The sequence below is a fragment of the Streptomyces doebereineriae genome, assembly GCF_031845645.1.
Taxonomy (GTDB): domain Bacteria; phylum Actinomycetota; class Actinomycetes; order Streptomycetales; family Streptomycetaceae; genus Streptomyces; species Streptomyces canus.
This window is the reverse complement of the sequence record NZ_JAVREZ010000011.1, coordinates 172,080-284,338: the sequence shown is the minus strand read 5'-3', so window position 1 is coordinate 284,338 and position 112,259 is coordinate 172,080. Positions and strand designations below refer to the sequence as shown.

The 112,259-nt window shown below is 69.9% G+C and carries 105 protein-coding genes and 1 pseudogene (2 of these 106 cut by a window edge); 57 read left to right on the top strand and 49 right to left on the bottom strand.

What is annotated here, in order from left to right:
* The 4 genes in view from hypF to hypE are tightly spaced (at most 31 nt apart) and all read left to right on the top strand, a layout consistent with a single transcriptional unit that may run on beyond the window.
* A protein-coding gene (gene hypF / locus RNB18_RS30055; RefSeq protein ID WP_311717255.1) for a carbamoyltransferase HypF crosses the window boundary here: on the top strand, positions 1-939 show its final stretch. Its footprint begins 1,449 nt before the window's first position; 939 of the gene's 2,388 nt are visible here — the last part of the coding sequence; its start codon lies beyond the left edge, outside the window; its stop codon occupies positions 937-939.
* Between the two features lie 31 nt (positions 940-970).
* Complete coding sequence (locus RNB18_RS30050) at positions 971-1,276, top strand: HypC/HybG/HupF family hydrogenase formation chaperone (protein WP_311717254.1); 306 nt, start codon at positions 971-973, stop codon at positions 1,274-1,276.
* On the top strand, positions 1,273-2,400 hold the full coding sequence (gene hypD, locus RNB18_RS30045) for a hydrogenase formation protein HypD (protein ID WP_311717253.1): 1,128 nt from the start codon (positions 1,273-1,275) through the stop codon (positions 2,398-2,400). The genes RNB18_RS30050 and hypD overlap by 4 nt, the downstream gene beginning before the upstream one ends.
* The gene (gene hypE, locus RNB18_RS30040; RefSeq protein WP_311717252.1) at positions 2,393-3,472 is read left to right on the top strand and encodes a hydrogenase expression/formation protein HypE; all 1,080 of its coding nucleotides are present in this window, start codon (positions 2,393-2,395) and stop codon (positions 3,470-3,472) included. Before hypD ends, hypE begins: the two co-directional genes overlap by 8 nt.
* 58 nt (positions 3,473-3,530) lie before the next feature.
* On the opposite strand, the gene RNB18_RS30035 is transcribed toward hypE, so the two are convergent.
* The gene (locus RNB18_RS30035; RefSeq protein WP_311717251.1) at positions 3,531-3,905 is read right to left on the bottom strand and encodes a hypothetical protein; all 375 of its coding nucleotides are present in this window, start codon (positions 3,903-3,905) and stop codon (positions 3,531-3,533) included.
* A 286-nt stretch (positions 3,906-4,191) separates the two neighbouring features.
* Here RNB18_RS30035 and RNB18_RS30030 point away from each other — a divergent pair, with 286 nt between their 5' ends.
* The gene (locus tag RNB18_RS30030; RefSeq protein ID WP_311717250.1) at positions 4,192-4,404 is read left to right on the top strand and encodes a hypothetical protein; all 213 of its coding nucleotides are present in this window, start codon (positions 4,192-4,194) and stop codon (positions 4,402-4,404) included.
* Between the two features lie 1,015 nt (positions 4,405-5,419).
* Here the strand turns inward: RNB18_RS30030 and RNB18_RS30025 are convergent.
* Entirely contained in the window at positions 5,420-6,052 is a 633-nt protein-coding gene (locus RNB18_RS30025) for a TetR/AcrR family transcriptional regulator (protein WP_266404931.1), read from the bottom strand.
* 113 nt (positions 6,053-6,165) lie between these two features.
* Between RNB18_RS30025 and RNB18_RS30020 the strand changes: the two genes are divergently transcribed.
* The 8 genes from RNB18_RS30020 to RNB18_RS29985 all read left to right on the top strand — a co-directional run bounded on the left by RNB18_RS30020 (position 6,166) and on the right by RNB18_RS29985 (position 14,207).
* On the top strand, positions 6,166-7,227 hold the full coding sequence (locus RNB18_RS30020; RefSeq protein WP_311717249.1) for a Gfo/Idh/MocA family protein: 1,062 nt from the start codon (positions 6,166-6,168) through the stop codon (positions 7,225-7,227).
* Positions 7,224-8,090: a hypothetical protein gene (locus tag RNB18_RS30015; RefSeq protein WP_311717248.1), complete on the top strand. Its 867-nt coding sequence runs from the start codon at positions 7,224-7,226 to the stop codon at positions 8,088-8,090. Before RNB18_RS30020 ends, RNB18_RS30015 begins: the two co-directional genes overlap by 4 nt.
* The gene (locus tag RNB18_RS30010) at positions 8,087-9,385 is read left to right on the top strand and encodes an ABC transporter substrate-binding protein (protein ID WP_311717247.1); all 1,299 of its coding nucleotides are present in this window, start codon (positions 8,087-8,089) and stop codon (positions 9,383-9,385) included. Before RNB18_RS30015 ends, RNB18_RS30010 begins: the two co-directional genes overlap by 4 nt.
* A 25-nt stretch (positions 9,386-9,410) precedes the next feature.
* On the top strand, positions 9,411-10,304 hold the full coding sequence (locus RNB18_RS30005) for a carbohydrate ABC transporter permease (RefSeq protein WP_311717246.1): 894 nt from the start codon (positions 9,411-9,413) through the stop codon (positions 10,302-10,304).
* Positions 10,301-11,176 (top strand): carbohydrate ABC transporter permease, encoded by an 876-nt coding sequence (locus RNB18_RS30000; protein ID WP_311717245.1) that lies wholly within the window; start codon positions 10,301-10,303, stop codon positions 11,174-11,176. The genes RNB18_RS30005 and RNB18_RS30000 overlap by 4 nt, the downstream gene beginning before the upstream one ends.
* Before the next feature lie 33 nt (positions 11,177-11,209).
* On the top strand, positions 11,210-12,370 hold the full coding sequence (locus RNB18_RS29995; protein WP_311717244.1) for a Gfo/Idh/MocA family protein: 1,161 nt from the start codon (positions 11,210-11,212) through the stop codon (positions 12,368-12,370).
* Positions 12,367-13,287 carry a sugar phosphate isomerase/epimerase family protein gene (locus tag RNB18_RS29990; protein ID WP_311717243.1) on the top strand — a complete coding sequence of 307 codons (921 nt, stop codon included), beginning with the start codon at positions 12,367-12,369 and terminating at the stop codon, positions 13,285-13,287. The genes RNB18_RS29995 and RNB18_RS29990 overlap by 4 nt, the downstream gene beginning before the upstream one ends.
* Before the next feature lie 119 nt (positions 13,288-13,406).
* Positions 13,407-14,207 (top strand): sugar phosphate isomerase/epimerase family protein, encoded by an 801-nt coding sequence (locus RNB18_RS29985; RefSeq protein ID WP_311717242.1) that lies wholly within the window; start codon positions 13,407-13,409, stop codon positions 14,205-14,207.
* A gap of 589 nt (positions 14,208-14,796) precedes the next feature.
* Here RNB18_RS29985 and RNB18_RS29980 read toward each other — a convergent pair.
* Both RNB18_RS29980 and RNB18_RS29975 read right to left on the bottom strand, forming a co-directional pair.
* Entirely contained in the window at positions 14,797-15,486 is a 690-nt protein-coding gene (locus tag RNB18_RS29980; RefSeq protein WP_311717241.1) for an NADPH-dependent F420 reductase, read from the bottom strand.
* Between the two features lie 148 nt (positions 15,487-15,634).
* Positions 15,635-15,994 carry an SRPBCC family protein gene (locus RNB18_RS29975; RefSeq protein WP_311717240.1) on the bottom strand — a complete coding sequence of 120 codons (360 nt, stop codon included), beginning with the start codon at positions 15,992-15,994 and terminating at the stop codon, positions 15,635-15,637.
* A 318-nt stretch (positions 15,995-16,312) separates the two neighbouring features.
* Between RNB18_RS29975 and RNB18_RS53800 the strand changes: the two genes are divergently transcribed.
* Positions 16,313-16,621 carry a transposase gene (locus RNB18_RS53800; protein ID WP_394817693.1) on the top strand — a complete coding sequence of 103 codons (309 nt, stop codon included), beginning with the start codon at positions 16,313-16,315 and terminating at the stop codon, positions 16,619-16,621.
* A 635-nt stretch (positions 16,622-17,256) separates the two neighbouring features.
* Positions 17,257-18,408 (top strand): IS110 family transposase, encoded by a 1,152-nt coding sequence (locus tag RNB18_RS29965; protein WP_449657642.1) that lies wholly within the window; start codon positions 17,257-17,259, stop codon positions 18,406-18,408.
* 291 nt (positions 18,409-18,699) lie between these two features.
* Here RNB18_RS29965 and RNB18_RS29960 read toward each other — a convergent pair whose 3' ends face one another.
* Both RNB18_RS29960 and RNB18_RS29955 read right to left on the bottom strand, forming a co-directional pair.
* Entirely contained in the window at positions 18,700-20,130 is a 1,431-nt protein-coding gene (locus RNB18_RS29960; RefSeq protein WP_311717238.1) for an RICIN domain-containing protein, read from the bottom strand.
* Positions 20,131-20,425: 295 nt separating this feature from the next.
* The gene (locus RNB18_RS29955; RefSeq protein WP_311717237.1) at positions 20,426-22,426 is read right to left on the bottom strand and encodes an RICIN domain-containing protein; all 2,001 of its coding nucleotides are present in this window, start codon (positions 22,424-22,426) and stop codon (positions 20,426-20,428) included.
* Between the two features lie 573 nt (positions 22,427-22,999).
* Between RNB18_RS29955 and RNB18_RS29950 the strand changes: the two genes are divergently transcribed.
* The 5 genes from RNB18_RS29950 (at position 23,000) to RNB18_RS29930 (ending at position 30,154) form a co-directional block, all read left to right on the top strand.
* Positions 23,000-23,998: a LacI family DNA-binding transcriptional regulator gene (locus tag RNB18_RS29950; protein ID WP_266404967.1), complete on the top strand. Its 999-nt coding sequence runs from the start codon at positions 23,000-23,002 to the stop codon at positions 23,996-23,998.
* 351 nt (positions 23,999-24,349) lie between these two features.
* A complete protein-coding gene (locus RNB18_RS29945; protein ID WP_311717236.1) occupies positions 24,350-25,651 on the top strand; it encodes an ABC transporter substrate-binding protein in 1,302 nt (433 codons plus the stop codon).
* 61 nt (positions 25,652-25,712) lie between these two features.
* A complete protein-coding gene (locus RNB18_RS29940; protein ID WP_266404972.1) occupies positions 25,713-26,597 on the top strand; it encodes a carbohydrate ABC transporter permease in 885 nt (294 codons plus the stop codon).
* Between the two features lie 6 nt (positions 26,598-26,603).
* On the top strand, positions 26,604-27,500 hold the full coding sequence (locus tag RNB18_RS29935; protein ID WP_266404974.1) for a carbohydrate ABC transporter permease: 897 nt from the start codon (positions 26,604-26,606) through the stop codon (positions 27,498-27,500).
* Positions 27,497-30,154 carry a family 78 glycoside hydrolase catalytic domain gene (locus RNB18_RS29930; protein WP_311717235.1) on the top strand — a complete coding sequence of 886 codons (2,658 nt, stop codon included), beginning with the start codon at positions 27,497-27,499 and terminating at the stop codon, positions 30,152-30,154. Before RNB18_RS29935 ends, RNB18_RS29930 begins: the two co-directional genes overlap by 4 nt.
* A gap of 310 nt (positions 30,155-30,464) precedes the next feature.
* On the opposite strand, the gene RNB18_RS29925 is transcribed toward RNB18_RS29930, so the two are convergent.
* On the bottom strand, positions 30,465-30,872 hold the full coding sequence (locus tag RNB18_RS29925; protein WP_311717234.1) for a (R)-mandelonitrile lyase: 408 nt from the start codon (positions 30,870-30,872) through the stop codon (positions 30,465-30,467).
* A gap of 63 nt (positions 30,873-30,935) precedes the next feature.
* Positions 30,936-31,259, bottom strand: a complete 324-nt coding sequence (locus RNB18_RS29920) for a carboxymuconolactone decarboxylase family protein (protein ID WP_266404980.1) — start codon at positions 31,257-31,259, stop codon at positions 30,936-30,938.
* Positions 31,260-31,468: 209 nt separating this feature from the next.
* Between RNB18_RS29920 and RNB18_RS29915 the strand changes: the two genes are divergently transcribed.
* The gene (locus tag RNB18_RS29915) at positions 31,469-32,362 is read left to right on the top strand and encodes a helix-turn-helix transcriptional regulator (protein WP_311717233.1); all 894 of its coding nucleotides are present in this window, start codon (positions 31,469-31,471) and stop codon (positions 32,360-32,362) included.
* A gap of 54 nt (positions 32,363-32,416) precedes the next feature.
* Positions 32,417-32,626, top strand: a complete 210-nt coding sequence (locus RNB18_RS29910; protein ID WP_394817692.1) for a recombinase family protein — start codon at positions 32,417-32,419, stop codon at positions 32,624-32,626.
* Positions 32,627-32,717: 91 nt separating this feature from the next.
* Here RNB18_RS29910 and RNB18_RS29905 read toward each other — a convergent pair whose 3' ends face one another.
* Positions 32,718-35,987 (bottom strand): S8 family serine peptidase, encoded by a 3,270-nt coding sequence (locus tag RNB18_RS29905; protein ID WP_311717232.1) that lies wholly within the window; start codon positions 35,985-35,987, stop codon positions 32,718-32,720.
* Positions 35,988-37,080: 1,093 nt separating this feature from the next.
* Entirely contained in the window at positions 37,081-37,377 is a 297-nt protein-coding gene (locus RNB18_RS53795) for an SDR family oxidoreductase (RefSeq protein ID WP_394817691.1), read from the bottom strand.
* Positions 37,378-37,421: 44 nt separating this feature from the next.
* Here RNB18_RS53795 and RNB18_RS29900 point away from each other — a divergent pair, with 44 nt between their 5' ends.
* A complete protein-coding gene (locus RNB18_RS29900) occupies positions 37,422-37,748 on the top strand; it encodes a hypothetical protein (RefSeq protein WP_311717231.1) in 327 nt (108 codons plus the stop codon).
* 93 nt (positions 37,749-37,841) lie between these two features.
* Here the strand turns inward: RNB18_RS29900 and RNB18_RS29895 are convergent, their stop codons facing one another.
* From RNB18_RS29895 to RNB18_RS29880, 4 genes are all read right to left on the bottom strand, one after another.
* Positions 37,842-38,237 (bottom strand): MerR family transcriptional regulator, encoded by a 396-nt coding sequence (locus tag RNB18_RS29895; protein WP_266404989.1) that lies wholly within the window; start codon positions 38,235-38,237, stop codon positions 37,842-37,844.
* A 99-nt stretch (positions 38,238-38,336) separates the two neighbouring features.
* Positions 38,337-39,341: a type 1 glutamine amidotransferase family protein gene (locus RNB18_RS29890; RefSeq protein WP_311717230.1), complete on the bottom strand. Its 1,005-nt coding sequence runs from the start codon at positions 39,339-39,341 to the stop codon at positions 38,337-38,339.
* Between the two features lie 87 nt (positions 39,342-39,428).
* Entirely contained in the window at positions 39,429-40,139 is a 711-nt protein-coding gene (locus RNB18_RS29885; protein WP_311717229.1) for an SDR family oxidoreductase, read from the bottom strand.
* 209 nt (positions 40,140-40,348) lie between these two features.
* The gene (locus RNB18_RS29880; protein ID WP_311717228.1) at positions 40,349-40,525 is read right to left on the bottom strand and encodes a hypothetical protein; all 177 of its coding nucleotides are present in this window, start codon (positions 40,523-40,525) and stop codon (positions 40,349-40,351) included.
* 217 nt (positions 40,526-40,742) lie between these two features.
* Between RNB18_RS29880 and RNB18_RS29875 the strand changes: the two genes are divergently transcribed.
* Together RNB18_RS29875 and RNB18_RS29870 are read left to right on the top strand one after the other, a co-directional pair.
* Positions 40,743-41,354 carry a TetR/AcrR family transcriptional regulator gene (locus RNB18_RS29875; protein WP_266405000.1) on the top strand — a complete coding sequence of 204 codons (612 nt, stop codon included), beginning with the start codon at positions 40,743-40,745 and terminating at the stop codon, positions 41,352-41,354.
* A gap of 47 nt (positions 41,355-41,401) precedes the next feature.
* Positions 41,402-42,073: an enoyl-CoA hydratase-related protein gene (locus RNB18_RS29870; RefSeq protein ID WP_311717227.1), complete on the top strand. Its 672-nt coding sequence runs from the start codon at positions 41,402-41,404 to the stop codon at positions 42,071-42,073.
* Between the two features lie 39 nt (positions 42,074-42,112).
* On the opposite strand, the gene RNB18_RS29865 is transcribed toward RNB18_RS29870, so the two are convergent.
* Positions 42,113-43,024 carry a LysR family transcriptional regulator gene (locus tag RNB18_RS29865; RefSeq protein ID WP_311717226.1) on the bottom strand — a complete coding sequence of 304 codons (912 nt, stop codon included), beginning with the start codon at positions 43,022-43,024 and terminating at the stop codon, positions 42,113-42,115.
* 142 nt (positions 43,025-43,166) lie between these two features.
* Here RNB18_RS29865 and RNB18_RS29860 point away from each other — a divergent pair, with 142 nt between their 5' ends.
* Positions 43,167-44,105 (top strand): NADP-dependent oxidoreductase, encoded by a 939-nt coding sequence (locus tag RNB18_RS29860; protein ID WP_311717225.1) that lies wholly within the window; start codon positions 43,167-43,169, stop codon positions 44,103-44,105.
* Entirely contained in the window at positions 44,102-44,554 is a 453-nt protein-coding gene (locus RNB18_RS29855; RefSeq protein WP_311717224.1) for an SRPBCC domain-containing protein, read from the top strand. Before RNB18_RS29860 ends, RNB18_RS29855 begins: the two co-directional genes overlap by 4 nt.
* A 303-nt stretch (positions 44,555-44,857) precedes the next feature.
* Here RNB18_RS29855 and RNB18_RS29850 read toward each other — a convergent pair whose 3' ends face one another.
* Positions 44,858-45,808: a helix-turn-helix domain-containing protein gene (locus RNB18_RS29850; RefSeq protein WP_311717223.1), complete on the bottom strand. Its 951-nt coding sequence runs from the start codon at positions 45,806-45,808 to the stop codon at positions 44,858-44,860.
* Positions 45,809-45,944: 136 nt separating this feature from the next.
* Between RNB18_RS29850 and RNB18_RS29845 the strand changes: the two genes are divergently transcribed.
* Together RNB18_RS29845 and RNB18_RS29840 are read left to right on the top strand one after the other, a co-directional pair.
* Entirely contained in the window at positions 45,945-47,198 is a 1,254-nt protein-coding gene (locus RNB18_RS29845) for an MFS transporter (protein ID WP_311717222.1), read from the top strand.
* Positions 47,199-47,338: 140 nt separating this feature from the next.
* Positions 47,339-48,361, top strand: a complete 1,023-nt coding sequence (locus RNB18_RS29840; protein WP_311717221.1) for a zinc-dependent alcohol dehydrogenase family protein — start codon at positions 47,339-47,341, stop codon at positions 48,359-48,361.
* 106 nt (positions 48,362-48,467) lie between these two features.
* On the opposite strand, the gene RNB18_RS29835 is transcribed toward RNB18_RS29840, so the two are convergent.
* A complete protein-coding gene (locus RNB18_RS29835) occupies positions 48,468-48,590 on the bottom strand; it encodes a hypothetical protein (protein WP_311717220.1) in 123 nt (40 codons plus the stop codon).
* 356 nt (positions 48,591-48,946) lie between these two features.
* Between RNB18_RS29835 and RNB18_RS29830 the strand changes: the two genes are divergently transcribed.
* Positions 48,947-49,597 (top strand): TetR/AcrR family transcriptional regulator, encoded by a 651-nt coding sequence (locus tag RNB18_RS29830; protein ID WP_311717299.1) that lies wholly within the window; start codon positions 48,947-48,949, stop codon positions 49,595-49,597.
* Between the two features lie 304 nt (positions 49,598-49,901).
* Here RNB18_RS29830 and RNB18_RS29825 read toward each other — a convergent pair whose 3' ends face one another.
* From RNB18_RS29825 to RNB18_RS29815, 3 genes are all read right to left on the bottom strand, one after another.
* On the bottom strand, positions 49,902-50,339 hold the full coding sequence (locus RNB18_RS29825) for a nuclear transport factor 2 family protein (RefSeq protein ID WP_311717219.1): 438 nt from the start codon (positions 50,337-50,339) through the stop codon (positions 49,902-49,904).
* Positions 50,336-51,223 carry a dioxygenase family protein gene (locus RNB18_RS29820; RefSeq protein WP_311717218.1) on the bottom strand — a complete coding sequence of 296 codons (888 nt, stop codon included), beginning with the start codon at positions 51,221-51,223 and terminating at the stop codon, positions 50,336-50,338. Before RNB18_RS29820 ends, RNB18_RS29825 begins: the two co-directional genes overlap by 4 nt.
* A 237-nt stretch (positions 51,224-51,460) precedes the next feature.
* Positions 51,461-52,138: an SDR family NAD(P)-dependent oxidoreductase gene (locus tag RNB18_RS29815; protein WP_311717217.1), complete on the bottom strand. Its 678-nt coding sequence runs from the start codon at positions 52,136-52,138 to the stop codon at positions 51,461-51,463.
* 461 nt (positions 52,139-52,599) lie between these two features.
* Here RNB18_RS29815 and RNB18_RS29810 point away from each other — a divergent pair, with 461 nt between their 5' ends.
* Positions 52,600-53,130 (top strand): hypothetical protein, encoded by a 531-nt coding sequence (locus RNB18_RS29810; protein WP_311717215.1) that lies wholly within the window; start codon positions 52,600-52,602, stop codon positions 53,128-53,130.
* Here RNB18_RS29810 and adh read toward each other — a convergent pair.
* The 6 genes from adh to xylB form a co-directional block, all read right to left on the bottom strand.
* The gene (gene adh, locus RNB18_RS29805; protein ID WP_311717214.1) at positions 53,127-54,650 is read right to left on the bottom strand and encodes an aldehyde dehydrogenase; all 1,524 of its coding nucleotides are present in this window, start codon (positions 54,648-54,650) and stop codon (positions 53,127-53,129) included. The genes RNB18_RS29810 and adh overlap by 4 nt on opposite strands.
* A gap of 55 nt (positions 54,651-54,705) precedes the next feature.
* Positions 54,706-55,986 carry a GAF domain-containing protein gene (locus tag RNB18_RS29800; RefSeq protein WP_311717213.1) on the bottom strand — a complete coding sequence of 427 codons (1,281 nt, stop codon included), beginning with the start codon at positions 55,984-55,986 and terminating at the stop codon, positions 54,706-54,708.
* A gap of 97 nt (positions 55,987-56,083) precedes the next feature.
* Positions 56,084-56,683: an N-acetylmuramoyl-L-alanine amidase gene (locus RNB18_RS29795; RefSeq protein ID WP_311717212.1), complete on the bottom strand. Its 600-nt coding sequence runs from the start codon at positions 56,681-56,683 to the stop codon at positions 56,084-56,086.
* Between the two features lie 29 nt (positions 56,684-56,712).
* The gene (locus RNB18_RS29790) at positions 56,713-57,726 is read right to left on the bottom strand and encodes an acetamidase/formamidase family protein (protein ID WP_311717211.1); all 1,014 of its coding nucleotides are present in this window, start codon (positions 57,724-57,726) and stop codon (positions 56,713-56,715) included.
* A 262-nt stretch (positions 57,727-57,988) separates the two neighbouring features.
* Positions 57,989-59,197: an ROK family transcriptional regulator gene (locus RNB18_RS29785; RefSeq protein ID WP_311717210.1), complete on the bottom strand. Its 1,209-nt coding sequence runs from the start codon at positions 59,195-59,197 to the stop codon at positions 57,989-57,991.
* A gap of 7 nt (positions 59,198-59,204) precedes the next feature.
* Positions 59,205-60,650: a xylulokinase gene (xylB, locus tag RNB18_RS29780; RefSeq protein WP_311717209.1), complete on the bottom strand. Its 1,446-nt coding sequence runs from the start codon at positions 60,648-60,650 to the stop codon at positions 59,205-59,207.
* A 162-nt stretch (positions 60,651-60,812) separates the two neighbouring features.
* Between xylB and xylA the strand changes: the two genes are divergently transcribed.
* Positions 60,813-61,979, top strand: a complete 1,167-nt coding sequence (gene xylA, locus RNB18_RS29775) for a xylose isomerase (protein WP_311717208.1) — start codon at positions 60,813-60,815, stop codon at positions 61,977-61,979.
* A 180-nt stretch (positions 61,980-62,159) separates the two neighbouring features.
* Positions 62,160-62,615 carry a hypothetical protein gene (locus RNB18_RS29770; RefSeq protein ID WP_311717207.1) on the top strand — a complete coding sequence of 152 codons (456 nt, stop codon included), beginning with the start codon at positions 62,160-62,162 and terminating at the stop codon, positions 62,613-62,615.
* Position 62,616: 1 nt separating this feature from the next.
* On the opposite strand, the gene RNB18_RS29765 is transcribed toward RNB18_RS29770, so the two are convergent.
* Positions 62,617-63,957 carry an esterase-like activity of phytase family protein gene (locus tag RNB18_RS29765; protein ID WP_311717206.1) on the bottom strand — a complete coding sequence of 447 codons (1,341 nt, stop codon included), beginning with the start codon at positions 63,955-63,957 and terminating at the stop codon, positions 62,617-62,619.
* Between the two features lie 136 nt (positions 63,958-64,093).
* On the bottom strand, positions 64,094-64,774 hold the full coding sequence (locus tag RNB18_RS29760; protein WP_311717205.1) for a TetR/AcrR family transcriptional regulator: 681 nt from the start codon (positions 64,772-64,774) through the stop codon (positions 64,094-64,096).
* Positions 64,775-64,874: 100 nt separating this feature from the next.
* Here RNB18_RS29760 and RNB18_RS29755 point away from each other — a divergent pair, with 100 nt between their 5' ends.
* A complete protein-coding gene (locus RNB18_RS29755) occupies positions 64,875-65,720 on the top strand; it encodes a patatin-like phospholipase family protein (protein WP_311717204.1) in 846 nt (281 codons plus the stop codon).
* Positions 65,721-65,772: 52 nt separating this feature from the next.
* Positions 65,773-66,948: a cytochrome P450 family protein gene (locus RNB18_RS29750; RefSeq protein ID WP_311717203.1), complete on the top strand. Its 1,176-nt coding sequence runs from the start codon at positions 65,773-65,775 to the stop codon at positions 66,946-66,948.
* Here the strand turns inward: RNB18_RS29750 and RNB18_RS29745 are convergent.
* Both RNB18_RS29745 and RNB18_RS29740 read right to left on the bottom strand, forming a co-directional pair.
* Positions 66,928-68,196 carry an SWF or SNF family helicase gene (locus RNB18_RS29745; RefSeq protein ID WP_311717202.1) on the bottom strand — a complete coding sequence of 423 codons (1,269 nt, stop codon included), beginning with the start codon at positions 68,194-68,196 and terminating at the stop codon, positions 66,928-66,930. The two genes, RNB18_RS29750 and RNB18_RS29745, sit on opposite strands and share 21 nt — an antisense overlap.
* On the bottom strand, positions 68,193-70,982 hold the full coding sequence (locus RNB18_RS29740) for a DEAD/DEAH box helicase (RefSeq protein WP_394817696.1): 2,790 nt from the start codon (positions 70,980-70,982) through the stop codon (positions 68,193-68,195). The genes RNB18_RS29745 and RNB18_RS29740 overlap by 4 nt, the downstream gene beginning before the upstream one ends.
* A gap of 280 nt (positions 70,983-71,262) precedes the next feature.
* Here RNB18_RS29740 and RNB18_RS29735 point away from each other — a divergent pair, with 280 nt between their 5' ends.
* A complete protein-coding gene (locus tag RNB18_RS29735) occupies positions 71,263-72,321 on the top strand; it encodes a fatty acid desaturase family protein (RefSeq protein ID WP_311717201.1) in 1,059 nt (352 codons plus the stop codon).
* A gap of 132 nt (positions 72,322-72,453) precedes the next feature.
* Positions 72,454-72,636 carry a hypothetical protein gene (locus tag RNB18_RS29730; RefSeq protein WP_311717200.1) on the top strand — a complete coding sequence of 61 codons (183 nt, stop codon included), beginning with the start codon at positions 72,454-72,456 and terminating at the stop codon, positions 72,634-72,636.
* Between the two features lie 53 nt (positions 72,637-72,689).
* Here RNB18_RS29730 and RNB18_RS29725 read toward each other — a convergent pair whose 3' ends face one another.
* Together RNB18_RS29725 and RNB18_RS29720 are read right to left on the bottom strand one after the other, a co-directional pair.
* On the bottom strand, positions 72,690-73,667 hold the full coding sequence (locus tag RNB18_RS29725) for a hypothetical protein (protein ID WP_311717199.1): 978 nt from the start codon (positions 73,665-73,667) through the stop codon (positions 72,690-72,692).
* Positions 73,668-73,802: 135 nt separating this feature from the next.
* Complete coding sequence (locus RNB18_RS29720) at positions 73,803-74,099, bottom strand: hypothetical protein (protein WP_311717198.1); 297 nt, start codon at positions 74,097-74,099, stop codon at positions 73,803-73,805.
* A 348-nt stretch (positions 74,100-74,447) separates the two neighbouring features.
* Between RNB18_RS29720 and RNB18_RS29715 the strand changes: the two genes are divergently transcribed.
* The gene (locus RNB18_RS29715; RefSeq protein WP_311717297.1) at positions 74,448-75,806 is read left to right on the top strand and encodes an FAD-dependent oxidoreductase; all 1,359 of its coding nucleotides are present in this window, start codon (positions 74,448-74,450) and stop codon (positions 75,804-75,806) included.
* 58 nt (positions 75,807-75,864) lie between these two features.
* Here RNB18_RS29715 and RNB18_RS29710 read toward each other — a convergent pair whose 3' ends face one another.
* Positions 75,865-76,398, bottom strand: a complete 534-nt coding sequence (locus RNB18_RS29710; protein WP_311717197.1) for a PadR family transcriptional regulator — start codon at positions 76,396-76,398, stop codon at positions 75,865-75,867.
* A 108-nt stretch (positions 76,399-76,506) separates the two neighbouring features.
* Between RNB18_RS29710 and RNB18_RS29705 the strand changes: the two genes are divergently transcribed.
* Positions 76,507-77,262, top strand: a complete 756-nt coding sequence (locus RNB18_RS29705; protein ID WP_311717196.1) for an alpha/beta fold hydrolase — start codon at positions 76,507-76,509, stop codon at positions 77,260-77,262.
* Positions 77,263-77,268: 6 nt separating this feature from the next.
* Here RNB18_RS29705 and RNB18_RS29700 read toward each other — a convergent pair whose 3' ends face one another.
* The gene (locus tag RNB18_RS29700) at positions 77,269-77,868 is read right to left on the bottom strand and encodes a class I SAM-dependent methyltransferase (protein WP_311717195.1); all 600 of its coding nucleotides are present in this window, start codon (positions 77,866-77,868) and stop codon (positions 77,269-77,271) included.
* Between the two features lie 153 nt (positions 77,869-78,021).
* Between RNB18_RS29700 and RNB18_RS29695 the strand changes: the two genes are divergently transcribed.
* The 5 genes from RNB18_RS29695 to RNB18_RS29675 all read left to right on the top strand — a co-directional run bounded on the left by RNB18_RS29695 (position 78,022) and on the right by RNB18_RS29675 (position 83,092).
* Positions 78,022-78,795 carry an MHYT domain-containing protein gene (locus tag RNB18_RS29695; RefSeq protein ID WP_311717194.1) on the top strand — a complete coding sequence of 258 codons (774 nt, stop codon included), beginning with the start codon at positions 78,022-78,024 and terminating at the stop codon, positions 78,793-78,795.
* A gap of 64 nt (positions 78,796-78,859) precedes the next feature.
* Complete coding sequence (locus tag RNB18_RS29690) at positions 78,860-81,385, top strand: sensor histidine kinase (protein WP_311717193.1); 2,526 nt, start codon at positions 78,860-78,862, stop codon at positions 81,383-81,385.
* Complete coding sequence (locus tag RNB18_RS29685; RefSeq protein WP_394817690.1) at positions 81,382-81,855, top strand: roadblock/LC7 domain-containing protein; 474 nt, start codon at positions 81,382-81,384, stop codon at positions 81,853-81,855. The genes RNB18_RS29690 and RNB18_RS29685 overlap by 4 nt, the downstream gene beginning before the upstream one ends.
* A 22-nt stretch (positions 81,856-81,877) precedes the next feature.
* The gene (locus RNB18_RS29680; RefSeq protein ID WP_062047279.1) at positions 81,878-82,291 is read left to right on the top strand and encodes a DUF742 domain-containing protein; all 414 of its coding nucleotides are present in this window, start codon (positions 81,878-81,880) and stop codon (positions 82,289-82,291) included.
* Between the two features lie 198 nt (positions 82,292-82,489).
* Positions 82,490-83,092, top strand: coding sequence for a GTP-binding protein (locus RNB18_RS29675; RefSeq protein ID WP_266524313.1), 603 nt, complete (start codon positions 82,490-82,492; stop codon positions 83,090-83,092).
* Positions 83,093-83,120: 28 nt separating this feature from the next.
* Here the strand turns inward: RNB18_RS29675 and RNB18_RS29670 are convergent, their stop codons facing one another.
* Positions 83,121-83,549, bottom strand: coding sequence for a PPOX class F420-dependent oxidoreductase (locus tag RNB18_RS29670; protein ID WP_311717192.1), 429 nt, complete (start codon positions 83,547-83,549; stop codon positions 83,121-83,123).
* Positions 83,550-83,643: 94 nt separating this feature from the next.
* Here RNB18_RS29670 and RNB18_RS29665 point away from each other — a divergent pair, with 94 nt between their 5' ends.
* Positions 83,644-84,057 (top strand): roadblock/LC7 domain-containing protein, encoded by a 414-nt coding sequence (locus tag RNB18_RS29665; protein WP_311717191.1) that lies wholly within the window; start codon positions 83,644-83,646, stop codon positions 84,055-84,057.
* Positions 84,058-84,182: 125 nt separating this feature from the next.
* Positions 84,183-85,067: a DUF6397 family protein gene (locus tag RNB18_RS29660; RefSeq protein WP_311717190.1), complete on the top strand. Its 885-nt coding sequence runs from the start codon at positions 84,183-84,185 to the stop codon at positions 85,065-85,067.
* 1 nt (position 85,068) lies between these two features.
* Here RNB18_RS29660 and RNB18_RS29655 read toward each other — a convergent pair whose 3' ends face one another.
* Both RNB18_RS29655 and RNB18_RS29650 read right to left on the bottom strand, forming a co-directional pair.
* Complete coding sequence (locus RNB18_RS29655) at positions 85,069-85,935, bottom strand: acyl-CoA thioesterase (RefSeq protein WP_311717189.1); 867 nt, start codon at positions 85,933-85,935, stop codon at positions 85,069-85,071.
* A gap of 19 nt (positions 85,936-85,954) precedes the next feature.
* Entirely contained in the window at positions 85,955-88,468 is a 2,514-nt protein-coding gene (locus RNB18_RS29650; protein WP_311717188.1) for a DEAD/DEAH box helicase, read from the bottom strand.
* Between the two features lie 145 nt (positions 88,469-88,613).
* Here RNB18_RS29650 and RNB18_RS29645 point away from each other — a divergent pair, with 145 nt between their 5' ends.
* Positions 88,614-89,408 carry a metal-dependent hydrolase gene (locus RNB18_RS29645; protein ID WP_311717187.1) on the top strand — a complete coding sequence of 265 codons (795 nt, stop codon included), beginning with the start codon at positions 88,614-88,616 and terminating at the stop codon, positions 89,406-89,408.
* Between the two features lie 23 nt (positions 89,409-89,431).
* Here the strand turns inward: RNB18_RS29645 and RNB18_RS29640 are convergent, their stop codons facing one another.
* The 4 genes from RNB18_RS29640 to RNB18_RS29625 all read right to left on the bottom strand — a co-directional run bounded on the left by RNB18_RS29640 (position 89,432) and on the right by RNB18_RS29625 (position 94,583).
* Positions 89,432-89,692 carry a type B 50S ribosomal protein L31 gene (locus RNB18_RS29640; protein ID WP_062051008.1) on the bottom strand — a complete coding sequence of 87 codons (261 nt, stop codon included), beginning with the start codon at positions 89,690-89,692 and terminating at the stop codon, positions 89,432-89,434.
* Between the two features lie 78 nt (positions 89,693-89,770).
* On the bottom strand, positions 89,771-90,241 hold the full coding sequence (locus RNB18_RS29635; protein WP_311717186.1) for a DUF5709 domain-containing protein: 471 nt from the start codon (positions 90,239-90,241) through the stop codon (positions 89,771-89,773).
* A 767-nt stretch (positions 90,242-91,008) separates the two neighbouring features.
* Positions 91,009-92,790, bottom strand: coding sequence for an ABC transporter ATP-binding protein (locus RNB18_RS29630; protein ID WP_311717185.1), 1,782 nt, complete (start codon positions 92,788-92,790; stop codon positions 91,009-91,011).
* Positions 92,787-94,583, bottom strand: coding sequence for an ABC transporter ATP-binding protein (locus RNB18_RS29625; RefSeq protein ID WP_311717184.1), 1,797 nt, complete (start codon positions 94,581-94,583; stop codon positions 92,787-92,789). The genes RNB18_RS29630 and RNB18_RS29625 overlap by 4 nt, the downstream gene beginning before the upstream one ends.
* A 180-nt stretch (positions 94,584-94,763) precedes the next feature.
* On the opposite strand from RNB18_RS29625, the gene RNB18_RS29620 reads away from it, so the two are divergent.
* The 3 genes from RNB18_RS29620 to RNB18_RS29610 all read left to right on the top strand — a co-directional run bounded on the left by RNB18_RS29620 (position 94,764) and on the right by RNB18_RS29610 (position 98,702).
* Entirely contained in the window at positions 94,764-95,489 is a 726-nt protein-coding gene (locus tag RNB18_RS29620) for a L,D-transpeptidase family protein (protein ID WP_311717183.1), read from the top strand.
* Between the two features lie 56 nt (positions 95,490-95,545).
* Positions 95,546-97,165: a peptide-N4-asparagine amidase gene (locus RNB18_RS29615; protein WP_311717182.1), complete on the top strand. Its 1,620-nt coding sequence runs from the start codon at positions 95,546-95,548 to the stop codon at positions 97,163-97,165.
* A 169-nt stretch (positions 97,166-97,334) separates the two neighbouring features.
* Positions 97,335-98,702 carry a cation:dicarboxylate symporter family transporter gene (locus RNB18_RS29610; RefSeq protein WP_311717181.1) on the top strand — a complete coding sequence of 456 codons (1,368 nt, stop codon included), beginning with the start codon at positions 97,335-97,337 and terminating at the stop codon, positions 98,700-98,702.
* Between the two features lie 63 nt (positions 98,703-98,765).
* On the opposite strand, the gene RNB18_RS29605 is transcribed toward RNB18_RS29610, so the two are convergent.
* The gene (locus RNB18_RS29605) at positions 98,766-99,203 is read right to left on the bottom strand and encodes a MarR family winged helix-turn-helix transcriptional regulator (RefSeq protein WP_311717180.1); all 438 of its coding nucleotides are present in this window, start codon (positions 99,201-99,203) and stop codon (positions 98,766-98,768) included.
* Between the two features lie 94 nt (positions 99,204-99,297).
* Here RNB18_RS29605 and RNB18_RS29600 point away from each other — a divergent pair, with 94 nt between their 5' ends.
* Complete coding sequence (locus tag RNB18_RS29600) at positions 99,298-101,133, top strand: ABC transporter ATP-binding protein (RefSeq protein ID WP_311717179.1); 1,836 nt, start codon at positions 99,298-99,300, stop codon at positions 101,131-101,133.
* Positions 101,134-101,195: 62 nt separating this feature from the next.
* A complete protein-coding gene (mltG, locus tag RNB18_RS29595) occupies positions 101,196-102,044 on the top strand; it encodes an endolytic transglycosylase MltG (RefSeq protein WP_311717178.1) in 849 nt (282 codons plus the stop codon).
* Positions 102,045-102,057: 13 nt separating this feature from the next.
* Here mltG and RNB18_RS29590 read toward each other — a convergent pair whose 3' ends face one another.
* From RNB18_RS29590 to RNB18_RS53790, 5 genes are all read right to left on the bottom strand, one after another.
* The gene (locus RNB18_RS29590) at positions 102,058-103,134 is read right to left on the bottom strand and encodes an NAD(P)-binding domain-containing protein (RefSeq protein WP_311717176.1); all 1,077 of its coding nucleotides are present in this window, start codon (positions 103,132-103,134) and stop codon (positions 102,058-102,060) included.
* 45 nt (positions 103,135-103,179) lie between these two features.
* On the bottom strand, positions 103,180-104,199 hold the full coding sequence (locus RNB18_RS29585) for an ABC transporter substrate-binding protein (protein WP_311717175.1): 1,020 nt from the start codon (positions 104,197-104,199) through the stop codon (positions 103,180-103,182).
* 41 nt (positions 104,200-104,240) lie between these two features.
* Complete coding sequence (locus tag RNB18_RS29580) at positions 104,241-105,080, bottom strand: ABC transporter ATP-binding protein (protein WP_311717174.1); 840 nt, start codon at positions 105,078-105,080, stop codon at positions 104,241-104,243.
* Positions 105,053-105,958 (bottom strand): ABC transporter permease, encoded by a 906-nt coding sequence (locus tag RNB18_RS29575; RefSeq protein ID WP_311717173.1) that lies wholly within the window; start codon positions 105,956-105,958, stop codon positions 105,053-105,055. Before RNB18_RS29575 ends, RNB18_RS29580 begins: the two co-directional genes overlap by 28 nt.
* Before the next feature lie 124 nt (positions 105,959-106,082).
* Complete coding sequence (locus tag RNB18_RS53790; RefSeq protein ID WP_350495123.1) at positions 106,083-106,166, bottom strand: putative leader peptide; 84 nt, start codon at positions 106,164-106,166, stop codon at positions 106,083-106,085.
* 122 nt (positions 106,167-106,288) lie between these two features.
* Between RNB18_RS53790 and RNB18_RS29570 the strand changes: the two genes are divergently transcribed.
* The 3 genes and pseudogenes from RNB18_RS29570 (at position 106,289) to RNB18_RS29560 (ending at position 107,557) form a co-directional block, all read left to right on the top strand.
* Positions 106,289-106,717, top strand: a complete 429-nt coding sequence (locus RNB18_RS29570) for a YjbQ family protein (RefSeq protein WP_311717172.1) — start codon at positions 106,289-106,291, stop codon at positions 106,715-106,717.
* A gap of 51 nt (positions 106,718-106,768) precedes the next feature.
* Positions 106,769-107,064 (top strand): annotated as a pseudogene (locus RNB18_RS29565) (transposase family protein); the annotation flags it as partial.
* 34 nt (positions 107,065-107,098) lie between these two features.
* Complete coding sequence (locus RNB18_RS29560; RefSeq protein WP_311717171.1) at positions 107,099-107,557, top strand: hypothetical protein; 459 nt, start codon at positions 107,099-107,101, stop codon at positions 107,555-107,557.
* A 426-nt stretch (positions 107,558-107,983) separates the two neighbouring features.
* On the opposite strand, the gene RNB18_RS29555 is transcribed toward RNB18_RS29560, so the two are convergent.
* A complete protein-coding gene (locus RNB18_RS29555; RefSeq protein ID WP_311717170.1) occupies positions 107,984-108,658 on the bottom strand; it encodes a polysaccharide lyase family 7 protein in 675 nt (224 codons plus the stop codon).
* Between the two features lie 169 nt (positions 108,659-108,827).
* Positions 108,828-110,315, bottom strand: a complete 1,488-nt coding sequence (locus RNB18_RS29550) for an extracellular catalytic domain type 1 short-chain-length polyhydroxyalkanoate depolymerase (protein WP_311717169.1) — start codon at positions 110,313-110,315, stop codon at positions 108,828-108,830.
* A 304-nt stretch (positions 110,316-110,619) separates the two neighbouring features.
* Between RNB18_RS29550 and RNB18_RS29545 the strand changes: the two genes are divergently transcribed.
* Together RNB18_RS29545 and RNB18_RS29540 are read left to right on the top strand one after the other, a co-directional pair.
* Positions 110,620-112,041, top strand: a complete 1,422-nt coding sequence (locus RNB18_RS29545) for a tannase/feruloyl esterase family alpha/beta hydrolase (protein WP_311717168.1) — start codon at positions 110,620-110,622, stop codon at positions 112,039-112,041.
* Between the two features lie 41 nt (positions 112,042-112,082).
* A protein-coding gene (locus RNB18_RS29540) for an acyl-CoA dehydrogenase family protein (RefSeq protein WP_311717167.1) crosses the window boundary here: on the top strand, positions 112,083-112,259 show its 5' end (the start). The gene runs 933 nt beyond the window's last position; only the first 177 of its 1,110 coding nucleotides appear in the window; it begins with the start codon at positions 112,083-112,085; the stop codon falls past the right edge of the window.

Below are 112,259 nucleotides of genomic sequence, written 5' to 3'. Positions count from 1 at the left end.
CGGCATCCTGGTTACCGCTCCGCCCACTGGGCCGACCGGAACGCGGCGCACCGGCCCGTCGTGCGTGTCCAGCACCATCACGCGCACATCGCCGCCGCCATGGCCGAGCACGGACTGGACGGCACCCGGCCGGTGATCGGCGTCGCCTTCGACGGCACAGGCCACGGCGACGACGGCGCCGTATGGGGCGGGGAGTTCCTGCTCGCGGACTACGACCGCTACACCCGGTTCGGACATCTGGCGTATGTTCCACTGCCCGGTGGTGACGCCGCGGTGCGCCGGCCGTACCGCATGGCGCTGGCCCATCTGAGGGCGGCCGGGATCGACTGGTCCGACGACCTCGCCTGTACGACCGCCTGCCCGCCCGACGAACTCCACGTCTTGGAAAGACAGTTGGAGCGCGGCCTGAACTGTGTCCCCACATCCAGCATGGGCCGGCTCTTCGACGCCGTGTCCTCGCTCGCCGGGGTGTGCCACCGAGCCGGGTACGAGGCACAGGCCGCCGTCGAACTGGAGGGGGCGGCTCTGCACGCGCCGGCCGACGACACCACCGCGTACGCCTTCGCCCTGCACGCGTCGGAGGAGAACCGGGACGGCGCAGTACGGGCCGATCCGGCACCCGTACTCGCGGCGATCGTCGGCGACCTGCGCGCGGGCGTCGAGCCGGCCCTGGTCGCCGCGCGTTTCCACCGGGGCGTGACCGGCCTGGTGCACCGGATGTGCGCCCGGGCCCGAGAGCGGCACAGGCTGGACACGGTCGCCCTGACGGGAGGCGTGTTCGCCAACACGCTGCTCTCCTCGGCCTGTGCCGCCACCCTGCGCGAGGACGGCTTCACGGTCCTGCGGCACCACCTGGTGCCGCCCAACGACGGTGGCCTGGCGCTGGGCCAACTGATGGTGGCCGCCCGCGCCACTCCCAGACTCACTCCCACCGACTGAGCAAACGCGTGACCACAGCGAGGAGAGGCTCATGTGCCTGGCGGTACCCGGCAGAGTGCTGGACATCGAGGAACGGGACGGCACCCGGATGGCCACCGTCGACTTCGGCGGCGTGGTCAAGGAGGTGTGCCTGGAGTATCTGCCCGACCTCCAGGTCGGCGAGTACGCCATCGTCCACGTGGGGTTCGCCCTGCAACGGCTGGACGAGGAGTCGGCGCGACAGACGCTCGAACTTTTCGCCGAACTCGGCCTTCTGCAGGAGGAGTTCGGCGACCCCTGGGAAACGGCGGCGGCGGAGGCGGCGGGCTCGGAACCGGTGGAAGAGGTGCGCAAGTGAAGTACATCGACGAGTTCCAGGACCCGGAACTGGCCCGCCGGCTGCTCGACGACATCCACGCCACGGTGACCAGGCCGTGGGCGCTGATGGAAGTCTGCGGAGGGCAGACGCACAGCATCATCCGGCACGGCATCGACCAACTCCTGCCGGAGAAGGTCGAGTTGATCCACGGACCCGGTTGTCCGGTGTGCGTGACTCCGCTGGAGGTCATCGACAAGGCTCTGGAGATCGCCTCACGACCGGAGGTGATCTTCTGTTCCTTCGGTGACATGCTGCGCGTGCCGGGTACCGGACGGGACCTGTTCCAGGTCCGCGGAGAGGGCGGTGACGTGCGCGTCGTCTACTCACCGCTCGACGCGCTGCGGATCGCCCAGCAGAACCCGGACCGCGAGGTGGTGTTCTTCGGCATCGGCTTCGAGACGACCGCACCCCCCAACGCCATGACGGTCCATCAGGCCCGGAAGCTGGGCATCCCGAACTTCAGCATGCTGGTCTCCCACGTCCGTGTACCGCCGGCCATCGAGGCCATCATGTCGTCGCCGAGCTGCCGGGTGCAGGGCTTCCTCGCGGCCGGCCATGTCTGCAGCGTGATGGGCATGGGGGAGTACCCGGAACTGGCGGAGCGCTTCCGGGTGCCGATCGTCGTGACGGGCTTCGAGCCACTGGACATCCTCGAAGGCGTGCGCCGTACCGTCCGGCAGCTCGAACGCGGTGAGCACACCGTCGACAACGCCTACGCCCGTGCCGTTCGCGCGGAGGGCAACCCGGCCGCCCGGGCCATGCTGGAGGACGTCTTCGAGGTCACCGACCGCGCCTGGCGCGGCATCGGCGTGATCCCGCAGAGCGGCTGGCGGCTGGCGCCGAAATACCGCGCCTACGACGCCGAGCACCGCTTCTCCGTCGAGGGCATCCGCACCCAGGAGCCGGCCGAGTGCCGCAGCGGAGAGGTCCTGCAGGGGCTGCTCAAGCCGCACGAGTGCGAGGCCTTCGGCACTCTGTGCACGCCTCGTACACCGCTGGGGGCCACCATGGTCTCCAGCGAGGGAGCCTGCGCCGCGTACTACCTCTACCGGCGGCTGGACATGCCCGCCACCAAGGCCCAGGAGGCGACCCCCGTTGTCTGACACCACCGATCTCTCCGTCCCCGCCCTGGACGTCGAGGCGTGGACGTGTCCGGCGCCGCTGCGGGACCGGCCGCGTGTCGTCATGGGCCACGGCGGCGGCGGCGTGCTCTCCGCCGAACTGGTCCAGCAGATCTTCGCTCCCGCTTTCGGGGGCGAGGTGCTCGCCCAGATGGGTGACGCCGCCGTCCTCTCCCTGGGCGGCGCCCGGCTGGCGTTCTCGACCGACTCCTACGTGGTGCGGCCGCTGTTCTTCCCCGGCGGCAGCATCGGCGACCTGGCGGTCAACGGCACCGTCAACGACCTCGCCATGAGCGGCGCCCGCGCGGCCTACCTCTCCTGCGGATTCATCCTGGAGGAGGGCGTCGAGCTGGATGTGGTCACGCGCGTGTCCGAAGCACTGGGGGCGGCCGCGCGCACCGCCGGCGTGGAGGTGGCCACCGGCGACACCAAGGTCGTGGAGGCCGGCCACGGCGACGGGATCTACATCAACACCGCGGGCATCGGTCTCGTCCCGGCGGGCGTCGATCTGCGCCCTGAGCGGGTCGTCCCCGGCGACGTCGTGATCGTCAGCGGCGCCATCGGCGTCCACGGGGTGGCGGTCATGAGCGTACGCGAGGGACTGGAATTCGGAGTGGAGATCAAGAGCGACTGCGCGGCGCTCGGCGGCCTGGTCGACACCATGCTCGCCGTCACCCCGGATCTGCACGTCCTGCGCGACCCCACCCGAGGCGGCCTGGCGGCCTCGCTCAACGAGATCGCGCAGGCCTCCGGCACCGGGGTGGTCATCCAGGAACGCGACGTCCCGGTCCCGCCGGCCGTGGCCAACGCCTGCGCCATTCTCGGACTGGACCCCATGTACATCGCCAACGAGGGCAAGCTGGTGGCCTTCGTCCCGCGCGAGCACGCCGACGCCGTCCTCGGGGCGATGCGCGCCCATCCGCTGGGCGCGGACTCCGTGATCATCGGTGAGGCCGTCGAGGGGCATCCCGGCATGGTCGTGGCTCGGACCGGCCTGGGCGGGACGCGGGTGGTCGATCTGCCGATCGGGGAGCAACTGCCGCGGATCTGCTGACAGGGGTGACGTTCGCCGAGGAGCCTGCCGTCCGGGCCCGATCGGAGGGTTGATCCGGTCAGCGCCCGGGCGGCGGATCCTGTGGGTCCACGCCGGTCTTGGCGGCAGCGTCCTTCGTGCCGCTGGGGCGCTGGGAGCGGCCCTTGCGTCCGGTGTCGCGCCTGCCCTTCTCGTCCGTGTCGCCGTACTCCTCGCCGCTTGCGTTCGGGCTCTGGACCGTGTCACCAGGGACGGACTTCTTCTCCTCGGCGGACTTCGTCCTGCCCGGACCGGGCGTGCCGGCATGCTCGGCACGGAAGGACCGTTCGGCGCTCGGGTTGTCCTGCTGGCGCGTCTCGTCCACATCGGGCGACCAGCCGTGCTGTCCGGTGCCCTGGTGCCGGCTGGGGCCCTTTCCGTGCGGTGGCTCGGACGAACGTGGTTTCTTCGACATGGTCGGATCCGCCTTTTCACGGTTGGTGGGGGGCGTCGGTGACGCGTCCCAAGTTAAGTGAATTATCCCACCTTGCGATATTTTGGGCACTCCATGATTGTCCTTGAAGCGCGTGAGGGCCTCCCGGGGGCCCTCATGTGAGCGGTCGAGGACGGCTGCCCAACCCCGTCAGACGGCCTTCACCGCTGCCGCTGCGTGTAGCGGGCACGTCGGAGCTACCGTCGACTTCTGCGTCCTCCCGTGTGAAGGGCTGTGTCCCCATCCGACCCGCAAGGAGCACCGGGCCGTGACCGTCGAGATCCCTTCGCACGTCCGTGAGACCGCTTCCCAGCTCGGAGACGGTGTGCCTTACGCGCTGAAGGTCCTGACCGGCCGGCTGGCGGACGACCCGGATATGGGCGAGCCCTCGGCTCTGCCCGGCATCCTCACCGTAATGATCGACGGCGACCTCAACCGACTTCAGACTCTAGAAGAACCCAAGCTTCTTCGGACTGTATGAAACAAGAAGGTTCTTCGTCTGCTGGTGGTACAGGCGGTACAGCCTTCTGACCAGCAAGGATGCCGGTCCGACGGGTTCAATGTGGGGAGTTGGCCCGCGTATGGTCCGGATCTTGGTGGCAGTGGGGCGTGTTGTACCGCGATGGTTTGGTTGGTAGCAGGGGACAGGCGGTGAGCGAGATGACGCGTGATACCTCGGCGCGCATGGCCGTCTTGGACGGGCCGCAGGGGTGTTGGGGGCCGCTGACCCGGCGAAGCCTGGGGATGATTACTGGGCGGGTGACTGCGAGGCGGTGGTCCTGGAAGAAGGCGATCGTCGCGATGGCCTGCTGGAGGGTTTTCTTGCCGGCGATGCTCAGGCGTCGGTGATTGGTTGTCAGGTGGGGGCGGGTGTCGGGATCTCTGGAGCGCTTTGCGGCCTCCCGCGGTCGGGGCGCGGTCTGGAAGGCCGGAGGCGGTGGCCCACTGCTGATCGTGGACCGGACCACTCTCGGCGACGGCGCGATCCGGTCCCACATGGCACATGTCGTAGAAACCGTCCATGGGCGTCCAGTTGATCCAGGGCGAGCGCGTAAGTCCAGGTCAGAGTCTTGTGACATGAGTGAGTCCGCGGGGTTGGTGACCCGCTTGTGATCGCTCGTGACAGGGGGGACCCCCGTCAGCTCGCTCCGACGGCGGTCCTGCGTAGACGTACACCTGAGGAGCTGGCGCAGGTCATCCTCGTGGCCGGAGGGCGCGGCCAGGCGCCGGTGTGGCAGAGGATCTGCTGCGCTTTAAGCGGGTACCGAACGCGCGGAGCACCGGGAGCATCCACTCCTCAAGGGCTGTGCCTCCAGAGCGTCACCCCAGTCCCGCAGAACGAGTATGTGGCGCAGACCCCTGACCGCATGCGGTCAGGAGGACCGCATCGGTTTCGACGTGAGCAGGGGCGGCTACTTCCTGAAGCGGTCAACCGCACTCCTCAACCGGACAACCTGACACGATGGCTTGCAGAACACCCACTCAGTCTCAGGGCCTCAGGGCATCGGTCGCGTGCCGGCCCTCCAACAGGCCAAAGCGTGGTCGAGGTACCGGTTGAAGGTACCCACCAGATCCATGTTCGGGTCGAGCAGCCACTGGAGTTCGAGGCCGTCCATGACGGCGAGCAGCGCACGGATGTCCGACTCGGCGTCGGCCTCTGTGAGTGGCGGGATCTCACCGGTCTGCACGGCCTGGAGGAGCTGGTCGGTCTTGGTGCGGACGACCTGGGCGTAGCGGCGTCGGACGAAGTCCCGGGCCGGGTGCTCAGGGTTGGCCGCCGCCTCCGCGGTCAACGTGATGAAGAGCTCCAGCAGTCCGCGGTGCTCGAGGTGGTAGGCCATCGACGTGCGCAGTTGGTCGATGGCGCGCAGACCTTGGAGGTCGGGGTTCTCGCGGTGGGCGGTCTCGTCTTCCCACCACTTGAGGACCGCGGCGAGCAGGTCCTCCTTGCGTTCGAAGTGACGTAGCAGGGCTGCAGGCGACAGACCGACGTCTGCGGCGATCTGTCGGAGCGAGGCGGCCCGGTATCCCTTTTCTCCGAAGGTTTTGGCCGCCGCGAGCACGATCTGCTCGCGCGTTTTGATGCCGGTGCGGTACGGCCCGCGCGGCCCCCTGGTCCCACTCGCCATGCCATGCCCTTCGGAAATCCTCGTACAACCCCTTGCCCCAAAAGCTATCACCTGATTACTGTTCACCGCGTTGAAACATGAACGACTGATTACTTTTGGCGTGAAGGAGTGGGATGGCTCCCCCCGAACGGCTTGGCGTCGGCCTCATTGGCGCCGGACTTGTGACACAGACCGTTCACTTGCCCGCCCTTGCGTCCCTGGCGGGCACCTTCGTTGTCCGCCACATCAGCGACCCTGACGAAGACCTGGCCGCTCATGTGGGTGCGGCGGTCCGTGCCCGGCATTCCGCTCACGCCGATGCCTTGATCGCCGATCCCGATGTAGAGGTGGTGGCCGTGTGCAGTCCGCACCGGTTCCACGCCGAGCAGGTCATCGCGGCCTGCGAGGCAGGCAAGCGCGCAGTCCTGTGCGAAAAGCCCCTCGCGGTTTCCATGGCCGAAGCCGAACGGATCGGCGAAGTTTCCCGGCGCACCGGGGTACCTGTAGTCGTCGGCGCCATGCACCTGTTCGATCCGGGCTGGCTGTGGGCCGACCGCCGGTCAGCCGAGTTGAGGCGCACAGCCCACACCATCCGCTCCTCCATCGTGCTGCCACCGAACTCGCGCTACGAGGAACTGGCCACCGAGGTATACGGACGCCACGCAGCCAGTCCCGCCCGGGACATGGCTGACTCAGCCGCTCAGGCCGAGGTCGTGGTAGGCGGCATCCTCGGTCTCGCCGTCCACGACCTCCCGCTGATCAGGAGTTTCCTTCCGCAGATCGACGACCTTGTAGTCCATGAGGCTCGACCGCTGCTGCCCTGGGGCTACCGCATCGTCTTCACCGCCGGTGGGCGGACCGTGGAACTGCACGCCGTCGTCGATGCCACATGGCAGCCGGACTGGACGCTGGAGGTGGTCTCGGACACCGAGGCCCTCCGTCTCGACTTCACCCCCAGCTACGTGCAGGCGGGGGCGGCCCGCGCAGCGCTGCGCAGCCACGACTCGACGACGGTGGCGGAGCCCGCCGACAGCAACGGCTACTTGGGCGAGTGGCAACACGTTGCCGCGCTTGCTCGCGGCGAGGTCGTCGACGGCGTCCGTCACGAACATGACCTGGCCGACCTGTGCTTGGTCATGCGCCTCGCCGACGCCGCCTCCGAACTGATCGCACCGGATTCAAGGGAAGCCGCATGACCGGCATCAACGGCACCGTCCGAACCGAAATCCAGCGGACCTTCGATGTCTACGCGGATGCCGACACCGCGGCCGTCCTTGCCACGCTTCCACTCTCTTTCCGTCCGGCCACTGCCGATCGCGTGCCGGTGCGTGCGCTGTCGGGTAGTCGAGGCTGGGTCGATGCGGCCGCGGCCGCCGTCCAGGACGGGGTAGCGGGTCTCGTCGTCCGCCACCCGGCTCCGGCCGACCCCGCCGACGTCGTGGCCCTGGCCGAGCTGGCCGGGAAGCATGGTACCGCCGTGGTCCTCGACAGCCCCTGGGCGGGCACCCCGATGGCGGCCCAGGCTGCTGAAGCTCTGCGAGACACCGTTGACGCAGATCCGGCAAGCGCGATCGAATGCCGTCTCACCCTCCCGACCGACCATGACCTCGGTCAGGCGCTGTTGGACCAGCTGGCACTGCTGCGCGTTCTCGGCAGCCCTGCGGATGAGGTCCGTACTCATCTGCGCACCGAGCGCGGCGTACTGGCGACCGCCACTGTCGGAGGGCGTACCGGGCTGCTGGGCACCGTGCTGACCGATGCTCTCGCGCCGACCGCGTCCCTGCGGCTGATAGGCGCAGGTCGGGCCGTCCACTTGCAGATTCCCAGTTGGCGCACGGCGCGCCCGGCAGTCCTGACCGTCACCTCACCCGACGGCTCTCACACCTGGCCGACTCACTACGAGTCGCCGCAACGAGCAGCCTGGCGCCGACTGCACCGACTGCTCAGTGTCTCCGAGGCGCAGGGGTTCGAAGCGGCAGCCACTGCCGACCTGCACGCGCTCGCTGCGGACCTGCTCACCATGGGGCGCGCCACTACACACCGCGAGGGATCGCCATGACCGCACGCACCACCCACGCCCCCGTCGGCAGTCGGCGGCGGACCTTCCTCGGCCTGCTCGGCGCCGCCGCCACCGCGCCACTCCTGAGCGGCTGCGGCAGTGCGACCGAATCTCGTGCCGTCCGGTTCTGGGACATGCCGTGGGGCCCGCCCGCCTACAGCGGCCTCGCCGAACGGGTCACACGGGGTTACCGCACCGCTGACGGAGCGCGCGGCGCGTCGTACCAGTCCGTGCCGTGGAACAACTACTACATGACCTTCGCCACGGGCATCGCCGCTGGCAAGGGTCCCGCGATCAGCACTGGAGCCAGTTTCCAGGCGTTCCTGTTCGAGCAGCAGGGGGCGATCCACCACGCCGACAATGTCGTCGAGCAACTGCACGCTGCGGGTGCGGACGACGTCTTCCTGCCCGGCGTATTGGACACCATGCGCACCGCCGATGGCTATGTCGGCATCCCCTGGCAACTTGATATGCGCGTGCTCTGGTACAACAAGCGCGTTCTCGACGAGACCGGCACCTCAGTGCCCACCGACTGGGACTCGCTGCTGGACGCCGGACGCCGGCTCAAGAAAGCCGGCCACTACGCGTACGGCACGGGCGCCGGCGCCGGAAACACCGCCGGGACGCAGATGCTGATCGGCCTCATGCTCGGCAACGGCGGCGGTCTCTTCGACCCCGACGGCAATCCCGACTGCGTCACCAGTCGCAACATCGAGGCCATGGACTTCGCCCAGGAGCTCGTCAAGGAGAAGATCATCGATCCGGCCTGCCTCGGCTACTCCGCAGACAACGTCCTGAGCCAGTGGAAATCCGGTGAGGTAGCCATGGGTATCCACGACTCCGGCCTGCCCAGCCGAGTCGGCACCACGGGCAACCTTCTGGACGTGGCCTCACCGCTGACCGGACCGCACGGCGACAAGGGCGCTCTCTACTACGTCAACAACCTGATGATGTACAAGAATCCGGACACTCGTCCCGCGGCAGCCGAGGGCTTTCTCCGCTACTACCTGCAGCACCTGCAGACCTACTGGGACGAGGGCCTCATCACCACACTGCCCGTGCTGAAGTCCATTGCCGGCAGCGAAGCGCTCGCCCGTGATCCCCGCCAGGTGAAGATCGTCCGGGAGTGGCAGCCGATCTCACGCACCTACGCCAAGCGCGGCACCGCCCGGCTGGCCGCCGTCGATGGCGGAAGCGCCCTGTACCGCTTCACTCAGACGATCCTCCGAGGGGACACCGGGCCCAGGCATGCCCTGACCACCCTTCAAAAGAGCATCGCCTCCATCGCCCTGTGATCACGACCGATCCGGAGAACGCGCCATGACCACCGCGCCCACCACGACGAGGATGCGACCCTCCCACAAGCGCACCATGCTCCTCCTGGCCGCACCATCGGTCGTTCTGCTGCTGTTGATCTGCACCTATCCCCTTGTCTACGCAGCGATCCAAGCCGTCCACAACGGCTCGCTGATCAACACGGGGCAGTACGTCGGACTCCAGAATTTCACTTTGACACTCCCCACCCCCGAGTTCCGCAACGCGGCTCTGTTCACCGTCGTGTTCCTGCTGGCCGGCGTGTTCGGCAGCTGGGCCATCGGGCTCGGCCTCGCCCTCCTGCTGCGCATGCCGGTGCCCGGAGCCAAGGTGTTCCGCGTCCTGCTGCTGCTCCCCTGGGTCATGCCGATCGTCGTGTCCGCCACTGCGTGGAACTGGCTGGTGGCCACACGGGACAGTCCGCTGCCGACGATCGCGCGCGCCTTGGGCTTCGGCGACGTCCTGTTCCTCGCGGACCCCACCCTCGCCGTGATCACCGTGTGCGTCGTGAAAGTGTGGCTCAGCTTTCCGTTCATGATGCTGATGAGCTCCTCGGCGCTGGCCTCCGTCGAAGACTCCGTCTATGAGGCAGCCCGCCTGGACGGCGCCGGGCCATGGCAGCGTTTCCGGTTCATCACCCTGCCGATGACCGCCAAGAGCACATACATCTCCTGGGTCCTCATGGCGATCTTCTGCGTCAACGACTTTCCCACTATCTACCTCCTCACCGGCGGTGGGCCCGTCGACGCCACGTCCTCCCTGATCGTCCTCGCCTACCGCAAGGTCTTCCAGGACTTCCAGACCGGCCCGGGCGTCGCCATCGCGTTCACCATGACCTTCGTCCTGGTCATCGTCTCCGCCCTGCTCTTCAGCCGGATCCGAAAGGCCGATGTCGCATGAGCCTCGCCCCTCAAGCCGCCGCACCCCCGGCACTGCAACCGCCCACGACCGAGACCAGTGCCCGGGCATCCCGTTCAAAGGGGTTGCGGTTCGCCGTCCTGCTCGTCATCACCCTGCTGGCGATGGCTCCGGTACTGACCACAGTTCTGCTGGCCTTCCGCCCCGCAGCGGACAGCTCCGAGTCGTCCCTGTTCACCCTGGAGAACTTCGCGAAAGTCCTCCGCGACACCGACGTGCTGCGCTGGCTCGCCAACAGCCTGCTGGTGGCATGCTCCACGGTTGTCGTCTCGGTGGTGGTCGCCGCACCGGCCGGCTATGTGCTCTCCAGAGGTCGGGGCAAGGTCGTCGGCGGCTTCTCCCTCCTGCTGTTCGTCCTCCAGTCCCTCCCTGTGATCACCTCAGTCATCCCGCTGTTCATCCTGTTCTCCCGGATGGGCCTGGTCGACAACCTTCTCGGGCTGACCATCGTCTACGTCGGCAGCACCATCTCCGTGACCACCTGGATGATGGCTGCCTACTTCGACTCCATCCCGGCCAGCCTGGAGGAGGCCGCCTGGGTCGACGGCCTCTCCGTGTTCGGTTCCTTCTCCCGGATCGTGCTGCGCAACTCCTACCCCGGCATCCTGTCCGCGGCAGTGTTCGCCTTTCTACTGGCGTGGAACGACTACCTGGTCGCCCTGGTGTTCCTGCACTCCGACGCAGTCCTCAACCTGCCCGTCGGCCTGCAGAACTTCTTCCAGCAGAACGCCACCGACTGGGGCGGCGTCATGGCCGTCGCGGTCATCATGCTGCTCCCCCCGTGCATCGTTTTCGCCGCGCTGCACCGGTACTTCAGCGTAGGCGGCATCGGTGGCGCCCTCGCCGGCCGCTAACCCCATCACACGAGTCGAAGGGAGGGCGACGTCATGGCCCCACCCACCACACCATCCGCAACAGAGGCCAGCCGCCCGCTCCGCGCCGCGGTCATCGGCGCGGGGATGATCGCCGAGGTCCACCGCCGAGCGATCCATGCCGCGGGCGGCGACGTCGTCGGCGTGCTCGCTTCCACACCCGCACGCAGCCTGGAGGTCGCCCGGCGGTGGGGCACCACCCCGTACGAGGATCTGCCGTCACTGCTCGCCGACGGCAGTGTCGACGTTGTGCACGTCTGCACTCCCAACCACACCCACGCCGACTACACCCTTCAGGCTCTGACGGCCGGCAAGCACGTCGTCTGTGAGAAACCGCTCGGCGTCTCCGTCGAGCAGGCGGAACGGCTGGCAGCGGTCGCGGAGCGGAGCGGACTGACGGCCACCGTGCCGTTCGTCTACCGCTACCACCCTCTCGTACGGGAGATCCGCCGTCGGCGTCTGGACGGCGAGTTCGGCCGGTGGCATCTGCTGCACGGCAGCTACCTGCAAGACTGGATGCTCTCGCCCGAGGCGTCCGGGTGGCGTGTGGACCCGGCACGCGGCGGCGCTTCCCGGGCCTTCGCCGACATCGGATCGCACTGGTGCGACCTGGTCCAATGGGTTTCCGGCGAGACCTTCACCGAGCTGACCGCCGCTTCTTCGGTGGCGGTGGGCAAGCGGCCCGCAGCGGACACCGCATCCTTCTCGGCCCATTCCACGGACGGCCCGCGCACCCGCGTCAAAACCGAGGACTGCGCCACCCTCCTGCTGCGGACCCAGCGCGGCCTGCTCGCCTCGCTGACCGTCTCGCAGGTCTCCGCCGGGCGCAAGAACCGCCTGTGGTTCGAACTCGACGGATCCCGCGGCAGCGCGGTCTTCGACCAGGAGAACCCGGAGACCATCTGGCTCGGCGCCGAACACGAAAGCCGCGTCGTGCACCGTGACCCGCACCACGGCAGCGCTGAGCAACGCCGGCTGTCCGTCCTGCCGGCCGGCCACCCCCAGGGATACGCCGACTGCTTCGCCGCGTTCGTCTCCGACACCTACGCGGCCATCGGGGACGCCGCCCCGGAAGGTCTGCCGACCTTCGCCGACGGGCTGCGCGCCGCGCGCCTCGTCGACGCCTTCCTCTCCTCCTCCCGCACCGGTGACTGGACCAAGGTGAAGTACGCATGAAACTGGGATTCCTGACAGCCTGCCTCCCGCAGTGGGACCTGCCCACGATCGCCTCCTGGGCGGCGGGCCACGACTATCAGGCTCTGGAGGTCGCGGTCTGGCCCGGCTCCGGCGGCCGCGACTTCGAGGCCGCTCACCTCCCCGTCACCACCTTCGGCGAGCGCGAGGCCGACGCGACCCGTGGCCTGTTCGAACAGCACGGTCTGGCGCTGTCCGCCCTCGCCTACTACGAGAACAACCTCCACCCCGACCCTGGCCGGCGCGAAGAGATCCGCACGCATCTCAAGCACGCCATCGACACCGCCCATCTCCTCGGCGTCCCGTACGTCGGCACGTTCGTCGGCCGCGACTGGACACGTCCCATCGCCGAGAACCTCGCCGAGGCAGAGCGCGTCTTCCCCGAACTCGTCGAGTACGCGGGCGAGCGCGACGTGCGGATCATCATCGAGAACTGCGTGATGGAGGGCTGGCATCCCGACGGATACCCGGGCAACCTCGCCTACTCGCCCGAGCTGTGGGAGTGGATGTTTGACCTCGGTCTCTACCTCAACTGGGACCCCTCGCACCTGACATGGATCGGCATCGACCCGGTCGAGACGATCGCCCCGTACATCGATCGCATCGTGCACGCCCAGGCGAAGGACGTCCAATTGCGTCCCGCCGACCGGCAGCGCTACGGCCACTTCGGACCCGCCGTCGACCGCTCCGCGAACCCCTGGGACATGGGCTGGTGGCGCTACCGCGTCCCCGGTCTCGGCCAGGTCGACTGGTCCGGCATCATCGACCGCCTCTACGAGCACGGCTACACCGGCACGCTCTCCGTCGAACACGAGGACCCCGTGTGGGGTGGGTCGCCCGAGAAGGTCACCCAGGGCCTGGAGATCGCCCACCGCACCCTGCGTCCCCTGATCTTCTGAAACGGGCCTCAGCTGACACACCACTCACTCCCGCAGCACCGGCACACGATCCAGCGCGGGTTCCGCGCCCCGGATATCCCTGCCCGCCGTCCAGTCCCTTTCGGTCCGTGGAGGACTCCATGAGCAGCAAGGCCCGCCTGTCCGTCCAGCTCTACAGCGTCCGCGAACCGCTCTTCTCCGACCTCGCCGGTACGCTCGCACGCATCGCAGATCTCGGGTACCGCCACGTCGAGCCGTTCGGCTTCGGACACTGGAAGGCCACCCCGGCTGAGCGCGTCGAGCGGGCCCGCGAGCTGCGCGCCGCCCTGGACGCGGCCGGGCTCACGGTCTCGTCGGTACATGCTGCTCTCTCTGACGGCGACCTCGCACCACTCGTCGAAGAGTGCCGCGTCCTCGGCACGGACACGGTGTTCGTCCCGGTTCCAGAGCTCGTCGAGGGCTTCGAACGGAACGTGTTCGGCGACGCCGACTATTTGCCCGCCTTCGCGGCGCGGCTGACCGCGGCCTCCGAAGAACTGGCCGGTCACGGTATCAACCTCGGCTATCACAACCATGAATTCGAGTGGACCAAGCTCCCCAACGGCCGTGCTGGTTACGACGTCTTCTGGGAACTGGCGGGCGAGCGGCTCCTCGCCGAGCTCGATGTCTACTGGGCCACCGCCGCCGGCCAGGACCCCGTAGCGGTACTGACGCAGCTCGGCCGACGCGCCGTCGCCGTGCACCTCAAGGACGGGCCAGTGGGCCACGAGGAGCAGCAGACCCCCATCGGCACCGGCGACGTCCAAATTCCTGCGCTACTTGCTGCCGGCGAGCATCTGGCCTGGCACATCGCCGAAATCGACACCACGGAACTCGACGTCTTCGACCTCCTGGGGGCCAACCGCACCGCCATTCTGGACCTGAGTCGCACGGTCGGCTGACCATCAGCAGGTCTCTTGCATGCAGGGATGCCACGACCTGGCCGCCGTCGCGGGCGACGTCGACGCCGACTTCCCCATCTCGACCGACGCCCACGTCAGCCACTCGCGCACGACGTCGGCCTCGGTGGTCGACGGGCACAGCGCCCACGGCGCCGACAGCCGACGGGCGGCGAACACGGACTCCAGCGCGACCCGGCGTCGCCGATACGGCCACCCGGTCGTGTCGTCCCGGACAGCCGCAGCAGATCGAACGCGACGCAGTGGACCGACCACTCCTCCGCCGCCCGAGCCGCCCCGGCACCACGCCGGACAAGCCGGTTCTGTAACCGCTCGAACGCGAGGCGGCCCGCGGCGTCCCATACGACCAGCTCGCCGTCCAGGCGGTCGCGTCCGGCAGCTGCACGGCCCCTCCCACAACCTCCGGAAACGACGGCCCATGTCGGTGCCGCGCCTCGAGCGCAGCACCACCTGGCCCGCGTCGACGGAGACGAGAGCCCGAAATCCGTCCCACTTCGGTTATGCGCTGTTGAGCTGTCGCCCGTCCGGGCTCGCCGCCCCGGAATTGAGGTGTTGGTCGGATCCGTCCTCCTCAGGAACTGCTGCCTGCCTGTTCCAGGGCCGTGCGGATCTCCTTGGCGGCGGCTGGCTTTCCCGGGTCCTGAGGCCAGGGCAGTCGGGGGTCGGACACGTAGGGGAGGACGTAGGCGGGGCTGCCCTCCTGGATGCGCCAGCTCTCCGACATGGTGCCGGCGTCGGCGGTGTCGTAGCCGAGGCGGTCGAGCAGAGCGGTGACGGACTGCTTGGCCACGTCGTCGTCGCCGGCGAGGGGGAGCGCGCTGCGGTCCGCGGAGCCGGCGGGACGGGCCAGGGAGACGAGGTGCTCGAAGTAGATGGTGTTGAACGTCTTGACCGTCCGCGCGCCCGGCACGTACCGCTGGAACAGAGCTCCCGCGGTGAGGCTGCCCGTCTCCAGTTCGGCGATGACGCCGTCCCGCAGGCGGTAATAGTTGTTCGCGTCGATGACGATCTTCCCCGCCAGGGCGTCCATGGGCAGGTGGGGCACGGCGCTGAAGGGAACGGCGACGAGTGTCCAGTCGCCTGCCGCGGCGGCCTCCGCCGGAGTGGCCGCACGCGCCCGGGGGCCGAGGCGGTCGGTGAGGCCTCGCAGGGTCTGGGGACCGCGCGAGTTGCCCACCACGTCGATCCCCGCGTTGACGGCCAGGCGCGCGACCGCGCCGCCTATGTTGCCGCTTCCGATGATGCCGAGCGTGTGGTTCATTGCTGTTCCTTCGGGGGCTGCGTTCTCGAGTACACCCGCGCCCGCAGACCGTGTGGTCTGCGGGCGCGGAAGTGTTCCGGTGCGCGGACGGACGTCCGGTGTGTGGGCTGCGAGGGGAGTGGTCAGTGGCCGGATTCGAGTCGCCCTTTCAGGGCCCTGCCGTAGCTCGCGGAGTTCTTCTCCATTTGGGCCCGGTTGGGCTCCACGGTTTCCACGGCGGCCGGGCCGGTGAAAGTCTCGGATTCCGTGTAGCGCGTTCCGCCGTCATGGGGTCGAGGAGGAAGGAATGGTCCCCCGTGACGACGCCGGGGATGCCGCCCTCCCAGGCGAGGCGTCGCGGTGCCTCGTAGTGCAGGACCGTGAAGTCGTACTCCCCGTCGATCTCGGATCCGGTCGACAGACGGGCCCGCAGCACGGTTCCGGGCCGGACTTCGGTGGGCACATCGACGAAGCTCAGGTCGGGGTGCCACTGTGCGTATCCGGCGAAGTCGGTCAGGACCTTCCACACCTCTTCGGGGGAACCTCACGCCCGCCGACAGCAGCGCCGCACGCGGCTTCCCCGGCCCGGAAGAGGCCGCGATGGCCTCGTGCGTGCGCCACCGCGTCCTCAGCGCGCTCCCGCTCTGGGACGGCTGCTTCCTCTGCAATCGGCCGCAGTACTAGCCCGACTCGATTCCACATAAGGCGGAATCTACCGGCGGACTTTCCGCCGTCTCGGCGGGCGCATGCCTTCGCCCGCCGCTGGCTGGTCAGCGGGCTGCTGACCGAACTGCACGACCGGCTGCGCGATGCGGTCCGGGTCAAGGAGGGCCGCAAGATCGATCCGATGGCGGCGATCGTGGACTCGCAGTCGCTGCGGGCGGCGGCAAGCGTGCCGTGCACCACGTCGGGCTGGGACGCTGGGAAGAAGGTGGGCGGCCGTAAGCGGCACCTGGCTGTGGACGCGCTGGGGTTGCTGCTGCTGGTGGTGCTGGTGACGGCGGCGAGCGTGCAGGACCGCGATGCGGATGTGCCGCTGCTGTCCCGGCTTCTTGAGTGCCTTGTGCAGCTCGCTCTCGCCCGCTGTCTCGGACACCTCGCCCCTGGTCACATGCCGGGCTGTGGTAGCGGCCGTTCTTCTCGACGATGGTCATGAACCCGGGGCAGCCGGTGCCGTATTCATGGGCCCCGAGGCAGTAGAGAAGGTCGGGCTTGTAGTTGCGGTGAATCTCCTGCAGGAGCCACGGGCGGTCGGGGTTACCCAGGTCTGGTGCACTCAGGTTGATAGTGATCCCGTGACCGCGTTGCAGCACGTTGTGGGGCATATTTTGAGAGTAAGTACTGTCTCTGACAACAGGGTTGGTTGCCGCAGTCGGGCTGGCCGGTGGCGGTGCCTCCGCCGAAGAGCAACTCCGCCCCCTGAACGCACAGTTTGTCTCCGTGCGCCTGTTGCGCTCGGCCGGGATCAGTTTCGGGGTGTTGCGTGAAGGGGATTGAGCATGTCCTGCGGTTCCTGAGCGGTGGTGAGATGGGGGCGGGAGGATGGGCGGGTGCTGTCCCGGGCCCATGGCCTGACTCATGGTATTTCTGACTGAAGTGTCCTGGTGTCACAGTGTCGGCCGGTGGTCGGGGATGGTGCGTTGTCGGTGCCGGGCCGGCGGGGTGTGTCCCGATAGGGGCCTGTCGATAGTTGTGGCGTCCTCACGATTCTGACCGTCTGACGCGGCCCGGTACCGGCAACGCGACGTGGTATCGGACGGGAGGAGAGGAACGGGCATGTCTGGTGCGACCGTGCCCAGCACGTCGCCTGCTCCCAAGACCGGCCGTCGTCGCCCGGCAGGGGAGGTGGTTCTGGGAGTGGATACGCACCGGGATGCCCACGTAGCCTCGGTGCTCTCAGTGACAGGGGCAGTCCTTGCCACTGGCGAGTTCCCGGCCACCGCGGCTGGATACCGTGATCTGCTGGAGTGGGCCAGGAAGTCGGGAGCCGTGGGGCGGGCCGGGGTGGAGGGGACCGGCTCCTATGGAGCGTCCCTGTCCCGCTATCTGCTGGCCCAGGGTGTGGACGTGTTCGACGTGAACTGGATGGACCGGGCGGATCGCCGGCGGCGTGGCAAGTCGGATCCGCTCGATGCCCAGAATGCGGCGCGAGCCGTGTTGAGCGGGCGGGCCTCCGCTCGGGCCAAAACGGGCGACGGGCCGGTACAGATCGCGCGAATGTACAAACTCACGAAGGCGTCGGCCGTCAAAGCCCGCACCCAGGCCATCAACCAGCTCAAGGCCGTACTCGTCACTGCGGACCCTGTCTTGCGGGAGGAACTGGCCGGACTGGGCAATGCCGAACTCTTCCGTACCTGCGCGCAGTTCACCGATGCGCGTAGTCGCGAGGAGGCTGGCGCGGAGTCAGTGGTGGAGGCCACCCGGATCACGCTGGGCCTTCTGGCCCACCGGATCGGCCAGCTCTCCGAGGAGGTCCGCGACGTGGAGGCTCGTCTGACCCGGCTTGTGGAACGGCATGCCCCGCAGCTGCTCGACGTGGTGGGGATCGGCCCGGACACAGCGGTCACGTTGCTAATCACGGTGGGGGACAACCCGGAACGGCTGGACAGCGAGGCGTCGTTCGCCGCGCTGTGCGGTGTCAGCCCTGTCGAGCGTTCCTCGGGACGCAGGCAATTCCGTCGCCTCAATCGCGGCGGCGACCGGCAGGCCAACGCCGCGCTTCACCGCATCGTGTTCACCCGCCTGCGGGTCGACCCGCGCACTCAGGACTACTACGAGCGGCGGATCAAGGAGGGCAAGACGCGGCGCGAAATCGTCCGCTGCCTCAAACGCTACGCGGCCCGGGAGGTCTTCCACCTGGTAAAACAGCTACAGTCAGCCCCCCCGCTCATAGGGGCTGTGATACGGCGAGGCCCCGCCTGGGGGCTTTGCGTGGAGCCGTGAGACGACGAGGCCGCACCGGAGAGCGCCGGCGCGGCTTCGTCATGAGAGCGGCTGCGCTGTCGGACACGATGCGGTCGGCGCGTCATGTTGCCCGTGTCCCTGTGACGCTTTCGGGGTGCGCCTACTTTGCGATTGCACTCGCACATGCGTCTGAAGAGCCGGTTCCAGCAGAGTGAACCGCTCCGGGACCGGTGGAGCCTTCACCAGACCCGGAGCGATTCACTGCCGGAGTCGGCCGGGGCCCCTCGAGGGGGCCCGGTCCGGGTGCCCGTCGAGGCCGGCTCGCCCGTCTCAGACGACCAGCCACTGTTGGTTCGTCCCGGAGTCGCAGCTCGACTGGTCCAGGGCCGCTCCGTTGGCGGTCGACGCCCCGGCGACTTCGAGGCATCGGCCGCTGCTGGCGTTCGTGAAGGTGACGTACCCACCGATGACCGGCCTCTTCGTCCAGAGCTGCTGTGCGCCGCCGTTACAGGTCGACTGGTCGACCACAGCGCCGTCGGCGGTGGAGGCGCCGCCGACTTCCAGACACTTCCCGCTGTTGACGTTGACCAGCCGGTAGGCGGACCCGACGGGGGTCGGCACCCATTGTTGGTTGGTTCCGGAGTTGCAGTTCCCGGAGTTCACGGCTGCCCCGTCAGCGGTGCTCGCGTACCAGACGTCGGCGCACTTGCCGCTGTTGCGGTTCAGGAGGTGGTTGTTCGCGGAGCCCAGCGGGGCGGCCAGGACGGGCCAGCCGGCCGCGAAGGTGACCTGGCGGATGTCGAGGGTCTCCTGCCCGTTGTTGTTCCCGTCGTAGTAGTGGTACGCGAGGTACTTCGACGTGCCGTCGTCGTAGGCGTCCGCGCCCCCGGCCGCCACCTTCGGGTAGGCGCCGGCGAGCACGGGGGTTCCTCCGCCGGCGGCCATGTCCACGCCGTTCTGGTCGAGGTAGGGCCCGGTGATGCTGGTGGACCGCCCGACCACGGTGTAGTAGGTGCTGTTGACCCCGCTGCAGCAGGTGCCCTTCGAGCCGAAGAGGTAGTAGTAGCCGCCGTTGAGGATGATCGTCGGGTTCTCGATGCCGACGGCGATGTGCCAGAGGTTGTTGTCGGTCGTGGACAGCTTGCCCGTGGACTGGTCCAGCACGTGCATGTAGGTGCCGGAGCCGGTCCAGGACCCCCAGGAGATGTAGAGGCGGCCGTCGGGCCCCCAGTCGACGTTGGGGTCGATCGGGTAGTTGACGTCGGTGACCATGCCCTGGTCGGTCCAGGGGCCTTCGATGTTCGTGGCGGTGGCGAGGCCCATGACCGCATACGAAGAACCCCAGAGCGAACCGGCGTAGTACAGGTGGTACGTGCCGTTGAAGTACTTGATGTCCGGGGCCCAGGTGTTCGGCGGCGTGGAACCGAGCTTGGCCGTGATCCAGGACGGGGTGGAGTCCCAGACGTTGCCGATCTTGGTCCAGCCGGTTGCCGCCGTGCTGTCGCACGTTCTGCGTTCGGTGATGGAGCCGCTCGGGTTGAGCGAGTCGTGCTCGAACCCGGTGGAGAACCCGTAGTAGCAGCTGCCCACCTTGATGACGGACGGGTCGTGCATCCGGGTGTCCCCGCTGAGAGCGTGCGCCTGGCCGGCTGCGACCAGGCCCAGAACGGCCAGTGCGGCGGCCAGCAGGGCGGCGAGGGTGGGATGGACGCGCCGTCGGCGGGCTGCGGGGCGTGGGCCTCCGCTGCGTTGGCTGGTCATGCGCAACTCCTTTGTGTGGCTGACGCGAGGTTCGGCCGCGCAGCCGGCGGTCGGTGGTCGTCGGTCGGCTCGCCATGGTCGGTCCGTGGTGGCCCGCCGCCCGATACGGCCGCCTCCCGGCCCCGTGCTCGTGAGGCGGGCACGGGGGCACGGGGACGGGGGCGAAGGCCGGGCGAGGAGCAGTGCCGGGCGGCGGCTGATGGCCGCCCGACCGGCTCGCGTGAACGGCGCGGGCGCAGGTGGGCGTTCTGCCGTGGGGTGCCTTGGCCGACCGGCCGCCTGCTGGAAAGCGCGGCTAGTTGATCTTCGTGATCGCCCACCGCTGTGCGGACGCCGTCGAGGTCGACTCCTGGTCCAGCAGGGCTCCGTCGCCGGTCGATGCGTTGGTCACTGACAGAGCCAGTCCGCTGGCACGGTTGACCACCTGGTACTTGCCGGCTCCGGTGTCGACCAGGGACCACTGCTGGGACGTTCCGCCTGAGGCCGGCTTCTGGACGACCGCGCTGCCGCTGCTGGTGCCCCCGGCCGAGTCGAGGAGGTCGCCCGAGGCCGCGTTCGTGATCGTGTAGTAGGAGCCGGTCTGGGTGAAGGTCCAGTACTGGTCCGGATGGTTAACGTTGCGGTACTGGTCGGCCTGTGTTCCGTCGCCGCTTCCGACCACCTCCGCGTACTTTCCGCTGTTGACGTTGGCCATCACGAACTGTCCGCTGGTGAAGTCGGGAGCCGCGGTCTGGATGAGGTTCCATCGCTGGTTTGCCGAAGACGTGAGCGGCGCCTGGGTGACCTGCTCGTTCGTCGAGGTCTGACCGTTCGCGTCGGTCGCCATGGTCAGCGCCAGGTCACTGCGCCGGTTGGTGATGGTGTATCCGCCCGCCGGTGCCGGTTCGACCGACCAGTCCTGCTCCGCACCGCCCGTCGACGTCCACTGGATCTCACCGGCGCCCGACGACAGCGATCCACCGGGGACGGCGAGGTACTTGCCGCTGAAGGTGTTCAGGATGCGGTAGTACCCGTTGCTCTGGAGAAGGAACTGCCAGTTGTGGTCCGGGGTTCCGTTGTCCGGCGCCTGGACGACCGAGGACCCGGAATTGGCGTTGGGCACGCCCAGCACCTGGGAACTCAGGACGTTCTGGACCTTGTAGCCGGCGCCTGTCGAGATACCGCCGCCGTAGTCGTCGATGCCGTAGGTCACCTTGTTCGTGCCGTTGGTGGTCAGCACGCCGCCTCGCGTGACCAGCAGGCTCTTGCCGTCGGCGAGGGGGAGCAGCCCGCGGCTGTAACCCGAAACAGTGTTGGAGAACATGCGCACCCAGGTCGCCCCGTTGTCGGTGCTCTTGTACAGCTGCTGGTCGCTGTACGCCTGTACGACGATCGTGCCGTTCGGGCCGCCCGTCGGAAGCCAGGTGACGTACGGATTGCCTCCGGGGCGAATGTTGTCCGTGGTCACGAGCTGCGTTCCGGTGACCGATCCGAAGGTCTCCGGATTGGACGCGATCTTGTAGTACACGGGACAACTGCTGCTCGACGCGTTGCAGACCTCGTAGGTGAGCATGTAGTTGCCATTGCCGAGGCGCGTGACGATCGCCATTCCCGGCCGGGCGCTGTAGTCCGCGTACGTGACATCGTCGACCTCGGACGACCAGTTGACGCCGTCGGTCGTCGTGAAGTGGGCGAGCTTCTGGCCGTGTGCGGGGTCCCGCTGGTCCGAGATGTAGGCGATGAGCTTGTTGTTCGCCACGAGGAAGAACGGTTCCCACACGGGAGTGTGCCCGTTGGAGGCGACCGCGTCTCCGCCGGTGGCGATGGAGCTGACGAAGCTCCAGGTCACACCGTGATCGGTGCTGGCGTACATGTCGATCTTGGTTTTGGAGTTGTCGGTGGGGATGGAGTCACCCGCCGCGATGATCGTGCCGGCGGGGAACGAGCCGACCGCCTGCGGAAGCTCGTAGAGGACGGGTTCGAGCTGGATGTTGTTCCAGGAGTTGACCTGGTCGTGGATCGTGGAGATCTGTGTCCAGGTGCGCCCCGAGTCGGTGCTGCGGTACACCGGCATGCCGTTTCCGGAGTACTGCTCGAAGGACGCCAGCAGTGTGCCGTTGGAGTCGGTGCTGTGCTGGAGCCGGATGGCGTGGGCGTAGAGCGAGCCATAGGAGGGGGCCCCGCTCGGCGGCTGCCACATGACGCCGCCGCTGTAGGTGACGGCGTGGGCGGACACGGCCGGTATCGCGAAGGGCGCCAGGGCGGCCACGGCGCCGATGGCGGCGGCCTTTGCCCACGATCTTCTGTTCTTGTGCATGGGTGGGTAACTCCCTCGGCGGTGAGAGAAGGACGGCGAGGACGGCGCGCGGGCGGGGAGCTCGCTGTGTGCTCCGGACGGAGAACGGCAGCTGATCGGCCGAGCCATGGCCGGCGAGAATCCGGGACCGTCAACGCTTGGGATGGGGGATGCGAGAGGTGGGGGTCGGGATTGAAGCGCATCAATCCCTTCAGCGGTGCGAGGCTGGCACCCTCTGTGCCGCTCGTCAAGAGTCTGCGCAGTGATTGCGCAGGCGAGGCTCGGTGCGTAGAGGGGTGATTCCTCGGGCGGCGGTCGGACGCCGGTCGGGCGGCGGCTGAGCTCGGGAGCGTCCGGCGACTCGCCCGTCACCCGGGAAGGTGTGCCGTGACCTCGGTGTCCGTGCCCGTACCCGTCGTGCCGAAGTGCGGGGCCAGGAAGGAGCATTGGAGCGCTTTAACGGAAGCATGTATCCTGCGCGTGTCCACCCCAGCCTGGTCACGTCAATGTCGTGTTCAGGTCGAACGAGACCGGAAGTCGAGGAGCGTCGTGGCAGCCGCAGGTCCACGAGCAAATGGACACGCCGGTCCGAGCATGCAGGACGTCGCCAAGGCGGCGGGCGTCTCGCTCGGCACGGTTTCCAACGTGCTGAACCATCCGGCCAAGGTCAGCCCGGTGACGGCGCAGCGCGTGCGCGAAGCCATCTCCCGGTTGGGTTTCGTGCGCAACGACGCGGCCCGGTCGCTGGCGTCCGGGTCGAACGACAGTGTCGGGCTGGTGCTGGCCGACATCGAGAACTCGCTGTTCATCGACATGGCGCACGGCGCCCAGGAGGCGGCACGCGCGGCCGGCCTCAACCTGCTGCTCGCGAACACCACGTGCGACATGGGGCTCCAGGACGAGTACCTGGATCTCTTCGACGAGGCCCGGGTCACCGGAGTGCTGCTGGCCCCGATGGAGGACTCCACCGACGGCATCGCCCGGATGCGCTCGCACGGACGCCAGATCGTGCTGCTCAACTTCGCGCCCAAACCGGGCACGTGCTGCTCGGTGCTGGTCAACAACGAGCACGTGGGGTATCTCGCGGCACGCCACCTCATCGACACCGGACGCACCAGGCTGGCCTACGTCGTCGCACATGACGACTACCAGCCCGTGCGTGACCGGCGCAGGGGAGTGCGCGCGGCGGTCGAGGAGGCCGGCGCCCGCGTGACGCTGGAGGAGATCGACAGCGGCGGCCTGACCACGGCACACGGGCACCTGGTCGGCAAGGACCTCGCCCGGCGGAAACCCGGCGACCTGCCGGACGGCCTCGTCGTCGTCGCCGACGAGCTGGCCAACGGCATCATCCACGAGCTGCACACGGTGGCAGGAATCGGCGTACCCGACCAGATCGCGGTCGTCGGTTGCGAGAACAACCGCACGGCCGGTTCCGCAGCGGTGCCCCTGACCGCGGTGGACCTGCCCGGGCGGGCGATGGGGCAGGAAGCGATGCGGCTGCTGATGGACGAGGTGGCCTCGGGCGAGCAGCATCGGCATGCCACCGTCGTGCTGGAGCCGGAGCTGATCATCCGCACCAGCGCGCCGCGCTGAGCAGCGGAGTCTTCCGCCGGAGTTGTCCCGTACCCCGAGCTCTGCCCCCGAGTCCCGCACCGGTGCTCTGCCTCGAAGGGAGCTCGGCTTCCGCAGTTCTGCCCGAAGTCCCGCCCCAGCGTGCGCACCACACGAAGCCGGAGCCGGAGCCGGAGCCCGCACCCGCCTTCGCCCCAGGGCCAGGCCCGTGCCCTCAGCCAGGCCCCTCGCCGTGCCCGATTCCTGTCGTCGTGCACACATTGCGGTTCGGAAATACCGACGAATCATCCTTGACACGGCCGTGTAGCGGGCCGTAGGTTCCGGGCAACATTGAAGCGCTTCAAAGCGCTGTGCACCGCGAGGAGCAACCCCGTGCACCACACCCTCAAGCCCCGAAACCTCGCCATCCTGGCGACCGCCACCACCGCTGGCCTGCTGCTGAGCGGCTGCGGCGGCGGCACGAGCGCGTCGAGCAGCGGCGCCAAGGCGTACACCCTCACCATCAACGACGACAACCACATCGTCCAGCAGGAGCTCAAGACCCTGAGCACCGGCGCGTGCAAGACGCAGGACGCCGCTCTGCCGCTGAAGATCCAGACGCTGCCGATCAGCAACGTCGACCAGAAGGTGCAGCTTCTCGCCGGGCAGGACGCGCTGCCCGTGCAGTTCGCGGCGGGAGGCACCCCGCAGCTCACCAAGACGCTGGACAAGGCCGGCCAGGTCCTCGACCTCGAGAAGACGCTCAAGGACCTCGGGGTCTGGGACGACATCCAGCCCGCCGCGGTCAAGACGGTGCAGAACCTGTACGGCAAGTTCAACGTGATGCCCTACCAGTTCAACATCGAGGGCATCTGGTACAACAAGAAGCTTCTCGCCGCCCACCACATCGCCGTCCCGACGACGTACGACGAGCTGGTCGCGGCTGCGGCAAAGCTGAAGGGCGCGGGCGTCACCCCGTTCTCCGCGGCGGGCAAGGAGGGGTGGCCCCTCACCCGTCTCATCAGCGGCTACCTCTACCGGGAGCTGGGCCCTGACGCCCTGCAGGCGGTCGCGGACGGCAAGGCGAAGCTGACCGACCCCGAGTACGTCAAGGCCGCGCAGGCTATCGCCGACCTCGGCAAGGCGGGCTACTTCGGCAAGGGCGTCGGATCGATCGACTACGACACCGGGGTGCAGCAGTTCCTGACCGGCAAGGCCGCCATGTTCTACATGGGCAGCTGGGAGCTCGGCGACTTCAACGACAAGACCAAGAACAAGATCGGTGCGGACAACGTCGGCTTCATGCCGTTCCCGACCGTGTCCGGCGGCAAGGGGTCCGCGGACCAGATTCCGGCCAACGTCGGTCTCCCGGTCGCCGTCTCCGCGAAGGCGTACAACGCCAAGGTCGGCGACTGGCTCTCCTGCACCGCGAAGAACTACGGTGCCGGCTCGCTGAAGGACCAGGGCACGATCTCCGGGTTCAAGCCCAAGGGCGACACGGGCACGCTGCCGCCGCTCACGCAGCAGGTGCAGGACACCATCTCGAAGACCACGACCAGCACCCTGTGGTTCGAGGCGCTGTTCAACACGAAGGCGACCGAGACCAGCCAGACGAACGCCGCGCCGCTGGTCAACGGGTCCCTCTCCGCGAAGGACTTCATGCAGAAGATCCAGACGGACCTGGACAACGGCTGACCCGTCCGCCGCCACCCGCGAACCGTTCCGAACCCTTCGTGAAAGACCTGAAAGAGCCGACATGCGTTCCGTTCTGGGAGACCGCCGCGCCCTCGCCATCCTGCTGGGTCCGGCACTGCTCGTGTACACACTGGTGATGCTCGTACCGATGGGCTGGTCCCTGGGCTACACCTTCTTCAAGGGGAACGTCATCGAAGGGTTCACCTTCGACGGGTTCGGCAACTTCGAGAAGCTGTGGCACGACCCGCAGGCGCACTCGGCCCTGTGGTTCACCTTCAAGTACGGGGTCGTCGTCAGCGTCGGGCAGGTGCTCTTCGGATACCTGCTCGCCCTGCTCTACGTGTTCGTGCTGCGCAAGTCGTCCGCGCTCATCCGCACGCTGGTGTTCTTCCCGGTGATCCTGCCGACCGTCGCCGTGGCCCTGATGTTCCAGAAGCTCTTCGCCGTCGCACCGCAGAACGGCCTGGCCAACACCGCCATCGAGGCGCTGGGCATCCACCACGGGGACTGGTTCGCCAGCGGCGGAGGGGCCTTCCTCGTCCTGGTCGTGATGGACGTATGGCGCTCCATGGGCTTCTACGGCGTGCTCATCTACGCGGGACTGCTCGACATCCCCGAGGAGACGATCGAGTCGGCGCGCATGGACGGCGCCACCGGATGGCGACTGATCCGGCACATCGTCCTGCCGCTGTCCTGGCCGGTGGTGCTGTCGTCCGTGGTGTTCAGCATCAACGGCACGCTCAAGGTGTTCGACTCGGTCCTGGCCCTGACCAACGGCGGCCCGGGCAGCGACACCACACCCCTGACCCTGTACATGTTCCGCACCGCGTTCTCCTACGGCGACTACGGCTACGGCAGCACCATCGCGTCACTGCTCACCGTCGTCTGCCTGGGCGTCTCCCTGATCATCTTCCGCTTCTCGCGCCGCGACCCGACCAAGGGCTGAACTCCGATGACCGACTCCCTGACGGCACCGCCGCGGGAACTCCTCACCCGCCCGCCCACGGCGCCCCGGCAAAAGGGCCGCCACACCCGGCCCCTGGTGCGCAACACACTCGTCGCCCTGCTGCTGGTGATCGAGGTGGCACCGCTGCTGTGGCTGCTGCTGAGCTCCTTCAAGACCCAGTCCGAGTTCGTCAACGACCCCGCCTGGTCGCTTCCGAAGAGCTGGGGCCTGCACAACTACACCGAGGCGTGGACGACCGGGCACGTCGCCCTGTACATCCGCAACAGCCTTCTGGCCACCGTGCCCTCGCTCGCCCTCATCATCCTGCTCGGCGTCGCCGCGGGCTTCGCCCTGGAGGTGATGGTCTGGCGCGGACGCCACAAGGTCCTGCTCGTGTTTCTCGTCGGCATCATGGTGCCGAGCCAGATGATCCTGCTGCCGTTGTTCCGGGTGTACTTCCAGACCGGCCTGTCCGGGACTCTGTGGCCCCTCATCCTCACCTACACCGCGGCCGGCCTCCCGCTGACCGTCTTCATGATGGCCACCTACTTCCGGTCGATCCCGCGCGAGGTCTTCGAAGCCGCCACCCTCGACGGGGCGAGCATCCTCAAAGCCTTCTGGCGGATCGCCTTCCCCATGGTCCGCAACGCCGTCTTCACGGTGGGGCTGGTGCAGTTCTTCTTCATCTGGAACGACCTGCTCATCTCGCTCACCTTCACCACCAACGACGACCTGCGCACCATCCAGGTGGGTCTGCTCAACTTCACCGGACAGTACGGCGAGACGGCCTACGGACCACTGTTCGCCGCGATCAGCATCAACGTGGTCGGCGCCCTGGTGCTGTACCTGCTCATCAACCAGCGCATCATCAAGGGCCTGACCGCGGGCGCGGTGAAGGGATGAACCACGAGCTGAAACCGGCGGTCGCCACACCGACCGCGGAACACCACCGGGAACCTCTCGGCATCGGTGAGCCCGCCCCCCGCGTCTCCTGGAAGACGACCGCACCGGCCGGCTGGACGCAGCAGGCCTACCAGATCGAGGTCACCCGCAAGGACGGGACCCACCGCACGGACTGGGTGACCTCCAAAGACTCCGTGCTCGTCGACTGGCCCTGCGACAGGCCACTGGCATCACGGGAACGCGCCGCGATACGCGTGCGGGTCCGCGGGAGCGACGGCACGGCCAGTGACTGGAGCCCGGCCCTGCACCTGGAAACAGGACTGTTGGAGCCGGCGGACTGGACGGCGTACGCGATCTCACCGCAGTGGCAGTCACTGGAGTCGCCCGACGGCGACCGGCGCCCGCCGCTGTTGCGCAAGGACTTCCACGCCGGTGCGGAGGTGGAGCAGGCGCGGCTGTACGTCACCGCCCACGGCTTGTACGAGATCGAGATCAACGGCCGGCGGGTCGGCGACCACACCCTCGCGCCCGGCTGGACCAGCTACGACCACCGGCTGCGCTACCAGACCCACGACGTCACGGAACACCTGCGTGCCGGTGACAACACGATCGGCGCGTGGATGGCCGACGGCTGGTACCGCGGACGGCTGGGCTTTCACGGCGGCCACTCCAACCTCTACGGCGACCGGCTCGCCCTCCTCGCCCAACTCGAGATCGTCCACCGCGACGGAACCCGTACCACCATCGGCACCGACACCTCCTGGCGAGCCGCCCACGGGCCGATCGTCTCCTCCGGCCTGCTCGACGGCGAGACCCACGACGCCCGGGACGAACGGCCCGGCTGGTCCAGCCCTGGTTTCGACGACGGCGACTGGTCACCGGTCGACATCGTCACCCGGGACCCGGCGAGGCTGGTCGCCCCCACCGGGCCGCCCGTGCGCTGCACCGAGGAGATCACCCCGGCCCGGGTGACCGCCCTCGACGGCGACCGCCTCCTGGTGGACTTCGGACAGAACCTCGTCGGCAGGGTCCGTATCACCGTGACCGGGCCGGCCGGGCACACGGTCGTCGTCCGTCACGCCGAGGTGCTCCAGGACGGAGAGCTGTGCGTCCGCCCCCTGCGCGACGCCACCTCCACCGACCGGTACATCCTCCGGGGCGGGGACCGGGAGACATGGGAACCGCGCTTCACCCTCCACGGCTTCCGCTACGCCGAGATCACCGGCTGGCGCGGCGGCGACCCCCAGCGCGACATCGTCGCCCGCGTCCACCACACCGACATGGCCCGCACGGGCTGGTTCGAATGCTCCGACGAGCAGGTCAACCGGCTGCACGAAAACGTGGTGTGGAGCCTGCGCGGCAACTTCGTCGACGTTCCCACCGACTGCCCCCAGCGAGACGAGCGGCTCGGCTGGACCGGCGACATCCAGGTCTTCGCGCCCACCGCCGCCTTCCTGTACGACTGCCACGGCATGCTCGCCTCCTGGCTGCGCGACGTCGCCGTCGAACAGCACGACGACGGCACCGTCCCCTGGTACGTACCCACCATCCCCGGCGGCCCGCAGTGGACACCGGCCCGACCCGGCGCCGGCTGGGGCGACGTCGTGACGCTGACCCCGTGGGCCCTGTACCAGGACTCCGGCGACACCGGCCTGCTGGCCGCCCAGTACGACAGCGCACGCCGCTGGGTCGATCTCATCACCGAGCTCGTGGGCCCGTCGGGCCTGTGGAACCGCGGCTACCAACTCGGCGACTGGCTCGACCCCTCCGCACCCCCGGACGACCCAGGCGCCGGCCGCACCGACCGCCACCTCATCGCCACCGCCTACTACGCCTGGTCCACCGCGCATCTGGCACGGATGGCCGAAGTCCTCGGGCGCGACGACGACCGGCAGCACTACGAGCAGCTCGCGCAGCGCATACGCCAGGCTTTCATCGATGCCCACGTGCTTGCCTCCGGCCTGATGACCAGCGACACCCAGACCGCGTATGCCATCGCCCTCCAGTTCGACCTCCTGCCCGGTCAGGCAGCGCGGGACGTCGCCGGACGGCGTCTGGCCGAACTGGTCGCTGCAGGCGACCACACCATCCAGACGGGATTCATCGGCACCCCACTCGTCACACCCGCGCTGAGCTCCACGCACCACACCGACACCGCCTACAACCTGCTTCTCCAACAGGAGTGCCCCTCCTGGCTGTACGCGCTCAAGCACGATGCCACCACCATCTGGGAACGCTGGGACAGCATGCTCCCCGACGGGACCGTCAACCCGGGCGAGATGACCTCCTTCAACCACTACGCCCTGGGCGCGATCGCCCAGTGGCTGCACACCACGGTCGCCGGCCTGACCGCTGCCTCACCCGGCTACCGTGACATCGTTTTCCGCCCACGACCGGGCGGAGGCATCACTTCGGCCGCCGCCGCCCACGAGTCGCCGTACGGGCGCGTGGCCATACGGTGGGAGCTGCACGCCTCGGGCATCAAGGTGCACACGACAGTGCCCACCGGCGCGAAAGCACAGATCGACTGGCCCGACGGAGGCGTGACCACCCTGGCGCCCGGCACCACCACCACGACCTGGCGGTCACAGCGCACCACCGACCGGTCCACCTCCACGTCCACCTCCGCCGCCATACCGGCAGACCTCACCTGAGTGCCGGCGGTCGCTGCGTCGGCTTGGCGCGGAAAGCGGTCACCCATGCCGGCCACCACATCGGCCCCCCGTCCCACGGCGCCTGATCAGCCACTTCTCGATCACGCCGAGGACGGGGACACGGGGGCAGGCCGTCCGACGTCAGGCCGCAGCGCCCCCGCACCGCGCCGTATCCCTGAAGTCTCGGTCTGACGAGTGGCGAACCAGCGAAAGGAACTCGGGCTGTCCGACGGAGCCCTCGCCCAGATCACCACGACACGCGGCGCCGGTCAACGGCCCTGTCAGGCGAGGAGTGAGCGATGACTGCCCGTCAGCTGTTGGTGAGGGCGGCGTCGTACTGCTCGTCGGTGACGGGCTCCAGCCAGACGGTGCCATCGCCGTTGTCGTCGCCGACCACGAGGGCGATGTGCGACATGAGGGTGGTGTCGGTCGCTCCGTGCCAGTGCTCCTCACCTGCCGGGCACTTGACGGTCTCACCGGCGCTGATGCGTACGACACTGCCGTCGCGGGTGCCGACCAAGCCGACACCGTCGGTGACGTACAGCACCTGGCCGTTGGCGTGGGAGTGCCAGTTGGTGCGGGCGCCGGGGGTGAAGCGCACCAGGCCGGCCGCAAGGCGGGCGGGCTCGGTGGGTGCCTCGATCATGTTGAGGTAGACGTCACCGGTGAAGCGCTCGGCGGGGACCTTCATGGTGGGCGTGGAGGTGATGTGTTCCATGGCTCTACTCCTTGATCGTCACTGTGGTGGGAGTGGTGCGAGGGAAATGCGAGGGAGGGCTGATCAGGCGGCGTTGTGCTCGTCGGCGATCTTCTTGAGCTGGTTGATCGCGGTCATGGCGTTGGGCCAGCCCGCGTAGAAGGCGAGGTGGGTGATGGCCTCGGACAGCTCCTCGACGCTCAGGCCGTTGTCCAGGGCGACGCCAAGGTGGTAGCCGAGCTGCTCGGAGCGGTAGAGGGCGGCCAGCACGCTCACGGTGACCAGGCTGCGGTCGCGCGGGGAGAGCTCGGGACGCTCCCAGACGTCGGCGAAGAGGACCTCGTCGGTGACCTCCACGAGCTTGGGCGCGATGGCGGCGAGTTCCTGGGGCGCGGACTGCTTCGGCATGCGGTGACTCCTTGATCAAAACGGTGCGGGGCGGTCAGGACCCCTGTGTGGCGGGCCGGTCCTCCGGCAGCCGCCACAGCCCGGTTTCCGGGGTCTCAGCTGCTGCCGATATCGAGGAAACCGCGGATCGCAGGGGCGGGGGAGGGCCTGGGCTTACAGGTACTGACAGGGCCCCCCACCCGTGCTCCGTCCGGCTTAGCCTGGAACGCGTGATTACCGAGAGCGACATCCGAGCATTCCTGGCCTCCCGCCGCGCCAAGATCACCCCGCAGCAGGCCGGGCTGCCCGCCTACGGTGGAAACCGGCGGGTGCCGGGGCTGCGCCGCGAGGAAGTCGCCCTGCTCGCCGGCGTCAGCATCGACTACTACGTCCGCCTGGAACGCGGCCACATCGCCGGAGCCTCCGAGGAAGTCCTCGACGCCGTCGCAAACGCCCTCCAGCTCGACGACGCCGAACGCGCCCACCTCTATGACCTGGCCCGCGCCGCCGCCAAACGCCCCGCCCGCCGCAGGCCCGCCCGCGGTCCCCTCCCGGACAGCGTCCTGCGCGTCCTGGAGTCCATGACCGACTCACCGGCCTTCATCCGCAACGGCCGCCTGGACATCCTCGCCGTCAACTCCCTCGGTCGGGCCTTGTACGCACCCCTGTACGCCGACGATGCTCCGCACCCGGTCAATATCGCCCGCTTCCAGTTCCTCGACCCGCGGGGCCGGGACTTCTTCCCCGACTGGGAGGAGTCCCTGAACACCACCGTCTCCCTGCTGCGCACCGAGGCCGGACGCGCCCCGCACGACAGTGACCTCACCGGACTCGTCGGCGAGCTCGTCACACGCAGCGAGGAGTTCCGCACCGCCTGGGCCAAGCACAATGTGCGCCTGCACCACACTGGCCGCAAGTCCTTCCACCACCCCGCCGTCGGCGCCCTCACCCTGGACTTCGACGCGATGGAACTGCCCGCGCAGCCCGGCTTGACCCTCACCGCCTACTCCGCCGCGCCCGGTACCTCCGAGGGCGACGCCCTGCAACTCCTCGCCAGCTGGGCGGCCACCGAGAAGACATCGCCCACCAGCAGCCCCGGCACCGCCGATCAACAGAATCGGTGAACACCGCGTGGTGCTCACGGAACGCACCCCGCCCAGCTGACCGAGCACGGCCCGGTGCTGGAGATGCTCGCCGGGCCGCTGCCCGGCATCTACGACCCCACCGGCCCCGGCAGGCTGCTGTTCGACTTCTTCGCAACGATGGCGGAGACGGAGCGGGAGAACATCGGGGAGCCGCTGGAGGGCCTGGAGACCGCGGCCCTCAAGGACAGTGAATCCTTTCCAACCTCACGTGCCAGCCGGGCAGTTGGGCTGAAAGAGAGATGAACGCCAGGTGTTTGCGATCCGCCCGTGCCCTCGGGGAGTGCACGGGCGGATCGCTCACCGATGGTTCACACCAACGGCTACCGGTGCGCGGCTACGGCGTGACGGTCAACACCGTGTGCCCGAGGGTGGTCGACCCGTCGCCGTACTCGACGGCGCCGACGTACCGCTGGCCGCGTTTCGCGTCCGGCCACGACACCGTGACCTGCGGACGGTCACCCGTCGAGACCTTCTGCTCGGTCGGGGTGACCGTGGCTGTCACGGCCGGGGTGCCCTGGCCGACCTTCCAACTCCACAGGGTGTACTGCTGGCTGGTGGTGCCGGCCGGCAGTTCGTACTGGAGGACGTAGACGTCGTAGTCGCCGGGCGGCAGGTCGACGTGCTCGTCGGAGCCGGGGCCGGGCCAGTCGCCGATGTGGTTGCCGTTTGTGTCGAAGGCGTACAGGTCGAGATTGCTGCCGGGGACGTGGTCCGCGGAGGTGATGGCGAACCGGGTGAACGGGGTGCCTGCGGGGACGTGGACGTGGTGTTTCACGACGGCGTCGTTGGTGCGCTGACTCTGTGTGAAGTCGGCCTGGTCGGTGCCCGTGAGGGTGCCGGTGGTCTTCTCGCCGGTGTAGAGGGACGCCTTCGCGGTCAGCTCGCCGTTCCAGTCGACTGCGGGCCTCAGCGTCGCGGAGTCACCACCGGTGACCACGGCCTCTTTCGGGGCGGACAACGGTACGGAGCGCAGGGCGACCGGGCTGGTGACCTCGTGGTGGCTGTGCGCGTCGCTCCACGTCAGGGAGCCGAAGGACCAGGCGTTGTGGGCCGCACTCGTACGCTCGAAGGTCACCTTGTACGACGCCGACGCGCCCGGCGTGACCGTCAGCCGCTTCGGGGTGACCTCGGCGCGGAAGCCCGGCGGGGTCTGGAGCTTCGCCCTGTACGTGGCGGTGCGCGCCGAGACGTTGGTGACCGTGCGCGCCACCGTCTGACCGGCCAGCAGGTCACCGACCGCGATCGACGGATAGTTGAGGTCGCTGGGGTCGGTCTTCGTGGCCGTGGCGCAGGCATCGGTGCCGTCCTCGGTGGTCGGCTTCTGGCCGATCGCGCAGAGGTAGGCGGTCCAGTCGGCGGAGGTGGAGCCGTAGACCAGGCCGGGGTCGGCCGCCCGGGTGACTCGGGGCAGGCCCGCGCCGTAGTCGAGGGGCGAGGCGGAGTCGGACAGTTCGCGGCCGATGGGGTCGCCGTTCTCGTCGGTGGGCGTGGCCGTCGTCATCAGCGCCGACTTGATCTCCATCGGTGACCAGCCCGGGTGCAATTGCCGCAGCAGGGCGGCGAGGCCGGCGATGTGCGGGGACGCCATCGAGGTGCCGTCGGAGAAGCTGAACCGGCCGGGGTAATAGCTGGTGCTGCCGGGCACCACGCCCGCCGGGATGGTCTGACCGAAGGAGGCGATGTCCGGCTTGAGCAGGTCGCCGTCGCTGAAGTGGTCCGGGCCGCTGGAGGAGAAGGAGAGGATCTCCCGGGTGGCCCGGTGGCTGCTCTGGGTGGGCGTGAACCGGGCGGTCGCGCCGGCCTGGGAGGCGTATGCGTGGACTGCCTTCGCGTCCTCGAGGTCGAGTTGGATCAGGGGCACCGAGAAGACGTACGGGGGCAGGAACTCGTCGTAGGCCGGGGTGTCGGTGAGTACGAGACCCTTGCCGCCGACCGCCAGGACCTCGTCCGACTTGTCGTCCTCCCAGATGCCGGCACCGCCTCGGTCGCAGACGATGATCTTGCCCTTCGCCCGTGCCGGATCGAGCGTGCCCGGCGCGCACAGCGCGGCCCGGCCGGCGTCCGAGCCGTCCTTACGTACGGCGGCTGCCTCGACCAGCGGGGCAGAGCCGGCACCCGGGTTCAGGCCGACGCGGGTGTAGCGGCGGCCGTCGCCGAGGACCAGGGAGGTGGTGTACTGGGTGTCGTGTGACGACGCGGCGACCGTCGTGACCCACGGGCCGGTGTGGTGCACGGAGTCCGGGCCGCCGTTGTTGGCGGCAGCGGCGATGAACACGCCCGCCTTGGCCGCGTTGAACATGGCCTCCATGTCGGGCTGCTCGGTGAGTGTGCCGGTGATGGAGAAGTTGATGACGTCGACGCCGTCCGCCACGGCCCTGTCGATCGCGGCGGTGAGGTCCGCGGTCGGGCAGCCGAAGCCCGGCCAGCACGCCTTGTAGAAGGCGAGGCGGGCAGCCGGGGCGACACCGCTGAGCCGGCCCTCGGCGTTGCTGCCGGGTACCGACGCGGCGACGCCGTGGTTGCCGGCGGCCGTGCTGCCGGTGTGGGTGCCGTGGCTGCTGGTGTCCAACGGTGAGGGGGTGTCTTCGCGGTCCGCAGGGACTCCCGCGCCGAACCACTGTGCGCCGATCACCTTGTTGTTGCAGGTCACCTTGTGCGTGGGGTCGTCGCCCGGGTCACAGTCGCCGTGCCACTTCTTGGCGATGGCCTCGGCGTCGGGGCGCGGATTCGGCAGTGCGGCGAACATCGGGTTCGAGGGGTCGAACCCGGTGTCCACGATCCCGACGATCACGCCTTCTCCGGCGTGCTCGGGGCCGCCCGCCTTCGCCCACAGACCCTTGGCGCCGGAGAGGCCGAGGAGTCGGGGGGTGTCGGGGAACTGGGCGTGGCGGGCCGTACGGGGTGCCTGGGAGCCGGGGGTGTGCGGTGTTCGGGCTTCTGCGGGTGCGGTGAGGGCTGATCGCGCAGCGCTCCGCGCCTCTGAAAGACCTTGGCCCTGGGGGCCGCTCACCCTGTCGGGAGGGGTCGGCTGCTGGGCCGCAGGAGCCGGGACCTTGCCGCCGGCCCCGTCCCGGCCATCGGTCACGGTCCGGATGGAGGTTTCCGCCCGGCCGTCCGTCCTCGGCCCATCGTCCGGACCTGTCGACGCCGGCTGAGCGACCGTGTTGCGGGTCACCGAGACGACACCAGGCGTCGAGGCCAGCTTGGCGGCCTGCCGGCCGGTCAGTTCGGCGGCGAATCCGCTGAACGTGTAGGAGTAGTCGTAGAGCGTCTCGACACCGGGCACGGCGTCGAGGACCCGCTCCCGACGGTCGTCCAGGTGTGCCACGTACTTCTCGACCGTGGCGGAGTCGGCGTCGAGCCGCTTCCCTGCCGTGGGCGCAGTCCGCTGCAGCCGGGGCAGCCCGCCCTCGTACGCGGCGACGGGTGGGTCGGCGAGCTTGACGATGTAGGTGTCGTCGCCGTACCTGCTGTCGCTCCCAGTGGAGTTGGGGTCGGAAGCGGCGGAGGTGGGAGCGATGACCGCCATGAGGGTCAGGGCTCCGGCGAGGAGGGGCGCGAGAGTGGTGATGGCCGCTCTCGGGCGTATGGGTGTGCGTGTCACTTGTGATCCATATCGATCGGGTGCCGCGGATGCGTCGGGCGCCAGGTGTCCGGCCGCCATCCGCCTCTGCGGCTGTGGGGGTGTGCGGGGGCTACGGCGTGACTGTCGAAACCGTGCACCCGAGGGGGCTCGAACCGTCGCCGTGTTCGACGAGGCCGAGGTACCGCGTGGCCTGCAAAGCAGGCCAGGTCAATTTGAGTTGGGGCCCTCGTCCGCAGCCACCGCCGGGAGTGGCAGTGGTGGGGGTGTCGGGTTCGCCCTGGCCGAGCTTCCGGCTCCAGAGCATGTACTGCGAGGTCTCCCTGGCCGGCACGGCACACGCGGTGAGCGCGAGCAACATGGCCAGGTGGTGGCGCACTCCTGCGTGGATCGGAGTTGGGCAAGGGCAGTCCGGATCAGCGATGACGCATTCGGTAGGCACGATCTCTGAACTGACAGATCGCCATGAACCGGGGGTCACGCGGCAACACCGAAGCCTGGACCCCGAATGCGCTCGTCGAAGCCTGGAGGCAGCAAGGTGACTCCGTCGGTCGCGGAGCACATCACAGCCTTCATCAGCTCCGGAGCGGTTCAACGTGCGAGCGCGTCGAGCATCGCCGCGCTCGCGTGGAATGACCGTCCGAGACCTCCGTGGCCTGGATGAGCGCGCCGTCGGGTTCGTAGAAGAGGAAGATCGAAGTCCGGGGATCAGGGGCCAGATGCAGTCGGTCTGAACCTCGATACCAGCGGCCTTGACACGCTGAAACAGGTCATCGATGTCAGGCGCTGTGGGCCCCGGCTCCTTGATGCCGGTCGCCCCGTGGCGCAGGTACTTCGCGCCGGAGTCATCGGAGACGTTCACGATCCGGGTTGCCGCCTTCTTCGCGCCAAGAATGCCGTCGAGCGTCGAGGAGTCGAACCAGTGAAGAGGGCAGCGATCGCGCTGGATCGCTCACCATGATGCAGATGTGATGGAAGGGCACGATTTCCTCTGTGGGGTGAGGGAGGGGGAGCCGCAGGCGCTGGCCAGGTGGCAGTGATCCAGACCGGTCGGCGGCCAACTACCGGCGCTGTTCTGTAACTTCAGCCGCAACGGTAAAACCTGACGCTAATGTCAGGTGCAAGTCTTTCGGGGTGAGACCCCGCGAGGAAACGGGCAGAGGCGGCGGTCGGCTCGGCGAGTGACCGCCCACCACTCAGGTGAGAAGGTCTGTCCCAACCGCCGATCTGTGACGTTCTGCAACTGGCGGAGAGTCAGGGCCATCTTCTCTGCGGACTCGGTCATCACCCCCCCGGTTGACACACAGTTGCACCGGATGCCCTGCTTGCCCCAGTGGGAGGCGACGTGGCGGGTGAGCGCGTTGATCCCGGCCTTGCCGGACTGGTACGCGGCGCGCTGGTGGTCGCCCACGTGTGCAGACGCGGAGGAGGTATTGACGATCGTTCCGCCGCCCTGTGCGAGCGGCAGGTGAACGGCCGCGCGGGGGTGAGCGCGAAGCTGATCAGGTTCACCTCAAGGGTGCGCCGCCAAACGGCTGGATCCAAGTCCAGCAGGCCGCCGTCGCGGCCCAGCACGTCCGCCGAGGCGTTGGCGGCGACGCTGTAGCGCTCGTCGACTCTGCCGGGCCGGTCGACGGCGTTTGTGTCGAACAGGGCGCGTACCGACCGCTCGTCGGCGAGGTCGAACTCGGCGGCGAGGGCGCTTCCGCCGACGTCGCCGATGCGCTTGGCGGTGGCCTGCGCCGCGTCCGCGTTGATGTCGCGATGTCCGGAGCGGCCTGAGGTCACGGAGAGGTCCGTCACTGAATCGGCCCGCCGCACACCACTTGTGGGTGGCGTGCGGCAGGCCCTATCGGGCGGTACCGGGGGCCGATATCAAGCGGGATCGGGAAGGCCGGCGCGGACGGGGTGGCAGTGGTCGGGGTGACTGGGGTCCGTGGCCACAGCGATGATCTCGTCGAGGCGGGCGCGCACTTCCGTCAGGTCGTTGATCTGACGGTCGATGCGGGCCCGTTCGGTGATGAGGCTGTCGGTGAACCCGACGGGCGAATCCCCCTCGTTCATGCACCGCGGCAGAACCTCGCGAACGAGCCTGCTCGACAGGCCGGCGGCGTACAACTGCTGGATCATCCTGACGCGCTCGACCGAGCCGTCCTGGTACTCCCGCTGGCCCCCGGCGGTACGCGTGGGGCCGAGCAGCCGCTGCTCCTCGTAGTAGCGCAGCGCGCGAACGCTCACTCCCGCCTGTTCGGCGACCTCTCCGATTCGCATGGCTGCTCCTTGCTGTTTCGTGTCCCGCCAGAGTTACATCTGACGTCAGCTTTGAGGTTTCAGCCTAATGATGTCGGCGCCCTGAGCCGGGAGGCAGGGTCAGTGGCGGGGCAGAAGCGTGCGCAGGCGTGCGGTGTGCTCGTCGATGGCCTGGGGGCCGTTGCTGGTGAGCAGGCGGACGTCTGCCTCCCAGATGACCTTGATGGCGGTCGGGTTGGTGGTCGTCTGTACCTGGTAGCCGGCGTCCCTGAGGGCTTCGTCGATGAAGTAGCCCATCCGCACCTTCTTGCCGGGGATCTTGAGGTAGCCGTTGCTGAGGACGAAGAGTTCGGCGGATTTGGCGACCGTGGTCACCCGCACGCCGTTGAAGGCGTGCTGGGGGTTGGTGACGACGCTGCCGTCGGGGCTCACCCGGTACTTGGCCGAGGCCATGGCGACGGGGGCGTGGCAGATCAGCGAGATCAGCACCTGGTTCTCCCGCGCGGTGTGCAGGAGTTCACCGATCCAGGGGTTGTCGACGAAGTCGACCATGGGGGCGTGGCCGCCAGGCATGTGCACGAAGTCGAACGCGCCCAGGTCGAAGGCGTCCTCGGGGTCTCGGTGTCTGTGCACGAGCTGCTCGACGGAGGGGAAGGTGTGCTCCGGCAGGTCCTGCATCGACTTGATCAGGTCGTCACGCAGCACCACGACCTCCTTGTCGCTGCCCGGCAGCGCCTCGGAGACGGGCAGGCGGCCCAGGTGGCGGCGGGCGAGGGCGAGTTCGCTGTCCCGGCGGGCGACGAGTTCCGGCCGCTTGGCGCGGAAGGTGTCGACGTCGAACCGGAAGACCTGTGCGGCGGTGGCCGAGACCGTCGCGGAGCTGAACTTGGCAGCGGCGTGCATCGACAGGGCCAGGCCGTTGATCTCCAGCTGCGGGACGAGCCCGCCGGGGGTGGCGAAGGTGAAGTCGTACTCGTCGCCGAATTCCTTGAGGATCTGTGCCAGCTCGACCAGGTAGAACCCGGTCGAGACGCCGGGGTGGCCTGCCGGTTCGGTGAGCGGCAGGAGAGCGGCTGACGGGATGACGATCAGTGCCTTGGGCCTGGACGAGGTGGGGGCGTTCATGGCGGGGTTTCTTCCGTTCTGAGCAGGGGGAATGAGGGGCGCTCCTCGGTTGCGTATCGCGGCGCCCGTGGTGAGTGATCCTGAATCTCAGGCAGTGGCTGCGGCCGGTGCGTAGACCGTGGCTGGATCGAGGGCCAGGTTCGCCTTGGCCTGCGCGGACCGCGCGTCGGCGATCACCTCGGACTGCTTCGCCTCGACCCCGTCGAGCGCGGCCCTGACGACGTCGGCCGGATCGTTCTTCTCGAACGGCTGTCCCTTGGCCATGTCAGTGTCGGTCGGCCCCAGATACAGGCCGGTGACCAGGGTGTTCTGTGCGGAGAGTTCGAGGCGGACACTGTTGGTCAGGCTCCAGGCGGCGGCCTTGGCCGCACTGTAGGCGCCCCAGTACTCGGACGGGGTCCAGGACGCGACCGACAGGACGTTGACGATCGCCCCGCCGCCACCCGCCCTCAGGATCGGGGCGAAGGCCCGGATCATGCGCAACGGGCCGTAGTAGGCGGTGTCCATTTCCAGTTCGATCTGCTCCAGGTCGCCGTTGACCAGGCCGTTGATGGTGATGATCCCGGCATTGTTGACCAGCAGCGTCACGTCCGAGGCCACTTCCGCCACGGCGGCCACGGAGGCCGGGTCGGTGATGTCGAGCCGCAGCACCTCCGCTCCTGGCAGATCAACGGTCTCAGGGTTGCGCGCGGTGGCGTACACCTTGGACGCTCCCCGCTCCAGCAGCTGGGTGGCGAAGTGGCGGCCGAGGCCGCGGCTCGCACCGGTGACGAGAGCGACGGAGTTGGCGATGTCCATGGGGGGAAGTCCTTCACGTAGGAATGCGGCGTCGGAGCACCATGGATGGGGCCGACAACAGCTACGCTAAAACCTCACGCTAACGTCAGGTGCAAGTCTTTTCGGGGTGAGACCTCCGCGAGGAGGCGGACAGCGCCCCACGGCGGTCCGCGCGCGGGCGGGCGGGGCGACTGGTGGCACCGTTGGCCGGAGTCGGGGGCCGGGCGACTTCAGCGCCGGCCGGTGATTCCCAGGTGGCGGAGTTGGACGTTGCCGGAGAGCAGCACGCTCGCGTCCGGTACGGCCGGACCGCTGCTCCGACAGGCGGGCCCGACACCTGGGACGTGCGGAAGCAACAACTGCGGCAGCGCTTCACGGGCGGCGGCCCGGCCGGGACGGACCTGCACCCGCCGAAGGGTCCTGGCGGATGCCGCTGCCCAATAGGCGCAGGTCGTGGTGGCCGAGCGGAGCGCTAAAGGTTCTGCGCGTCGATCCGGCGGCACTTGTCGGCTCCGACCGAACCGCCACCTGATCCCCTCTTGCATGTTCTATGCCATACCTCATAAGTTACCGACAGGTAGCTCGCTCGAGCGGGCTACCTCGCCGTCGGAAGGGTGGTGGGCGATGAGCCCGCGGAGGAGTGACAGCCGTGACCGGATGATCCTCAGTGCTGCCGCTCTGCTGCGTGAGTACGGCGCGAGCGCGACCAGCGTCGACCGGGTACTCGCGCACAGTGGAGCCCCTCGGGGGTCGGTGTACCACCACTTCCCCGGCGGGCGGACGCAGCTCATCGACGAGGCGGTCGCGCTGGCGGGGGACTTCATCGCGGGACTCATCGACGCCGCGATGCAGGCGGGCGACCCGGTGGAGGCCGTCGACGCGTTCTTCGCGCTGTGGCGCGACCGGCTCGTGGAGAGCGGCTTCCGGGCCGGCTGCCCGATCGTCGCGGTGGCCGTCGAGACCAACGACGACGCACCCCAGCTCGCCCGCTCCGCAGCCGCTGTCTTCGCCCGCTGGCAGCAGGCGCTCGCGGCCCTGTTCGTCCGGCACGGCCTGACCGAGGAACGCAGCCGTCGGCTGGGCGCCTTCGTCATCGCCGCGGTCGAAGGCGCGGTGATCATGTGCCGGGCCGAGCGGAGCACTGCCCCGATCGAGGCAGCCGCCGCAGAGATCCACGACCTGATCCTCTACGCCCTGCGCGACCGCTCCGCTGCCGAACCCAGGACCCGGTCGTAGCCCGCAGCAGCCCAGCCGCATCACCCACGTAGCTCGAAGGAGTCCCCATGCCCTCGCTCGACCGCCACGACAACGTCTTCGTCCTCGACCTCGGAGACGGTGAGAACCGCTTCCACCCCGACTGGCTCACCGCCGTCGGTGCCGCGCTCGACGAGGTGGAGAAGGCGGAAGGCCCCCGCGCCCTGGTCACCGCCGCCACCGGCAAGTTCTATTCCAACGGGCTCGACCTGGACTGGCTGTTCGCCCATGCCGACGAGTACCACGACTACGTCGTCTCGGTCCATGAGCTGTTCGCGCGGATGCTGTCGCTGCCGGTCATCACGGTGGCCGCGCTGCAGGGACACACCTTCGCCGCCGGCGCGATGTTCTCCCTCGCCCACGACTTCCGCGTGATGCGCGCCGACCGCGGCTACTGGTGCCTGCCCGAAGCGGACATCAACATCCCTTTCACCCCGGGCATGGCCGCGCTCATCCAGTCGCGCCTGACGCCGCAGACCGCTCACGAGGCCATGGTCACCGCCCGACGCTACGGCGGCGCCGACGCCGCCGCCACCGGCATCGTCGACCAAGCTGTTCCCGAGGACGCCGTGCGCTCCACCGCCGTCCAGATCGCTCAGGCACAGGTGGCCAAGGCCGGCGACACGCTCGGCACCATCAAGGCCCGCATGTACGCCCCGGCCATGGCCACCCTGCGCGACACCACCGACCCGCTCGGCTGACCAGCACTTCACCGACTGCACATCCGGCACACCCTGGGCTCACCCCGGGGCGCGAGCTGCTGCCGCCCGCTGTGCATCCTGCTGACCGCTGTCCGCGTACGGTCGAGTTCCGCTGAGATCGGTGCCTTCCAGGACCTGCGTCAGCTGCGTGCGCCGGTCCAGCACGGCGTGGGCGGTCGCGGTGAGGCGGGACGCGGCCGGGCGCGCGCCCGGGAGCCAGGCCAGCACCAGCTGGGTGGGCGGGTATCCGTGGACGGGCACGGCAGTCACGGATCCGCCGAGGCGGTCGCGGACACTGTCTCCGACGACGACCACGAGTCGTCCGAGTGCGACGCGGTCGACCATGCTGTCCAGTGCCTCGTTGGGCAGTTCCGCCTCGTAGCCGGGCAGCGCCTCCACCTCGGTCAGTGTCAGGAACGGGCGCTCCGCCAGGGCGTGCCCCGCCGGGAGCAGGACTACCGGCTGCTCCGGGCCGAGCTCCATCAGTTCGAGACCGGGGGTGGCAGCCGTCTGGCACATGAGGGCGACGTCCGCGGTGCCGTCCCGAAGGGCGCCGATCTCGTCGTAGGTGAACACCACCTCGGCGAGCACGCCGTCCGGGCTCTGTGCGCCGGCGTCGAGCAGGGCGGGCAGGATGCCGGGCCCGGCGGCGGGCCGTACCGCGATGGTGACCCGCTGCCGCTCGGCAGCTTTACGCGCCTTGCGTACGGCAGTGTCCAGCGCGGCCAGGATCGTTCGGCACTCGGCCAGGAAGACCTCGCCCGCGTCCGTCAGCGTCACCTTCCGTGTGGTGCGTTCCAGCAGAGGGACGCCGACCCGCCTCTCCAGGTGGGCGACGGCCCGGGACAGAGGCGGCTGGGTGATGCCGAGGCGCTCTGCGGCCTGGCCGAAGTGCAGCGTCTCGGCCACGGCCACGAAGTAGACGAGTTCCCGGGTCTCCAGCTGATTCATGCTTCCACGGTATTACCCGTTGCCCAGACAGTCATTGCTCCGCCGTAGAGGCCCTGGTCAGCTTGGTTGTGCGCCCGCGGCCCCTCGGCCGGATGAGGTGCTTACGCCGTGCCGACCCGCACGCCGCACGAGAGGCAGAGCTGTGAAAGCCGTTCAGTACCGGAGTTTCGGTGGACCCGAGGTCCTTGAAGTCGTCGATGTTCCGGATCCGAAGATGTTCGCCGATCTCGTTCTGGTGAGAATCGAGGCAGCGGCCCTCAACCCGGCGGATCTGGCATTCCAGAGCGGAGCCCCGGATCCTCTCGTGGACTCCTTCTTTCCGGTGACCCCCGGATGGGACCTGGCCGGGGTCGTCGAGCAGGCCGGAGCCGCGACGACCGGATTCCGGCCGGGCGACGAGGTGATCGGGTACGTTCGCGGCCAGGCCATGCACTACGGCACCTACGCGGAGAAGATCTCGGCCGAACCGCGCCAGCTGGTGCGCAAGCCGAGGAACCTGAGCTGGGCCCAGGCCGCCGGGCTTCCGGTCGCCGGGCTCACCGCCTACCAGGCCATCGTGCACAGCCTTGAAGTGACCGCCGGCGACACCGTGCTGGTGCACGGGGCGGCGGGCGGCGTCGGACACCTCGCCGTCCAGATCGCCGTAGCGCGGGGCGCACGGGTGATCGGGACGGGCTCCGAGGCCAGCCATGCGTTCATCGGGTCCCTCGGAGCGACGCCCGTGCGCTACGGCGACGAGCTCGTCGAGCAGGTGCGCAAGTTCGCCCCGGACGGGGTCGACGCGGTCCTCGACACCGCGGGGCGTGGCTCCCTGTCCACGACACAGGAGATCGCCGCCCTCGGAGCGCGGGTCGCTTCCATCACGCGATCCACCACTGAGTACGCGGGAACCATCGACGTCTACCTCCACCTTGACGGCGATGACCTGACCCGGCTGGTGGAGCTCGCCGAGGAGGGGAAGCTCACGGTGCACGTGGACCGGACGTTTCCCCTCGACCAGGCGGCTGAGGCCCAGCAGCTGCTGGCAGGCGGCCACGCCCGGGGCAAGATCGTCCTGGAGAACCGGAGGGAGGCGGCATGAGAAATGTGCAGCACACTGCGGTCGTCACCGCGGTCACCGACATCGCTTCTCCCGCCGAGAAGGTGTGGAAGGTCCTGACCGACTTCGCCGGGTACGCACAGTGGCACCCGGCACTGCGTTTCGTGGATGTCCCGCCGGAGATCCTCCCCGGAACTCGGCTCCGCGCTCAGGTGACGCTGGGAACCGAGAACGACGGGGAATACGGATTCACGGTGCTCCACTACGAGGCACCGCGACGGCTTGCCTGGGAGGGCGGCATCCCGGAGGTTCTCATGGGGCAGCACTCCTTCGTCCTCGAGCCGCATGAGGGCGGAACGCGCTTCACGGAATCCGAGGAGTTCACCGGCACGGCCGCCGTGGAGACCGTGGAGCCCGCCCGGTCCCACATGGAGGAGGGCTACGCGAGCTACGGCAGGGCCCTGAAGGAACGACTCGAATCCGGCCACTGACCACCCAGCGCAGCCCACACACCGCCCGCGCCCGAAGACCGCAACTCCCCACGGTCTTCGGGCGCGGGTACACCCGAAGACACCGACCCAGCACCACAAGGTAAAGAAATGAACGACTGGTTCGGCATCATTGGCGGTGCGGTGCACGCCTGGTCGTCGAGGCGGGGATCGACGTGCTGCTCAGCAACCAGCGCGGTCCCGAGACCCTGCGCACTCGCACCGACCGCCTCGCCTCTGGCACGCGCCCGCTCCAGCTCAGGGCGCGTGGGCACCTCGGTGAACGTCCCGTACGCCTCGGCCTGCTCATCCGTCAGATCGGCCGTGGGTGCTGGCGTTCCTGTCCTGGCGGCCGGCGTGGGTGGCGGGTGCACCCTGGTGCAGAGCGGGGGTGGCCGCCCAGCTGGCGAGGAGCTTGAGCCGGTCTTCGTGGGGGGTGCCGGGTTCTGCGGTGTAGATGGTCAGGGAGTGCGCTTCGCGGGCGGACATGGGCAGGTCCAGCGGCTGATAGGTGAGTTCGAGGAGGCCGGCGTCGGGGTGGTGGAAGCGTTTGACGCCGCCGTGGTGGATGCGCACGTTGTGGGCGGCCCATTGGGTGCGGAATTCGGTGCTGACCGTGGACAGTTCGCCGACGAGCGCGCGCAGGGCCTTGTCGCCCGGGTAGCGGCCGGCTTCCGCGCGCAGCAGCGCGACGGTGGTGTCGGCGGCGCGGTCCCAGTCGTCGACGAAGTCGTGGGAGGCGTCGTCGAGGAAGTAGTACCGGGCGAAGTTGGGGCGACCTCGTTCGTCGGTGGTGCTGCTGTCGAACATCGGCGCGAACAGGGCGCGGGCGAGTGCGTTGGTGGCCACGATGTCCAGGCGGCCGTTGGTGACGAACGCCGCGGACAGGGTCATGGAGTCCAGCAGCCACTGGACGCGCGGTGGGACGTCGACGGGCTTGCGGCGGCGCCGGGTGGCGGGGCTGGGCTGGGCGGCTTTGGCCAGGTCGAAGAGGTAGGTGCGTTCGTCCTCGTCGAGTTGCAGGGTGCGGGCCACCGCGTCGAGGACATCGTCGGACACACCGCTGATGTGGCCCTTCTCCAGCCGCGTGTACCACTCGGTGCTCACCCCGGCGAGGACGGCGACCTCCTCACGGCGCAACCCGGGTACCCGGCGCCGGCCGCTGGTGGGCAGGCCGACCTGCTCGGGGGTGAGCTGGGCGCGGCGGCGGGCGAGGAAGTCACGGATGTCGGCGCGGTTGTCCAGGCGGCGTTCCATGCTCTCAACGCTACGGCCCACAACCGTGGGGAGGGGGGTTGAGCTTGTACCCCCGATAAACGCAGCCTCCCGCGCGGGCGACAGGAGCGGTTCAGTGGGATGCGCACCCCGTTTTCAATCCCTGCGGAGATGACGCATGACCACGCGAGGAGGAACCCTCCACGCCCCCGCCGACGTACGCTTCGACGACGGCGAGCGTCCGCCCACCCGGCTTCCGCTCGTCGTCTACGTGCTGGCTCTCGGCACCTTTTTGATGGGCACGACCGAGTTCGTGGTGGCGGGCCTGCTGCCGGAGATCGCCGGCGACGTGCAGGTCAGCGTCGCCCGGGCCGGTCTGATGATCACCGTCTTCGCGGTCGGGATGATCGTCGGCGCGCCGCTGATGGCGATGCTGACCCTGCGGCTGCCCAAGCGGCAGACACTGATCATCGCGCTGGGCATCTTCGCTGTCGGGCATGTCGTCGTGGCGCTCGGCTCCAGCTTCGCGCTGCTGCTGGCCGCGCGGTTCCTGACGGCGCTGGCGACCGGAGCGTTCTGGGCGGTGGGCAACGTGGTGGCCGCCCGCGCTGCCGGTTCCGCCGCAAGCTCCCGCGCCCTGGGTGTCGTGGGCGCCGGCGCGATGCTCGCCAACGTCGTCGGTGTGCCGCTGGGCGCTTTCGCCGGGCAGCTCATGGGCTGGCGGGGACCGTTCTGGGCACTCGCCGCCCTCGGAGCGGCGGCTATGGCACTCATCGCCTCCAAGGTTCCGTCCGACACGGACGGCGATCAGGCGGGCTCGGTCCGATCCGAGCTGTCCGCTCTGCGCTCGGGGCGACTGTGGCTGGTCCTGGCGGCCTGCGCGACCACCGCCGGCGGTGTGCTGTCGACGTACACCTACGTCTCGCCGCTGCTGACAGACCGGGCCCATCTGGCCGCAGGCGTCGTGCCGCTGGTGCTGGTCGGCTTCGGCGTCGGCGCCCTGGCGGGCTTCCTCGTGGGAGGCCGCCTCGGGGACAGGCGTCCGCACATGACGACGATCGTGGCGCCCGCGGCGACCACGGTCCTGCTGCTGGCGCTCTGCCTGCTGTCCGGCCACGCTGCGCCCACGGTCGCGCTCATCGCCCTGCTGGGGCTGTTCGGGCTGGGCGCGAACCCGGTGCTCATCTCCCTGGGGGTGCGTTTCGCGGGGCAGGCGCCCACTCTGGGGTCCGCGCTGACCGTGTCGGCGTTCAACCTCGGCACCGCCATCGGCTCCTGGATCGCCGGTCTCGCCCTTGCATCCCCTTTGGGGGCCACGGGCCCCGCGGCTGTCGGCACCGGCATCGCCGTGCTGACCCTGATCCCCGCGATCACCATCGCCCTCATCCAGCGTCGCCGTCCTGCGGCGCGCATCCAGGCCGCTACGGCGTGACGCCCGCCCGGGGCCGGTTACGCCCTTCCAGCAGGGGCAGGCGCGAAATGCGCATACCGAAAAGAGTGCGGGAATCCCGCGCCTCCCTGAATCCCACCGGCGCCACAGGCGCCGACGCACAGAAATAAGGAGACCCACCCATGCGTGGAGTAGTCATGCACACAGCCGGTGACGTCCGGGTCGAGGAGCGCGAGGATCCGAAGATCATCGAGTCCACTGACGCGATCGTGAAGCTGACCGCGACCTGCATCTGCGGCTCCGACCTGTGGCCGTATCGCGGCATCGAGCCCGCCGACCACACGCTCATGGGGCACGAGTACGTGGGCGTCGTGGAGGAAGTCGGCTCCGAGGTGAAGAACGTCAAGGTCGGCGACTTCGTCGTCGGATCGTTCGTCATCTCGGACAACACCTGCGAGATCTGCCAGGCCGGGTTCCAGTCCAAGTGCGTCCACGCCGAGTTCGTCCACGGGGGGATCGGCACCCAGGCCGAGAAGGCCCGTATCCCGCACGCCGACGGCACGCTGGTCGCCACCCCGGGCCAGCCCGAGCCCGAGCTGATCCCCGCACTGCTGGCCGCCTCCGACGTGCTCGGCACAGGCTGGTACGCCGCCGTCGCCGCCGAGGCCGGACCCGGCAAGACCGTCGCGGTCGTCGGCGACGGCGCGGTCGGCCTCATGGCCGTCCTCGCCGCCAAGCAACTGGGCGCGGAACGCATCATCGCCATGTCCCGCCACCCCGAGCGGCAGAAGCTGGCCCGCTACTACGGCGCCACCGACATCGTCGAGGAACGCGGCGACGAGGGCGTCGCGAAGATCAAGGAACTCACCGGCGGATACGGCGCGCACTCGGTCATCGAGGCGGTCGGAACCCAGGAGTCGTTCATGCAGGCCGTCGGCGCCACCCGCGGCGGCGGGCACCTGGGGTACGTGGGTGTGAACTACGACGTGTCCATCCCCGGCATCGAGCTGTTCTTCGCCGGGATCCACACCCTCGGTGGCCCGGCCCCGGTGCGCCGGTTCCTGCCCGACCTGATCCAGCTCATCTGGGACCGCGAGATCGACCCCGGCAAGGTCTTCGACCTCACTCTCCCCCTCGACCAGGCCCCGGAAGGCTACAAGGCCATGGACGAGCGGCGCGCCACCAAGGTCCTGCTCACCCTCTGACGCACCCGCCCACGCCCTTTCCTTTTTCCGCCGATGCGGCCGATCGGCCGCCGGTGCACGTCCCCGTGAAGACCGCATCGGGCGGATCAGGGCAGTCGAGGTCGCGTCAGAGGCTGAAGAGGCGCTCGGCCTCCTCGCGGTGGGTGGCGTGCAGGTCGCAGTACACGGGGGAGATCTGCTTGGGCGGGGTCGTAGGCAGGCCGGTCTGCGCGACCAGCCCGGGCGTCATCCTCCGGGCTCTGCGGAGCAGGCGCCATGAGGAGGCGCCGTGGAGAAGACGACTGCGCTCCGCACAGCTCGACCCGACCCGGCCCAGGTGACGGCTCTCCTCGACGAGCACCCGCATCTGGGGGTCGAGCCCGTACTCCGGGAACTGTGCATCGCTTCCTCCACCTACCGCTGGTGCTGTGCCGAGAAGGAGCCGTGCGAGCGGCGCAGCCGAGCCCGCCCACCAGGGAGTACTCAAGGACGCCGATACCGCCGAACTGCGTGGAAGCGTCTCAGGGGCCCGGGAGAGCGCATCGCGGTCGATGACGGCCGCGGGGAACGCGGCGGCGGTGATGCCCTGGTCCCGCCGCTCAGCCTCTGCGCAGTGACGCCGAGCGCAACCGGGAGCGGATCATCGCCGCCGCCCGCACGGTGTTCGCGCGCGACGGCCTGAACGCCTCCATGGCCTCCGTGGCTCGCGAGGCGGGCGTGGGGATCGCGACGATGTTCCGCCGCTTCCCCACGAAGGAGGAACTGGTCGACGCCGTCTTCTCCGACCGCATGGGTGCCTACGTCGACGTGGTCACCGTCGCCCTGGAGGACCCCGACCCGTGGAGCGGCTTCGTCGGGTACATCGAGACCGCCTGCGCGATGCAGGCAGCCGACAGCGGCTTCGCCGACGTCCTGACCATGACTTTCCCCACCGCCAAGGTCCTGGAGGAACGTCGCAACCGGGCGTACGAGGGCATGCTGGTCCTCATCGACCGCGCCAAGGCCACCGGCCGCCTGCGCGAGGACTTCGACCCCTCGGACCTGGTACTGATCCACATGGCCAACGCCGGCGTCGTCAACGCCACCGGCGACGCCGCCCCGGACGCCTGGCGGCGCGTTGTCGCGCTGTTCATCCAGTCCCTTGAGGCCCCGGCCCGCGGCCCGCTGCCCGACTCGCCCGGGCACGAGCCCCTCTACAAGGCCATGCTCCACGCCGGGCAGGGCACCACCACACCGGTGCCGGGCAAGGGCGGCTGACTTCAGGACCGGAGCACCCGTGCCGGGGCGCGGCACGATGGCGGCATGTCGGGAAAGGGGGCGCAAGAAGGCAGGACTGGGGTGCTCATGGCGCAGGTCAAGGGCCCGGTGCTGGGTGAAATTCCGGATCGGTGTCGGGTGGGACCATTCGCCGTACCAGGTCTGCCCGGGTGGCTTGCCGACAGGCCACGAGGACGTCGTAGTCGTGGCGTGGATGGTCCACCGCGTCGATGTTCACGAAGGTGAGCAGAGCGTGGCTGAGCATGTCGTGATCGCCGTCTGCTCGCCTTCGTGCCGTGGATCGTCAGTCGGAGATCGGGGTGAGGATCTGGTGGAGTGTGCGGTGGGTGATCTTCCAGCGCCCGTCGTCGAGGCGGTAGTGGTCGGCCTGTTCGAAGATGTGTCCGCCGGTTGCCACGGTGTAGGGGGCGGGTCCGGGTTCAGTGGGTGGGCGGCCGCCGTATCCGAGCAGGGTGATGGTTCCCTGAGCGGTGGTGTCGCCGATGGTGTGGAAGTGCGTGGCCCCCAATATGTGGCGGGCGGTCAGCTCCTCGGGCCCTGGACGGGCGTTGAGCAGGTCCAGGATCTCGGCATGGCCACGTATCTTCTGTCCGAGCCGCTCGTAGAGGGCGTCGGGGGCGAAGAATTCAAGCACCGCGTCGTACTCGCGGCGGTCGTAGTGGTGGTAGAAGGCCGTGTTGAGCCGGGCCAGCGCCCAGGCGGTCGCGTCCTCGTTGGTCATGCCGTCGTTCCGTTCGGGGTGATGGTGTCCGGGCTGGTGCGGGTCTTGAGGACGAAGTCGAACTCCATCGACCGGTAGGGGCCCTGGAAGCCGGCGGTTGCCATGTCCTTGGGGTCCTCGTGCAGGACGGTGTCGGCCTGCAGCGCGGGAGGGGCCAGGGTTCCGCCGACGAAGTCGACGGGGATGACCGGGTCTCCCTTGAAATAGACCTCACCCCGCCAGGGAGTGATCAGGTCGGGGTGGTGGACCTCGTAGTGAATGTGGGCCGGACGGTAGAGGCTGCGCCCGAGGGCTGCGACGGCATCGGTGACCCCGTCGACTTCCATGATGTGGGAGTCGGCGTAGGCGACCGGGGTGATGGTGGTGAAGGCGTACCGGCCGTCGGCGTCCGTGAACAGGTGGCCGCGCAGGTTGTACGTGGGCACTCCGTCGTCGTACAGCCCGGAGTAGTCGCCGTTGTTGGCCGCATGGTAGATGTCCACTTTGGCGCCCTCGATCGGCCGACGCTTGCCGTCCAGAACGCGGCCGGACACGACCAGCGGAGTGCCGGGTTCGTCCGGTCGCATCGGCAGGATGCCGGGGTTGTCGATGCGCGGGGAGTCGGCGATGTACGTGGGGCTGTTGACCTCCTCGGAGGGGGTGTATCCGTCCCGGCCGCCTTGGAAGACCTCGCTGAACAGTGGCATGGCGACCAGCGCCAGCGGGGCGCCGGTGGCCGCCTGGACCTTCTGGAGCAGGTCGGTTGCCGCGTGGAGGTCGTCGAAGGTCAGTCCCTCCTCGTCGCGCATGCGGGCCAGGGCATCCTTGAACGCGTTGACGAGACGGACCGCGCGGGCGTTGATCAGTGCCGGATCGACGTAGGACGGATCGGTGGTCGTGGTCATGCCGGTCTACTCCTCGAAGCAGTGGGGGATGAGCTGATGGCAGGCATCAGCAGGCCGCGAGTGTCAGGGAGCGAGCCACTCACGGGACTTGGCGGTCTTCATGACGCCGGAGGCCGCGATCGGGGCTGCCGGCAATGTCCTTCGGGACGGAACCCTTCTCCTTGATCGCGCCGCGGCCCGGAACACCGCAGCGCGATCAAGGTTCGCCGGAGGGCGGATCACGACGGTCGGTCCGTGTCAGAGGCCGAAGACGAGCTCGGCCTGGTCGCGCTTGGTGGTGTGCAGGTCCCAGTAGACGGGGGAGATCTCCTCGGGCTGAGCCGTCGGGAATCCGGGGACGGCCGGCGTTCCGATCGACACGTCGATGCCGACGTGGGCGGCCTGGATGCCGGTGCCGTCCAGTTCCTTGTGCAGGTTGACCGCCCAGTTGCGCAGGGCCGCGGCGGCGGCGTTGACGTTGCCGACCTGCGGCACGGGGTCGATGGAGCCGGCGCCGGTCGTGTACAGCAGGGTGCCCGCGCCGGCCTCGCGCATCGCGGGCAGCACCGCCTTGGTGGCGGCGATCGCCCCGTACAACTGGAACTCGATCTCGTGCTGCACATGAGACGGTTCGGTCTCGGCCGGGGTGGTCAGAGCGGTGGAGCTGAAGCCCCCGACCGGGGAGTACTCCAGGACGTCGATGCTGCCGAACTGCGCGGCGGCGTCCTTGAGCGCCTGGGTGAGCGCCTCACGGTCGAGCACGTCTGCGGGAAACGCGGCGGCGGTGACGTCCTCGCCGGTCAGGGTGCCGACGAGACCGTCGAGCTTCTCGCGGTTGCGCGAGATCAGAGCGACGTCGAAGCCCTGGGAGCCGAAGGTGCGGGCGATGGCCAGACCCAGCTGCGGGCCGGCTCCGACGATGGCGATGCTGGTCACGGCAAAGTCCTTTCAGGAAGAGATGGCAGGGAAAGGCATAGATCTGGATAGGTTTATCCGATTCGGGATCCGGATAGCTCTTTCCGGTTTGCTGTCGCCACGGTACCACGGAACTGGATAGGGCGATCCGATTGCCCGTCGCGTTGGTGTGAGTCCTGGAGCCAGGCCCGCGCACTCCCCAACACCCCGAACACTACGAAGGATTGATCGCCTACACCATCACAGGGGACGTGATCCGCTCCAGCGATCCCCCCCGCCGACCGGTCTTGGTCCCAGCCTCGCGTATCTCGCACCTGCGCTCCCGTTGGAGACCAAACCGGCCGGTGGGCTTCCTCGGGTCGGCCACTTCAACAGGGGCCTGGACGGTGTGAGAACGGTTGACTCGGTTGAGCCCTGCGGTCGTTGGGACGGAGTGGAAATGGAATGAGAATGGCTCGCGGAGCGACCTACGATCGTCTGTCATGGGTGTATACGTGAGCCGGGATCGGACGGATGCGGCGCCGAAGCGGGCGGCCGAGCCACAGGCCGAGTTCTTCGAGAGGGTCGCCGGCCCGTTCTGGGACCAGGTTCGGGATGTGATCAACGAATGGTGGTCGCGATTCCCTGACCAGGCTCAGCCCGGCCTGCTCAGCCGACTGCGGGACCGAAACTCCGACACGAACGTCTACTCTGCGCTGTGGGAGCTGTACCTGCACCAGATGTTGCTCGGTTCCGGTTGCAGCGTGGAGGTTGAGCGGCAGACGGGAACAGGTGGCTACAAGCCCGACTTCCTGGTTACTCGCGACAACGAGCAGTTCGTCGTCGAGGCGATCTGGAAGGCTCAGAAGCGCGACGCAGGATCTTACCCGCTCCCACCGCAGTTGAGCGATGCCATCGATCGCTTGCCGAGTCCGAACTTCTTACTCTGCACTTCACCCCGTGGCTTAGATGCACGCCGGGAAGGGCGCCTGTCAGGTGAAATGCCTGGTCAGGCGCCCTTTTTTGGCGTCTAGAAGAAGCCCAGTTTCTTCGGCGAGTACGACACGAGGAGGTTCTTCGTCTGCTGGTAATGCTCCAGCATCATCTTGTGCGTCTCCCGCCCGATCCCCGACTGCTTGTACCCACCGAAGGCGGCATGCGCCGGGTACGCGTGGTAGCAGTTGGTCCAGACGCGGCCCGCCTGGATCGCCCGCCCAGCCCGGTACGCCGTGTTCATGTCCCGGGTCCATACGCCCGCTCCGAGCCCGTACAGCGTGTCGTTGGCGATCTTCAGGGCGTCGTCGAAGTCGTCGAAGGAGGTCACCGAGACGACAGGGCCGAAGATCTCCTCCTGGAAGATCCGCATACGGTTGTCACCCTCGAAGATCGTCGGCTGGACGTAGTAGCCGCCCTTCAACTCGCCGTCGTACTCGATGCGTTCGCCCCCGGTGAGGACTTTCGCGCCCTCCTGTCGGCCGACGTCCAGGTAGGAGAGGATCTTCTCCAGCTGGTCGTTGGAGGCCTGGGCGCCGATCATCGTGTCGGTGTCGAGGGGATGGCCCGGCTTGATGAGCTCGGTGCGGGCGACGGCGGCCTCGAGGAACTCGGCGTAGTTGCCGCTCTGGATCAGTGCCCGGGAGGGGCAGGTGCACACCTCGCCCTGGTTGAGGGCGAACATCGTGAACCCTTCGAGCGCCTTGTCACGGAAGTCGTCGTCCCGCGCCCAGACGTCGTCGAAGAAGATGTTCGGTGACTTGCCACCGAGTTCGAGAGTCACCGGCTTGATGTTCTCCGAGGCGTACTGCATGATCAGCCGCCCCGTGGTGGTCTCGCCGGTGAACGCCACCTTGGCCACCCGCGGGCTGGACGCGAGCGGCTTGCCCGCCTCCACACCGAAGCCGTTGACGATGTTCACCACGCCCGGCGGTAGCAGGTCCGCGATCAGGCTCATCCAGTAGTGGAGGGAGGCCGGGGTCTGCTCGGCGGGCTTGATGACGACCGCGTTGCCCGCCGCGAGGGCCGGGGCCAGCTTCCACACCGCCATCAGGATCGGGAAGTTCCACGGGATGATCTGCGCGACGACACCGAGCGGCTCATGGAAGTGGTACGCCACCGTGTCGTCGTCGAGCTCGCCGAGCGAACCCTCCTGCGCGCGGATCGCCCCCGCGAAGTACCGGAAGTGGTCGATGGCGAGGGGGATGTCGGCCGCCAGCGTCTCCCGCACCGGCTTGCCGTTCTCCCAGCTCTCGGCGACCGCCAGCTTCTCGAGGTTCGCCTCCATGCGGTCGGCGATCCGCAGCAGGATGTCGGATCGCTCGGTCACCGAGGTCCGGCCCCAGCCCGGAGCGGCGGCGTGCGCGGCGTCCAGCGCCCGCTCCACGTCCTCCGCGGTGCCCCGCGCGACCTCGGTGAACGGCTGCCCGTTTACCGGGGACGGGTTCTCGAAGTACTGGCCGCGCACCGGCGGCACGTACTCGCCACCGATGAAGTGGTCGTAGCGCGCCTGGTAGGAGACGATCGCGCCCTCGGTGCCGGGTGCCGCGTAACGGGTCATGCTGGCCAGCCTCCTTCAGCAGCGCTGCCCGCCGTTGGGCAGCTCTGGCGTGAGGCTAGGAGCGCGGACGTTGCAACCACGTTGCCGTCGGTGCGGCCAGCTCGGACTCCAGCGCGGCCAGCCGGGCCCGGACGCTCGCCGTGGGCCGTACGGCGGCGAGAGCCCGCCACACGTCGACGTCGTCCTCGCCCCAGGGCGCGTGTGCCCAGTCCGCCAGCAGGTCCGGGTCGCGGCCGGCGACCAACGCCGTGCGCAGCCCGTCGGCGATCCGGCGCCTGAGCCTGACCACCGCCGGTGCCTGCGAGGCCGGCAGCAGCGGACCGGTGTATCCCCGCGCCGCCGCGGTGACCGCCCCGCTCTCCAGCCGCCGCTCCACGACGGCCACGTCCGACTCGACCGGCACGGTCAGCCGGTACGGCCGCGACGACAGCAGCCCCGGACCCAGCACCCTGCGCAGCCGCGCCAGTTCGGCCCGCAGCGTCACCGGTGTCACCGACTCGTCCTCGTACAGCGCGCACAGCAGCTCGTCCCCGGTCAGACCCTCCGGGTGCCGGGACAGCAGGACCAGGATCTCGCTGTGCCGGCGGCTGAGCCTGACCCTGCGGCCGGCGCCGACCAGCAGCGCCTCGTCCCGGCCCAGTGCGCTCAGCTCGGGCGTGTCGGTGGCGGGCTGCTGCGGGAGGAGCAGCGCCAGCTGCGACTCGGCGGCGCGCGCGACAGCCTGGACGAAGCCCAGGCTGTGCGGATGCGCGAGCCCGTCCCCACCGGTGATGTCCACGGCCCCCAGTACCCGCCCGGTCCGCGGATCGTGCACCGGCGCCGCCGCGCAGGTCCACGGCTGCACCCGGCGGATGAAGTGCTCCGCCGCGAACACCTGCACCGGCCGGTCCACCGCCACCGCGGTACCCGGCGCGTTCGTCCCGACGGCGGTCTCCGCCCATCGTGCGCCCGGCACGAAGTTCATCCACTCCGCCTGCCGCCGGGTTCGCGTATGACCCTCGACCCAGAGCAGCCTTCCGTGCTCGTCGCACACCGCGAGCAGATGCTCCCCGTCGGAGGCGAAGGTCCCCATCAGCTCACGGAACAGCGGCATGACCCGCGCCAGCGGGTGCTCGGCCCGATACGAGCCGAGGTCCCCGTCGCTCAGTTCGACGCTCGCGGTCCCGTCGGGCCCGACTCCGGCCCGCGCGGAACGACGCCACGAGTCGGCCACCACCGGGCGCACCGGCCGCTGCACCGTGCCCGCTTCGGTGAACGTGTCGTGCGCGCGCCGCAGAAGCCGGACATGCTCGGCAGGGTCGGCCCCCGGTTCCAGGGCCACCCATGGATCGGTCAACTCGGCCTCCCGGAGCGCGATGCGGCTGCGCCCATCGTCACTCCGGGTGCGCGCGCAAACAACCTCCTCGACCGGCCTCACCCGAACGATGCACGGCTCACACGGCTTCGACCATGCGCAAGTAGCGCTGCCAGTCCCAGTACACCCCCGGGTCGCTGTGGTCGGTACCCGGCACCTCGTAGTGCCCGATGATGTGCGCGCGGTCCCTGGGGATGCCGTATCTCCCGCAGATCCCCGCCGTGAGCTTCGCGGACTCCTGGTACAGGGCCTCGGTGAAGTAGGCGGGCTTGTCCACCCATCCCTCGTGCTCGATGCCGATGCTGCTGGTGTTGTAGTCCCAGTTCCCGGCATGCCAGGCGATGTCCGCCTCCCGCACGCACTGCGCGATGTGCCCGTCGGCCGATCGCACGACATAGTGCGCGGAGACCTTCTTCGCCGGGTTCTGGAAGATGGCCAGGGTGCCGGTGTAGGTGGTCTGCGTGACGTGGATGATCACCCGGTCCACCCGGTGGGACCAGGGGCGCTCCGCCGCCGTGAAGTTGGAAGGGGTGGCCGGCTGCCACTCGGCGAGCGGGTGGTCGACGGGTTGCGGGGCCGCTCCGGCCTGGGCTTCGGGAAGCAGCGCGTACGGTGCGGCGGCCAGGACGGCCCCCTTCAGCAACCGCCGTCTGCCGAGCAGCGGTCTGGCGCGTTCCATGAATCAAGTGCCTTTCGTCTCAGCGGTGTTCAGCCAAGCAGGGCCACCGCGGTCTCACGGAGCCGGTCGTGTACTCCGCGGTGAGTCTCGCGCGCCGGCAGCCATTCCTTGCGGATCTTCGCCACGCAGGTGTAGTTGGTGTCGCACACGTTGGCCAACGGCGACTCCACCGCCTGGGTGGCGAACTGGTACGCGTCCAGTTCGCTGAACCCGTAGTCGCGCACCAGCCACTGCACGAGGTCGAGCTGGGATATCCGGAACGCGTCCTCCAGCGGGCGTGCCGAACCGGTCGAGATGATGTGGGTGTCCGACTCGATGCGCGGCCAGGGTGTGGCGAGGCCCTTGAGCAGCTCGACGATCACCACCGTGTTCATCGCGCACTCGACGGCGACCCCGCAGGTCTCTCCCTCGCCCTGGCGGGCGTGCCCGTCGCCGAGGCTGAGCAGGGCGCCCTCCACATTGACCCCGAGGTAACAGGTGACACCCGCCCGCATCTCCGGTGTGTCCATGTTCCCGCCGTGTGCGTCGGGCACCAGTGCCGAACGCACCTCCAGATTGGCCGGAGCCACCCCCACGGTGCCGTGCATCGGGTCCATGGGCAGCTCGATCTCGATGTCGCTGTCGCGCGCCCGGAACAGTGCCGTGCGCCGGGTCCGGTCCAACTGCCAGATCCACACGGTCTCCGGCAGCGGCGGCTGCAGCGTGGCGGTGGTGTGCGTCGAGGTGAGCGCGCCGAACAGGGGGACCGTGGTCGACGCGGCCCAGTCCCGGGCCGGTTCGATCGACACGAAGTGCACGGCGACCGTGTCACCCCGCTCCGCTCCCTCGATGTGGAAAGGGCCGGTCTGAGGATTCAGGAAGGGGAACTCGCACACCTCGGACACCAGGTCCTTCTCGGACCGCACCCGCCCCGCGAAGCAGTCCTCCGTGTACAGGTCGAGGACCGTGCCGGGCGCGATGCGGGCCACGGGCGGTGCGCCGCCGAACGTCCAGGCGTACTCGCCGGGTTCGGGCCGTACGGTCAGGATCCGGGAGTCGCTCATGGCTGTACAGCTCCGTTCTCTGCGGGTTCGGCGAGGTGGCCACGGGAGGTGTCGGCCATGCGTTCCGGAGGCCGCCGTATCAGCGCGATCAGCACCACGATCTGCACGTCACCCCCGATTCCCGCCGTTCGAGGCCGCTGGGTGCCTCGCGTGAATCACGGTACGGCGGCTGCCGGTTGGGCAGTAGAGCGCTTGGCCTTTCGGTGGACAACCTTGGGGTTGTGGACAACTTCCTCACCCGACAGGGTGAGGTCGCCGCCGCTCAGGCCCGTTCGCCCACAACCGCCGGGTCGTCCAGGACGGCCCGCACCACCGAGTGCGCGGCCCCCAGCAGCGGACCCTCCGAACCCAGGCGGGACACGGACACCGGACAGGCCGGACCCGCCGTGCGCCGGGCCAGCTCGTCCCGCAGGGAGGGCAGCAGCCAGGGCGCGAGTCCGGCCAGCGCGCCGCCGAGCACCACGGCTTCGGGGTCCAGCAGATTGACCGCCCCGGTCAGCGCGATGCCGAGCGCCTCGCCGGCCTCGCGCAGGGCACCCCGTACGTCCTCGTCGCCGTCCGCGGCATGCTCCGCGAGCAGCCCGACCCGGTCCTCGCCCGGCTCCAGGCCGGCCGCCCGCAACACCGCCTCCTCGCCGGCGTACAGCTCCAGGCAGCCGCGCCCGCCGCACGCACACCGCGGGCCGTCGGGGCGAACCGGGACGTGGCCCAGCTCGCCCGCGAAACCGCGGGTGCCGCGCAGCAGCTGGCCGTCCACCACGAGCGCCGCGCCGATGCCGATCTCCGCCGAGACGTGCAGGAAGTCGTGGGGGGTGCCGTCGCCGAGCCAGAGTTCGGCCAGTGCGCCGAAGTTGGCCTCGTTGCCCACGGTCAGCGGGAAGTCCTCGGGCAGCAGGGTGCCCAGGTCCGTGTCGTGCCAGTCGAGGTTCGGGGCCCGGACGACGGTCCGGGCGTCACGCGCCACCAGACCGGGCACCGCCACCGCGAGGCCCGCGGGCCACAGGCCCTCGGCCTCCGCCTCGGCCACCACCTGGTGTACCAGGGAGGTGAGTTCCGCGATCACCGGCTCGGGGGAGCGGCCCCGGTTCGCGGCGTACCGCACCACCCGCGAACGCACCTGCCCGCGCAGATCGACCGCGCAGACCGCGAGGTGGTCCACGCCGACCTCGGCGCCTATCCCGGCCGGCCCCCACCCGCTCACGGCGAGCGCGGAGCCCGGCCTGCCGACCCGGCCGGGACGCTCGGGACCCAGCTCCTCGAGCAGCCCCGAGCGTATGAGCTCGTCGACGAGGGTCGACACCGCGGCCCGGGTCAGCCCGATGCGCGAGGCGACCGCGGCACGCGACAGCGGTCCCTCGGCACTCACGGTGTGCATGACCCGGGCCAGGTTGCGGCGGCGCATGCCCTGCTGGGTGTCGGGCAGGCCCCGCCCCGGACCCGCCGGGTGGGCGTCGTGCAGCGGTGCCGTCATGCCTCCCTCACCCCTCAGAGGTCCCCCGCTCCAGCAGCGGCGCCGCGTCGGAGAGTACCCCGGCGATCCTGGCCAGCGTCTCGTCGTCCCGCTCCACGGCCTCCAGTACCGGCCCGGCGGCGGTGTTCCAGCGCCGGGCGACCGCGCCCGGGTCCTCGCCGGTGAGCAGTCCGGCGGCCTGCGCGGCGGCGCCGAGCGCGACCAGCTCCTTGGCCTCGGGCACCTGGACGGGACGCCCCGAGAGCCGCCGTACGGTCTGCTGCCAGGCGGTGCCCTGCGCGCCGCCGCCGATGAGCAGCAGGGGTGTCGAACGATCCGCGTCCTGGTCGAGCACCAGGTCCAGCGCTCCGAGCAGTGCCTGTACGGCGCCGTCGTAGGCCGACTGGAGGAGCTGGCCGCCGGTGGTGTCGTGGCGAAGGCCGTGCAGTACCCCGGAGGCGTTCGGCAGGTTCGGGGTCCGCTCGCCGTCCAGGTAGGGCAGCAGGGTGACGCCCGATACCGGCTCGACGGCCTCGCGGTCCAGGCCCAGCAGTGCCGCGATGCGGTCCACGGCAAGCGTGCAGTTCAAGGTGCAGGCCAGCGGCAGCCAGTCTCCGTGGGCGTCGGCGAAGCCGGCCACGGTGCCGGTGGGGTCGGTGGGGCGGTGCTTCGAGACGGCGTACACCGTGCCCGAGGTGCCCAGACTCATCACCGGCGTGCCGGGCCGCAGCCCGAGGCCGAGCGCGGCTGCGGCGTTGTCGCCGGTGCCGGGGGCGACCAGGGTGCCCTTGGAGAACGGCAGGTCATGGCCGTCGCGCACGGTGCCGGCCACCTCGCCGGGCCGGACCACGCGGGGGAGCAGAGCGGGGTCGAGGCCTACGCGCGCGAGGATCTCGTCGGCGTAGGACTCCGTCGCCGACGCCCACCAGCCGGTGCCGGAAGCGTCGCCCCGGTCCGTCGTGCCCTCGCCGGTGAGGCGCTCGGTGAGGTAGTCGTGCGGAAGACGCACGGCCTTCGTGGCGCGCAGGGCTTCCGGCTCGTGCTCGGCGAGCCAGGCCCACTTCGTGACCGTGAAGGAGGCGCCCGGCACGCTGCCGGTCCGTTCCGCCCAGGCCTTCGGGCCGCCCAGCTCCTCGATCAGACGCCGAGCCTGGGGCGCTGAGCGGACGTCGTTCCACAGGAGGGCCGGCCGCACCGGCTCGCCCTGGGCGTCGAGCGTGACGAGGCCGTGCTGCTGTCCCCCGATCGACACCGCGGCGGCTTCGCGCGCCGCGTCCCCGCACTGGCGCAGCGCCTCGGACAGCGCGTCCCACCACTGGCGGGGGTCGCTCTCCCGGCCGGCCCCGGAGGACACGGTGTGCGGCGCCTGGCCGCGCGCGACGACCCGGCCGGTGGCCGCGTCGACCACCAGCGCCTTGGTGGACTGGGTGGACGTGTCCACGCCGACGACGAGCGGACCCTCGGCTGCTGACATCGGGTTCTCCCTTTTTGCGGCTCTTGACCGTAATGCGGCTCGTGACCTTGATATGGCTCATGTCTCCACCCGGAGACACCTTGTGTCTTCCCGGAGGCGTGTGTGCATACTAATTTGTAAACCGCCATGACGAAATAGTCCGCAGCAGCAAGGAGCCGCGTCATGAACTACCAGCCCACCCCCGAGGACAGGTTCACCTTCGGCCTGTGGACCGTCGGCTGGCAGGGAAGGGACCCGTTCGGCGACGCCACCCGCCGCGCCCTCGACCCGGTCGAGACGGTGCAGCGCCTGGCCGAGCTCGGCGCCCACGGTGTGACCTTCCACGACGACGACCTGATCCCCTTCGGAGCGTCCGACAGTGCGCGCGAGGGTCACATCAAGCGCTTCCGTGAGGCCCTGGACGCGACCGGCATGAAGGTGCCGATGGCGACCACCAACCTCTTCACGCACCCTGTCTTCAAGGACGGCGCGTTCACCGCGAACGACCGCGACGTGCGCCGTTACGCGCTGCGCAAGACGATCCGCAACATCGACCTGGCGGTCGAGCTCGGCGCCGAGACCTACGTCGCCTGGGGCGGCCGCGAGGGCGCCGAGTCCGGCGGGGCCAAGGACGTACGCGTCGCGCTGGACCGCATGAAGGAGGCCTTCGACCTTCTGGGCGAGTACGTCACCGACCAGGGCTACGACCTGAAGTTCGCGATCGAGCCCAAGCCGAACGAGCCGCGCGGCGACATCCTGCTGCCCACCGTCGGCCACGCCCTGGCGTTCATCGAGCGTCTGGAGCGCCCCGAGCTGTACGGCGTGAACCCCGAGGTCGGCCACGAGCAGATGGCCGGACTGAACTTCCCGCACGGCATCGCGCAGGCACTGTGGGCGGGCAAGCTCTTCCACATCGACCTCAACGGCCAGTCCGGCATCAAGTACGACCAGGACCTCCGGTTCGGCGCGGGCGACCTGCGGGCCGCCTTCTGGCTCGTCGACCTCCTGGAGAGCGCCGGCTACGCGGGCCCCAAGCACTTCGACTTCAAGCCGCCGCGCACCGAGGACCTCGACGGTGTGTGGGCGTCGGCCGCGGGCTGCATGCGCAACTACCTCATCCTCAAGGAGCGTGCGGCCGCCTTCCGTGCCGACCCGCAGGTCCAGGAGGCGCTGCGTGCCTCGCGTCTGGACGAGCTGGCGCAGCAGACGGCGGCGGACGGCCTGAAGTCGCTGCTCGCGGACCGCAGTGCCTTCGAGGACTTCGACGTGGAGGAGGCCGCCGCGCGCGGTATGGCCTTCGAGCAGCTCGACCAGCTCGCCATGGACCACCTGTTGGGTGCGCGCGGCTGAATGAGACCCACGCGCGTGTGCCGTCGGCCGTGAGTGGCCTCCGCCGACGGCACGCGCGCGTGCGGCCTTGCAGCGACCCTCGCGGGGAATGTGCCGGAACCATGCGATCCACGGCATGGGGGCGTATCAACTTCCGCGCGGGGGTCGCCCCATGACCGGTTCGGGTCGACTCTGGACGGTATGGCCATGCCGCCGGTACCGCCCCAGCCGCCCGGACCGCCGGGTGACACACCGCCTCCGGGCGGTGGCTTCGGACCACCCCCTGACGACTTCGGGCGCAACGGCCCGAACCCGTACGGGGGTCTGCCGTCGACCCAGCAGATGGGTCCTGCCGGCGACCCCGGGCGAAGCGGGCCGAGAAGGCGCCGGAGCCCGCTGTTCGCCCTGCTCGCCGTAATCGCGGCGGCCGTGGCCGTTGCCCTCGTGGTGGTCTTCATGGCCTCGGGGAACGACGACTCGCCGGACAAGAACCCGGCCCCGGCGACCAGTACGAGCGGTTCTCCCAAGCCGTCGTTCAGCCTGCCCACCCGGCTTCCCAGCGAGTTGCCCAGCGAGCTCCCGTCGCAGTTCCCGACCGACATACCCAGCGAGTTCCCGAGCGACTTGGAGTCCTTGCTCCCCTCTCTGATCGGGTGAGTCAGAGGCGGTGCGGCAGCCTGACGTAGGTCACCGTCGTCTCCACCCCGCTGTCGACCAGTCGGCCGTCGGCGTCGAACGCGCCCGCTCCGTCCGTCATCCCGAAGTCGTTGTCGTTGATCAGGGCGAGTGTGTCGTGGTCCACCCGTGCGACGCCCTCGATCTTCCCGGGCACCCCGGCGACCGTGCCCAGGTCGACGACCGGCTTCTTGGCGAGTACGGGCACGCCCGATGCCGCCGGATCGTCGAGCTGCTCCAGTGACGGAGACGTGGTGTCGTCGTCCCAGGTGCTGCCGAGGATGTTCGAGGACGAGTCCAGGCGCACCAGTTGAAGCCGTGCGGCCTTGTCGGTGCGCTCCTCGACCAGCAGCTGGTCACCGCCCACCGCTACCACTGAGGAGATCTTGAGCTCGGAGGTGTCGTCCTCGCTCGGGTCCACGACGTTCACCGGGTCGAAGCGGTACGCGTACTCGGCGGTGACCGTCTTCTTCTTCGGCGAGAAACGCAGCAGCCGGGTGGTCCTGGATGCCTCCCCGGTGGCCGTGTCCGGCAGGGACAACGGGCTCTGCACCGCCAGTACCAGATCGCCGCCGGGCAGGTGGGCGAGCCCCTCGAAGCCCCGGTTGATCTTCCGGTGCAGCAGGACGGAGGGCAGCGCGTCCACCACCGGGTAGCCGGTGCCGGTGAGGTTCAGCCCCTTGGGCACATAGCGCGTGAGGACCTTCCCGCGCGCGGAGACGTGAACCAGGCTCGGCCCGTACTCGTCGACAAGCCAGAAGGTCCCGTCCGAGGCCCGCACGATGCCCTCGGTGTCCAGGCCGTTCGGGTTGTACGACAGTGCAGTGAGCGCGTTGTAGTCGTACGGCGCCTCGTCGCGCCCCTGCTGGTCGGGCAGGCCCGTGACGGGCTTGCCGGAGGAGGTCGTGAGCGGGATCGCGTCCAGCACCTTGACGGTGTCGCCGGAGACGCGGATCTTCACGATCGCCGGGTCGAAGCCGGGGACCGGGAACGTGCGGCGCTTGGTGCCGGCGACCTTGATCTGGCCGTTGGGCCCGCGGTCGGTGACGGTCCAGAACTCGCCCTTGCGGCCCGTCGGATAGATGTCACTGCCGATGCCGCCGAGGTCCACCCCGCGGTCGTCGGCCACCGTGCCCGGCAGGAGCCTGTTGCTGAACGCACCCAGCGGGATGTCGCCGAGCGTCGCCGTCCTTACGACACGCGCCTCGCCCGACGGGGCACCCATGGCCGGGCCCGCCGCGATCAGGGCGGCGATCAGGGCGAGGGGCACACCCGCCGCAGCGGTGCGTCTGGCGGGGTGTCGGCCGTCGACGTGCGGGGACATGGGGCCTCCTGGGAACCAAGTTCGGTGACAGCGGCCAGATTTGGGCCCCGCTCGGAACGCCGTACGACCGAAGGGTGAACGTGTGGCGTCGGCCGTGCGTCGGCCCGACGTCGCGGCACGCGCGCGTGCCGCGTGTTCAGCCGGTCGAGCTGCGGGGTGGCCGGTGTGGTCCCAATCCTTGGAGGACATCGCCGAGTTCGTCCGCCGTGAGCGCGGGGGACGGGAGGGACGCGACGGCCGGCGAGGCGCGCAGACCGTCGAGGAGCAGGGCGAGAGGGCGACGCCAGGCCTCGGGGCCGGCGGCCGTGGTGAGGGAGGGGACGGCCCGGCCGAGCGCGGCCAGCGCGAAGAGGACGTCCTCCGTCGTGACGTCCGCCCGGATGCTTCCCTCGTCGCGCCCACGGCGCAGGAGCAGTTCCATGGTCGCCCGGTTGTGGGCGTGCACGGCCTGCAACGACTCGACGCCCTCGAGGTGCGTGGTCATCAGGTCGTTCGTACCGCGATCGGTCGCCAGGACGGCGAACACCGCTTCCGTGTAGCCGACGAGTCCCTCCCAGGGGTCAGCGGCGGCCCGGGCCTGCTCGCCGGCGGCCATGGTGCCCGTCAGCGGGTCACGGAAGACAGCGTCGACCAGGGCGGCACGGCTCGGAAAGTGCCGGTAGAGCGTGGCGTTTCCCACCCCTGCCCGCCGCGCGATGACGTCCAGGGGTGCCTCCAGCCCCTGCTCCGTGAACACCTCGTGAGCGGCCTCGACCAGCAACTCCCGGTTGCGTCGCGCATCGCGACGCCGGACCGGCACCGCCGCGTCGTCCGCCATGATCACTCCTTCGCATTACCGGGGAGTGTTCCCCGGTAACGATGCTATCGTCGTCCAGGTAAGTGGGGAGTACTCCCCATTTACCTGAGAGGGGTGGGACATGGGCAGTACGGCGCTCGTCCTCGGCGGGGGCGGCCTCGTCGGCGGAGCCTGGATGACGGGAGTCCTCGCCGGCCTGTGCGACTCCGGTGTCGACCCGGCCCGCGCGGATGTAGTCATCGGGACCTCGGCCGGTGCGATCTTCGGTTCGCGTCTCCGCGCGGGCGAGCCCGCGCGCGAGCTGTACGAACGCCAACTGGCCGGTGGCGACCGGGTGGGCCTCGCCGTGACGTCTGCTCAGACGCTTCGCTTTCTGTGGGCCGCGCTGGGCTCCCGCGATCCGGAGCGTTCCGTGCTGCGCCTCGGGCGAGCTGCGCTGAGGGCCCGAACGGGTCCCGAGTCCGATGTGTACGACGCCCTGCGTCCACTGCTGCGGAGCGTGGGGGACTGGCCCGACCGCGCACTGCGGATCACGGCCGTCGACGCCCTCTCCGGGCAACTGACGGCCTTCGACGCCGACTCGGACGTCACGCTCCTCGAAGCCGTCGTCGCCAGCTGCGCGGTGCCCGTGGTCTGGCCCCCGATCACCTTGACCGGGCGCCGCTGGATGGACGGGGGCGCCCGCTCCACGGCCAACATCCACCTCGCGCGTGGCCACCACCACGTCCTGGCCATCGCCCCGATCCCCGCCGCCGTGGGCCCACATCCCGGTGCCGAACACCAGGCGGCCGTCCTCGCCGCCGAAGGCGCCCACGTCACCCTCGTCACGCCGGACCGCGCCGCACGCCGGGCCATGGGCCGCGACATGACGTCCGACGCGCGCCGCCCCGCGGCCGCCAGGGCCGGCCACGCCCAGGCGACGGCCCTCGCGGCCTCGGTGCACCCGCTCTGGCGCGCCGAGCAGTGAAGGCCGGGCCGGTACGCCGTAAGCCTGACGACCGCTAGCGAAAGGAACCACTGTGCCCGCGCCCACTCTGGAGGAGCTGACCCCGGACGGCCATGACTTCGCCTCGAACCCGTACCCCGTCTACGCCGCGCTGCGGGCCAAGGGCGCCGTGCACCGCGTCCTCGTGCCCGGAAGCGGTGAGAGCTGGCTCGTCGTCGCCCATGACGCGGCGCGAGCCGCGCTGACCGACCCGCGTCTGCGCAACGACATCCGGCATTCCTCGTCCTGGCGGAGCGACGGCGGACACGCCGTCGGCCGCAACATGCTCCAGAGCGACCCTCCGCAGCACACCCGGCTGCGTCGACTGGTGGCGGCTCACTTCACGGCAGGGAGGATCACCGCGCTGCGACCGAGAATCGAAGCCACAGCCCTCGAACTCCTGGACGCGCTGCCGGAGCGGGGAACGGCGGACCTGGTCGCCAGGTACGCGCTGCCACTGCCCGTCACGGTGATCTGTGACCTCCTGGAGGTGCCCGCGGCCGACCGCGCGGTGTTCCACGCCTGGGCCGACGAACTCGTCATGCCCGCCTCGACCGAGACGGCGACCGCCGCCGCGGCGTCACTGACCGAGTACCTCGCCGGTCTGCTCGCCCGAGGACGCGAAAAGCGGGCGACAGGCCTGCTCGGCGACCTCGTGGCAGCCTCGGACCTCACCTCCGAAGAGCTCCTCGGCATGGCGTTCCTGATCCTCGTCGCCGGCCACGAGACGACCGTCGACCTGATCTCCGGAACCGTCCACGCGCTGCTGGCCCACCCGGACCAACTCGCCCTGCTCCGCGCCGAACCGGACCTCACCGGCCCGGCCGTCGAGGAGTCCCTGCGCTACAACTCACCCGTCCACGCCACCGCGTTCCGCTTCGCGGCCGAGCCGCTCGACATCGACGGCACCCGGATCCAGGCGGGCGACTCCGTACAGGTCTCACTCGCCGCGGCCTCCCGCGATCCGCTGCGTTTTCCCGACCCCGACCGCTTCGACCTACGGCGTTCCACGCGCGCGCACCTGGCGTTCGGCCACGGCCCGCACCACTGCCTGGGCGCCCCGCTGGCCCGCGCGGAGGCGGCCGTCGCTCTGCGCCTGCTGCTGCGCCACCGGCCCGCTCTCGCCTTCGCGACCGACCCGGGCACGTTGACCTGGCGCAGCAGCACGCTCCTGAGGGGCCTGGCCGAACTACCGCTGCGGTTCGGCTGAGGAGAGCTCCGCCGAGGACAGAGCCGTCGCCGGATCCAGGGCCGCCGGGCCCGCGACTATCCAGCGCTCCCGCTCCTGGCGGTACGGCCACCACCGCCCGTCCCGTCCCAGGCGCACCTGGGCCGGCGCGTCGACGGCCGTCCACCGGTTGCCCTCTGCCCTGAGCGACGGCCGTTCGTCCTCGTCCCAGGCCGAGTCCAGAGCGGCACGCGCGCGTGCGAGTGTGTCGCCCGAGGGTGCCCATTCCTCCTCCAGCACCGACAGCGCTTCCGCACCACCGAGCCGCCACGCGCGCGTGGCCTCCGCCAGCGACTGCGGATCACGCCCCGATCCATCGGCGAGCCGTTCCGTCAGTGCCGGGTCGGGCGCGTCGACGGCGAGGCGTACGGCATCCTGAGCGGCCGTCAGCCCGATTACGGCGGCGGGCCGTTCGGACGGTCGACGGAGAGCGTCCGCGAGCAGCCGATGAGCCTCTACGGCGGTCCGAGCGGCCAGATGACGGACGGCGACCGGGTCGACTCCCGGCCCGGGCGGGGCCTCGGTGTCCAGCGAGGGCGGCGAGCCGGGCTTCTCGGGCATCTCCGCCGTCTCGGGCAGGGGCGGCAGGATGTCGCCGGCCGCATACGCCTCGGCGGCATCCACCCCCTCCGGTTCGGGAGCTTCCTCCACGGGCGCGGCGCTGCGGTCCTGGAGATCCTCGAGGAGGGTGTGTTCGCCGCGACCGCGCATCAGCAGCAGCACGAAGGGGTCCTGGTCCAGCAGCCGGGCCACCTGATAGCAGAGAGCTGCCGTGTGCCCGCAGTGGTCCCAGGCGCCGCAATCGCACTTCGGTTCCAGATCGCCCAGCCCCGGCAGGAGTTCGATGCCTTCGGACGCCGCGTCCTCGACCAGGTGCGGCGGCATCTCACGGTCCAGCAGGGCCGCGACGTGACCGGCCCGCTCGACGGCCATGTCGAGGAGGCGGTCCCACTGCTCGGCCGACAGTTCGGCCAGCAGAACGTCGGCGCGGTGCGCAGTGCGATCACGGTCCTGGACGACGGCCGTGATGCGCCCGGGACGTACCGACACCGCGCCCACAGCTCCCGCGCGGGCGATCCTGCGGCCCGACTTCACCTGCCCCGAGTCCAGCGCGGCGTCCTCCAATGCCCGCAGCCAGGCAAGGCCCCACCAGGTCTGTGCGAAACCCCGCCCGTGCGCGGGCGGCAGCGCCGCGAACGTGCGCTCCGCGTCACCGTCGTGTCCGGTCATCGTGCACCTCCTCGCAGCTCGACCAGATCGGCCAGCTCCGCGTCCGTCAGCTCGGTCAGTGCCGCCTCGCCGGAACCGAGTACCGCGTCGGCCAACTCCCGCTTGCGGTGCAGCATGTCGGCGATGCGGTCCTCGACGGTCCCCTCGGCGATCAGCCGGTGCACCTGCACGGGCCGCGTCTGCCCGATGCGGTACGCGCGGTCGGTGGCCTGCGCCTCGACGGCCGGGTTCCACCAGCGGTCGTAGTGCACGACATGCTCGGCCCGGGTGAGGTTCAGGCCGGTGCCGGCCGCCTTCAACGACAGCAGGAACACGGGCACTTCACCCTCCTGGAACCGCCGCACCATCGCTTCACGCCGGGCGACCGGTGTCCCGCCGTGCAGGAACTGTGACGGCAGGCCACGCGCCGCGAGGTGCTGCTCGATGAGCCGGGCCATGCGCACGTACTGCGTGAACACCAGGACGCTCGCTCCTTCGGCGACGATGGTGTCGAGGAGCTCGTCCAGCAGTTCCAGCTTGCCGGAACGGCCGGTGATCCTCGGCTTCTCCTCCTTGAGGAACTGCGCCGGGTGGTTGCAGATCTGCTTCAGCCCGGTCAGCAGCTTCACGATCAGCCCGCGCCGCGCCATGCTGTCCGCCCGGGAGATCTCGGCCAGGGTCTCGCGCACCACTGCCTCGTACAGGCCGGCCTGTTCCTGGGTGAGCGACACGGCACGGTCGGTCTCGGTCTTCGGCGGCAGTTCCGGGGCGATTCCAGGGTCCGACTTGCGGCGCCGCAGCAGGAAGGGGCGCACCAGCCGGGCGAGACGTTCCGCGGCGGCCGGGTCCTGACCGCTCTCAATGGCCTGCGCGTACCGGGCGCGGAAGGCGCCGAGCCGGCCCAGCAGACCGGGAGTCGTCCAGTCGAGGATCGCCCACAGCTCCGACAGGTTGTTCTCCACCGGGGTTCCGGTGAGCGCCACGCGTGCGCGTGCCCCGATCGAGCGCAGTTCCCGGGCGGTCGCCGAGTACGGGTTCTTCACGTGCTGCGCCTCGTCCGCCACGACCATCCCCCAAGCCGTTTCGGCGAGCCGGGGCGCGTCCAGGCGCATCGTGCCGTACGTGGTGAGCACGAACTCCCCGTCGGCCAGGCCGTCGAGCTCGCGCCGCGGACCGTGGAAGCGGCGCACACGCGTACCCGGTGCGAACTTCTCGATCTCGCGCTGCCAGTTGCCCATCAGGGACGTCGGGCACACCACGAGGGTGGGGCCGGCGGTGGCGGTGTCGGTCTGCCGGTGCAGATGCAGCGCGATCAGGGTGATCGTCTTGCCGAGTCCCATGTCGTCGGCGAGACAGCAGCCGAGTCCCGAGGACGTCATACGGGCCAGCCAGTTCAGGCCCCGGCGCTGGTAGTCCCGCAGGGGCGCGGCGAGCGCGGCGGGTTGCGGGACCGGCTCCTGCGCCTCCGGGTCCGCCAGCCGGTCCCGCAGCGCCGCCAGCCACCCGGTGGGCTGCACCTCGACCCTGCGGCCGTCGACCTCGGCCGAGCCCGTCAGAGCGGCGCTCAGGGCGTCGACGGGGGTCACCTTGCGGTCCTGCCGGGCACGGGCCCGGCGCACCTCGTGCGGGTCGACCAGCACCCACTGGTCACGCAGCCGCACCACAGGGCGGTTGGCCTCGGCGAGCCGGTCCAGCTCCTCGCGCGTGAGCTGCTGGTCGCCCAGCGCGAACCACCAGTCGAACGCGAGCAGCGCGTCGGCGGACAGGAACGACGGAGTGCCGGACCCGATCCGGTCGCTGTCGTCCGGCGGACCGACCATCGCGCGCGTGGTGAGCTTTCTGGCCAGCTCCTTCGGCCAGTGCACCTCGACGCCCAGGTCGGCGAGACTTCGTGCGCCCGCTCCGAGCAGATCGGTGATCTCGTCGTCTGCGAGATCGACCGCGTCCGGGACGGTGGCCGAGAGCAGCGGGTTGAGCGGGGACCACGCGCGTGCGGCCCTGCGGAGCGCGAGCAGGCAGTCCATCTGCGTGTGGGGGCCGAAGGCCGTGGAACCGGCCCATACGTCGGCGGCGTCCGCGATGACCGTCGGATCGCTCACGCTGTGCACTTGGAGAACGGCCCGGAAGGAGGGCGCCTCACCCGTGGCCAGGCCGTGCACCTCGATGCGCAACGAGACGCGTACGCCCGCGTCGTGGCCCGCGGCGACATCCGCCGCCCACGCGCGCTGCTCGGGCAGGTGCTGCGGTTCCTGCGCGGCGTAGGCGGGTCCGCCCGTCACGAGGGGCGCCGCGGGGGAGCGGGGCAGGGTGTCGGCGACCGCGTCCAGGAAGGCGCGCACCAGTTGTTCGGGGTCGGGCAGCCGGAGCGGCTCGACAGCGCTCAGGGGTACGGCGTGCGCCTCGGGCGGCATCGCCGCGGCGAGTCGGCGGACACGCTCGACGTCGGCCGCTCCCAGAGGACCCATGCGCCAGGCGTCGTGGTCGGCGGGGGACAGCCCGGGCAGCAGCAGCCCGCGGGCTACGCACTGCAGGGCCAGCACGGCGGCGGCACCCCAGAAGAGGGCCGCCCGGTGCCCGTGCGTGGAGGCACGCGCACGCGTGAGGACCGGAAGGGCGGCGCGGACCGGCAGCAGCACCGCGGGCAGGCTCACCAGATCCACACCGCCGTCGCTGGGCACCACGAGCGTCAGATCCTCGATCGTCCCTGCCGCGACAGCGGGAGGAGGAGCGCCGTCGGGCCGCCAAAAGGCGACACTGCCCGTGCGGGCCGGGTCGCCGGGCGCGAACACGGCACAGCACAAAGCCAGTTCGGAGATCTCGGACGGTGATGCCGCGGGAAACCTCTGGACAGATATCGCGGGGCTCCTCAAACTTGACTACTTCGTGGGAGTGCCCGAGGGTACATCACCTTTCGGCCCCACCGTGGAGGGGCCTGTATCACATTCACGCCAGGGTGTTGTCAACCCCCCTGTGCGGCCGGTGCTGCCCCCCGCACGGAGACGGGGGGTTGCCGCATGGTCGCGACCGGTCACCCATCCGTACGTTTCCTCAGGTCAGCACGTTTCCTGAGAGAGCCGGAGCCCGGACATGCCGCAGAGCACCGCAACCGTCGCACCCCGCCCGCGCGGTACGTCCGGCTCCCCGCCCGGCGGAAGCGAATTCGCACCCCTCCTGCGCGCGGTGAAGGGCCAGGGCCTCATGGACCGCCGCCACGGCTGGTACGCCCGGGCCATCGCCGTCAACGCGCTCGCCCTCGCCGGTGTCGTCACCGCCGTCGCCCTGTCCGGCGACTCCTGGCGGACCCTGCTGCTGGCCCCGCTCCTCGCCGTGTTCTCCGCCCGCACCGCCTTCATAGGCCATGACGCGGGCCACGCGCAGATCACCGGCGACAAGGCGGCCGGCCGCGCCATCGGTCTTGTCCACGGCAATCTGCTGCTCGGGATGAGCTACTCCTGGTGGAACCATAAACACCATCGCCACCACGCCAACCCCAACCACATCGACAAGGACCCCGACGTCGCTGCGGACGTCCTCGTCTTCACCGGCGAACAGGCCAAGGGGCGCACCGGCTTCAGGCGCTGGCTCACGCGTCATCAGGCATGGCTGTTCTTCCCGCTCACCCTCCTCGAAGGCGTCGCCCTGAAGGTCCAGGGCTTCCGGGACCTGCGCCGGCAGGCGCCGGGGGAGCGTGCCGAGGAGGGCGCCCTCCTGGTGGGCCATCTCGCCGCCTACGCCACTCTGCTGCTGACCACCATGTCCCCCGGCAGGGCGCTGGCCTTCGCGGTGATCCACCAGGCGCTGTTCGGCCTGCACCTCGGGATGGCCTTCGCCCCCAACCACAAGGGCATGGAAATGCCGGACCCGGACGGCGAGTCCTGGGGCCACCTGCGCCGCCAGGTGCTCACCTCCCGCAACGTCCGCGGCGGCATCCTCACCGACTGGTTCCTCGGTGGCCTCAACTACCAGATCGAGCACCACCTCTTCCCCAGCATGCCCCGGCCCCATCTGCGCCTCGCACAGCCGCTGGTGCGCGCCCACTGCCGGGATCTGGGTATCCCCTATACGGAGACCGGACTCGTCGACTCCTACCGACAGGCCCTGAGCCACATGCACGAGGTGGGCGAGCCACTGCGGGCGGCCCGCTAGGAAGCGCGTGCCTCCGGGGCGTCTCAGGGCGAGGTCTCAGGGATGTCTCAGGGTCGCGATTCGGAACTGCAGGAGGCGCGGACCCGTTTCTCTGGACAGAGAGCGGCAACCGCCGCGAAGGAGGCGACGCACATGTCGAAGAACGCGAAGATCGCCGCAGGGGGAGTGGCGGTCGGGCTGCTCCTGCTGTTCTGGCTGCCCTGGTGGGCCTCAGTCCTGATCATCCTGGGAGTCCCGGCCGCCGCATACCTCACACTGGACCCCTCGCAGCGGCGCCGGCTGCGCCGCGCCACCCGCAAGGAACTCGGCCGCTGACCCACCCGCACCGGCCGGGAGCACGACAGGCCCGGACGGTGCGGCGCGGCGGCTCAACTGGGACGTACGGCCATCTTGTCGAGCGCTTCCAGCAGCCCCGGCAGCTCCGGGCCCCGGCCCACCGGCAGGACCTCCCCGGGCTCGTCGTCGAGCAGCACGAACGCGATGTCGTCGGTCCTGGCCACCAGTGACCAGCCGGGACCGTCGGCACGCAGCGTCCGCGCGTCGCCCGACGCGAAGGACGACCGGACCCGCCCGAGGGGCGGCGGCGAATCCACGTAGGCGCGGGCCTCCGCGAGGACACGCCGGATGCCGCTGTGGCCCTTGCGGGCCTCCTTCTCGGCCCCGCCCGAGATCTTGTCTTCCGCGGCCTCGTCTCCCGCGGCTCTTTCTCCCGAGCTCTCGTTGTCCGAGGCCTCGTCGCCCGTGGCCTTGTCCTCCGGGACGTCGCGGTCCGTGGTCTCGCCGTCGGAGACCTTGCCGGCCACGGCCTTGTCACCCCCGGTGGGCCCGCCGTTCGGGCTCGGGAAGGCCGCGTCGTCGATCTGCTCCCGCCACATCGCCCACTGGAGCGCGATCTCATCGGCGCCCAGCCGCCGCTGGGCGGATCCCCATGTGGACGTGTCCGGCGGTGTCAGCGGCGGGCCGTCGGCGGTCTCGGGATCGGGGTCGTGCGGCGCCGGCACGCCGGGCGCCGCGACGGCGAGCGCGAGCGGCCAGCCGGGCAGCGCGGCCACGACCGTGTGCTCGTCGGGCGACAGGTCGTACTCCATGCCGCAGTCCCAGGACGCGATGGCGACGGCGACCAGTGAGACGTCGTCGATGACGACCGTCCATCGGGCTCCGCCGCCGTCCTGGCCGAACACCAGACCGTACCCGTCCGCCAGCGGTGCCAGACCGAGCGCCGCGCAGGCCTCCGGATAGTCGTCGCCCAGCACGCTCGGGAACTTCGCCGGCGTCAGCAGCACCGCCGTCAGCACATAGAGCGCGTCGTCCGCAGCGGCGACGGCGTCCTCGTCCGTCCCGGCCATCCCAGCCTCCCCATCGGTTCGTCCAACGGCGCGCACCCTAGTGTGCGCGGAAGGCCCTTGTCACGACTCCCAAGCACACCCGGAGCTGCAGTTTTCCGGCTGGACGGGGCGAATCGACCATCCCTTGCCGGCCGGTCAGGCCGTCGGCAGTCCGAGGAGCGCTCGTGCCACCGTACGCGGCGACTCGTCGCGCTCCCGCGCGAGGGCGATGACGGCCCGGCACGCGAGCTCGTTGACCCCGAACGACAGTGCCTCCGGCGATACCCAGGCCGAGGCCTCGTCGATCCGGTCCTGATCGTCCTCCGCGCAGGCCGAGACGTACGCGGCGGCGGCCTCGAACAGATTGTGCGTGCGGCCTTCCCGGCCGGTGGGCGCCTCGGTGCGCAACGCATTGACGAATCTGGCGCTGGACTTGCGGATCCTGCCCCACATGCCGACCACCTTCCCCCTGAGTGACGTGGTCCTGCCGAACGTGCGTCTTCTGCTACTCACCGTAAGGTTGGAGCCCTGCCCGCAGAAGGGGACGGGGCGGCGAAGCCTCAGTCCGCCTGTCGGCCTCCGCCCGTTGCGGCGTACCCGGATGATCGACGGAGCCGACGGCCCGGAGCGGTCGAACTCATCACGCCCGGAAGGGCCGGAAAACGGTCAACCAGTTTTGCGGGGCTGGATACTTGTGTCTTCTCACGACATGGCTACCAGGGGAGTGGTTCGGTGAACTCTGCCGGAGGGAAGGGCCGTTGGGGTGCAGGCGGCGGTCGGGGCGGTCGGCACGCCGTCGTCGTGGGCGGGAGCCTCGCAGGGCTTCTCGCGGCGCACGTCCTGGCCGGGTACGCCGACCGGGTGACCGTCGTCGAGCGTGACCGGTTGCCGGACGGCCCCGAGCCGCGGCCCGGTGTGCCACAGGGCCGGCATCCGCACGTCCTGCTGCAGGGCGGGCAGGTGGCCATGGAGTCGCTCCTGCCGGGGTTCCTGGCGGAGCTGCAAGAGGCGGGCGCGCCTCGGGTCGGCATGCCGTCGGACATGGTGATGTGGCAGACCGGCCGCTGGTTCCGCCGGCTGCCCGCGACGACACACATCTACACCGGCTCCCGTGCGCAGCTGGAGGGCCTGGTGCGGCGGCGGGTTCTCGCCAACCCGGTGATCAGCGTGTTGGAGGGGACCGATGTCGTCGGGTTCCTCGGTGATGCCTCGCGGGTGCGGGGTGTGCTGGTGCGGGACCGCTCCGGCGACGCCCGTGCGGAGTCCCGGCCCCTGGAGGCCGATCTGGTCGTCGACGCCTCCGGCAGCGGGACGAAGGCTCCGCAGTGGCTTGCGGCGATCGGCGCCGAGGGCCCGCAGGAGGAAACCATCGACACGGGACTCGCCTACGCCTCCCGCGTCTACCGCGGCACGAACGGCGTCCTCGACGGCGAGACCCGCGGCTACTACGCCTATCCCGACCCCGAGCAGGTGCATGCCGGTGGCGCACTGCCGCTGGAGGACGGCAGCCACCTGGTGATCGTCTCGGGCCTGCGCGGTGACGAACCGCCCACGAACGACGACGAGTTCGTGACGTACGCCAAGAGGTTGCCGCATCCGCTCCTGCACCGGTGGCTGGACGAGGCCGAACCGCTTTCCCCGGCCTTCGGCTTCCGACGCACCGCGAACATCCGCCGCCGCTACGACCTTCCCGGCCATCCGGCAGGATTCCTCGCCACCGGCGACGCGCTGTGCACCTTCAACCCGATCTACGGGCAGGGCATGGCCGTTGCCGCGATGACCGCGGTCGCCCTGCGGGACGCGCTGGCCGACCGGCGCCGGACACCTACGACACGGCGCGTGCAGCAGGCGCTCCTTGCGGCGTCCCGGCTGGCGTGGGACATCTCCGCCGGGGCGGACCGCAAGATGCCGGGCGCGGTCGGCACGGCGACCGACGGTGGGCCCGCGGACCAGGTCGCCGGCTGGTACCTGAGCCGCGTCCAGGAGCGGGCCCCGGGCGACCCTGTCGTGGGGCGGGCCTTCCGTGCCGTGCTGACCCTCTCAGCGCCCGTCACCGCCCTGTTCGCTCCGCCCGTCGCCCGGGCCGTCCTCTTCCGGCCACCCTCGCCGACGCCCACCGAGCCGCCCGCGACACCGGAGGAGTCCGGGTCCCGGGCGTAGTGATCAGCTCACTCGGGGCTGTGCGATTCGGTGCCGATCCTCCGGCGCTGGGCCACGCCTACGAAGAAGCCCCGTCGAGTGACGCGATCGTCTCCCGCAGCCAGCTGAGCTCGGCCCGGGAGGTGGCGCGTGCGATGGTCAGCACACCGCGCCGGAAGGGATCGTCCAACTCCTCGGCGCGCAGCGGCCGGTCGCCTTCGTAGAAGAAGCTCGCCGGCTCCTCCAGGAAGGCGAGCCGGCGTCGCAGTACGGCCGCCTGCGCGCCGGCGTCGTCCAGGTGCCGGAGGAAGGCGAGGACCGTGAACCACCGGTTCTCGTCGGTGATGTCGCGCGCGGCCGGTTCGGCGAGCCGACGGCGCAACTCCTGGCGGCCTTCATCGGTGAGCGTCAGGACATGGCGAGGCGCGGCCACGGCACCAGGTTCCGTGGCGCGCGCCAGCAGCCCCGCCTTCTCCAGCCGCTTGATCGCCGGATACAGCGTGCTCTCGGCCACGTGCCGCACGTGACCCGCCAGCGCTGTGATGCGTTTGCGCAGCTCATAACCGTGCAGCGGGGTGTCGTAGAGGAATCCGAGGATGGCGAGCTCCAGCATGCACGCATTCTGCCGCATCGGCGCTGTACATCCCTGCCGTATTACCTCCTCTTCGATATACATCGGTGACGATGTATTGTCCTCGGTGACGCACAGAGAGAGGGCACCATGAGGCAGGCCGAGTTCGACGGCAAGGGAAGCTGCATCCGCTGGACCGAGACGCCCGGCGAGGAGCCGGCACGCGTGTATGTGCACGGGCTGGGATCGATCTCGACCGTCTATCACGCGCACATCGCGGCCCGGCCCGAACTCGCGGGTCGGCGCAGCTTGTTCGTCGATCTGCCCGGACACGGGGTCAGCGACCGCCCCGAGGACTTCGGATACACGCTGGAGGACCACGCGGACGCCCTGGCCGCCGCTCTGGACGCCGCGAATCTGACCGGGGTCGAGCTCGTCGCGCACAGCATGGGCGGGTCGGTCGCGCTCGTGCTCGCCCACCGCAGGCCCGAGCTCGTCTCCCGGCTGGTCCTCACCGAGGCCAACCTCGACGCTTCGCCTCCCGCTACGGCGGGCAGCACCTGGATCGACGCCTATGAGGAAGACGACTTCGTCGCAGGCGCCCACGCGCGCGTGCTCGAGAAGGTCGGCCCCCTGTGGGCGGCGACCATGCGGCTGGCCGACCCGCGCGCCCTGCACCGCAGCGCGACCGGGCTCAGGCGCGGATCGGCGCCCATGATGCGCGCGATCCTCGAAGGGCTGTCCATCGACCGCGTGTATCTCCAGGGCGAGCTCAGCGGTGAACTGGACGGGCGACGGACGCTGGAGGCAGCAGGAGTGCGGGTGGTGACCGTGCCCGGCGCGGGGCACAACGTCATGCTCGACAACCCCGACGCCTTCGTGGCGGTGGTCGCCGGGACGGAGTGAGCCAGGTCAGTCCTCGCGGACGGCCAGGGCCAGGAAGCGGGCGTCCTCGTCGGCGTACGACGCCATGCGCCAGCCCGAACCCGCCAGTAGAGGACGGAGGTTGGACTCCGCGCGCAGGTCCTCCGGGGTGATCCGGCGCCCCTGGCGTGCGGCGAGCGCCGCTCTGCCGATCGGGTGGAACAGGGCCAGGACGCCGCCGGGCCGCACCACCCGGGCCAACTCGCGCAGATTCTCGGCCGGCCGGGGCAGGTGGGAGATCAGGCCCGCTCCGAAGACGGCGTCGAGCGACCGGGAGCGGAGCGGCAGCGCGGCCACGTCGGAGAGCAGCAGCTGCCCGTCCCGATTCCGTCCGGCCCGTACGGCGGCCTCCAGCATGGCCGGGGTCAGATCGGCCCCCACGACGACTCCCGAGGGCCCCACGGCCGCACGCAGGGGCGGCAGGGCCCGTCCGGTGCCGCAGCCCGCGTCGAGCACGCGGTCGCCCACGCGCAGCCCGAGCTCCGCGACCGCGGCGGCGTAGGCGGGACCGTCGTCCGGGAACCGGCTGTCCCAGTCGGCGGCTCGGGCCGAGAAGAACTCCTGGACATGTGTGTGGTCGTCGCTCATGTTCCGCATGATCCCTCACCGACACGGATGAGGGCCCGTGCGCACACGTTCGAGCGTGACGCGATCGTTCAGATGCATCTCTGCGTCATATTCCAACACCTTTCGAAATGCGCCCTCTTTGTGCGCCCCTGCCCCCACTAGCGTCCCTTGGCCATGGGACACCTGGACCACGCTGCCCTGGGCTGGCTGACGCCCACGCTCTCGTACGTCATGGCCTGTATCGGCGCCGCGCTCGGCCTGCGCTGTACCGTCCGCGCGCTCGGTGCCACCGGGCGTTCGCGCCTCAACTGGCTCATCACCGCGGCCTCGGCCATCGGCACCGGCATCTGGACCATGCACTTCGTGGCCATGCTCGGCTTCAGCGTCAGCGGTACCGACATCCGCTACGACGTACCACTGACCATCGCGAGCCTCCTGGTCGCGATGGTCGTCGTCTCCGCAGGGGTCTTCGCGGTCGGCTACAGCCGGGACCGGGCCCGCGCGCTCTTCCTGGGCGGGCTCACCACCGGCCTGGGCGTGGCGAGCATGCACTACCTGGGCATGGCGGCCGTACGGTTGCACGGCGACGTCGACTACGACCCGGTGCTGGTCGGACTCTCCGTCCTCATCGCCGTCGTCGCGGCGACGGCGGCCCTGTGGGCGGCGCTCAACATCAAGTCGCCTGTCGCCGTCACCATCGCCTCCCTCATCATGGGCGCCGCGGTCAGCAGCATGCACTACACCGGGATGTTCGCGGTGAGTGTGCGGGTCTCGCCCTCCGGGGCCGTCCTGCCCGGGGCCACGGCGATGCAGTTCATCTTCCCGCTCGCCGTCGGCCTCGGCTCCTACCTGTTCCTGACCTCGGCCTTCGTCGCCCTGTCGCCCACGACGGGGGAGCGCGAGGCATCCGCCTCGGCCCAGCGCGCGGTCGAGAGCATCCCCTCCTAGCGGCGGATCCGGGCCGGACGGCCCGACGACACGCCCCCGAACCACTCTCCCGAGCGAGGAGGCCATGCGTACACCGCGTAGGACCCCCACAGACGGCGCCGAGACGCCGCTCCAGACACCCGCGCGCGGGCGACGCGCACATGCCGGACGACCGGCCGAAGAAAGCCCGGACGACCCGGCGGGTCCCCTGCCGGAAGACATACCCGTGCGCACGGGGCACTGGCGGATACGCCCCCGCACAGTCCGCGCCAAGATCGTCTGCCTGCTCATGGTGCCCGTCGTCTCGCTGCTCGCCCTCTGGGCGTACGCCACGGTCACCACCGCCCAGGACGTGGCCCGGCTGCGCCAGCTGCAGCGGGTGGACGACGCCGTCCGCTCTCCCGTCACCGACGCCGTGACCGCGCTCCAGGCGGAGCGTGCCGCCGCGGTCCGCTACGCGACCGACCCGTCCGCCGCGCAGAGCGACGATCTCCGCAAGCTGGCCGAGCGCACCGACCAGGCCGTGGCGCGGCTGCGGCTCGGCGACGGCAACACCGTCGCCGACAGCGAAGAACTGCCCGCCGGTGTCGCCCAGCGGCTCGAGGTCTTCGTGACCGGCGCCGAACAACTGCGCTCCGTGCGCACCGCCGTTCTGGACCGCAGCGCCGGATGGGACGAGACGTACGGTCGCTACACCAGGACCATCGCCGGTGCCTTCGCGGTGGGCGGCGCCCTCACCGGCATCCAGGACGCCGACCTCGGCTCCGACGCGCGCGTGCTGCTCGAGTTCTCCCGCGCCCGCGAGTCGCTGGCCCAGGAGGACGTCGTGCTGGCCGGCGCGCGCCTGTCGGGCGTTCTCGCCGGTGAGCGGCTGCGCCTTTTCACCGGAGCCGTCGACACCCGCCGGGCCCTCACCGAGGGCGCCGTGGCCGACCTGCGCGGCTCCGACCGCGCCGCCTGGCAGAAGGTCGCCGACAGCGGCGCGTACGCCACCGTGACCGCCGCCGAGGACCGGACACTCGCGGCCGCCCCCGGTGCCCGCGCCGTCGAGTCGACGCCGGAGGCCACCTGGCAGGCGGCACACACGCGTGTGCAGAGCGGCATGCGGACCGTCGAACAGGCGGCGGGCAGCGGTGTCGCCCACCGCGCCGACCCGTTCACCCGGGGGCTGCTCACCCCGGCCGGCGCCGCGGTCCTGCTCGGTCTGATGGCCGTCGCCGCGTCGCTCGTCATCTCCGTGCGTATCGGGCGCGGACTCGTCGTCGAGCTGGTGAGCCTGCGCAACAGCGCCCTCGAGATCGCCCGCCGCAAGCTGCCCGAGGCCATGGGGAGGCTGCGGGCCGGCGACGAGATCGACATCCAGTCCGAGGCCCCGCCAGGGCCGCCCGCGGAGGACGAGGCCGGACAGGTCGCCGAGGCCCTGACCACCGTGCACCGCGCGGCACTGCGGGCCGCCGTGGAGCGCGCCGAACTCGCCAGCGGCATCTCCGGGGTCTTCGTCAACCTCGCCCGCCGCAGCCAGGTCCTCGTCCACCGCCAGCTGAGCCTGCTCGACAGCATGGAGCGCCGCTCCGACGACCCGAACGAACTGAGCGATCTCTTCCGGCTCGACCACCTCACCACCCGCATGCGTCGCCACGCGGAGAGTCTGATCATCCTCTCCGGAGCGGCACCCGGCCGCGCCTGGCGCATGCCGGTGTCGCTGACCAACGTGGTCCGCGCGGCCGTCTCCGAGGTCGAGGACTACGCGCGCGTGGAGGTGCGTCAGCTGCCCGACGCCTCCGTCGTCGGCGCGGCGGTCGCCGACCTCACCCACCTGCTGGCCGAGATCATCGAGAACGCCGCCCAGTTCTCACCGCCCCACACACGCGTGCGGGTCACCGGCGAACCCGTCGGCAACGGCTACGCCGTCGAGGTCGAGGACCGCGGTCTGGGCATGGGCAAGGAGACCCTCGCGGAGGCCAACCGGCGCATCGAGCAGTCCGAGGCACTCGACCTGTTCGACAGCGACCGGCTCGGTCTGTTCGTGGTCAGCAGGCTCGCCGCCCGGCACGGCATCAAGGTGCACCTGCGCACCTCGCCCTACGGCGGTACCACCGCGGTCGTCCTGCTGCCCACGGCGCTGCTGCACATCAAGGCGGCGGAACGTTCACCCGCCAAGGCCGCGGACCGGGAACGGCTCACGGAACGCGAGTACGCGCGCGTGGCCGCCGCCGAACGGGACCAGGAGTCCGTCCCCGCCCCGGCCGAGCGGCCCGCCCTGGTGGCCCCCCTGACGGCCTCGCCGGACCGGGGAACGACCGACACACCGCCCTCCGGAGTCACCGCCCTGCGTCTGCACCGCCCTCCCGACGAGCCCGAGGAGTCCGACGACCTCCCCCGCCGGGTACGACAGGCACACCTCGCTCCCCAGCTGCGCGAACAGCGCTCCGAGGAACCGGCCCCGGCAGCCGCCGACCAGGACGACGACGGCCGTACACCCGAGATGGTCCGGGACCGGATGGCGGCGTACCGGGACGGCTGGGCGCGCGGCGGCGGCAGGCAGCCCGGCCGCGGTGCCACCCCTGATTCCCCAGCGGGCAGAGACAGCAGCGAAGGAGACCGAGGATGATCCAGGACCCGAGCACGAGGGCCGACATGGGAGTCCCCCCGCGCGAGCGAAACCGAGAGTGGGGAAGGTCCGGCGAACTCGACTGGCTGCTGGACGACTTGGTGCTGCGGGTGAGCGAGGTACGGCATGCCGTCGTGCTCTCCAACGACGGCCTCGCCGTGGGGGCCTCGACGGACCTGCGCCGCGAGGACGCGGAACACCTCGCCGCGGTCTCCTCCGGCTTCCACAGCCTGGCCAAGGGGGCGGGCCGGCACTTCGGTGCCGGGGGAGTGCGCCAGACCATGGTCGAGATGGACGACGGGTTCCTGTTCGTGGCCGCCGCGGGAGACGGCTCCTGTCTCGCCGTCCTCACCGCCGCGACCGCGGACATAGGCCTGGTCGCCTACGAGATGGCACGGCTGGTCAAGCGGGTCGGCGAGCACCTCTACACGGCACCGCGCGTGGGCGCGCGGCCCCCCGCGGCAGGATGAGAGGGAAGGGCGGTCGGCTCAGATGACCGAGGACATGGAGGGCGTCCCGTACGAACCGGGCAGCCAGTGGTACGACGGCGAGGCCGGGCCCCTCGTCCGCCCCTACGCGATGACGGGCGGACGCACCAAACCCGGCCCCACCGGGGTGCGTTTCGACCTGATCGCCCTTGTCACCCTGGACGTGGGCGCACCCGGAGCCGGCGACGACACGGCGCTCGGGCCGGAACACCGTGCCCTGATCGACCTGTGCCGTACGGAGACGCAGTCGGTGGCGGAACTCTCCGCCGGCGCCGACCTGCCCGTGGGCGTGGTCAGGGTGCTCCTGGGAGACCTCCTGGAACTCGGCTGTGTCACCGTCAGCCGCCCGGTGCCCCCCGCGCAGCTGCCCGACGAACGGATTCTGCGCGAGGTGATCGAAGGGCTCCGGGCGCTGTAGATGAACGTTCAGAACCACCGCGGTCCAGTACGGCACCGACTCGTGCACCCTTTGCGACACCGATCGGAAGCGAGTCGGTCACAACGGGCAATAAGCGGTCCAACCACTCGCAGCGGAGCTCCAGTTGTCATGATGCTGACTTCGCGACCCCCTACCGACGTCGCCGCCCGTTGCCGGCCCTCCCGAGAGAAGTGATCGATGGTCTCCGAGAACTCCGACGCCCAGGGCGACACGACCGCCCTCGCGCTGAAGATACTGGTCGCCGGCGGGTTCGGCGTGGGCAAGACCACCCTGGTGGGCGCCGTCAGCGAGATCAGGCCACTGCGCACGGAGGAACTGCTCAGCGAGGCTGGCCAGTTGGTGGACGACACCGATGGCGTGGACCAGAAGGTCACCACCACGGTCGCCATGGACTTCGGACGCATCACCATCCGCTCCGGCCTGTCCCTCTACCTCTTCGGCACCCCGGGGCAGGACCGCTTCTGGTTCCTGTGGGACGAGTTGTCGCAAGGAGCCCTGGGCGCCGTCGTCCTCGCGGACACCCGGCGCCTGGAGGACTGCTTCCCGGCCGTGGACTACTTCGAGCACCGGCACATCCCCTTCGTGGTGGCCGTCAACTGCTTCGCCGGTGCCCGCACCTACGGCGCCCACGACGTCTCGCGCGCTCTCGACCTCGACCAGGGCACACCCGTGGTGCTGTGCGACGCACGGGACCGTGACTCGGGCAAGGAGGTGTTGATCCGACTGGTCGAGTACGCCGGGCGGATGCACACCGCCCGGCTGCTCGACTCGGTGGGCTGATCAGGGCGGGGGCCCACTCACCGACACGTCACTCCGCGACGGCCTTCTCTGCCAGCACCCTGTCGATCTTCACGCGGACGAGGAGTTCTCCCGCAACGCCGTTGCGGGCTCCGAACTCCTCGGCCCGCTCCTCGCCCATGTACCGCGCCCCGATCCGCCCGGCCCAGTGCCTGACCTCGTCGAGATCCTCCGAGATCCGGGCCTGGCCCCGGAGCACCACGTAGTCGAAGGGCGGCCGGTCGTCGTCCACACACAGGGCGACGCGTCCGTCCCGCGCCAGGTTGCGCCCCTTCACGGTGGCCTTGCCGGTGTTGAACACCACGTCGTCACCGTCGAGTACGAACCAGATCGGTGCCACATGTGGGCTCCCGTCGGCCCGGACGGTCGACAACTTGCCGGTGCGGGTGCCGTGCGAGACGAACTCCCGCCATTCCTCATCGGTCATCTTCTGTGCCATGTCCCCATTCTCCTTGCCCCGTTGACGGCCGTGGGGAAGGCTTGTGTGGAGATCCTCCGGGCAGGAGGAAACGTCACACGGGGAGACGGGACACATGCCGGAGAAGCAGGGGCTCGGCTGGCTGCTGGACGATCTGACCGAGCGCGTCGACCATGTGCGGCACGCGCTGGTGCTGTCCAACGACGGGCTGGTCACGGGCGCCAGCACAGGGCTGCGCCGCGAGGACGCGGAACATCTCGCCGCCGTCTCGTCCGGGCTGCACAGCCTGGCCAAGGGCTCGGGACGCCACTTCGGCGCGGGCAAAGTACGGCAGACGATGATCGAGTTCGACGACGCGGTGCTCTTCGTGACCGCGGCGGGCACCGGCAGCTGTCTGTGCGTGCTCAGTGGCTCGGACGCCGACATCGGCCAGATCGCCTACGAGATGACGTTGCTTGTCAACAGGGTCGGCGAGCACCTCGACGTCGACGCCCGCCGGCCCGAGCGGAGCCCGGATCCTGACCTCTGACCTGCGCTTTCTTCGGTCCACGAGGAGTTATCCACAGGCTTGCCACACATCTCGCCCCACCGGCTACGGTTTTTGTCACGGCGAGCGCACACAGCGTGAGCGATGACTCCACGGGGAGAGCGACCATGTCGGGCAGCCTGATCACCCAACGCGTTCACCAGGCGCACACACCCAGCCGAGCCGCACGGGAACTGGGCCTCAAGCGAAGCGAGTTCGACCTCGCGGTGCACCTCGGGCAGATCCGGACCGTGCCCGATGAAGGAGGCGGGGGGCGACGCGTCACCGGCTCCGAGATCGACCGGCTGCGGGCGGCGGACGGTTTTCCCGACTCGCTGCTTCAGCGCGTGCGGGTCGTGGGCACCACCGAGGGCGCGAAGGTCATGGACATCCCTGCAGGCAGGTTCACCCGCCTGGCCCGTCTGGGCCTGTTCTCGCCGGTGAGCTTCTATCTGAATAGGTACCGCGCCGTGGTGTGGCTGTATCTCGCCGAAGAACTCGAGGAGTTCACGGCAGTCGAGGAGAACACCCCGTTGCTGACCGCACGCCGTATGCCCGAAGGGCTGCGCGACATGCTGGACGCGGGCGTGGACCTGCGGGCCCGCAACTGGCGGGGGCGCCACCGCGGATTCCTCCTGCGCCTCGCCGAGGACCCCTGGGAGAGCGCCGGGGCCCTCGCCGCCTTCCTCGACCCCGTCCAGATCGCGGAGCTGGTCCCCGACCCGTACGAGCGATCCCATCTGGGCCGTTTTCGGCCGGGACCACCGGCCCAGGGGGCACAGGGATCGCCCGCAGCGCACCTCATCGAGAAGATCATGACGGCGGACCACCCGGACGAGATCGAATGGCTCAGGACCGACCTGACCCGCGCCCTGGAGGACGCCCGGAGGTTCCGGCCCGCGCCGCGTCCCACGGCCCGGCGGACAGCCTCCACCCAGCCGCGGGACCTGTCGACGCCCCAGGAGGAGCCGACCCGCGGCCTGCTGGGCTGGCTCCGGCGCAGAAGCTCCTGACCTACAGCGGCCGGAACAACCCTTCCTGGACGACGGACACCAGCAGACGTCCCTCCAGGTCGTAGATCCGGCCACGAGCCAGACCGCGTCCGCCCGTCGCGATCGGCGACTCCTGGTCGTACAGGAACCACTCGTCCGCGCGGAACGGCCGGTGGAACCACATGGCGTGATCCAGCGACGCGATGTCGAAGCTCCGCGGGCCCCACAGGGGCTGGACCGGGATGCGGACGGCGTCCAGGAGGGTCATGTCGCTCGCGTAGGTCAGCGCGCAGGTGTGCACGACCGGGTCGTCCCCGAGCGGCCCGACCGCGCGCATCCACACCGCGCTGCGCGGCTCGGCGTCCTTGACCTCCTCGGCGCTCCAGCGCAGCCGGTCCACATACCGGATGTCGAAGGGCTGGCGACGCGCCATCCGCTCCAACTGCTCGGGCAGTTCGCCCAGGTGCTCCCGGATCTCGTCGCCGACCGTCGGCAGGGACTCCGGAGCCGGGACCTTGCGAGCGGGCGGCAGCTGGTGCTCGAAGGGACCTTCCTCAGGCTTGTGAAAGGAGGCGGTGAGATTGAAGATCGTGCGGCCCTGCTGCACGGCGGTGACCCGGCGCGTCGTGAACGACCGTCCGTCCCGCACCCGCTCGACCTGGTACACGATCGGTACGCCGGGCCGGCCCGGGCGCAGGAAGTACGCGTGCAGCGAGTGCACCGGGCGGTCGCCTTCCGTGGTGCGGGCGGCGGCCACCAGCGCCTGGCCCGCCACCTGGCCGCCGAAGACCCGCTGGAGGGACTCGTGCGGGCTTCGGCCACGGAAGATGTTGACCTCGATCTGCTCCAGGTCGAGCAGGTCGACGAGCTTCTCGGCCGGGTTCGTCATGGGTGGGATTCTCCTGTGCTCACAGCTGGCCGACATCGGTGACCCGGACGACCGCGCGGCCCTCCGCGTCGGAGGCGGTGAGGTCGATCTCCGCGCTGATGCCCCAGTCATGGTCGCCGTTCGGGTCGGCGAAAGTCTGCCGTACGCGCCACAGCCGGTTCTGCGGCTCCTCCTCGATCTGCAGCAGTTTGGGACCGCGGGCGTCGGGTCCGGTGCCGAGGTCGTCGTACTCGTCCCAGTACTTGTCCATGGCCTCGCCCCACGCGTCGGCGTCCCAGCCGGCCTCGGCATCCATCTCGCCGAGCTCCTCGACCTGGTCGAGGGCGGCGAGTTCGACGCGGCGGAACAGGGCGTTGCGGACCAGGACGCGGAAGGCGCGCGCGTTGGTGGTGACCGGCTTGACCTCGTCGGCCCTTTCCTGGGCCTCCTCGGCGGTCATCTCCTCGGGGTTGGCGAGCTGCTCCCACTCGTCCAGGAGGCTGGAGTCGACCTGGCGGACCGTCTCGCCGAGCCACTCGATCAGGTCCTGCAGATCCTCGGACTTGAGGTCGTCCGGGATGTTGTGGTCGAGCGTCTTGTAGGCGCTTGCGAGGTAGCGCAGGACAATGCCCTCGGTGCGTGCCAGCTCGTAGAAGGACACCAGTTCCGTGAAGGACATGGCCCGTTCGTACATGTCACGGATGACGGACTTCGGGGAGAGGGGATGGTCGCCGACCCAGGGGTGGCTCTTGCGGTAGGTGTTGTACGCGTGGAAGAGGAGCTCCTCCAGGGGTTTCGGGTAGGTGATGTCCTGGAGGCGTTCCATGCGCTCCTCGTACTCGACGCCGTCCGCCTTCATCGCGGCCACGGCCTCGCCCTTCGCCTTGTTCAGCTGGGCGACGAGGATCTGGCGGGGGTCGTCCAGGGTGGACTCGACGACAGAAACCATATCGAGGGCGTAGGACGGCGATTCGGGGTCGAGCAGCTCGAACGCGGCGAGCGCGAACGTGGACAGTGGCTGGTTGAGCGCGAAGTCCTGCTGGAGGTCCACGGTCAGGCGGACGATGCGGCCACTGGCGTCGGGCTCGTCGAGCTTCTCGACGATGCCGCCGTCCAGCAGCGAGCGGTAGATGGCGATCGCCCGCCGGATGTGCTTCAGCTGCTGCCTGCGCGGCTCGTGGTTGTCCTCCAGGAGATGCCGCATCGCCTCGAAGGCGTTGCCCGGACGGGCGATCACCGACAGCAGCATCGTGTGAGTGACGCGGAAGCGGGACGTCAGCGGCTCCGGTTCGGAGGCGATCAGCTTCTCGAAGGTGTTGTCCGTCCAGCCGACGAAGCCCTCGGGTGCCTTCTTGCGGACGACCTTGCGGCGCTTCTTCGGGTCGTCGCCGGCCTTGGCGAGCGCCTTCTCGTTCTCGACGACGTGCTCGGGTGCCTGGGCGACGACGAAGCCCGCCGTGTCGAAGCCTGCCCGGCCCGCGCGGCCCGCGATCTGGTGGAACTCGCGAGCGCGCAGGGTGCGGACGCGGTTTCCGTCGTACTTGGTCAGCGCCGTGAACAGCACGGTGCGGATGGGTACGTTGACGCCGACGCCGAGCGTGTCCGTGCCGCAGATGACCTTCAGCAGACCGGCCTGGGCGAGCTTCTCCACCAGCCGCCGGTACTTGGGCAGCATGCCGGCGTGATGGACGCCGATGCCGTGCCGTACGTAACGGGAGAGGTTGCGGCCGAACTTGGTGGTGAAGCGGAAGTTGCCGATCAGGTCGGCGATCTTGTCCTTCTCCTCGCGCGAGCACATGTTGATGCTCATCAGCGCCTGCGCCCGCTCCACCGCCTGCGCCTGCGTGAAGTGCACGATGTAGACAGGCGCCTGCTTGGTCTCCAGGAGCTCCGTGAGGGTCTCGGTGAGCGGGCTGAGCTTGTACTCGTAGGAGAGCGGCACGGGGCGGGTCGCCGAGCGGACCACCGACGTGGGCCGGTTGGTGCGCCGGGTCAGGTCCTTCTCGAACATCGAGACGTCGCCGAGCGTGGCCGACATCAGGACGAACTGCGCCTGGGGCAGCTCCAGAATCGGGATCTGCCAGGCCCAGCCGCGGTCCGCCTCGGCGTAGAAGTGGAACTCGTCCATGACGACCTGGCCGACGTCCGCGCCCTTGCCGTCGCGCAGCGCGATCGAGGCGAGCACTTCGGCGGTGCAGCAGATGACGGGAGCGTCGGCGTTGACGGATGCGTCGCCGGTCAGCATGCCGACGTTCTCCGTGCCGAACATCTTGCACAGCTCGAAGAACTTCTCCGACACGAGCGCCTTGATGGGCGCGGTGTAGAAGGTGACCTCGTCACGGGCGAGGGCGGCGAAGTGCGCACCCGCCGCGATCATGCTCTTGCCGGAGCCGGTGGGCGTCGACACGATCACGTTCGCGCCGGAGACCACCTCGATCAGCGCCTCCTCCTGATGGGGGTAGAGCGTCAGCCCCCGCTCCTCGGCCCACGACTCGAAGGCTTCGTAGAGGGCATCGGGGTCGGCGGTCGGCGGCAGCTGATCGATGAGGGTCACCCACCCATCTTGCCTGCCCGGATGCCCGATGGGGGAATCGGATGCGAGTGGGAAGATCATGACCAGTACGCTGTGTCGCCGACGGAGCGTCAGCGCAGCCGGTCAACTGGACAGTGGCACACGAGGAATGGGGCGGGCAACGCCGATGATGGGACCAGCACACTCACTGTCGGGCGCCGCGGCCTGGCTGGGCGTAGGAGCGGCAGCCGCCGCCACGGGGCACACCATGCCGTGGCCCGTACTGCTGGCCGGAGCCCTGATCTGCGCGGGCGCCGCGCTCGCTCCCGACCTCGACCACAAGGCGGCCACGATCTCGCGGGCCTTCGGGCCGATCTCGCGGGGCCTGTGCGAGATCGTCGACAAGCTTTCGTACGCCGTCTACAAGGCCACCAAGAAGCAGGGCGACCCGCGTCGCTCCGGTGGACACCGCACGCTCACCCACACCTGGCTGTGGGCCGTGATGATCGGCGCGGGCTGCTCGGTGGCAGCGATCACGGGCGGCCGCTGGGCGGTCCTGGCGCTCCTGTTCGTGCACATGGTGCTGGCCATCGAGGGCCTGCTGTGGCGGGCGACCCGGGGCTCCAGCGCCGACGTCCTGGTCTGGCTGCTGGCCGCGACCAGCGCGTGGATCATAGCGGGTGTTCTGGACAAGCCGGGCAACGGCTCGGACTGGCTGTTCACGCAGCCGGGCCAGGAGTACCTGTGGCTGGGGCTGCCGGTCGTGCTGGGCGCGCTGGTGCACGACATCGGGGACGCGCTGACGGTCTCCGGCTGCCCGGTCCTGTGGCCGATCCCGGTGGGCCGCAAGCGCTGGTACCCGATCGGCCCGCCGAAGTTCATGCGGTTCCGGGCGGGCAGCTGGGTCGAGCTGAAGGTGCTGATGCCGGTGTTCATGCTTCTCGGGGGAGTGGGCTGCGCGGCGGCCCTCAACTTCATCTGAGGCCGGGCCGCCGGATTCCTCCGTCAGCTGCCCTGACCGGTCCCGCCTCCGTACCGCCGCTCGAAGGCGGCCACACGTCCCTCGGAGTCCACCGTCCGCGCCTTGCCGGTGTAGAAGGGGTGGCTCTCCGAGGAGATCTCCACGTCCACGACCGGGTAGGTCTCGCCGTCGTCCCACTCGATGGTCCGGTCGCTGGTGGCGGTGGACCGGGTCAGGAACGCGTAGCCGGCGGAGCGGTCACGGAAGACGACCGGGTGGTAGTCGGGCTGCTTGTCCTGCTGCATGGCTGCTCCTTCGGCGGTACGGGATGGGGCGTGGGCAGTGCGGTGGGCGGTGCGGGACCGGTCGGGCGGCCACGGCGGTCAGCCGGACAGGGGCTCCTCGTCGACGATGTGCATCGCGGCCTCCTCCGCGGACGCCGCGGCACCGTCGATGCCCACGTCCGTGGCGATCAGCGCGCTCTCCTCGTCCTCGTGGGCCCCTTCATCGGGGGCCACGAGACGGCCGGAGCGCATCGCGCCGACCTCGTTGTCCAGGAGCTCGCCGTCGGAGCCGTCGCAGTCACCGATGCCGTCACCGTCGGCCGGCGCGAGGTCGGGCCTCTCCTCCGCGAGCCGTTGGTCCAGCGTCTCGCCCCGTCGGCGCTCCGCGGCCGTCACACCGCTGTGCTCCACCGCCCACGGTCGGTCCGGCGGGGACCAGCCGCGGTCGAGGGGGTCGCCGACTCCGTCGTCCTCCAGGGTGTCCTCCGCGTCGAGCAGACCCGCGTCGTCCTGGATCTCGGAGCCGTCGGGCTGGTAGACGTCGTCTCCCCATCCGTCGGAGCTGTCCACGGGTACCTCCAGGTGAAGGGGACGGACCCGGTCCTCCCGCGGCCCGGGGCGGACCACGGACTCACGGGGCACTTGCCGCGCCCGCCGTCGAACGATGCCGTCCGCGGGCGCTCCCAGAGCCGGTGCTGCTGTCCAGCCTTCCACCCCCCTTCGGGACGGCGCAACGCCACGGGGGCGCTGCGCTGGCTGGAGCGGTGGTTGGAGGGGGCCGGGGTGTGGGTTGGGCCGGTCGTTGGAGGGGGCCGGAGTCTGGGTTGGGCCGTTGTTGGAGGGGTCGAAGGTGGGGGTTGGGCCGTTGTTGGAGGGGCCGGTGTGTGCTGGAGCGGCCGGTCGGAGGGGGCTGGGTCTGGGCTGGGCCGGCGTGTGCGCTGGGTTCGCCGGTGGAGTGGGTCGGGGTGCGGGCTGGACTGGTCGTCGGAGGGGCCAGGGTGTGCGCTACGGGCGGGGTATGTGGGCTGGGCCGGCCGATGGAGGGCCCGGGGTTCTGGGTGCGGCCGGAGGGCGGCTGGCCGGGCCCGCCCCCCTGCCGACCCCACAGCGGCCCCGCGAGACTGCGCCAGCCGCCAGCCGCCAGCCGCCAGCCGCCAGCCGCCAGCCGCCAGCCGCCGAGCCGCCGGGGTCCTGGAACTCAGGGCCCAAGGGCCCCGAACCTCAGCGGCCCAGCCGACCTCCCACCCAGTCGACACCCCGGGCACCCCCGGCACTCACACACTCGCACTCCCAGGCACCTGCACCCACGCCCCCTCACCCGTACCCACCCCCACCCCTCACCCGTGCCACGACCTCCACAACGCCGCATACGCCCCGTCCGCCGCGACGAGCTCGTCATGGCTGCCCAGCTCGCTGATGCGGCCGTTCTCGACGACGGCGATGACGTCCGCGTCGTGGGCGGTGTGCAGGCGGTGGGCGATGGCGACCACGGTGCGGCCGTCGAGGACGCGGGCGAGGGAACGTTCGAGGTGGCGTGCGGCCCGCGGGTCCAACAACGACGTCGCCTCGTCCAGGACCAGGGTGTGCGGGTCGGCCAGCACCAGCCGGGCCAGCGCGACCTGCTGGGCCTGGGCCGGGGTGACGGTCAGGCCGCCCGAGCCGACCTCGGTGTCCAGACCCTCGTCGAGCGCCCCCGCCCACCCGTCCGCGTCGACCGCGCCGAGGGCCGCCCAGAGCTCGGCGTCCGTGGCGTCAGTGCGGGCGAGAAGGAGGTTGTCGCGCAGGGAGCCCACGAAGACGTGGTGCTCCTGGTTGACGAGGGCCACGTGCTCACGAACGCGTTCGGCGGGCATCCGGGACAGTTCGGCGCCGCCGAGGGTGATGCGGCCGTCCCGGGGCGCGTAGATCCCGGCGAGGAGACGGCCCAGGGTGGACTTGCCGGCACCCGAGGGACCGACCAGTGCCAGCCTGGTGCCGGGGGCGACCTCCAGGGACACCTTGCGCAGGACGTCCACGCCCTCGACGTAGCCGAAGTGCACCCGGTCCGCGTGCACGTCCCGCCCATCGGGAGCGAGCCCGGCGTCGCCACTGGACGGCTCGATGTCCCGGACCCCGACCAGCCGGGCCAGCGACACCTGGGCCACCTGGAGCTCGTCGTACCAGCGCAGGATCAGCCCGACCGGGTCGACGAGCATCTGCGCGATCAGCGCGCCCGTCGTCAGCTGGCCGACCCCGATCCAGCCCTGGAGCACGAACACCCCGCCGACCATCAGCACCGACGAAAGGATCATCACGTGGCTGACGTTGATGCACGGGAAGAGGACCGACCGCAGCCACAGGGTGTAGCGCTCCCAGGCGGTCCACTCCTTGATCCGCCGTTCCGACAGCTCGATGCGGCGGGCGCTCAGCCGCTGCGCCTCGACGGTGCGTCCGGCGTCCACGGTCTCCGCGAGCGCGGCGGCCACGGCGGCGTACCCGGCGGCCTCCGAGCGGTAGGCGGACGGCGCCCGCTTGAAGTACCAGCGGCAGCCGACCACCAGCACCGGCAGGGCGAGCAGCACGGCGGCGGCCAGCGGCGGCGCGGTGATCACGAGCCCGCCGAGCAGCAGCGCAGCCCACACCACGCCGATCGCCAGCTGTGGCACGGCCTCGCGCATCGCGTTGCCGAGCCGGTCGATGTCCGTCGTGATCCGGGACAGCAGGTCACCGGTCCCGGCCCGCTCCAGGACGCCCGGCGGCAGGCCGACCGACCGTACGAGGAAGTCCTCGCGCAGGTCGGCCAGCATGCGCTCGCCGAGCATCGAACCGCGCAGCCGCACCTCCCGTACGAACACGGCCTGGACGATCAGCGCGATCAGGAACAGCCCGGCCGTCAGCTCCAGATGGAGTTCCTTCGCCCCGTCCGACACCCGCTCGACGAGGTCACCGAGCAGCCAGGGCCCGACCATCGAGGCCACGACCGAGACCGTGTTGACGCCGACGAGGAGCGCGAAGGCGCGGCGGTGCCGGTGGAACAGTTCGGCCACGTAGGCACGTACGGTCGCGGTGGCTCCGACGGGCAGGGTGTTCGCCGTCGTCGGTGCCGCCGGGTCGTAGGCCGGTGGCGCCACGCCGATCATGCTGTCTCCTCGATCTCTTCCAGTTCGTTCAGTACGTCGTTGAGGGCGGCCTCTTCGTCCGTCTCGCGGGTGACGACCGCCCGGTACCGCGGTTCCTTGCGCACCAGTTCGCGGTGCACGCCGACCGCCGCGACCTCGCCCTCGTGCACGAGCACCACGCGGTCGGCGTGGTCCAGGAGCAGCGGCGAGGAGGTGAACACCACGGTCGTGCGCCCGGCCCGCAGGTCCCGCACCCCCTGTGCGATCCGTGCCTCGGTGTGCGAGTCGACGGCGGAGGTCGGCTCGTCCAGGACGAGCACCTCCGGGTCGGTGAACAGGGACCGGGCCAGGGCGAGCCGCTGGCGCTGGCCGCCCGACAGGGACCGTCCGCGCTCGGTGATGCGCGCGTCCATCGGGTCCTCGGCGCCCAAGGACCCCTGGACCAGGGCGGCCAGCACGTCCGCGCACTGCGCTGCCGCGAGCGCCTCCTCGGCGCCGACGTCGCCCGAGGCGGGCACGTCGAGCAGTTCGCGCAGGGTCCCGGAGAGCAGGACCGGGTCCTTGTCCTGGACCAGGACCGCCGTGCGCGCCGAACCAAGCGGCAACTCGTCCAGCGGCACCCCGCCCAGCAGCACCGACGTGCCCTCTTCCGAAGGGTGCCCGCCGAGGCGCTCGGCCAGTAGCCCCGCCGCGTCCGGGTCGCCGCACACCACCGCGGTGAGCCGACCGGAGGGGGCGAGCAGACCGGTGGCAGGGTCGTACAGATCCCCGGCCGGCAGGCCGTCCCCGGCCCTGTCCCGCGAGCCTTCGGCGGACATGGCCCGCTCCAGCGACAGCACCCGGGCGGCCCGCGTGGCCGAGGGCCGCGAGAAGGAGTACGCCATGGCGATCTCCTCGAAGTGCCGCAGCGGATAGGAAAGGATCATGACCGAGCTGTAGACGGCGACCAGTTCGCCGATCTCGACGCGGCCCTGCCGGGCCAGGTGGACGCCGTACCAGACGACCGCGATCAGCAGCAGTCCCGGCAGCAGTACCTGGATCGCGGCGATCAGGGACCACATCCGGGCGCTGCGCACGGCCGCGTGGCGGACCTCCTGGGAGGCTCTGCGGTAGCGGTCGAGGAAGAGTTCCTCGCCGCCGATACCGCGCAGCACCCGCAGACCGGCGACGGTGTCGGAGGCCAGCTCGGTGGCGCGGCCGGCCTTCTCGCGCTGGAAGTCGGCACGTCGGGTCGCCCGGGGCAGCAGCGGCAGCGCCGCGAGCGCCAGGATTGGCAGCCCCACGGCGACCACCACGCCGAGTTGCGGCTGGTAGACGACCATTCCGGCGCAGACCACGACGATCGTGACCGCCGCCGCGGTGAACCGCGACCAGGCCTCCACGAACCAGCCGATCTTCTCGACGTCGCCGGTGGAGACGGCCACGACCTCGCCGGCCGCCACTCGCCGGGTCAGCGCCGAGCCCAGGTTCGCGGCCTTGTGGGCCAGCAGCTGCTGGACGCGCGCGGCGGCCGTGATCCAGTTGGTGACGGCGGTGCGGTGCAGGAAGGTGTCGCCGAGCGCGCTGCCGATGCAGCACAGCACCAGCAGGCCGCCCGCGAGGGCGAGTCGGCGGCCCGAGTGGTCGACGACCGCCTGGACGGCCACGCCGACGCAGAAGGGCAGCGCGGAGATGGAGAGGAAGTGCAGCAGTCCCCAGGCAAGTGACTTGAGCTGTCCGCCCAGTTGGTTCCTGAAGAGCCACCACAGGAACCGGGAGCCCGAGCGTGCGTCGGGCACACCCGGGTCGGGATACGGAAGGTCTTGGATCTGCATGACGGTGACGTCCAGTGGCTCGTGTCAGGGGGGTGAAAGGGAGCCGCGCACGGCGGCTGCAAACCGTGAAAGGGTCGCGGCAGAGCGTGGTCGGAGGCAACAGGTTTTCCGCCGCGCCGTACAGAATTGGCTGCGTTCGCGGAATCGGCTTTCTCCGGGCCACGGTGCGACCATGGAGCGATGCGAGACGGAGGCGCACGACGTGCCGCGGTGACGACGACGCTCCTGGGAGCCCTGCTGATCCCCCTCGGAGGGTGCGGCGGTCCGGGCCCGGCAAGCACCGGCAACACCCACACCAAGGCCGCCGACAAGCCCGCGGACGAACCGACCCGCATCCCCGACGTCGGCGACCGCCTCCAGCGCCGCATCCCCGCCGCTTCCCGCCAGGTCGTCGTGGTCTACGGCGACGGCAAGGACTCCGCGGACGCCACCGTCGTGCTCTACACCAAGCACGGTTCCGCCTGGGACCGCGTCCGCGGCTGGCCCGCGCACAACGGCAAGAGGGGCTGGACCACCGGCCACCACGAGGGCGACAAACGCAGTCCCGTCGGCGTGTTCACACTCAGTGACGCGGGCGGTGCGCTTCCGGACCCCGGGGCCCGGCTGCCGTACTCGAGGTCCGCCGCCATCGCGGCCCCACGCTGGTGGCCCAGGTCCTACTGGCACGACTTCGACTACGTCATCGCCATCGACTACAACCGGATCGAGGGCACCCCGCCGAACAACCAGTCCCGGCCTCAGGGTTACGCCAAGGGCGGCGGCATCTGGCTGCACATGGACCACGGCAGTGGTACGTCCGCCTGTGTCAGCGTGTCCAGGGCGGCGATGCGGTATCTGCTGCGCACGCTCGATCCGGACCGGCATCCCGTGGTGGTGATGGGAGACAGGGCGGACCTGAGGGCCTGATGTCGCCGCGGGAGGCGGCATTGCGGAGGATGCCCGACTCGCCGTAGAACACGGCCATGAAGAGACGGATCGTCATGTCCATGCTCGCTGGGGCGACCCTCCTGGCGAGCACCCTGCTCGGGGCGACCCCCGCCCAGGCCGCAGAGGCTCCCTCCGCGGCGGCCCAATCCGCCGACCTCCCCGCCGAGTTCGGCACCGACTGGCACGACCCCATCACCGCGGCACCACCCGTCAGCAGACCTTCGGGCAGGTCCTGCCACGTCACGGTCGCCGAGGCGCAGTTCCGCGATTTCACCCCCTACACCGGCACCTACACACCGCCCGAGGGCTGCGGCGACCGCTGGAGCAAGGTTGTGCTGCGCATGGACGGCAAGGTCAGGGGACGGCAGTTCGACCGGCTCGGATATCTGCACATCGGCGGGGTCGAGGTCTTCCGTACGTCCACACCGCAGCCCTCGCCCGACGGTATCCAGTGGTCCGTCGAGAAGGACGTCACGCGCTACAGCGACACCCTTCGCTCCGGTCACGACGTCGAGATGCTCATCGGAAACGTCGTCGACGACACGTACACCGGGATCATCGACGTGAAGGTCACGCTCACCTTCTACGAGGGACACCAGGCCACGGCACCGGACCGGGTGCTGACCCTCGACGACAACACCCTCACCACCCCGCGCAACAGCGAGCGCATCCTCGCCGAGGTGTACGCCACCGGTTCGGGGGGCGGCTGCGAGGAGTACTGGTACCTGACGGTGCCGTCCCAAGCGCCGTACTCCTGCCGGGCCGACAACGGCCCCTACCGTGAGGTGCAGATCAAGGTCGACGGCCGACTCGCGGGGATCGCCGCTCCGTTCCCGACCGTGTGGACGGGTGGCTGGTCCAATCCCTTCCTCTGGTACGTCGTCCCGGGCCCCCGCGCCTTCGACATCAAGCCGATCGAATACGACCTCACCCCGTTCGCCGGAATCCTCAACGACGGGCGCCCGCACCGCGTGGAGGTCGCGGTCGTCGGCGTCCCCGAGGGGCAGCCGGGCTGGAGCACCCCCGTGAACGTCCTCGTCTGGCAGGACGCCAAGAGTGCGCGCGTCACCGGGAGGCTCACCACGCTCCAGAACGGCGACCTCGCCAACTCCTCGACCCACGCACCCGGTTCGGAACACCGCGTGGACACCGAGGGTGACCATCGGCTCACCGTCGCCGGATATGTCGACACCTCGCACGGCCGAGTCACGACCACCGTCCGCCGCTCGCTGGCGAACACGTCCACCCACCGCTGGGGCGACGATGAGAACCCCGACGCGCTCAAGGCGACCTGGACGGACGACGAGTCGGTCACCGTCGACGGTCGCGGACCGGTCCGCACCACCCGCGCCCACCGCACGTACACGATGGACGGCACGACCACCATCGGCGCGGGCGACCGGCTGCGCACCGTGCTGACCCTCGGTGACCGTGCAGAGGTCTCGGCGATCCGAGCGGGCCACCGCACGGCGTGGTCTCGGCTCGACGACACCTACGCGGGCGACGCCACGTACACGATCAACGTCCCGCGCGACCAGCGGCACGCGGTCGGCACGACGAGCGAGCATTATCGGATCCGCGGTTCGGCCGGCTGCTACGACCGTTCTCTCACCACCGCTCAGGGGGTACTGACCGGCGAACGCAGCGGCTGCTGAGGTCAGTTGTGTGCGATGCGTCACAGGCGGCGTGATTTACGCGGCTGAAACGCGACGGTCTTGCGCGTGATCAACGGCCCCTTCAGAGTGATCGTCACGGAAACCGCTTTCCGTATCGCAGAAGTATCCCCCATGCTTCTGCGCGTCCCCCGTCGCTCAAGGAGTGCCCGTGCCGCCGTCCGTCCCGTCCCCACGACGCGTCGCACACATACTGCGTACCTCTCTCTTCGCGCAGGTCGCCTGCGCGCTCGTGCTCGGCGTCCTCGTCGGAAAGCTGTGGCCCGGCTTCGCCTCGGACCTGCAGCCGCTCGGCGACGGTTTCACCCGGCTCATCAAGACGATCATCTCGCCGCTCGTGTTCTGTGTGGTCGTCGTCGGCATCGCGAAGGCCGGTGACCTGAAGGCGTTCGGCCGGATCGGGCTCAAGGCGCTGATCTGGTTCGAGGTCGCCAGCACCCTCGCGCTGATCATCGGTCTGGTCGCCGCCAACGTGGTCCAGCCCGGCTCGGGGATGCACGTCGACCCGGCCACGCTCAACACCGCCGCCGTCGACGCCAAGACGGGCGGCGGGCACCTTCCCTCGACGACCGAGTTCATCGTCAACGCGCTGCCCACCAGTTTCATCGGCGCCTTCGCCGAGAACTCCCTGCTCCAGGTGCTCATCCTGGCCTGTCTGGTCGGCGCCGCGCTGCTGCACCTCGGGCACACCAAGGTCCCGCAGGTGCTGCCCGCCATCGAGCAGGCCCAGGAGATCATCTTCGCGGTCGTGGGCTTCGTGATGCGCCTCGCGCCGATCGCGGTGTTCGGCGCGATGGCAGTCCTGATCGGCCAGTACGGCCTCGGCGTCATCGAGACCTACGCCAAGCTGATCGTCCTGTGCTACGCGGCCGCCGCCCTGTTCATCGTGCTGCTCGCCGTCGCGCTCAAGGCGGTCACCGGGCTCAGCCTCTGGAAGTTCCTGCGCTACATCCGCGAGGAGATGCTCCTCGCGCTCGGCACCGCGTCCACCGAGTCCGTCATGCCACGCGTGATGCAGAAGCTGCGCAAGGCCGGCGCCCGCGACGACGCGGTGGGCCTGGTGCTGCCCACCGGCTACTCCTTCAACCTCGACGGCGCCTCGCTCTACCTCTCCATCGGCACGCTGTTCATCGCCCAGGCGGTCGGTGTCGACCTCAGCCTGAGCCAGCAGATCACCGTGGTCCTGGTGCTCATGCTGACCAGCAAGGGCATGGCGGGCATCCCGGGCTCGGCCTTCCTCGCCCTGTCCGCCACGGCGTCCTCGCTGGGTGCCATCCCCGCCGGGGCCGTCGCCCTGCTCCTCGGCGTGGACCGCATCATGGACTCGATGCGCGTCGTGACGAACCTGCTCGGCAACTGCGTCGCCGTCTTCGCGGTCTCCCGCTGGGAGGGGGCGCTGGACATCGAGCGGGCGAAGAAGGTGCTGGGCGGCGAGACCGTCGAGCCCGCCGCGGAGGAGCAGCCCGCCGACGTACCGGCAGGAACCACCAAGGAGCCGGCGGTCTCCGAGGCCGGCTGACCGGCGTTCGCGAACGGACCGCGGCCACCGCTCCAGGGTTACGGAGCGGTGGCCGCGGTCTGTTCAGCCGTGTGTGTCCACCAGGGTGTCCAGGAGCTCGCCGAGCGCCCGGCGCTGCTCGTCCGTCAGAGGAGCGAGGATCTCCTCCGCGGCCGCCCTGCGTACGGCGTGCAGTTCCTGAAGAACCTTCACCCCGTCGTCGGTCAGCTCGATGCGGATCACCCGGCGATTGGCCGGATCGGGCACCCGGCGCACCTTGCCGCTCGCTTCCAGCCCGTCCACGAGCGTGGTCACCGCGCGCGGCACCACCTCCAGCCGCTCCGCGAGATCGGCCATGCGCGGTGGCGTCTCCCAGTGCGCGAGGGTGCGCAGCAGTCGGGACTGGGCCGGAGTCACGCCGAGACCGCGCTCATGAAGCTGACGCTTCTGGATGCGGTGCACCCGGCGCGTGAGCCTGAGCAACTGCTCGGCGAGCAGGCTGTCGGAATCGGGCATGTTCATGCGGGAACAATATCAGGACCTTATTCATTGTGAGCGTAGGTAACAATGAGCTAGGCTCCGCTGATCCTCACCATCTCACCCTCCGTAGGAGACCATGCCCCGCGATCACATCGACTGGACCCCCACCCCAGGCACCTCGACCGACCAACCGCGTCAGGTGCGCCGCATCCTCCGGCTCTTCAAGCCCTACCGCGCCAAGCTCGCCGTGGTCGGCCTGCTGGTCGGCGCCTCCTCCCTCGTCACCGTGGCCACCCCGTTCCTCCTGAAGGAAACGCTGGACGTGGCCATCCCCGAGGGCCGCACCGGACTGCTCAGCCTGCTCGCGCTGGGCATGATCCTCAGCGCCGTCCTCACCGGTATCTTCGGCGTCCTGCAGACCCTGATCTCCACGACGGTCGGCCAGCGCGTCATGCACGACCTGCGCACCGCGGTCTACGGCCGCCTCCAGCGCATGTCGCTCGCGTTCTTCACCCGCACCCGCACCGGCGAGGTGCAGTCGCGCATCGCCAACGACATCGGCGGCATGCAGGCCACGGTCACGTCGACCGCCACGTCCCTGGTCTCCAACCTGACCAGCGTCATCGCCACGATCGTCGCGATGATCGCCCTCGACTGGCGCCTGACCGTCGTCTCGCTGCTGCTGCTTCCGGTGTTCGTGTGGATCAGCCGCCGGGTCGGCAAGGAACGCAAGAAGATCGTCACTCAGCGCCAGAAGCAGATGGCCGCGATGGCGGCGACCGTCACCGAGTCGCTCTCCGTCAGCGGCATCCTGCTCGGCCGCACGATGGGCCGTTCCGACTCGCTCACCCGGTCCTTCGCCGACGAGTCCGAGGGCCTGGTCGACCTCGAAGTGCGGTCGAACATGGCCGGCCGCTGGCGCATGGCCGTCATCGGGATCGTCATGTCCGCGATGCCCGCCATCATCTACTGGACCGCCGGCTTCGCCCTCCAGACGGGCGGCCCGGACATCTCCATCGGCACCATCGTCGCCTTCGTCTCGCTCCAGCAGGGCCTGTTCCGTCCGGCCGTGAGCCTCCTGTCGACCGGCGTCCAGATCCAGACCTCGCTCGCGCTCTTCCAGCGCATCTTCGAGTACCTCGACCTGCCGATCGACATCACCGAGCGGGAGGACCCGGTCCACCTCGACCGCGTCAAGGGCGAGGTCCGCCTGGAGGGCGTGGAGTTCCGATACGACAGCGAGGATCAGCGCGGCCCCATCCTCGGCGGCATCGACATCGACGTCCCCGCGGGCAGCAGCCTCGCGGTCGTCGGCCCGACCGGCGCCGGCAAGTCCACGCTCGGTTATCTCGTCCCGCGCCTCTACGACGTGACGGGCGGCCGGGTCACCCTCGACGGGGTCGACGTCCGCGACCTCGACTTCGACACCCTTGCGCGCGCCATCGGGGTCGTCTCCCAGGAGACGTACCTCTTTCACGCCTCGGTCGCCGACAACCTCCGCTTCGCCAAGCCGGACGCGACCGACGAGGAGATCGAGCAGGCGGCGCGGGCGGCCCAGATCCACGAGCACATCGCCTCGCTGCCGGACGGGTACGACACGGTCGTCGGCGAGCGCGGGCACCGGTTCTCCGGCGGTGAGAAGCAGCGCCTGGCGATCGCACGGACCATTCTGCGAGACCCGCCCGTCCTCATCCTGGACGAGGCGACCAGCGCGCTGGACACCCGGACCGAGCACGCCGTGCAGGAGGCCATCGACGCGCTCTCGGCCAACCGCACCACGCTCACCATCGCGCACCGCCTGTCCACCATCCGCGATGCCGACCAGATCGTGGTCCTCGACTCCGGCCGGGTGGCCGAACGCGGCACGCACGAGGAACTGCTGGAACAGGACGGGCGGTACGCGGAGCTCGTACGCCGGGACGCCCGACTGGACCCGGCACACGGGGACGCGCAGCTGGAACCGACCAGCTGAACCGAATCCGACAAGCCGAAGATATGCCTGGTTTATGAGGATATGCGGGTTACCGTGCCCGCATGCACATGAACACTCCGCCACGGAGCACGATTCGACTGACGCGCCGGGGCCGACTCGCCCTCATCGCGACCGGAGCCGTCGTGGCAGGCACCGCCGTGGCGGTACCGCTGCTGAGCCTGGAGAGCGAGGGGGAGAAGAAGCCCACCACGCTGGTGATCCCGGAGGGCTGGCGGGCCGGGCAGGTCTACGACGCCGTGGACAAGGCCCTCGCCCAGCCCCCGGGCACCGCCAAGAAGTCCCTGGCCAAGGTGCACCTCAAGCTGCCCAACGAGGCGGAGGGCAACCCGGAGGGTTACCTCTTCCCGGCGACGTATCCGCTGGAGCGCAACGGGAGGAAGACGACGCCCGAGGCGCTGCTCTCGTTCATGGTCGACACCGCGAACCAGAAGTTCAAGGGCGCCCCCGTCGCGGCCGGCGCCCAGCGCAACGCGATGAACGTCTACCAGGCCGTCACCATCGCGAGCATCATCCAGGCCGAGGCCGCGACCAAGGCCGACATGGGGAAGGTGGCCAGGGTCATCTTCAACCGACTGGAGCGCGGGATGCCGTTGCAGATGGACTCCACCATCAACTACGCGCTGAACCGCTCCACGCTGAGGACGACCAGCGCCGACCTCCGGATCGACAGCCCCTACAACTCGTACCAGCGCATGGGTCTGCCGCCGACCCCGATCGACAATCCGGGCGAGGAAGCGATGCGCGCGGCCATCAGCCCGCCCCCGGGGGACTGGCTGTACTTCGTGACGGTGAAGCCGGGGGACACCCGCTTCACGAACAGCTTCGAGGAACACCGTCGCAACGTGGCCGAGTTCAACAAGAACCAGCAGAAGTCGGCCAAGGCAGGGTGACTGTGACGGTACGTCAGACAGCGACGGATTCCGTCGTCAGCAGCCGCCTGATGTCGCGCACGGCCGCACGGCCCGCGCGGTTGGCGCCGATGGTGCTCGCCGACGGGCCGTAGCCGACGAGATGGATCCGCGGGTCGGCGACCGCGCGTGTGCCCTCGACCCGGATCCCGCCACCCGGCTCGCGCAGCCTCAGCGGAGCCAGGTGATCGATGGCGGCCCGGAACCCGGTCGCCCACAGGATCACATCGGCCTCCAGACGCCGCCCGTCGTTCCACTCCACGCCCTCGGGCGTGATCCGGTCGAACATGGGCTGCCGGTCCAGGACCCCGTCCGTGATCGCCTGCCGGACCGCGTCGTTGAGCGGAAGGCCGGTCACGGACACCACGCTCTTCGGCGGCAGCCCCTGCCGTACCCGCTCCTCGACGAGCGCCACGGCCTCCCGGCCGACGTCCTCGCTGAAGGGGCCCTCGCGGAAGACGGGTTCACGCCTGGTCACCCACGTGGTGGCGGCCGCGTACGGGGCGAGCTCCATGAGGTGCTGGGTGCCGGACGCGCCCCCGCCCACCACGACCACGCGCAGCCCGGCGAAGGCCTCGGGTCCCGGGTACTGCGCGGTGTGCAACTGCCGCCCCCGGAAGGTCTCCTGGCCCGGATAGCGCGGCCAGAAAGGCCGGTCCCAGGTGCCGGTGGCGTTGATCAGCGCCCGGGTCGACCAGGCCCCGTCCGAGGTTTCGACGAGCAGCCGCCCGTCGTCGCCCTCGCGTACGGCACGGACGTCGACGGGGCGCCGTACCCGAAGGTCGAAAGTGCGCTCGTACGCCGTGAAGTACTCGGCGATCACCTCCGACGACGGCCGCTCCGGATCGGCGTCCGTGAGTTCCATCCCCGGCAGCGCGTGCATGCCGTGGACCTTGCCGTACGTCAGCGAGGGCCACCGGAACTGCCAGGCGCCGCCGGGGGCGGGGGAGTGGTCCAGCACCACGAAGTCGCGCTCCGGCTCGAAACCGGTGCGGCGCAGGTGATAGGCGCTGGACAGACCTGCCTGGCCGGCGCCTATGACGACTACCTCGACCTCGCGGAAGTTGTTCACCTTTCTACCAACGGTGCGGAGGTCCTGGATCTTCCCGCGGCCGTGTCAGTCCGTTTCCGAGGGGCGGGGTGTGGTGGTGGACGGCGGGAGGTCGCCGTTGAACCGCGCATCGGTGAAGTCGCCGAAGTCGACCTTGCGGGGGATGAGCTTCAGCCCGGTGAAGGTGTCCGCGATCTCCTGTTCGGAGGCGATGAGCCGCTGGTCCACCGCCACCGCGACCCGGGTGGTGTACGTGCGCTTCACCGCGGCCAGCGCCACGTCCTCGGGCAGCCCCGTCTCCTTCGCCCAGACCTTCGCCCACTCCGGCTCGTGGGAGTAGACCCACTTGTAGGCGCGTCGCAGCCGCTCCAGGTAGTCGTTGATCGCGGCGACCTTCTTCTTGTCCTTCAGCGCGCTCGGCGCCGCCACCTGGAAGGTCAGACCGTTGGTGATGCCGTCCCCGGTGGTCAGCACACGACCCTGCTTCGCCTGGAGTATCTGCGAGGTGTACGGGTCCCACACCGCCCACGCGTCGACCTTGCCGGAGGTGAACGCGGCCAGGGCGTCGGCCGGTTGGAGGTACTTGACCTTCACGTCACCCAGACCGAGCCCGGCCTTCCTGAGGGAGGCGACCAGTTGGTAGTTGGCGGACGAACCCTGCGCCACGGCGACGGACTTGCCCTTCAGCTGCGCCGGACCGGTCAGCTTTGAGTCGTTCGGTACGAGGATGGCGTCCCCCTTGGACGTACCGTGCCAGGCCGCCACCACCGTGATCTTCGAGTCGGCGCCGGCCGCGAACACCGGCGGGGTGTTGCCGACGCCGCCGATGTCGACGGCCTTGGCGTTGACGGCCTCCAGAAGGGGCGGGCCGGAGGTGAAGGTCGACCACTTGATCTTGTAGTCGAGGTTGTCGAGCTCCCCGGCGGCGCGCAGGATCGCCTCCGAACCACCCTTCTGGTCACCGACGTTGAGCGTGAGGGAGCCCTTGCCGTCGGTGTCGGTGCCGGCGGACGCGTTTCCGCCGCAGGCGGTGAGCAGAAGGGCGAAGGGAAGGAGCAGTGCGGCGGGGGCGAGGCGACGTCGCATGGGGATCCGTTCTGTGGAACTTGGTTTGTGGGTAGGGGAGTTCAGGCGGCTTCGGCTGCGGTGTCGACGCCCAGGCGCTCCAGGAGCTGCCCGCGGATCTCCGCGAACCGGGGATCGGTGATGTCGCGCGGCCGGTCGAGGTCGATCGTCTGCTCGTGCGCGATGACACCCTGGTCCATCACCAGGACACGGTCGGCGAGCAGCACGGCCTCCTCGACGTCGTGCGTCACGAGCAGCACCGCGCAGCCGCGCCGCTGCCACAACTCCCCGACCAGACGCTGGGCCTTGATCCGGGTGAGGGCGTCGAGCGCGCCGAACGGCTCGTCCAGCAGCAGGAGATCGGGCTCGCGCACCAAGGCCCTTGCCAGCGAGGCGCGTTGGGCCTCGCCTCCGGAGAGGGTCTTGGGCCAGGCGTCCGTGCGGTGGCTCAGGCCGACCTCCCCCAGTGCCTGGTCGGCGACGGCGCGGGCGGGCTTGCCCGGCAGGCCGAGCAGGACGTTGCGCCACACCTTCTTCCACGGCATCAGTCGGGGTGCCTGGAAGGCGACCGCCTTGCGGCGCGGGACCAGGACGGTGCCCTCGATGTCCCGGTCGAGTCCGGCGAGGATGCGCAGCAGGGTGGACTTGCCACAGCCGCTGCGGCCCAGCAGGGCCACGAACTCGCCTGCGCGGACGTCGAGTCGGAGGTCGTCGATGACGGCGCGGCCGTCGAAGGAGCGGGTCAGTCCTTCGACGCGCACGGCCTGCGCGGGGCGGGGTGCCTCGGCCTTGGCCTTGGGCTTGAGTTCCGTTGCGGCCTCGGTTCCCTCGGCCGTGGATGCCCCGGCCGTGGGTTCCTCGGTCACCTGGTGGTTCACCGGCCTGTGAACGTCGGTCGCCATTGCAGCAGCAGCCTTTCGAGGGAGCGGACGATGAAGTCGGCCAGCAGGCCGAGGAAGGCGTAGACGATGAGGCAGACCACGATGACGTCGGTGCGCAGGAAGTCCCGCGCCTGCACCATCAGGAAGCCGATGCCGGAGTCCGCGTTGACCTGCTCGGCGAAGACGAGGGCGAGCCAGGAAATGCCGAGCGAGTAGCGCAGACCGGTCATGGCGCCGGGCAGCGCGCCGGGCAGGATGACATGCCGTACGAGCCCCCACCGCGAGAGACCGAGGGACTCCCCGGCCTCGATCAACTGGGCATCCACGCCACGGATGCCCGCGTAGACGTTGAGGTAGAGCGGAAAGGTCACGCCGAGCGTGATGATGGCGATCTTCGGGGCCTCGCCGATGCCGAACCAGATGATGAACAGCGGGATCAGACCGACGAACGGCACGGTCCGCAGCATCTGCACCGGGGCGTCCACGATGTCCTCGCCGATCCGGAACAGACCTGAGACGAGGGCGAGCCCGGTGCCGATGACTGCGCCGAGGAGCAGCCCGCCCGCGACCCGCTGCAACGAGGTCGTCATCGCCGAGGTCAGCGAACCGTCGGAGATCAGATCACCCGCGACCTGGGCGATCCGGCCGGGGGAGGCGAGTACGTCGGCGGTCAACACACCGGTGCTGCTGAGGAGTTGCCACAGCACCAGCAGCAGGACCGGACCGCTGGTTCGGCGCAGCCAGCGGGGAACGCGGGTGCGGCGGGAGGAGGCGGGGACGATCGGTTCGAGGTCGAGGTCGGGGTCGGGGCCGGGGGGAGTGGGCTCGGCGGCGTCCGGGTGGGAGGTTTCCGGAATATCGGTTTCAGGGGAACCTGGCGGGGCGTGGCTGATGCTCATGATGCTCCACGGAGGGGGAGAGCGACCGGCGAGGGGCACGCCTCGACGCCGCCTGAGCACGGCACGGATCAGCGTGCGCGCCGGTCGGCGGAACGAGGGTGCGGGAAAAGTGGGGAGAAGGGCGTCAGCAGCCGCGGCGACACGCGGCGGAGGCCACCCGCAGCAGGTCGATGTGACCGCGCGTGGTGAGCAGGACTGAACGCAACATGGGGCCGAAGCTAGCCAGTCGGCGTGTCCACGGTCAATGGCGTCTCGCGGACTGGACCCGCCGTATCGCAGGATGGTCCAGGAATGATGAGTGAATCCGGTCCCAGGGGTGAGGATGGGGGCATGGCAGACGCTTTCACCACCCGAATCCTGAACGTCGCCTCCGGTTCGACGGAGCGGATCGTCGACCTCACCGGCGACTGCGAGGCCTTCCTGAGGGAGGTCGCCGCAGGCCGTGACGGCCTCCTCAACGTCTTCATCCCGCACGCGACAGCAGGCGTCGCGCTCATCGAGACCGGTGCCGGCAGCGACGACGACCTCCTCGCCGCCCTCCACACCCTTCTCCCCGCCGACGACCGCTGGCAGCACCGCCACGGAAGCCCCGGCCACGGCCGCGACCACGTCCTCCCGGCGATCGTCCCGCCCCACGCGACGCTGCCGGTGGTGAACGGACAGCTGGAGCTGGGGACTTGGCAGTCGGTGTGCCTGGTGGATACAAATCGGGATAATTTGCAACGAAAGGTGCGAGTCACCTTTCTTGCGAGTTCCTGACCTGGGTCCTGATCGGCCGTCGTCTGGGGTGGGCTGGACGTAGCGGCGGACGTCAGCAAGGCCGTGAGTGTCCTGGCCGTCCTCGCCCCCCACGATCCAGCAGGTCATGGCCGTCGCCGCACGGAAGGCGTTCGTGATCCTGGACGGGACCCTGCTTGCCGTCGACCGACTCGGGGCCGACCGTCCGTTCCATTCCAGCAAGCACGGCAGGCAAGGCATGAACGTCCAGGTGCTCACCGACCCGTTCGGAAAGCTCGTCTGGGCATCGCCGGCCCTGCCAGGCGCCGTCCACCATCAAGGCGGCCCGCACTCACGGCCTGCTCGACGCCCTCAGCGGCGGCGGCATCCCGTGGCCTGCTCGCTAAGTGCGCGGATCTTCGCATGGACGCGGACGCGATGGCCACCCTCAAGTCCTGGCGCCTGCTGGGGAAACTCCGCTGGAGCTCACTGCCTCGGCATGAGGATGGAAGCCTCGCGGCCTCCTATACTCCTGGCGTGTCTGATACGTCGAACCTGTTCCACGTCTCGTCCGTGCTCAATCGGCGGTCGATCGCACAGCATGGCCTGGACTGGACCCGCATGGGCGCCGCACGGGGAATCGCCGGCAGCCGTCGCCCCGAGGTGGAGGGGATCTTCGTCTGTCGGGACGAGGAAGAAGCAGGGTTCTTCCTCCAGATCATCAACAACACCGGTGGGCCGGCCGATCTCTGGTCCGTGGACGGCATCGATGAAGGGTTGCTCCTCGACAACGGCAACGGCTACGTCTATCTACCCTGCCGCATACCAGCCGCGCGAGTCCGCCTCGTGCGATCAGCCGTTCATCCTCAGCATGATTTCTGAGTTCGTCCGGCGAGACGGCAGGGGCCAGGCCCACGTGGAAACCGGCTGAGAGCTCGGCGAAGGTGTGGGCGGAACGCAGGAGCCTCAGCGCGGAAGTGGGCAGATCCCACCGGGTCGGATGGGTGGGGACTCAGGCCCCCAGGTGGAGCAGGGCGCTGTTGGTCGACGGCCCAGTTACCTGGGGCGTCGTTCTTCCGTCACCGCAACCGCTGTACCTCACACCCCGGTTGGAAAAGGCTCCGTGTCCGGAAGAGGATCTGGGCTGAAGGGCGTCCGCGTCCCGCTCCAAGGCGGGTGATTCTGGCGGCGCCCAGGGCGCGGTTAAGGAGTCGTCGCCTCCCGGCCCTGCGCCGTCCAAGTGGGCAACTGTCCGGCGCAACCCGACGTACCGGACAGTTGCCGGTCAGCTCCGCCGGCCCGTGGAGATCACCGCGTCCAGTACCGGATGTTGCGGAAACGGGCCTCCACGCGCCCCGAGCCGTGGTTGTAGACGCCGTTCTTGAAGTAGCGGGTGGCCGGTCCCCGGTCGGCGACCGTCAGGACGAGGGCGTCGTCGAAGTAGACCTTGACCGTGCCCGTTCCTGTGCTCGCCTGGTGGGCGATCTTCACGTTGAACCAGGTGTCGTAGGCCCCGGTTTTGAGGACCGTGCCGTCGTAGCGGCGCACGGTGCCCCCGCCCGTGTCGTAGACGTTGAGCATGATGTCGGTGGCCGGAGTCCCGGAGGGGTGGACGCTCCGCAGGATCTGGACGAAGGAGGCGCCGTCCGAGCCGGAAGGGAGATAGACGTCGGCGTCCCACATGCGATCGCCCGTGGTGTAGTCGACCTTCCAGCGCATCTCCGTGCGCGGATCGGTGGAGCTGCCCTCCTCGAAGGGCTCGTCCGTGGCGTACACCCACATCCGGTGGACTCCGCTGCTGTAGCTGTGACGCTCGCTCAGGTCGAGGTTCCAGGGCTTCTGCCAGCTGTAGGTGAACGACGTCTGCCTCCAGCCGTCGGTCGGGTCGGCGGCCACCGCCGCGCCCGCGGGCCGGGGGAGGGCGAGTGCGGGGCCGCCGGCCAGCAGTCCGGCCGCTGTCCGTAAGACGGATCTCCTGTTCATCGGGGTGTCCTTTCCGTTGCGTGAGTGAAGGTCGATCCGTCGGGAGGGAACACCAATACATCGGAGGAGTCAATGACTTCGACCGCGCCCAGTGCGCGTATAGATGATTCTGGGGGTGACTTTGCGGGCAACTGTCTTCTGATACACCCGATGTATCGATCGTCCAGGATCAGGCTGGACAGCCGGAGTCCGCGACGACGTAGTAGCCGGGCCCGGTCTGCTCGAGGGTGTGCCCGGTGAAGGTGTTCCACAGCCCCATGGGCTCGTCGGAGCCGTTGGCATAGGTCTGACCGCCACTCTGATGCGCGCGTCCGGCGACCGTGTGGTCGTAGTTGCTCGCCGTGTGACACGTGGGCGTGAACCCGGTGGTGGATGCGGTCACCGCGGCGGAGACCGCGCCCGGCGCGCCTGCCGCGTCCACGGCTGCCACGGTGTAGTTGTACGTCGTGCCTGCGGTCAGGCCGGTGTCGCTGTAGGCGGTCGACCCGGTGGTGCCCACCTTCGTGCCGTCTCGGTAGACGGTGTACGAGGCCGCGTCGGGCACCGCGTTCCAGCTCAGGGCCGCGGTGGTGCCGGTGGTCCCGGTGACCGTCAGCCCCGTGGGCGCGGGCAGGGCGCCGGTGCCCTGGTCGTGGCCGTCGAGGCCCCAGAAGCGGACGGTGTGGTAGCTGGAGCAGATGGTGTCGAGGTAGTACGTGCCGCTGGCGCCGCACTGCTCGGTGCCGCTGCCCGGGTCGACCGCGAGCCCGTGCGCCATGCCGGCGACCGAGTAGACCTCGACCGCGGGTCGGCCGGAGGTGTCGTCGTAGGCGGTCAGCGTGGTGCCCCCGCCCAGGCTCTCCGTGCGCGAAGGCGTCTGGCCGATGCCCCACACGTCGGTCCACTGGTCGCGCAGCTCGGCGGCGTTGGCGGGTCGGACCGTGGTGTCGGCGGAGCCCTGCCAGATCGCGACGCGCGGCCACGACGAGGTGCCGGCGGGAGCGGCGGAACGCACCAAGTCGCCCCATTGGGCGGGAGTCCTGTCCGGTGGGCTGTACATGCAGGTGTACGCCGCGGATACGGTGGTCGCGCAGTACGCGGGCAGACCGGAGTCGATGGCCCCGCCCGCGAAGACGTCGGGGTACGCGGCCAGCAGGTTCGCGGTCATGCCGCCACCGGCGGACAGGCCGGTGACGTAGACCTGTCGGCTGTCGCTGCCGTACTGCGAGACGGCCTTGTCGACCATCTGCCTGATCGACAGTGCCTCGCCCCGACCGCGCGAACTGTCCCCCGGCTCGAACCAGTTGAAGCAGGAGTTGGCGTTGTTGGCGCTGCTCGTCTGGGGGAAGACCAGCGCGAAACCGTAGCGGTCGGCGAACTTCGGCCAGCCGGAGTGGGCGTAGTAGTCGCTCGCGCTCTGGGTGCAGCCGTGCAGGGCGATCACGAGCGGGGCGCCGGACGGCAGGGCGTCCGGCGCATAGGCGTACATGGACAGGTTGCCGGGGTTGGTGCCGAAGCCGGTGAGCTGGGTCAGGCCCGCGGCGGACGCCTGCGGGCCCATGGCGACCAGGCCGGCTGTGAGGGCCAGAGTGCCCGCGGCGGCGGCGACCCTGCGGCGGATGCCTCTGACGAGGCTGCGGCCCTTGGTGAAGCGGAACGGAGGATGCGACGGTCCCATGACGACTGCCTCCTGATGCACGGGCTCCTGATGCACGGGCGGGGCCCGTTGGTCGGTTGCCGTGCATCATCGGGGCGCGTCCGCCGGCCTCGGCATGGGCTGGACAGCCAGGACCGAGGGAAGCGCTGTGTGACGGCCGCCCATAGTCGCTCTCGCGCTCGTCCGCGCAGGACCTGCCTCCCGATCCGGGGTGGTGTCCCGCACCATCACCGGAAGGCTGACGGTGGTTGGCCGACCCATGTCTGAGGCGGGTGGGGCGCCCTAGTCTCCCGCGCATCCCTGCAGCGTCCTCGGAGGCACACTGATGCGTCTGTCCCCAAGATCTCCGTCAGGCTCCTGGCAACACCGCGTTCCCACGGCCCTCGCCGTGGCCGCTCTCGTGCTCACTCCCACGTCCGCCACCGCCGCATCGGCGAGTCCGGGCGGGCACTGCGCGCACCGCGAGCAGTTGCGCGTACCGGGTGCCGAGCGTCAACAGGCGGCGTGTCTGGCCGAGTTGACCACGGCCGGCACGGTCGCATCGGGGCACACCGACCCGGCCGACTGGGCCGGGCTGACACCGAAGGACCTGACCGTCCCCAGCGGCGTCCCCGGCATTCAGATCGACGGCTACTTCCCCGACACCTCCACCACGAACACCAACCACGGCTGGAGACACGACTCCCAGTTCGTCATCCGTCTGCCCGACCGGTGGAACGGCGGCCTGGTGGTCGCCGGCACCCCCGGCAACCGCGAGCAGTACGCCAACGACCGGGCCATCGCCGACTCGGCACTGTCCCGCGGCTATGCATACGCCGCCACCGACAAGGGCAACACCGGCCTCGCCTTCTACCGGGACGGCAAGGCGCCGGGCGACGCCATCACCGAGTGGAACGCACGGCTCACCCAGCTCACCCGAGCCGCCCGGGTCACGGTCGCCCGGCGCTACCACCGCCCGCCCTCACGCACCCTCGTGACCGGCATGTCCAACGGCGGATACCTGGTGCGCTGGCAATTGGAGAACCGTCCCGAGCTCTACGACGGCGGAGTCGACTGGGAAGGCACCTTGTGGCGCCCCGAAGGGCCCACCCTGCTGGACTTCCTGCCCGAGGCGCTGCGCCACTACCCGCTGTACGCCGCCGGGGGCGGACGCGCCCGGGAGGCGCAGGAGGCCCTGCACGCCGCGGGGTTCCCGGCCGGGTCGGAGTTCCTCTGGCCGTATCACCACCAGGTCTACTGGGACCTGACCCAGCGCATCTACCGTGAGGAACTCGACCCCGGTTTCGACGGGGCGACCGAGGCGGGTACGCCGTACTGCGCGGCGGGGACACCGGCCTGCGACACCGACTACGACTACGCGACGCGTCCCGACGAGGTGAGGCGGGCCGTGGCGAGGATCGGCCTGACCGGACGGATCGGCAAGCCGCTGATCACCCTGCACGGCACCCTGGACGTCCTGCTGCCGATCAGTCAGGACTCCGATGTCTACGCCCGTATGGTGCGCGACGCCGGACGAGACGGTCTGTACCGCTACTACCGCATCGAGGGCGGCACCCACACCGATGCCCTGGCCGACGTGTTCCCGGACCGGCTGCGTCCCCTCGCGCCCTGCTACCGCACGGCGTTCACGGCTCTCGAACGCTGGCTCGGCACAGGACTGCGGCCGCCCCCCTCCTGGACCGTGGACCTGCCCGCCGGGGCGGAAACCGCGACCCTGGTGAACAGCTGCTCCCTGGAAGGGCAGTAGAGGACGTACGGTCAAGCCCGGCTGTTCGAGGGGAATCCGTCATGAGGCAGGTCGACCAGGTGCTGGCGGTGGTGGCCGAACGGCGCGCTGAATTCGAGGAGAAGCGGCATGTCCCGCCCGACGTGGTCGCGGAGTTCAAACGCGCGGGAATCTACCGGGCGGGCGTGCCGAGGCGGTTCGGCGGGGATGCCCTGCCACCGGCGGAATTCCTTCGCTTC

What these genes read in the sequence shown, in the direction of transcription:
- xylA (WP_311717208.1), top strand. Translation starts at nt 60,813, where the DNA reads ATGAACTACCAGCCCACCCCCGAGGACAGGTTCACCTTCGGCCTGTGG.
- RNB18_RS29825 (WP_311717219.1), bottom strand. Translation starts at nt 50,339, where the DNA reads ATGACCAACGAGGACGCGACCGCCTGGGCGCTGGCCCGGCTCAACACG.
- RNB18_RS29850 (WP_311717223.1), bottom strand. Translation starts at nt 45,808, where the DNA reads ATGGAACGCCGCCTGGACAACCGCGCCGACATCCGTGACTTCCTCGCC.
- RNB18_RS29630 (WP_311717185.1), bottom strand. Translation starts at nt 92,790, where the DNA reads ATGATCGGCGTGGCGCCACCGGCCTACGACCCGGCGGCACCGACGACG.
- RNB18_RS29625 (WP_311717184.1), bottom strand. Translation starts at nt 94,583, where the DNA reads ATGCAGATCCAAGACCTTCCGTATCCCGACCCGGGTGTGCCCGACGCA.
- RNB18_RS29660 (WP_311717190.1), top strand. Translation starts at nt 84,183, where the DNA reads ATGTCGGGCAGCCTGATCACCCAACGCGTTCACCAGGCGCACACACCC.
- RNB18_RS29865 (WP_311717226.1), bottom strand. Translation starts at nt 43,024, where the DNA reads ATGAATCAGCTGGAGACCCGGGAACTCGTCTACTTCGTGGCCGTGGCC.
- RNB18_RS29960 (WP_311717238.1), bottom strand. Translation starts at nt 20,130, where the DNA reads ATGACCAGCCAACGCAGCGGAGGCCCACGCCCCGCAGCCCGCCGACGG.
- RNB18_RS29770 (WP_311717207.1), top strand. Translation starts at nt 62,160, where the DNA reads ATGGCCATGCCGCCGGTACCGCCCCAGCCGCCCGGACCGCCGGGTGAC.
- RNB18_RS29685 (WP_394817690.1), top strand. Translation starts at nt 81,382, where the DNA reads ATGATCCAGGACCCGAGCACGAGGGCCGACATGGGAGTCCCCCCGCGC.
- RNB18_RS29855 (WP_311717224.1), top strand. Translation starts at nt 44,102, where the DNA reads ATGAGAAATGTGCAGCACACTGCGGTCGTCACCGCGGTCACCGACATC.
- RNB18_RS29755 (WP_311717204.1), top strand. Translation starts at nt 64,875, where the DNA reads ATGGGCAGTACGGCGCTCGTCCTCGGCGGGGGCGGCCTCGTCGGCGGA.
- RNB18_RS29700 (WP_311717195.1), bottom strand. Translation starts at nt 77,868, where the DNA reads ATGAGCGACGACCACACACATGTCCAGGAGTTCTTCTCGGCCCGAGCC.
- RNB18_RS29985 (WP_311717242.1), top strand. Translation starts at nt 13,407, where the DNA reads ATGAGCAGCAAGGCCCGCCTGTCCGTCCAGCTCTACAGCGTCCGCGAA.
- RNB18_RS29670 (WP_311717192.1), bottom strand. Translation starts at nt 83,549, where the DNA reads ATGGCACAGAAGATGACCGATGAGGAATGGCGGGAGTTCGTCTCGCAC.
- RNB18_RS30025 (WP_266404931.1), bottom strand. Translation starts at nt 6,052, where the DNA reads ATGGCGAGTGGGACCAGGGGGCCGCGCGGGCCGTACCGCACCGGCATC.
- RNB18_RS29870 (WP_311717227.1), top strand. Translation starts at nt 41,402, where the DNA reads ATGCCCTCGCTCGACCGCCACGACAACGTCTTCGTCCTCGACCTCGGA.
- RNB18_RS53790 (WP_350495123.1), bottom strand. Translation starts at nt 106,166, where the DNA reads ATGTTGCGTTCAGTCCTGCTCACCACGCGCGGTCACATCGACCTGCTG.
- xylB (WP_311717209.1), bottom strand. Translation starts at nt 60,650, where the DNA reads ATGTCAGCAGCCGAGGGTCCGCTCGTCGTCGGCGTGGACACGTCCACC.
- RNB18_RS29835 (WP_311717220.1), bottom strand. Translation starts at nt 48,590, where the DNA reads ATGACGCCCGGGCTGGTCGCGCAGACCGGCCTGCCTACGACCCCGCCC.
- adh (WP_311717214.1), bottom strand. Translation starts at nt 54,650, where the DNA reads ATGACCCGTTACGCGGCACCCGGCACCGAGGGCGCGATCGTCTCCTAC.
- RNB18_RS29545 (WP_311717168.1), top strand. Translation starts at nt 110,620, where the DNA reads ATGCGTCTGTCCCCAAGATCTCCGTCAGGCTCCTGGCAACACCGCGTT.
- RNB18_RS29725 (WP_311717199.1), bottom strand. Translation starts at nt 73,667, where the DNA reads ATGGCCGGGACGGACGAGGACGCCGTCGCCGCTGCGGACGACGCGCTC.
- RNB18_RS30000 (WP_311717245.1), top strand. Translation starts at nt 10,301, where the DNA reads ATGAGCCTCGCCCCTCAAGCCGCCGCACCCCCGGCACTGCAACCGCCC.
- RNB18_RS29950 (WP_266404967.1), top strand. Translation starts at nt 23,000, where the DNA reads ATGCAGGACGTCGCCAAGGCGGCGGGCGTCTCGCTCGGCACGGTTTCC.
- RNB18_RS29555 (WP_311717170.1), bottom strand. Translation starts at nt 108,658, where the DNA reads ATGAACAGGAGATCCGTCTTACGGACAGCGGCCGGACTGCTGGCCGGC.
- RNB18_RS29980 (WP_311717241.1), bottom strand. Translation starts at nt 15,486, where the DNA reads ATGAACCACACGCTCGGCATCATCGGAAGCGGCAACATAGGCGGCGCG.
- RNB18_RS29795 (WP_311717212.1), bottom strand. Translation starts at nt 56,683, where the DNA reads ATGGAACGCGCCAGACCGCTGCTCGGCAGACGGCGGTTGCTGAAGGGG.
- RNB18_RS29640 (WP_062051008.1), bottom strand. Translation starts at nt 89,692, where the DNA reads ATGCAGCAGGACAAGCAGCCCGACTACCACCCGGTCGTCTTCCGTGAC.
- RNB18_RS29615 (WP_311717182.1), top strand. Translation starts at nt 95,546, where the DNA reads ATGAAGAGACGGATCGTCATGTCCATGCTCGCTGGGGCGACCCTCCTG.
- RNB18_RS29580 (WP_311717174.1), bottom strand. Translation starts at nt 105,080, where the DNA reads ATGGCGACCGACGTTCACAGGCCGGTGAACCACCAGGTGACCGAGGAA.
- mltG (WP_311717178.1), top strand. Translation starts at nt 101,196, where the DNA reads ATGCACATGAACACTCCGCCACGGAGCACGATTCGACTGACGCGCCGG.
- RNB18_RS29920 (WP_266404980.1), bottom strand. Translation starts at nt 31,259, where the DNA reads ATGCCGAAGCAGTCCGCGCCCCAGGAACTCGCCGCCATCGCGCCCAAG.
- RNB18_RS29690 (WP_311717193.1), top strand. Translation starts at nt 78,860, where the DNA reads ATGCGTACACCGCGTAGGACCCCCACAGACGGCGCCGAGACGCCGCTC.
- RNB18_RS29705 (WP_311717196.1), top strand. Translation starts at nt 76,507, where the DNA reads ATGAGGCAGGCCGAGTTCGACGGCAAGGGAAGCTGCATCCGCTGGACC.
- RNB18_RS29875 (WP_266405000.1), top strand. Translation starts at nt 40,743, where the DNA reads ATGAGCCCGCGGAGGAGTGACAGCCGTGACCGGATGATCCTCAGTGCT.
- RNB18_RS29790 (WP_311717211.1), bottom strand. Translation starts at nt 57,726, where the DNA reads ATGAGCGACTCCCGGATCCTGACCGTACGGCCCGAACCCGGCGAGTAC.
- RNB18_RS29675 (WP_266524313.1), top strand. Translation starts at nt 82,490, where the DNA reads ATGGTCTCCGAGAACTCCGACGCCCAGGGCGACACGACCGCCCTCGCG.
- RNB18_RS29890 (WP_311717230.1), bottom strand. Translation starts at nt 39,341, where the DNA reads ATGAACGCCCCCACCTCGTCCAGGCCCAAGGCACTGATCGTCATCCCG.
- RNB18_RS29600 (WP_311717179.1), top strand. Translation starts at nt 99,298, where the DNA reads ATGCCCCGCGATCACATCGACTGGACCCCCACCCCAGGCACCTCGACC.
- RNB18_RS29605 (WP_311717180.1), bottom strand. Translation starts at nt 99,203, where the DNA reads ATGAACATGCCCGATTCCGACAGCCTGCTCGCCGAGCAGTTGCTCAGG.
- RNB18_RS30035 (WP_311717251.1), bottom strand. Translation starts at nt 3,905, where the DNA reads ATGTCGAAGAAACCACGTTCGTCCGAGCCACCGCACGGAAAGGGCCCC.
- RNB18_RS30020 (WP_311717249.1), top strand. Translation starts at nt 6,166, where the DNA reads ATGGCTCCCCCCGAACGGCTTGGCGTCGGCCTCATTGGCGCCGGACTT.
- RNB18_RS30005 (WP_311717246.1), top strand. Translation starts at nt 9,411, where the DNA reads ATGACCACCGCGCCCACCACGACGAGGATGCGACCCTCCCACAAGCGC.
- RNB18_RS29710 (WP_311717197.1), bottom strand. Translation starts at nt 76,398, where the DNA reads ATGCTGGAGCTCGCCATCCTCGGATTCCTCTACGACACCCCGCTGCAC.
- RNB18_RS29840 (WP_311717221.1), top strand. Translation starts at nt 47,339, where the DNA reads ATGCGTGGAGTAGTCATGCACACAGCCGGTGACGTCCGGGTCGAGGAG.
- RNB18_RS29955 (WP_311717237.1), bottom strand. Translation starts at nt 22,426, where the DNA reads ATGCACAAGAACAGAAGATCGTGGGCAAAGGCCGCCGCCATCGGCGCC.
- RNB18_RS29620 (WP_311717183.1), top strand. Translation starts at nt 94,764, where the DNA reads ATGCGAGACGGAGGCGCACGACGTGCCGCGGTGACGACGACGCTCCTG.
- RNB18_RS29845 (WP_311717222.1), top strand. Translation starts at nt 45,945, where the DNA reads ATGACCACGCGAGGAGGAACCCTCCACGCCCCCGCCGACGTACGCTTC.
- RNB18_RS30010 (WP_311717247.1), top strand. Translation starts at nt 8,087, where the DNA reads ATGACCGCACGCACCACCCACGCCCCCGTCGGCAGTCGGCGGCGGACC.
- RNB18_RS29760 (WP_311717205.1), bottom strand. Translation starts at nt 64,774, where the DNA reads ATGGCGGACGACGCGGCGGTGCCGGTCCGGCGTCGCGATGCGCGACGC.
- RNB18_RS29990 (WP_311717243.1), top strand. Translation starts at nt 12,367, where the DNA reads ATGAAACTGGGATTCCTGACAGCCTGCCTCCCGCAGTGGGACCTGCCC.
- RNB18_RS29925 (WP_311717234.1), bottom strand. Translation starts at nt 30,872, where the DNA reads ATGGAACACATCACCTCCACGCCCACCATGAAGGTCCCCGCCGAGCGC.
- RNB18_RS29655 (WP_311717189.1), bottom strand. Translation starts at nt 85,935, where the DNA reads ATGACGAACCCGGCCGAGAAGCTCGTCGACCTGCTCGACCTGGAGCAG.
- RNB18_RS29720 (WP_311717198.1), bottom strand. Translation starts at nt 74,099, where the DNA reads ATGTGGGGCAGGATCCGCAAGTCCAGCGCCAGATTCGTCAATGCGTTG.
- RNB18_RS29550 (WP_311717169.1), bottom strand. Translation starts at nt 110,315, where the DNA reads ATGGGACCGTCGCATCCTCCGTTCCGCTTCACCAAGGGCCGCAGCCTC.
- RNB18_RS29665 (WP_311717191.1), top strand. Translation starts at nt 83,644, where the DNA reads ATGCCGGAGAAGCAGGGGCTCGGCTGGCTGCTGGACGATCTGACCGAG.
- RNB18_RS29745 (WP_311717202.1), bottom strand. Translation starts at nt 68,196, where the DNA reads ATGACCGGACACGACGGTGACGCGGAGCGCACGTTCGCGGCGCTGCCG.
- RNB18_RS29895 (WP_266404989.1), bottom strand. Translation starts at nt 38,237, where the DNA reads ATGCGAATCGGAGAGGTCGCCGAACAGGCGGGAGTGAGCGTTCGCGCG.
- RNB18_RS53800 (WP_394817693.1), top strand. Translation starts at nt 16,313, where the DNA reads ATGGCGGCGATCGTGGACTCGCAGTCGCTGCGGGCGGCGGCAAGCGTG.
- RNB18_RS29735 (WP_311717201.1), top strand. Translation starts at nt 71,263, where the DNA reads ATGCCGCAGAGCACCGCAACCGTCGCACCCCGCCCGCGCGGTACGTCC.
- RNB18_RS29645 (WP_311717187.1), top strand. Translation starts at nt 88,614, where the DNA reads ATGATGGGACCAGCACACTCACTGTCGGGCGCCGCGGCCTGGCTGGGC.
- RNB18_RS29560 (WP_311717171.1), top strand. Translation starts at nt 107,099, where the DNA reads ATGGACGCGGACGCGATGGCCACCCTCAAGTCCTGGCGCCTGCTGGGG.
- RNB18_RS29575 (WP_311717173.1), bottom strand. Translation starts at nt 105,958, where the DNA reads ATGAGCATCAGCCACGCCCCGCCAGGTTCCCCTGAAACCGATATTCCG.
- RNB18_RS29995 (WP_311717244.1), top strand. Translation starts at nt 11,210, where the DNA reads ATGGCCCCACCCACCACACCATCCGCAACAGAGGCCAGCCGCCCGCTC.
- RNB18_RS29940 (WP_266404972.1), top strand. Translation starts at nt 25,713, where the DNA reads ATGCGTTCCGTTCTGGGAGACCGCCGCGCCCTCGCCATCCTGCTGGGT.
- RNB18_RS29785 (WP_311717210.1), bottom strand. Translation starts at nt 59,197, where the DNA reads ATGACGGCACCGCTGCACGACGCCCACCCGGCGGGTCCGGGGCGGGGC.
- RNB18_RS29810 (WP_311717215.1), top strand. Translation starts at nt 52,600, where the DNA reads ATGGGTGTATACGTGAGCCGGGATCGGACGGATGCGGCGCCGAAGCGG.
- RNB18_RS29930 (WP_311717235.1), top strand. Translation starts at nt 27,497, where the DNA reads ATGAACCACGAGCTGAAACCGGCGGTCGCCACACCGACCGCGGAACAC.
- RNB18_RS29695 (WP_311717194.1), top strand. Translation starts at nt 78,022, where the DNA reads ATGGGACACCTGGACCACGCTGCCCTGGGCTGGCTGACGCCCACGCTC.
- RNB18_RS29730 (WP_311717200.1), top strand. Translation starts at nt 72,454, where the DNA reads ATGTCGAAGAACGCGAAGATCGCCGCAGGGGGAGTGGCGGTCGGGCTG.
- RNB18_RS30050 (WP_311717254.1), top strand. Translation starts at nt 971, where the DNA reads ATGTGCCTGGCGGTACCCGGCAGAGTGCTGGACATCGAGGAACGGGAC.
- RNB18_RS29680 (WP_062047279.1), top strand. Translation starts at nt 81,878, where the DNA reads ATGACCGAGGACATGGAGGGCGTCCCGTACGAACCGGGCAGCCAGTGG.
- RNB18_RS29570 (WP_311717172.1), top strand. Translation starts at nt 106,289, where the DNA reads ATGGCAGACGCTTTCACCACCCGAATCCTGAACGTCGCCTCCGGTTCG.
- RNB18_RS29585 (WP_311717175.1), bottom strand. Translation starts at nt 104,199, where the DNA reads ATGCGACGTCGCCTCGCCCCCGCCGCACTGCTCCTTCCCTTCGCCCTT.
- RNB18_RS29885 (WP_311717229.1), bottom strand. Translation starts at nt 40,139, where the DNA reads ATGGACATCGCCAACTCCGTCGCTCTCGTCACCGGTGCGAGCCGCGGC.
- RNB18_RS29935 (WP_266404974.1), top strand. Translation starts at nt 26,604, where the DNA reads ATGACCGACTCCCTGACGGCACCGCCGCGGGAACTCCTCACCCGCCCG.
- RNB18_RS29820 (WP_311717218.1), bottom strand. Translation starts at nt 51,223, where the DNA reads ATGACCACGACCACCGATCCGTCCTACGTCGATCCGGCACTGATCAAC.
- RNB18_RS29765 (WP_311717206.1), bottom strand. Translation starts at nt 63,957, where the DNA reads ATGTCCCCGCACGTCGACGGCCGACACCCCGCCAGACGCACCGCTGCG.
- RNB18_RS30015 (WP_311717248.1), top strand. Translation starts at nt 7,224, where the DNA reads ATGACCGGCATCAACGGCACCGTCCGAACCGAAATCCAGCGGACCTTC.